93 protein-coding genes, 1 tRNA gene and 2 pseudogenes (2 of these 96 only partly in view) are annotated in these 115,343 nt (G+C 73.2%); 50 read left to right on the forward strand and 46 right to left on the reverse strand.

Annotated features, from left to right (window positions below):
• The 4 genes in view from pqqE to IG74_RS0101030 are tightly spaced (at most 53 nt apart) and all read left to right on the forward strand, a layout consistent with a single transcriptional unit that may run on beyond the window.
• Positions 1-295: the end of a pyrroloquinoline quinone biosynthesis protein PqqE gene (gene pqqE, locus IG74_RS0101015; RefSeq protein WP_037824156.1), read on the forward strand. Its footprint begins 833 nt before the window's first position; 295 of the gene's 1,128 nt are visible here — the last part of the coding sequence; its start codon lies beyond the left edge, outside the window; its stop codon occupies positions 293-295.
• Entirely contained in the window at positions 292-1,500 is a 1,209-nt protein-coding gene (locus IG74_RS0101020; RefSeq protein ID WP_030667907.1) for a glycoside hydrolase family 88/105 protein, read from the forward strand. Before pqqE ends, IG74_RS0101020 begins: the two co-directional genes overlap by 4 nt.
• A gap of 7 nt (positions 1,501-1,507) precedes the next feature.
• Positions 1,508-2,293, forward strand: a complete 786-nt coding sequence (locus IG74_RS0101025; protein ID WP_030667910.1) for a hypothetical protein — start codon at positions 1,508-1,510, stop codon at positions 2,291-2,293.
• Between the two features lie 53 nt (positions 2,294-2,346).
• Positions 2,347-3,447, forward strand: a complete 1,101-nt coding sequence (locus tag IG74_RS0101030; RefSeq protein WP_030667912.1) for a PQQ-dependent sugar dehydrogenase — start codon at positions 2,347-2,349, stop codon at positions 3,445-3,447.
• A gap of 16 nt (positions 3,448-3,463) precedes the next feature.
• On the opposite strand, the gene IG74_RS0101035 is transcribed toward IG74_RS0101030, so the two are convergent.
• Together IG74_RS0101035 and IG74_RS0101040 are read right to left on the reverse strand one after the other, a co-directional pair.
• Entirely contained in the window at positions 3,464-5,287 is a 1,824-nt protein-coding gene (locus IG74_RS0101035; protein WP_030667915.1) for an AMP-dependent synthetase/ligase, read from the reverse strand.
• 204 nt (positions 5,288-5,491) lie between these two features.
• A complete protein-coding gene (locus IG74_RS0101040) occupies positions 5,492-6,997 on the reverse strand; it encodes an MFS transporter (protein ID WP_051854419.1) in 1,506 nt (501 codons plus the stop codon).
• Between the two features lie 129 nt (positions 6,998-7,126).
• Between IG74_RS0101040 and IG74_RS0101045 the strand changes: the two genes are divergently transcribed.
• Positions 7,127-8,104: an Lrp/AsnC family transcriptional regulator gene (locus IG74_RS0101045; protein ID WP_030667921.1), complete on the forward strand. Its 978-nt coding sequence runs from the start codon at positions 7,127-7,129 to the stop codon at positions 8,102-8,104.
• 24 nt (positions 8,105-8,128) lie between these two features.
• Here IG74_RS0101045 and IG74_RS0101050 read toward each other — a convergent pair whose 3' ends face one another.
• Positions 8,129-9,007 carry a LysR substrate-binding domain-containing protein gene (locus tag IG74_RS0101050; protein WP_030667923.1) on the reverse strand — a complete coding sequence of 293 codons (879 nt, stop codon included), beginning with the start codon at positions 9,005-9,007 and terminating at the stop codon, positions 8,129-8,131.
• Between the two features lie 149 nt (positions 9,008-9,156).
• Between IG74_RS0101050 and IG74_RS0101055 the strand changes: the two genes are divergently transcribed.
• A complete protein-coding gene (locus IG74_RS0101055; protein WP_078868484.1) occupies positions 9,157-10,248 on the forward strand; it encodes a bile acid:sodium symporter family protein in 1,092 nt (363 codons plus the stop codon).
• On the opposite strand, the gene IG74_RS0101060 is transcribed toward IG74_RS0101055, so the two are convergent.
• The 3 genes from IG74_RS0101060 to IG74_RS0101070 all read right to left on the reverse strand — a co-directional run bounded on the left by IG74_RS0101060 (position 10,184) and on the right by IG74_RS0101070 (position 14,599).
• Positions 10,184-11,488: a hypothetical protein gene (locus IG74_RS0101060; RefSeq protein WP_420709845.1), complete on the reverse strand. Its 1,305-nt coding sequence runs from the start codon at positions 11,486-11,488 to the stop codon at positions 10,184-10,186. The genes IG74_RS0101055 and IG74_RS0101060 overlap by 65 nt on opposite strands.
• A 10-nt stretch (positions 11,489-11,498) precedes the next feature.
• Positions 11,499-13,466 carry a sialidase family protein gene (locus IG74_RS0101065; RefSeq protein ID WP_078868485.1) on the reverse strand — a complete coding sequence of 656 codons (1,968 nt, stop codon included), beginning with the start codon at positions 13,464-13,466 and terminating at the stop codon, positions 11,499-11,501.
• 209 nt (positions 13,467-13,675) lie between these two features.
• The gene (locus IG74_RS0101070) at positions 13,676-14,599 is read right to left on the reverse strand and encodes a quinone oxidoreductase family protein (RefSeq protein WP_030667938.1); all 924 of its coding nucleotides are present in this window, start codon (positions 14,597-14,599) and stop codon (positions 13,676-13,678) included.
• 90 nt (positions 14,600-14,689) lie between these two features.
• On the opposite strand from IG74_RS0101070, the gene IG74_RS0101075 reads away from it, so the two are divergent.
• Positions 14,690-15,142 (forward strand): MarR family winged helix-turn-helix transcriptional regulator, encoded by a 453-nt coding sequence (locus IG74_RS0101075; protein WP_030667941.1) that lies wholly within the window; start codon positions 14,690-14,692, stop codon positions 15,140-15,142.
• A 136-nt stretch (positions 15,143-15,278) separates the two neighbouring features.
• Here IG74_RS0101075 and fdhD read toward each other — a convergent pair whose 3' ends face one another.
• The gene (gene fdhD, locus IG74_RS0101080; protein WP_030667943.1) at positions 15,279-16,130 is read right to left on the reverse strand and encodes a formate dehydrogenase accessory sulfurtransferase FdhD; all 852 of its coding nucleotides are present in this window, start codon (positions 16,128-16,130) and stop codon (positions 15,279-15,281) included.
• Positions 16,131-16,135: 5 nt separating this feature from the next.
• Positions 16,136-16,514 (reverse strand): annotated as a pseudogene (locus tag IG74_RS53095) (Fe-S-binding domain-containing protein); the annotation flags it as partial.
• Between the two features lie 230 nt (positions 16,515-16,744).
• On the opposite strand from IG74_RS53095, the gene IG74_RS0101090 reads away from it, so the two are divergent.
• From IG74_RS0101090 to IG74_RS0101185, 21 genes and pseudogenes are all read left to right on the forward strand, one after another.
• Positions 16,745-18,082, forward strand: a complete 1,338-nt coding sequence (locus IG74_RS0101090) for an OFA family MFS transporter (protein WP_030667948.1) — start codon at positions 16,745-16,747, stop codon at positions 18,080-18,082.
• Between the two features lie 49 nt (positions 18,083-18,131).
• Positions 18,132-18,224 (forward strand): MFS transporter small subunit, encoded by a 93-nt coding sequence (locus tag IG74_RS54590; protein WP_420709847.1) that lies wholly within the window; start codon positions 18,132-18,134, stop codon positions 18,222-18,224.
• A 123-nt stretch (positions 18,225-18,347) separates the two neighbouring features.
• On the forward strand, positions 18,348-19,295 hold the full coding sequence (locus IG74_RS0101100; protein ID WP_030667950.1) for a beta-ketoacyl-ACP synthase III: 948 nt from the start codon (positions 18,348-18,350) through the stop codon (positions 19,293-19,295).
• Positions 19,296-19,403: 108 nt separating this feature from the next.
• Positions 19,404-20,081: a GntR family transcriptional regulator gene (locus tag IG74_RS0101105; RefSeq protein WP_030667953.1), complete on the forward strand. Its 678-nt coding sequence runs from the start codon at positions 19,404-19,406 to the stop codon at positions 20,079-20,081.
• A 286-nt stretch (positions 20,082-20,367) separates the two neighbouring features.
• Positions 20,368-21,549, forward strand: coding sequence for an ROK family transcriptional regulator (locus IG74_RS0101110; RefSeq protein ID WP_030667956.1), 1,182 nt, complete (start codon positions 20,368-20,370; stop codon positions 21,547-21,549).
• A gap of 115 nt (positions 21,550-21,664) precedes the next feature.
• The gene (locus IG74_RS0101115) at positions 21,665-23,233 is read left to right on the forward strand and encodes a sugar ABC transporter ATP-binding protein (protein WP_030667958.1); all 1,569 of its coding nucleotides are present in this window, start codon (positions 21,665-21,667) and stop codon (positions 23,231-23,233) included.
• Positions 23,230-24,249, forward strand: coding sequence for an ABC transporter permease (locus tag IG74_RS0101120; RefSeq protein WP_030667962.1), 1,020 nt, complete (start codon positions 23,230-23,232; stop codon positions 24,247-24,249). Before IG74_RS0101115 ends, IG74_RS0101120 begins: the two co-directional genes overlap by 4 nt.
• 24 nt (positions 24,250-24,273) lie before the next feature.
• Positions 24,274-25,317 carry a substrate-binding domain-containing protein gene (locus IG74_RS0101125; protein ID WP_030667965.1) on the forward strand — a complete coding sequence of 348 codons (1,044 nt, stop codon included), beginning with the start codon at positions 24,274-24,276 and terminating at the stop codon, positions 25,315-25,317.
• A gap of 48 nt (positions 25,318-25,365) precedes the next feature.
• The gene (locus IG74_RS0101130; protein WP_030667967.1) at positions 25,366-26,712 is read left to right on the forward strand and encodes a Gfo/Idh/MocA family protein; all 1,347 of its coding nucleotides are present in this window, start codon (positions 25,366-25,368) and stop codon (positions 26,710-26,712) included.
• Between the two features lie 54 nt (positions 26,713-26,766).
• The gene (locus tag IG74_RS0101135; RefSeq protein ID WP_030667969.1) at positions 26,767-27,765 is read left to right on the forward strand and encodes a sugar phosphate isomerase/epimerase family protein; all 999 of its coding nucleotides are present in this window, start codon (positions 26,767-26,769) and stop codon (positions 27,763-27,765) included.
• A 320-nt stretch (positions 27,766-28,085) separates the two neighbouring features.
• Positions 28,086-30,533 carry a PQQ-dependent sugar dehydrogenase gene (locus tag IG74_RS0101140; RefSeq protein WP_030667970.1) on the forward strand — a complete coding sequence of 816 codons (2,448 nt, stop codon included), beginning with the start codon at positions 28,086-28,088 and terminating at the stop codon, positions 30,531-30,533.
• A 15-nt stretch (positions 30,534-30,548) separates the two neighbouring features.
• Entirely contained in the window at positions 30,549-31,988 is a 1,440-nt protein-coding gene (locus tag IG74_RS0101145) for a ThuA domain-containing protein (protein WP_051854421.1), read from the forward strand.
• Positions 31,989-32,128: 140 nt separating this feature from the next.
• A complete protein-coding gene (locus IG74_RS0101150; RefSeq protein WP_030667976.1) occupies positions 32,129-33,304 on the forward strand; it encodes an inositol-3-phosphate synthase in 1,176 nt (391 codons plus the stop codon).
• A pseudogene (locus tag IG74_RS54595) lies at positions 33,297-33,776 on the forward strand (UbiA family prenyltransferase); the annotation flags it as partial. The gene IG74_RS0101150 and the pseudogene IG74_RS54595, both read left to right, overlap by 8 nt.
• A gap of 539 nt (positions 33,777-34,315) precedes the next feature.
• Complete coding sequence (locus tag IG74_RS54600) at positions 34,316-34,816, forward strand: hypothetical protein (RefSeq protein ID WP_051854423.1); 501 nt, start codon at positions 34,316-34,318, stop codon at positions 34,814-34,816.
• A complete protein-coding gene (locus IG74_RS0101160; protein WP_234334170.1) occupies positions 34,813-35,877 on the forward strand; it encodes a sugar phosphate isomerase/epimerase family protein in 1,065 nt (354 codons plus the stop codon). The genes IG74_RS54600 and IG74_RS0101160 overlap by 4 nt, the downstream gene beginning before the upstream one ends.
• Positions 35,874-36,755 carry an EboA domain-containing protein gene (locus tag IG74_RS48885; RefSeq protein ID WP_030667985.1) on the forward strand — a complete coding sequence of 294 codons (882 nt, stop codon included), beginning with the start codon at positions 35,874-35,876 and terminating at the stop codon, positions 36,753-36,755. Before IG74_RS0101160 ends, IG74_RS48885 begins: the two co-directional genes overlap by 4 nt.
• Positions 36,755-37,603, forward strand: coding sequence for a TatD family hydrolase (locus tag IG74_RS0101170; protein WP_030667987.1), 849 nt, complete (start codon positions 36,755-36,757; stop codon positions 37,601-37,603). Before IG74_RS48885 ends, IG74_RS0101170 begins: the two co-directional genes overlap by 1 nt.
• Before the next feature lie 3 nt (positions 37,604-37,606).
• Entirely contained in the window at positions 37,607-38,812 is a 1,206-nt protein-coding gene (gene eboE / locus IG74_RS0101175) for a metabolite traffic protein EboE (RefSeq protein ID WP_030667989.1), read from the forward strand.
• Positions 38,809-40,209, forward strand: coding sequence for a nucleotide pyrophosphatase/phosphodiesterase family protein (locus IG74_RS0101180; protein WP_030667991.1), 1,401 nt, complete (start codon positions 38,809-38,811; stop codon positions 40,207-40,209). Before eboE ends, IG74_RS0101180 begins: the two co-directional genes overlap by 4 nt.
• A gap of 213 nt (positions 40,210-40,422) precedes the next feature.
• Positions 40,423-41,529: a sugar phosphate isomerase/epimerase family protein gene (locus IG74_RS0101185; RefSeq protein ID WP_030667993.1), complete on the forward strand. Its 1,107-nt coding sequence runs from the start codon at positions 40,423-40,425 to the stop codon at positions 41,527-41,529.
• A 93-nt stretch (positions 41,530-41,622) separates the two neighbouring features.
• On the opposite strand, the gene IG74_RS0101190 is transcribed toward IG74_RS0101185, so the two are convergent.
• The 5 genes from IG74_RS0101190 to IG74_RS0101210 all read right to left on the reverse strand — a co-directional run bounded on the left by IG74_RS0101190 (position 41,623) and on the right by IG74_RS0101210 (position 49,813).
• Positions 41,623-43,170 (reverse strand): OFA family MFS transporter, encoded by a 1,548-nt coding sequence (locus IG74_RS0101190; RefSeq protein ID WP_234334171.1) that lies wholly within the window; start codon positions 43,168-43,170, stop codon positions 41,623-41,625.
• A 1-nt stretch (position 43,171) separates the two neighbouring features.
• The gene (locus IG74_RS0101195) at positions 43,172-44,560 is read right to left on the reverse strand and encodes an OFA family MFS transporter (RefSeq protein ID WP_030667996.1); all 1,389 of its coding nucleotides are present in this window, start codon (positions 44,558-44,560) and stop codon (positions 43,172-43,174) included.
• A 120-nt stretch (positions 44,561-44,680) separates the two neighbouring features.
• Positions 44,681-46,828: an acetate--CoA ligase family protein gene (locus tag IG74_RS0101200; RefSeq protein WP_030667999.1), complete on the reverse strand. Its 2,148-nt coding sequence runs from the start codon at positions 46,826-46,828 to the stop codon at positions 44,681-44,683.
• On the reverse strand, positions 46,829-48,097 hold the full coding sequence (frc, locus tag IG74_RS0101205; RefSeq protein WP_051854424.1) for a formyl-CoA transferase: 1,269 nt from the start codon (positions 48,095-48,097) through the stop codon (positions 46,829-46,831).
• A gap of 12 nt (positions 48,098-48,109) precedes the next feature.
• Complete coding sequence (locus IG74_RS0101210) at positions 48,110-49,813, reverse strand: thiamine pyrophosphate-binding protein (RefSeq protein WP_030668005.1); 1,704 nt, start codon at positions 49,811-49,813, stop codon at positions 48,110-48,112.
• 167 nt (positions 49,814-49,980) lie between these two features.
• Here IG74_RS0101210 and sucC point away from each other — a divergent pair, with 167 nt between their 5' ends.
• Together sucC and sucD are read left to right on the forward strand one after the other, a co-directional pair.
• Positions 49,981-51,120: an ADP-forming succinate--CoA ligase subunit beta gene (gene sucC / locus IG74_RS0101215; protein ID WP_030668008.1), complete on the forward strand. Its 1,140-nt coding sequence runs from the start codon at positions 49,981-49,983 to the stop codon at positions 51,118-51,120.
• Between the two features lie 10 nt (positions 51,121-51,130).
• Entirely contained in the window at positions 51,131-52,072 is a 942-nt protein-coding gene (gene sucD, locus IG74_RS0101220) for a succinate--CoA ligase subunit alpha (RefSeq protein ID WP_078868487.1), read from the forward strand.
• A gap of 197 nt (positions 52,073-52,269) precedes the next feature.
• Here sucD and IG74_RS0101225 read toward each other — a convergent pair whose 3' ends face one another.
• Entirely contained in the window at positions 52,270-53,577 is a 1,308-nt protein-coding gene (locus tag IG74_RS0101225) for a DUF2254 family protein (RefSeq protein WP_030668013.1), read from the reverse strand.
• A 176-nt stretch (positions 53,578-53,753) separates the two neighbouring features.
• Here IG74_RS0101225 and IG74_RS0101230 point away from each other — a divergent pair.
• Positions 53,754-53,841 (forward strand) — tRNA-Leu (locus IG74_RS0101230).
• A 507-nt stretch (positions 53,842-54,348) separates the two neighbouring features.
• Here the strand turns inward: IG74_RS0101230 and IG74_RS0101235 are convergent.
• From IG74_RS0101235 to IG74_RS0101250, 3 genes are all read right to left on the reverse strand, one after another.
• Positions 54,349-54,906: a class I SAM-dependent methyltransferase gene (locus IG74_RS0101235; protein WP_234334172.1), complete on the reverse strand. Its 558-nt coding sequence runs from the start codon at positions 54,904-54,906 to the stop codon at positions 54,349-54,351.
• 154 nt (positions 54,907-55,060) lie between these two features.
• Positions 55,061-55,300 carry a hypothetical protein gene (locus IG74_RS0101240; protein WP_030668021.1) on the reverse strand — a complete coding sequence of 80 codons (240 nt, stop codon included), beginning with the start codon at positions 55,298-55,300 and terminating at the stop codon, positions 55,061-55,063.
• A 231-nt stretch (positions 55,301-55,531) separates the two neighbouring features.
• Positions 55,532-55,738 carry a hypothetical protein gene (locus IG74_RS0101250; RefSeq protein WP_030668023.1) on the reverse strand — a complete coding sequence of 69 codons (207 nt, stop codon included), beginning with the start codon at positions 55,736-55,738 and terminating at the stop codon, positions 55,532-55,534.
• Positions 55,739-55,851: 113 nt separating this feature from the next.
• On the opposite strand from IG74_RS0101250, the gene IG74_RS0101255 reads away from it, so the two are divergent.
• Positions 55,852-56,607 carry an XRE family transcriptional regulator gene (locus tag IG74_RS0101255; protein ID WP_199818756.1) on the forward strand — a complete coding sequence of 252 codons (756 nt, stop codon included), beginning with the start codon at positions 55,852-55,854 and terminating at the stop codon, positions 56,605-56,607.
• A 192-nt stretch (positions 56,608-56,799) separates the two neighbouring features.
• Here IG74_RS0101255 and IG74_RS0101260 read toward each other — a convergent pair whose 3' ends face one another.
• Positions 56,800-58,434, reverse strand: a complete 1,635-nt coding sequence (locus IG74_RS0101260) for a glycoside hydrolase family 3 protein (RefSeq protein ID WP_030668027.1) — start codon at positions 58,432-58,434, stop codon at positions 56,800-56,802.
• 549 nt (positions 58,435-58,983) lie between these two features.
• Here IG74_RS0101260 and IG74_RS0101265 point away from each other — a divergent pair.
• Together IG74_RS0101265 and IG74_RS0101270 are read left to right on the forward strand one after the other, a co-directional pair.
• Positions 58,984-60,006 carry a zinc-dependent alcohol dehydrogenase gene (locus IG74_RS0101265; protein ID WP_030668029.1) on the forward strand — a complete coding sequence of 341 codons (1,023 nt, stop codon included), beginning with the start codon at positions 58,984-58,986 and terminating at the stop codon, positions 60,004-60,006.
• Positions 60,007-60,019: 13 nt separating this feature from the next.
• Positions 60,020-60,991 carry a Gfo/Idh/MocA family protein gene (locus tag IG74_RS0101270; protein ID WP_030668031.1) on the forward strand — a complete coding sequence of 324 codons (972 nt, stop codon included), beginning with the start codon at positions 60,020-60,022 and terminating at the stop codon, positions 60,989-60,991.
• Between the two features lie 66 nt (positions 60,992-61,057).
• Here the strand turns inward: IG74_RS0101270 and IG74_RS0101275 are convergent, their stop codons facing one another.
• The 8 genes from IG74_RS0101275 to IG74_RS0101310 form a co-directional block, all read right to left on the reverse strand.
• Positions 61,058-61,915 (reverse strand): phytanoyl-CoA dioxygenase family protein, encoded by an 858-nt coding sequence (locus IG74_RS0101275; protein WP_030668033.1) that lies wholly within the window; start codon positions 61,913-61,915, stop codon positions 61,058-61,060.
• A gap of 177 nt (positions 61,916-62,092) precedes the next feature.
• Positions 62,093-63,241, reverse strand: a complete 1,149-nt coding sequence (locus IG74_RS0101280; protein WP_030668035.1) for a hypothetical protein — start codon at positions 63,239-63,241, stop codon at positions 62,093-62,095.
• Positions 63,242-63,251: 10 nt separating this feature from the next.
• Positions 63,252-64,466, reverse strand: coding sequence for a hypothetical protein (locus IG74_RS0101285; RefSeq protein WP_030668037.1), 1,215 nt, complete (start codon positions 64,464-64,466; stop codon positions 63,252-63,254).
• The gene (locus tag IG74_RS0101290) at positions 64,463-66,562 is read right to left on the reverse strand and encodes a DegT/DnrJ/EryC1/StrS family aminotransferase (protein WP_037824174.1); all 2,100 of its coding nucleotides are present in this window, start codon (positions 66,560-66,562) and stop codon (positions 64,463-64,465) included. Before IG74_RS0101290 ends, IG74_RS0101285 begins: the two co-directional genes overlap by 4 nt.
• Before the next feature lie 174 nt (positions 66,563-66,736).
• The gene (locus tag IG74_RS0101295) at positions 66,737-67,942 is read right to left on the reverse strand and encodes a radical SAM protein (RefSeq protein WP_234334173.1); all 1,206 of its coding nucleotides are present in this window, start codon (positions 67,940-67,942) and stop codon (positions 66,737-66,739) included.
• A 241-nt stretch (positions 67,943-68,183) separates the two neighbouring features.
• Positions 68,184-69,785, reverse strand: coding sequence for an ABC transporter substrate-binding protein (locus tag IG74_RS0101300; RefSeq protein ID WP_030668046.1), 1,602 nt, complete (start codon positions 69,783-69,785; stop codon positions 68,184-68,186).
• A 6-nt stretch (positions 69,786-69,791) separates the two neighbouring features.
• The gene (locus IG74_RS0101305; RefSeq protein WP_030668048.1) at positions 69,792-71,948 is read right to left on the reverse strand and encodes a hypothetical protein; all 2,157 of its coding nucleotides are present in this window, start codon (positions 71,946-71,948) and stop codon (positions 69,792-69,794) included.
• A 242-nt stretch (positions 71,949-72,190) separates the two neighbouring features.
• Positions 72,191-75,427: an NACHT domain-containing protein gene (locus IG74_RS0101310; protein ID WP_030668051.1), complete on the reverse strand. Its 3,237-nt coding sequence runs from the start codon at positions 75,425-75,427 to the stop codon at positions 72,191-72,193.
• Positions 75,428-75,540: 113 nt separating this feature from the next.
• Here IG74_RS0101310 and IG74_RS0101315 point away from each other — a divergent pair, with 113 nt between their 5' ends.
• Positions 75,541-76,410 (forward strand): metallophosphoesterase family protein, encoded by an 870-nt coding sequence (locus IG74_RS0101315; RefSeq protein WP_030668054.1) that lies wholly within the window; start codon positions 75,541-75,543, stop codon positions 76,408-76,410.
• A 22-nt stretch (positions 76,411-76,432) separates the two neighbouring features.
• On the opposite strand, the gene IG74_RS0101320 is transcribed toward IG74_RS0101315, so the two are convergent.
• Entirely contained in the window at positions 76,433-77,059 is a 627-nt protein-coding gene (locus IG74_RS0101320) for a response regulator transcription factor (protein ID WP_051854425.1), read from the reverse strand.
• Positions 77,060-77,287: 228 nt separating this feature from the next.
• Here IG74_RS0101320 and IG74_RS0101325 point away from each other — a divergent pair, with 228 nt between their 5' ends.
• Positions 77,288-78,046 (forward strand): SDR family NAD(P)-dependent oxidoreductase, encoded by a 759-nt coding sequence (locus IG74_RS0101325; RefSeq protein ID WP_030668060.1) that lies wholly within the window; start codon positions 77,288-77,290, stop codon positions 78,044-78,046.
• Positions 78,047-78,156: 110 nt separating this feature from the next.
• Complete coding sequence (locus tag IG74_RS0101330) at positions 78,157-79,800, forward strand: cytochrome b (protein WP_030668063.1); 1,644 nt, start codon at positions 78,157-78,159, stop codon at positions 79,798-79,800.
• 13 nt (positions 79,801-79,813) lie between these two features.
• Here the strand turns inward: IG74_RS0101330 and IG74_RS0101335 are convergent, their stop codons facing one another.
• Positions 79,814-82,048 (reverse strand): terpene synthase family protein, encoded by a 2,235-nt coding sequence (locus IG74_RS0101335; RefSeq protein ID WP_030668066.1) that lies wholly within the window; start codon positions 82,046-82,048, stop codon positions 79,814-79,816.
• 177 nt (positions 82,049-82,225) lie between these two features.
• Between IG74_RS0101335 and IG74_RS0101340 the strand changes: the two genes are divergently transcribed.
• Both IG74_RS0101340 and IG74_RS0101345 read left to right on the forward strand, forming a co-directional pair.
• Positions 82,226-82,723, forward strand: coding sequence for a thioesterase family protein (locus IG74_RS0101340; protein WP_030668071.1), 498 nt, complete (start codon positions 82,226-82,228; stop codon positions 82,721-82,723).
• A 66-nt stretch (positions 82,724-82,789) separates the two neighbouring features.
• Positions 82,790-84,130 carry a 6-phospho-beta-glucosidase gene (locus tag IG74_RS0101345; RefSeq protein WP_030668074.1) on the forward strand — a complete coding sequence of 447 codons (1,341 nt, stop codon included), beginning with the start codon at positions 82,790-82,792 and terminating at the stop codon, positions 84,128-84,130.
• Here the strand turns inward: IG74_RS0101345 and IG74_RS0101350 are convergent, their stop codons facing one another.
• From IG74_RS0101350 to IG74_RS0101360, 3 genes are read right to left on the reverse strand one after another with little or no spacing between them, the layout of a single operon-like run.
• Entirely contained in the window at positions 84,131-84,646 is a 516-nt protein-coding gene (locus IG74_RS0101350) for an FBP domain-containing protein (protein ID WP_030668077.1), read from the reverse strand.
• Positions 84,647-84,659: 13 nt separating this feature from the next.
• The gene (locus tag IG74_RS0101355) at positions 84,660-85,445 is read right to left on the reverse strand and encodes a GNAT family N-acetyltransferase (RefSeq protein WP_051854426.1); all 786 of its coding nucleotides are present in this window, start codon (positions 85,443-85,445) and stop codon (positions 84,660-84,662) included.
• Positions 85,442-86,362 carry an NADP-dependent oxidoreductase gene (locus IG74_RS0101360; RefSeq protein ID WP_030668084.1) on the reverse strand — a complete coding sequence of 307 codons (921 nt, stop codon included), beginning with the start codon at positions 86,360-86,362 and terminating at the stop codon, positions 85,442-85,444. Before IG74_RS0101360 ends, IG74_RS0101355 begins: the two co-directional genes overlap by 4 nt.
• Before the next feature lie 310 nt (positions 86,363-86,672).
• Between IG74_RS0101360 and IG74_RS0101365 the strand changes: the two genes are divergently transcribed.
• From IG74_RS0101365 to IG74_RS0101375, 3 genes are read left to right on the forward strand one after another with little or no spacing between them, the layout of a single operon-like run.
• The gene (locus IG74_RS0101365) at positions 86,673-88,730 is read left to right on the forward strand and encodes a phosphocholine-specific phospholipase C (protein ID WP_030668087.1); all 2,058 of its coding nucleotides are present in this window, start codon (positions 86,673-86,675) and stop codon (positions 88,728-88,730) included.
• 55 nt (positions 88,731-88,785) lie between these two features.
• Positions 88,786-91,365, forward strand: a complete 2,580-nt coding sequence (gene valS, locus IG74_RS0101370) for a valine--tRNA ligase (protein WP_030668090.1) — start codon at positions 88,786-88,788, stop codon at positions 91,363-91,365.
• A 51-nt stretch (positions 91,366-91,416) separates the two neighbouring features.
• Positions 91,417-92,313 carry a phospholipid scramblase-related protein gene (locus IG74_RS0101375; protein ID WP_030668093.1) on the forward strand — a complete coding sequence of 299 codons (897 nt, stop codon included), beginning with the start codon at positions 91,417-91,419 and terminating at the stop codon, positions 92,311-92,313.
• Positions 92,314-92,404: 91 nt separating this feature from the next.
• Here the strand turns inward: IG74_RS0101375 and IG74_RS0101380 are convergent, their stop codons facing one another.
• Complete coding sequence (locus tag IG74_RS0101380; RefSeq protein WP_078868490.1) at positions 92,405-93,325, reverse strand: DMT family transporter; 921 nt, start codon at positions 93,323-93,325, stop codon at positions 92,405-92,407.
• The gene (locus IG74_RS0101385) at positions 93,322-94,212 is read right to left on the reverse strand and encodes a phosphatase PAP2 family protein (protein WP_078868491.1); all 891 of its coding nucleotides are present in this window, start codon (positions 94,210-94,212) and stop codon (positions 93,322-93,324) included. The genes IG74_RS0101380 and IG74_RS0101385 overlap by 4 nt, the downstream gene beginning before the upstream one ends.
• Positions 94,213-94,371: 159 nt before the next feature.
• Between IG74_RS0101385 and IG74_RS0101390 the strand changes: the two genes are divergently transcribed.
• A complete protein-coding gene (locus IG74_RS0101390) occupies positions 94,372-95,058 on the forward strand; it encodes a TetR/AcrR family transcriptional regulator (RefSeq protein ID WP_078868492.1) in 687 nt (228 codons plus the stop codon).
• Positions 95,059-95,185: 127 nt separating this feature from the next.
• Here IG74_RS0101390 and IG74_RS0101395 read toward each other — a convergent pair whose 3' ends face one another.
• The 4 genes from IG74_RS0101395 to IG74_RS0101410 all read right to left on the reverse strand — a co-directional run bounded on the left by IG74_RS0101395 (position 95,186) and on the right by IG74_RS0101410 (position 100,258).
• A complete protein-coding gene (locus tag IG74_RS0101395; protein WP_030668106.1) occupies positions 95,186-96,232 on the reverse strand; it encodes a DUF2510 domain-containing protein in 1,047 nt (348 codons plus the stop codon).
• A 212-nt stretch (positions 96,233-96,444) separates the two neighbouring features.
• Entirely contained in the window at positions 96,445-97,629 is a 1,185-nt protein-coding gene (locus tag IG74_RS0101400; RefSeq protein WP_030668109.1) for an anhydro-N-acetylmuramic acid kinase, read from the reverse strand.
• Positions 97,630-98,003: 374 nt separating this feature from the next.
• A complete protein-coding gene (locus tag IG74_RS0101405) occupies positions 98,004-99,017 on the reverse strand; it encodes an acyl-CoA dehydrogenase family protein (protein ID WP_030668113.1) in 1,014 nt (337 codons plus the stop codon).
• Positions 99,017-100,258, reverse strand: coding sequence for an acyl-CoA dehydrogenase family protein (locus IG74_RS0101410; RefSeq protein ID WP_030668116.1), 1,242 nt, complete (start codon positions 100,256-100,258; stop codon positions 99,017-99,019). The genes IG74_RS0101405 and IG74_RS0101410 overlap by 1 nt, the downstream gene beginning before the upstream one ends.
• Positions 100,259-100,373: 115 nt before the next feature.
• Here IG74_RS0101410 and IG74_RS0101415 point away from each other — a divergent pair, with 115 nt between their 5' ends.
• From IG74_RS0101415 to IG74_RS0101430, 4 genes are all read left to right on the forward strand, one after another.
• On the forward strand, positions 100,374-101,156 hold the full coding sequence (locus IG74_RS0101415) for an SDR family oxidoreductase (RefSeq protein ID WP_030668119.1): 783 nt from the start codon (positions 100,374-100,376) through the stop codon (positions 101,154-101,156).
• Positions 101,157-101,171: 15 nt separating this feature from the next.
• Positions 101,172-101,831: a TetR/AcrR family transcriptional regulator gene (locus IG74_RS0101420; RefSeq protein WP_078868493.1), complete on the forward strand. Its 660-nt coding sequence runs from the start codon at positions 101,172-101,174 to the stop codon at positions 101,829-101,831.
• Positions 101,832-101,876: 45 nt separating this feature from the next.
• Entirely contained in the window at positions 101,877-103,034 is a 1,158-nt protein-coding gene (locus IG74_RS0101425; protein ID WP_030668125.1) for an acetyl-CoA C-acetyltransferase, read from the forward strand.
• Between the two features lie 192 nt (positions 103,035-103,226).
• Positions 103,227-105,872 carry an ATP-binding protein gene (locus IG74_RS0101430; RefSeq protein ID WP_030668128.1) on the forward strand — a complete coding sequence of 882 codons (2,646 nt, stop codon included), beginning with the start codon at positions 103,227-103,229 and terminating at the stop codon, positions 105,870-105,872.
• A gap of 89 nt (positions 105,873-105,961) precedes the next feature.
• Here IG74_RS0101430 and IG74_RS0101435 read toward each other — a convergent pair whose 3' ends face one another.
• From IG74_RS0101435 to IG74_RS0101450, 4 genes are read right to left on the reverse strand one after another with little or no spacing between them, the layout of a single operon-like run.
• Positions 105,962-107,008 (reverse strand): NAD(P)H-dependent flavin oxidoreductase, encoded by a 1,047-nt coding sequence (locus tag IG74_RS0101435; RefSeq protein WP_030668131.1) that lies wholly within the window; start codon positions 107,006-107,008, stop codon positions 105,962-105,964.
• Between the two features lie 14 nt (positions 107,009-107,022).
• Positions 107,023-107,790 (reverse strand): CoA-transferase subunit beta, encoded by a 768-nt coding sequence (locus tag IG74_RS0101440; RefSeq protein ID WP_030668134.1) that lies wholly within the window; start codon positions 107,788-107,790, stop codon positions 107,023-107,025.
• On the reverse strand, positions 107,787-108,719 hold the full coding sequence (locus IG74_RS0101445; protein ID WP_037824178.1) for a CoA transferase subunit A: 933 nt from the start codon (positions 108,717-108,719) through the stop codon (positions 107,787-107,789). The genes IG74_RS0101440 and IG74_RS0101445 overlap by 4 nt, the downstream gene beginning before the upstream one ends.
• On the reverse strand, positions 108,716-109,501 hold the full coding sequence (locus IG74_RS0101450; RefSeq protein WP_030668140.1) for an enoyl-CoA hydratase family protein: 786 nt from the start codon (positions 109,499-109,501) through the stop codon (positions 108,716-108,718). Before IG74_RS0101450 ends, IG74_RS0101445 begins: the two co-directional genes overlap by 4 nt.
• Before the next feature lie 71 nt (positions 109,502-109,572).
• Between IG74_RS0101450 and IG74_RS0101455 the strand changes: the two genes are divergently transcribed.
• Both IG74_RS0101455 and IG74_RS0101460 read left to right on the forward strand, forming a co-directional pair.
• Positions 109,573-110,337, forward strand: a complete 765-nt coding sequence (locus IG74_RS0101455; protein WP_030668143.1) for an SDR family oxidoreductase — start codon at positions 109,573-109,575, stop codon at positions 110,335-110,337.
• 69 nt (positions 110,338-110,406) lie between these two features.
• Positions 110,407-111,333 (forward strand): SDR family oxidoreductase, encoded by a 927-nt coding sequence (locus IG74_RS0101460; protein ID WP_030668146.1) that lies wholly within the window; start codon positions 110,407-110,409, stop codon positions 111,331-111,333.
• 47 nt (positions 111,334-111,380) lie between these two features.
• Here the strand turns inward: IG74_RS0101460 and pcaG are convergent, their stop codons facing one another.
• From pcaG to IG74_RS0101480, 4 genes are read right to left on the reverse strand one after another with little or no spacing between them, the layout of a single operon-like run.
• The gene (gene pcaG / locus IG74_RS0101465; protein WP_030668149.1) at positions 111,381-111,947 is read right to left on the reverse strand and encodes a protocatechuate 3,4-dioxygenase subunit alpha; all 567 of its coding nucleotides are present in this window, start codon (positions 111,945-111,947) and stop codon (positions 111,381-111,383) included.
• The gene (pcaH, locus tag IG74_RS0101470; protein ID WP_037824180.1) at positions 111,944-112,720 is read right to left on the reverse strand and encodes a protocatechuate 3,4-dioxygenase subunit beta; all 777 of its coding nucleotides are present in this window, start codon (positions 112,718-112,720) and stop codon (positions 111,944-111,946) included. Before pcaH ends, pcaG begins: the two co-directional genes overlap by 4 nt.
• Positions 112,721-112,760: 40 nt before the next feature.
• Positions 112,761-113,399, reverse strand: coding sequence for a 3-oxoacid CoA-transferase subunit B (locus tag IG74_RS0101475; protein WP_030668156.1), 639 nt, complete (start codon positions 113,397-113,399; stop codon positions 112,761-112,763).
• Positions 113,399-114,154 (reverse strand): CoA transferase subunit A, encoded by a 756-nt coding sequence (locus IG74_RS0101480; RefSeq protein WP_030668160.1) that lies wholly within the window; start codon positions 114,152-114,154, stop codon positions 113,399-113,401. Before IG74_RS0101480 ends, IG74_RS0101475 begins: the two co-directional genes overlap by 1 nt.
• A gap of 161 nt (positions 114,155-114,315) precedes the next feature.
• Here IG74_RS0101480 and IG74_RS0101485 point away from each other — a divergent pair, with 161 nt between their 5' ends.
• Entirely contained in the window at positions 114,316-114,771 is a 456-nt protein-coding gene (locus tag IG74_RS0101485; protein ID WP_030668163.1) for a MarR family winged helix-turn-helix transcriptional regulator, read from the forward strand.
• Between the two features lie 12 nt (positions 114,772-114,783).
• On the opposite strand, the gene IG74_RS0101490 is transcribed toward IG74_RS0101485, so the two are convergent.
• Positions 114,784-115,343: the 3' portion of a DUF3048 domain-containing protein gene (locus IG74_RS0101490; RefSeq protein ID WP_078868494.1), read on the reverse strand. Its footprint extends 406 nt past the window's final position; only the last 560 of its 966 coding nucleotides appear in the window; the start codon falls outside the window, past its right edge; the stop codon is at positions 114,784-114,786.

Consider the following 115,343-nt stretch of genomic DNA (forward strand, 5'->3'; position numbering starts at 1 on the left):
GGCCGCCCCCAGCGTGCGGGACCGGCCGCTCGACTGGATCTGGCGGCACTCGCCCGCCTTCACGCGCTACCGGGGCGAGGCCTGGATGCCCGAGCCCTGCCGCTCCTGCGAGCTGCGGACGGTCGACTTCGGCGGCTGCCGCTGCCAGGCGTACGCCCTCACGGGCGACGCCGCCCGCACGGACCCCGCCTGCGGGCGCTCGCCCGACCACGGGATCGTGCGGGCCCTCGTCGACGCCGCGCGGGAGCCCGCGCGGGCCGCGGGCGGCTACGCCTACCGCGAAGGAGGATCATGAAGCGTTCCGGCATGTCCGTGGCGGCGTGCGCCCTAGCCCTCGCGGGACTCGTGGGACTCACAGGACTCGCGGGGACCGCCCCCGCGGCCCCGGCCGCGGCCCCGTCCGCGAGCCCCGCGGCCGCCGCGGCGCGGGCGGGCGCCGAGGACTGGTCCGTCGCCCTGGTCGAGTCCACCATGGCCCGCCACACGCCCGCGTCCATCGGCGGCTGGTCGTACCCCGTCGGGCTCTACCTCTACGGCCAGTACCGCACGTACCTGCGCACCGGCGACGAGCGGTATCTGACGTACCTCAAGGAGTACGTCGACCGGTTCGTCGACGAGGACGGGAACACCGCGCAGAAGTACAACAGCCTCGACAGCATGCAGGCGGGGCGGCTCCTGGTGGTCCTGCACCACGAGACGGGCGAGGACCGCTACCGGATCGCCGCGCGGAAGATCCGCGACCGCCTGAAGTCCTATCCGCGCACGTCCGACGGCGGCTTCTGGCACGCCGACACCGCGAGCCGCGCGCACCAGCTCTGGTCGGACGGCGTCTACATGGTGAACCCGTTCCTCGTCGAGTACGGCGAGGAGTTCGGCGACGAGGCGTACACCGACCGCGAGGCCGTCGCGCAGCTCACCACCTACGCCCGCCACCTCCAGGCGGACAACGGCCTGTTCCAGCACGCCTTCGACGCGTCGCGCACCGCCGCCTGGGCCGACAAGGAGACCGGCCGCGCCCCCGAGCAGTGGTGCCGGGCCATCGGCTGGTACGCGATGGCCGCCGTCGACGTCCTCGACGCCACCCCGAAGGGCGGGCCGGGCCGCGAGGAGCTCATCGCCACCGTGCGCAAGCTCGCGGCGGGCATCGCCCGCACCCAGGACCCGGCCACAGGACGCTGGTTCCAGGTCGCCGACAAGGGCGGCCGGGAGGGGAACTGGACCGAGACGTCCTGCTCCAGCATGTTCACCTACGCCCTCTCGCGCGCCGCCGAGAAGGGCTACGTCTCCGCGTCGTACCGCGAGGTCGCCCGGCGCGGCCACCGGGGTGTCCTGGAGCGGATCTCGCGCGGCCCCGACGGCCTGACCGACCTGACCGGCATCTCCGTCGGCACGAACGTCGGCGACTACGCCTTCTACGTCGCCCGGCCCCGGCAGACCAACGACTTCCACGGGCTCGGCGCCTTCCTGCTCATGCACGAACAGCTGCGGAAACAGAGGTGAGCCGGGCATGACCCCGTCGCGAAGGGCCGTACTGGGAGCGGCACTCGGCGCCGGAGTGCCGACCGCGGCGGCCACCGGGCGGCCGCCCGGCGCGCCCGTCGCCGGGTGGCAGCCGCGCTGGTCGCCGTCCGCCCGTGAGGTGGGCACCCGCGCCTTCGAGACCCTGGAGGACGACCGCGCGCACTCGCACCCGGCGGGCGGGCCGCACATCACCGCCGAGGGCGACGCCTTCCGCTTCAGCATCCACACCGTGGACCGGGACACCAGCGCCGACCGGCAGCGTCAGGAGGTCACCGGCTGCCGTACCGGCGACACGTATCTGACCTGGCGGAAGGGCCAGACCTGGCGGGTCACCTACCGCATGTTCCTGCCGGGTTCGCTCAGGGCGACGACGACGTTCACGCACATCATGCAGATGAAGCAGCCCGGCACGGGCAGCGCTCCGATCGTCGTGCAGTCACTGCGCCGCTCCGGCGGCAGGCAGACGATCGAGCTGAAGCTCTTCGAGCAGGACGTCGTGGTCGGCCGCACCGATCTGGAGCCGCTGCACGACCGGTGGACCGACGTCGACTTCCGGATCACGATCGGCGACGGCGCGGCGGGCTCCGTGCGCTGGATCCTCAAGAGCGGCGGCAAGACGGTCGTCGACGCGGCGGAGTCCGGCGTGGACACCTTCCTCGCCGACCGGGTGCGGCCCAAGTGGGGCATCTACCGCTCCCTCGGCGACACCTCCGGCTCGATCCGGGACACCTACATGCTCCTGACCGACCTGCGCGCCTACCAGCGCGTCTGAGCCGGCACCGCGCTCGCGCCGGCACGTCCCACTCCCCCTCACAGGAGGCACCCATGCACGGCAACAGCAGGTCGACCGCCAAGAGGGTGGCCCTCGCCGCCGGCGCCGTCCTCACCGCGGGACTCGTGACCCACGTGCCCCCGGCGGCGGCCGCGCCGCCCGCCCCGGCCGGTGAGCCCACCGCCATCAAGACCATCTCGAACGGCTGGACCATACCGTGGGGCACCTCCTGGCTGCCCGACGGCACGTCCGCGCTCATCACCGAGCGGGACGACTTCCGCGTCTGGTCGGTGTCGGCCGACGGCTCCGCGAAGAAGCAGGTCGGCACGGTGCCCGAGGCGCAGACCACCGGCGGCGAGGGCGGCCTCATGGGCGCCGCCGTCGACCCGCAGTGGGCGTCCAACCACTACGTCTACGTCATGCACACCGCGGCCGAGGGCAACCGCATCGCCCGCATGACCTACGACGGCTCCTCGCTCAGCGGCTACAAGGTCCTGGTCAAGGGCATCAAGAAGGCCAAGTACCACAACGGCGGCCGCCTCGCCTTCGGCCCCGACGGCCTGCTGTACGCCACCACCGGCGACGCGCAGGACCGCAACCTCGCCCAGGACAAGAACTCCCTCAACGGCAAGATCCTGCGCCTGACCCGGGACGGCGAGCCCGCCCCCGGCAACCCCTTCGGCACGCTCGTCTACAGCCTGGGCCACCGCAATCCGCAGGGCCTCGCCTTCGACCCGCAGGGCCGCCTGTGGGAGGCCGAGCTGGGCGACGCCACCAGGGACGAGCTCAACCTCATCAAGCCGGGCAAGAACTACGGCTGGCCCGCCTGCGAGGGCAACTGCAACGTGGCCGGGATGACCAACCCCAAGAAGACCTGGGGCGTCGCCGAGGCCTCGCCGAGCGGCATCGCCGTCGTCGACGGGGCGGTCTACATGGCGGCCCTCAAGGGCGAGCGCCTGTGGCGCGTCCCCATCAACGCCGACAGCGAGAACGTCGGCTCCGCCAAGGCGTTCTACGTCGGCCAGTACGGCCGCCTGCGCTCGGTGACCGCCGTGCCCGGCGCGCGGGCGCTGTGGCTGTCCACGACCAACGCCGACGGCAACGGCGGCCGTCCCGACGGCTCCGACAAGATCTTCCGCGTCTCGATCGGCTAGCGCGCGGCCCCCGGCCTCAGGGGTAGAGGGCCCCGACCTCGTCCGCGTACGCCTCCTCGATGGCCTTGCGCTTGAGCTTGAGCGAGGGCGTGAGCAGGCCGTGCTCCTCGGTGAACTGGTGCGCCAGGATCCGGAACGTACGGATCGACTCGGCCTGCGAGACCAGGGTGTTGGCGGCGACCACCGCGCGCCGCACCTCGGTCTCCAGGTCGGGGTCGCGCACCAGGTCGGCGGGGGAGAGCGGCGGCTTGTCGCGCATGGCGAGCCAGTGGTCGACGGCCTCCGCGTCCAGGGTGACGAGCGCCGCGACGTACGGGCGGTCGTTGCCGACGACGATGCACTGCGCGACCAGCGGATGGTCGCGCACCCGCTCCTCCAGCTGGGCGGGGGACACGCTCTTGCCGCCGGAGGTCACCAGGATCTCCTTCTTGCGGCCGGTGATCGTGAGGTAGCCGTCCTCGTCGAGGGCGCCCAGGTCGCCGGTCGCGAGCCAGCCGTCGTGCAGGGCCGCGTCGGTGGCCTTCGGGTCGTTGAGGTAGCCCTGGAAGACGTGCGGGCCGCGCAGCCACACCTCGCCGTCGTCCGCGATGTGCACGGTCGTGCCGGGCACGGCCTGGCCGACCGTGCCGTAGCGGGTGCGCTCGGGCGGGTTGGCGGTCGCGGCGGCCGAGGACTCGGTGAGGCCGTAGCCCTCGAAGACGGTGACGCCCGCGCCCGCGAAGAAGAGGCCGAGGCGCCGGTCCATGCCCGAGCCGCCGGACATCGCGTGCCGCACCCGGCCGCCCATCGCCTCGCGGACCTTGGCGTACACCAGCTTGTCGAAGAGCTGGTGCTGCATCCGCAGGGCCGTCGAAGGGCCGGGCCCGGTGCCGAAGGACTTGGCCTCAAGGGCGTCGGCGTACTTCACCGCGACCTCCACGGCCTTGTCGAACGGGCCCGCCCTGCCCTCCCGTTCGGCCTTGCGCCGGGCCGCGTTGAAGACCTTCTCGAAGATGTACGGCACGGCGAGGAAGAAGGTGGGCCGGAACGCGGCCAGGTCCGGGAGCAGCTCTGCCGCGCTCAGGCTCGGCTGGTGCCCGAGCTTGACCCGGCCGCGCACCGCCGCCACCTGCACCATGCGGCCGAAGACGTGCGCGAGCGGCAGGAAGAGCAGCGTCGACGGCTCGTCGCCGCGCTTGGCGTGGAACACCGGCTCCCAGCGCCGGATGACCGTGTCCACCTCGAACATGAAGTTCGCGTGGGTGAGGACACAGCCCTTGGGGCGGCCCGTGGTGCCGGAGGTGTAGATCACGGTGGCGACGGAGTCGGGCGTGACCGCGCGCCGGTGGCGGTGCACCACCTCGTCGTCCAGGTCGCGGCCCGCGTCGCCGAGCTCGCGCACCGCGTCCTCGTCGAGCTGCCACAGACAGCGGAGGAGCGGAAGCCGGTCCACGACCGAGCCGATGGTCATCGCGTGGTCCTCGTGCTCGACCATGGCCGCCGTGACCCCCGCGTCGTGCAGCATCCAGAAGACCTGCTCGGCCGACGACGTCGGGTAGACGGGGACGACCTGCGCGCCGACGGTCCACAGGGCGAAGTCGAACAGCGTCCACTCGTAGCGGGTGCGGCACATGATGGCGACCCGGTCGCCGAAGCGCACGCCCCGGGCGAGCAGGCCCTTGGCGAGCGCGAGGACCTCGTCGCGGAACTCCGCCGACGTCACGTCCCGCCAGCGGCCGTCGGCGCCCTTGCGGCCGAGCACGACGCGGACCGGATCCTCCAGGGCATGGTCGAAGACGGCGTCGGCAAGGCCGCCCACCCTCGGAGCCGACGCCAGGGGAGGGTTCGTGAACTCGCGCAATGGTGCTCCTTGTGGCGCTCCGCACAGAGCCGGTGACGGTACCCCACCCCGGACCCTTCCGGGAGGGGGGTGGGGAACGCGCCAATTGGCACGATCGTCACAGGTCAGCTGGTGAAATGCGGCCACAAGGGGAAGGGCCGGACAGTTTCCTGACGGATGAGTAAGTTTCGGTGGCGTAATCTCCACCGAATCTGTACGCGGAAGTTACCCCTGGAGCTGCTTCTCGGGCGCGCCCTCGATCGTCCGTTCGGGCCCCGCGGGCCCCTGACCTGCGTCGGGCGCCCGCTTGGTCCGGACCATCACGAGGACGGCGACGCCCGCCACGAGGCCGATGACGCCCGCCGTGAGCGAGGCGCCGTTGAGCCCGGACGCGAACGCCGCGCGCACGCTGTGCTCGGAGAACGCGCCCCGCACGGCCGCCGCCCCGCCGCCCGCCACGGTGTGCGCCGCGTCGTGGCCGAGCGTGTCCTGCATCCGGGAGGTCAGGACCGTGCCGAAGACGGCGACGCCGAGGGCGTAGCCGAGCTGCCGGAAGGTGTTCACCGCGCCGCCCGCCATGCCCGCGTCGCGCGGCGGCACCGCGGCGAGCGCGGCGCCCGCGAGCCCCGGCGCGACCAGACCGGTGCCGACGCCCGCGAGGACCAGGCCCGGCACGAGCGCGCCCCAGGACGAGCCCGCGTCGAGCACCGCCATGGCGAGCCCGCCCGCGCCGATCAGCAGCAGGCCGACGCCGATGACGTACCGGCCGGGCACCCCGTGCAGGAGCCGGCCGCCGACCGCCGCCACCACGAACGACGTGGCCGAGAGCGGCACCAGGACCAGACTGCCGCGCACCGGGCTCATGCCGAGCACCGTCTGGAGCCAGATCGAGAAGTACGGGATCACGCCGAACGCGGCCGCGTTGTAGCCGATCGCGCCGATCAGGACCCCCGTGAACGCGGGCTTGCGCAGCAGCCGCAGATCGAGCAGCGGATGCGTCGCGCGGCGCTCCACCGCCACGAAGGCGAGCAACGCGAGCGCCGCCACCGCGAGCGTCACACCGGTGCGCGCCGAGGTCCAGCCGACCGTCGACGCCCGCACCACGCCGAACGTGAGCGCGCCCGCGAACAGCACGAACGTCGCCGTGCCCGCCCAGTCCACGCGCCGCTCCGCGCGCCCGCGCGACGGCGGCACCGCGCGCAGCGTGAGCCAGACCGCGGCCACGCTCACCGGCAGATTGACGAAGAAGATCCAGCGCCAGCCGGGGCCCTCGGTGAGCAGCCCGCCGGCGATCGGCCCGAGCGCGGCGGCGGCACCGCTGACCGCGCCCCACACCCCGAGCGCCACCGAGCGCTCCTTGCCCTGGTAGGCGGCGCCGAGCAGCGGCAGGGTCGTGGCGAACATCGCGGCGGCCCCGAGCCCCTGCACGGCGCGCGCCGCCACGAGCAGCTCCGCGTCCGCCGCGAGGCCGCAGCCGAGCGAGGCGAGTGCGAAGACGACGGTGCCCGCTACCTGGACGCGCCGGTGGCCGATGACGTCGGCGGCGGCGCCCACGCCGAGCAGCAGCGCGGCGAGCGCGAGCGCGTAGCCGTCGATGACCCACTGCAGATCGCTGAGCGAGGCGTCGAGCGCCGCTGCCATGTCCGGCAGGGCCACGACCACGATCGTCACGTCGAGCAGCAGCATGAAAGTGCCCAGGCACACCGCTGTCAGCGGCCCCCATGAGCGCATGGTGTCTCTCCCGTTTCCTGGTTCCGTGGGCCACCGGGCGGTGGCTCCGGTGTCGTACGATCCGTGGCAGCCGGACGAACATGACGGCCAATGGCCACATCGCGGCCTGATCCGACACCCCAAGGGCACATGACGATGGAATCCTCCACGCTCGACGCATTGGACCGGCAACTGCTCCAGGCCCTGGAGACCGACGGGCGCGCCCCGTTCAGCAAGATCGCGGCGGTGCTCGGCGTCTCGGACCAGACGATCGCGCGCCGCTTCCGCAAGCTCACCGCCGAGGCCGGGCTCCGGGTCGTGGCGCTGCGCAACGCCGAGCGGCTCGGCCAGGACCACTGGATGCTCCGGCTTCGCTGCGCGCCGGACGGCGCGCAGACCATCGCGCACGCGCTCGCCCGCCGCCCCGACACGTTCTGGGTGGGCCTGGCCTCCGGCGGCACGGAGGTCCTCTGCATGACCAAGCCCCGCACCCCGGGCGACCACTACCTGCTGCTCGGCAAGCTGCCGCGCACTCCGCACATCGTGGAGATCCGCGCCCACCAGCTCCTGCACACTTTCTTCGGTGGGCCCCGCGGCTGGCTCGGCAAGCTCGCCCCGCTGAGCGACGAGCAGCTCGCGGCGCTGACCCCGGCGCTGCCCGCCCCGGCCGCGGGCCCGGTGCGGATCACCCCGGAGGACGAGCCGCTGGTCGCCGCGCTCGAAGCGGACGGCCGGGCCACCCACCCCGAACTCCAGCGCGCCACCGGCCTCTCCGAGTCCTCCGTGAAGCGCCGCCTGAGCGCGCTGCTCGCCTCCCGCGCGGTCTTCATCGACATCGAGTACGACGCCGAGCCGCTCGGCTACCGCTCGGGCGCGACCTTGTGGATCACCGCGGCGCCCGCCGTCCTTCACTCCGTCGGCGAGGCCCTCGCCGGGCACGACGAGATCGCCTACGTCGCCGCGACGGCGGGCCCCTCGAACCTCGTCGCGACGGTCGTGGCCACGGACACGGCCGGTCTCTACGCGTACGTGAGCGGCAAGCTCGGGCGGCTCGAAGGCGTACAGCACGTCGAGACGGCGCCGTTCCTGCGCCGCGTCAAGCAACTCACCTACCAGCCCACGCGCTAGGGGCGCGCCCTACGGGCCCCGGCCTCAGGTGCGGCCGCGCTGCAAGCGGTCGCCGCCCGCCAGGATCGCCGCCGCGAGCGCGTCCGCCGCGGCGTCGGCGCCGGGCGCCGCCGGGCGCCGCTCGCCGTGCCGCAGGACGAAGTCCACCGCGCCGAGCTCCGGCAGGCCGAACCGGTCGGAGACCCGGACCAGGCCCGGCGGGATCAGACCGCGGGAGTGCGCCATCACGCCGAGCCCGGCGCGCGCGGCGGCCACCAGGCCGTTCAGGCTGCCGCTGGTGCAGGCGATCCGCCAGGGGCGGCCGCTCCGCTCCAGGGCCCGCAGGGCGAGGGCGCGGGTGATGCCCGGCGGCGGGTACACGATGAGGGGCACCGGGCGTCCCGGGTCCAGGCGGAGGCGCGGCGCGCCGATCCACACCAGGCCGTCGTGCCAGACCAGTTCGCCGCGCGGGTCCTCGGGGCGGCGCTTGGCGAGGACGAGGTCGAGCTTGCCCGCGTCAAGGCGCTCGTGCAGCGTCCCCGACAGCTCGACCGTCAGCTCCAGGTCGACCTCCGGGTGGTCGCGCCGGAAGGACTCCAGGATGTCGGTGAGACGCGTCAGGACGAAGTCCTCCGACGCGCCGAAGCGCAGCCGTCCGCCCAGGCGGGCGCCGGTGAAGTGCGCCGCGGCCTGCTCGTGCACCTCCAGGATGCGGCGCGCGAAGCCGAGCATCGCCTCGCCGTCCTCGGTCAGCTCCACGCTGTGCGTGTCCCGGGCGAACAGCGCGCGCCCGGTCGCGTCCTCCAGGCGCCGCACGTGCTGGCTGACCGTCGACTGGCGCAGGCCGAGCCGGCGCGCGGCCTGCGTGAAGCTCAGCGTCTGGGCCACCGCGAGGAACGTGCGCAGCTGCGCGGGGTCGTACATCGCTCCAGGTTATCGCGGTACGTGATGACAGTCAGAGCGGTGTGCGGGATTCCCGATCGCCTCGAACAGGAGGAGCATGGAGAGGGCACGTACCGGGCCCGGCCCGTGGACGGGCCCGAAGAACCGAGACCCCGAGAGCGCGGAGCCCTGTGAAACGCCCGTCCTGGCCGTCGTGGATGCCGGTCGACCCCTTCATCACGGTGCTGCTCGGCACCGTCGGCCTCGCCGCGCTGCTGCCCGCCCGCGACACCGCGGCCGACGTTGCGTCCGGGGCCTCCACCACGGCCGTCGCGCTGCTGTTCTTCCTCTACGGCGCCCGCCTCTCCACCCGCGAGGCCCTCGACGGGCTGCGCCACTGGCGGCTGCACCTCACCGTGCTGCTCTGCACGTTCCTGGTGTTCCCGCTGCTCGGCCTCGCCGCCAAGGGGCTCGTGCCGCACGTCCTGACGCCCGCGCTGTACAGCGGCTTCCTGTTCCTGACCCTGGTGCCGTCGACGATCCAGTCGTCGATCGCCTTCACTTCGCTGGCGCGCGGCAACGTCCCGGCGGCGATCTGCGCGGGGACGTTCTCCTCGCTCGCCGGTGTGGTGCTCACCCCGCTGCTCGTGGCCTGGCTGCTCGCCGACACCGGCGGCGGCTTCTCCGCCGACGCGTTCCTGAGGATCGTGCTCCAGCTGCTCGTGCCCTTCCTCGCGGGGCAGTTGCTGCGGCGTTGCGGAGAATGGAGGAGCCGCGCGAAGCGCGTCAGGCAGGGTGGCGGCGGGCGACGGGAGGGCGGCTTCGTCACCCGGCACAAGAAGGTCCTGAGTCTCGTCGACCGGTGCTCGATCCTGCTCGTCGTCTACACCGCGTTCAGCCAGGGCATGGTGCGCGGCATCTGGAGCCAGGTCACCCCGGCCCGGCTCGCCGCGCTGCTCGGCGTGGAGGCGGTGCTGCTCGCGGCGATGCTCAGCCTGACCTGGTACGGCGCGAAGCGGCTCGGCTTCGGCCGCGCGGACCGGGTCGCGATCCAGTTCGCCGGGTCGAAGAAGTCCCTGGCGGCCGGACTGCCCATGGCGAGCGTCCTGTTCGGCCCGCAGGCCTCGCTCGCGGTGCTGCCCCTGATGCTCTTCCACCAGATGCAGCTGATGGTGTGCGCGGTCATCGCCAAGCGCCGCTCCCACGATCCGGAGGAGTTCACTGCGGCCGGGCGAGGCGCAGCGACACGAACCGCGGCCGGTACAGCTCCACGTTCCGGTTGACCCGCGCCTGCCCGCCCGCCGTGGCCGTGGCGTCGAGCGCGTTGACGTCGTAGCTCAGGACGAGCCGCCCGTCGCCGCTCAGCGCGGCGTGCGCCTGCGGGTTGTACGCGGCCGCGTCCCCGTTCGCCGCCCGGTCCCGCGGCAGCGGCGGCGCGAAGCCCTTGGCGGGGCCGTGCCAGGGCCCGGTGGGCGAACAGGCCCAGTAGGACGTGACGGTCGTCAGGCCCTGCGCGCCCGCGGCCATCGTGAACAGCACGTACGTACCGCCCTCGCGGACCACCGTGAACGCGCTGCCCACCCCCCGCTGGTCGCCGTCGCCGAGGATCCGGCGCGGCTTCGCGCGGCCGTCGGGCGCCCAGCGGCTGCCGTTCCAGTAGCGCCAGGCCGCGGGGTCGCCGAGGCCGCCGTGCGGGACGCGGGCGACGTAGGCGTGCGAGGAGGGGCGCGAGGCGGTCTGCGCGTCGTTGCCGCCGAAGACGTAGGTGTGGTCGCCGTCGTCGACCGTCGTGGTGCCGTACAGGACGCGCTCCTCGGGGTCGGCGACGCCGCGCTGGTCCTGGATCTGCGTGATGCCTTCGAGGGCGAGGTCCGGCAGGGTGAGCGTGGCGACCTCGGTGGCGGCGGGCACCCCGAAGATCCACGGCTTGGGGCCCGCGGCACGGGTCCACAGCAGGACGCGCACGACCTTTTCGTCGCCGCCCGGGGTGCGCGGCTCGACCTTCGCGGCGACCGGCCAGCGCCACTGCCCCGGCGCGGGGTCGGCGAACAGGGGCGTGGGCAGCGTCCGCTCGACCCCGCCCGAGCGGGACATCACCACGCCGGAGTTGCGCACCATCGGGGCGGTGCCGTCACGCCACTTGTGCGGCTGCCCCTGGAGGTTCGGCGGCTCGTGCACCCGGCCGAGGAAGGTGTCGGAGAACAGCCAGAGGACGCGCCCGTCGGGCAGCCGCACCGAGTGGGTGCCGTCGCCGCCGGACCAGTCGTCGTCGCGCGCGCCGTCGTCGCCGTACGCGGCGAACGCGTCGGTGGGCCGTGGCTCGGCGCGCCAGGAGCCGACCGTGCGCGCCGTGCACGCCGCACCGTCCTTCCGGTCGCTCTCGTCACCGGGCAGGACGGTGAGCAGCACGGCCACGCAGGCGAGCACGAGCAGCAGGGCCAGCCACAGTCCACGGGAACTGCGGCCGCCCTGCTGCCGGTCGGCGTCACTCTGGCCGGCGTACGGCCGTGTGGCTTGGGACACGCCCGGGACGCTAGTTCCTCGGGCGCACGCGGTCCATGGGGAGCCAGGCGACGGTGTCCGGTGTCACAGCAGAGCGCCCCGCCCGCCCCCGGTCGGCGTCGGCCACCGAGGCGAGCTCGTCGACCTCCGCGTCGGTCAGGGCGCGCTTGAAGACCCGTACCTCGTCGATGGCTCCGGCGAAGTGGGCCCTGCTGTCGACGCGTTGCCCGATGTGCACGCCGAACGGCGAGTTGCGGCTGACCGTGCCCGGCACGTCCGGCCTGGACAGCTCCATGTCGTCCACGAACAGCGTGAGCGTCCCGCCGCCGCGCCGCAGGACGGCGTGGTGCCACGCGCCGTCGTTGTACGCGCCCTGTGTGCTCAGGGAGGCCGAGCGGGGCGGCGTACCGCCGTCGCGGGTGGTGATCAGACCGGTGAGGCGGCCCGCCGCGGGTTCGCCGCGCAGCCACACCTGGGGCTGGTTCGTGCCGACGCCGCCCATCCACAGCAGCGGCTGCTCACCGCTGGTGGCGGCGTAGCGGAACCACAGGGAAAGGGTGAAGTCCCTTGATCCGAGCGGCAGTTGGGGGCGGTAGCGCAGGCGCACCGCGTCGTCGGTTCCGTCGAAGGCGAGGGCGTCGCCCGTGACGCCCTCGGTGCGGCGGGCGCCGCCGAGCACCGCGGCGCCCGTCGCACCGGGCGCCCAGTCGCTCGTGTGCGGGTCGGGGCCGCGCCGCGGCTGCAGCCAGTCCTCGGTGAAGCGCGCGAAGCGGATCTCGTCGCGGGCGTCGACCGGGCCCGCCTCGTACATCAGGCCCACGTGGTCGCCGTCGGCGTGCACCATGTCCGAGTAGCCGGACCAGTCGGTGGTCACGACGGTGCCGCGGTCGAAGCTGTCCCAGGTGCGGCCGCCGTCGTAGGAGGACCGGACGGTCATGGTGCGGCGCCGGTCGGGGTCGCCGGGGCAGGCGAGCAGGAGCCGCTTGCCGAGCCGCAGCGTCGAGCCCTGCACCTGGGGCGTGTACAGGTCGGGCTGGGGGCGGAAGGGCGCGATGAAGCTGTCGCCGCCGTCGCGGCTGACGGTGTGGGAGCGGTGTCCGAGGTCGGTGCCGTCCTGCTCGCGCCCGCTGACGTAGATGGAGCCGTCGTGGCGCTCGGTGACGGTCATCTCCGACGGCTTCTGCCGGAACGTGCCGTCGGCGGCGTCGACGTCGTACGAGTCGGTGGCGCCGATCCGCCAGTTGTCGCCCCCGTCGTCGCTGACGATGAGCGCGGCGTGGTTGGCGGTGACCCGGCTGCCGTTCCAGGTCTCGGCGTTCACGGCGAAGACGAGGCGGCCCTTGTGGCGGCCGCGGCTCAGCTGCAGGCCGTGCACGGGTCCGGTCGCGTACCAGGAGTTCCAGTGCGCGGGCAGGATCTCCTTGCTCAGGTCCCGCGGCTTCGACCAGGTCACGCCGTCGTCGTCGCTGTACTGGAGGTGCGGGGTGCGGTCGCACGGCACGTCGCAGTTCTTGCCGTCCGTGCGTCCCGTGTTGTAGGTCTCCGCGAGCACGATGCGGCCCGTGTCCCGGTCCACGATCGGCGTCGGGTTGCCGTGGGTGTCCCCGCCGCCCTCGTTGATGACCTGCATCGGCCCCCAGGTGCGGCCGCCGTCGTAGGACCGCTTGAGGACGAGGTCGATGTCGCCCGCGTCGCTGCAGTCGTGGACGCGCCCCTCGGCGAAGGCGAGCAGGGTCCCCTTCGTCGTCTTCACGACGGCCGGTATACGGAAGCAGGTGTACCCGGGATCCTGGGAAGCCTTGAAGAGGATCTGCTGCTCGAAGGACGGCGGCGCCTGGTCCCCGGCCGCGGCCTGGCCGGTCAGGGCCGACGGCAGGGCGAGCGCGGTGAGGGTGGCCGTGGTCAGCGCGGCGACGGTGCGCCGGGGCGTGCGGAGGCGGGCGGAGGCAGCGTGGTCGAGCCGGGGCGGTCCGGGGCGTGCGCGGTGTCTCAGCGGCATTCGGCTGGCCCTTCGTAGTGACCATATCGACCGGACATATGGACATCCCATGTCCAAGGTGCGGGGCGCCGACGCTACTTGGGCCGCAGGGAGCGCACAAGAACCGTGCGTGTAGCTGAAGCCATCCGGGCGAGCGGGTCCGGAATCAACCCTCCTAACGGGTGAGAATGAGCGTCGGGGAAGGTCTGCGCGCCCCCCGGGGGCCGTCGCTACGGGACGAGGACGACCTTGCCGAGGTTGCCGCGGGACTCGATGGCCTCGTGCGCCTTCGCCGCCTCCTCCAGGGGGAACGCGGCGTGCACGGCGGGCCGCAGCGCGCCCGCCGCGAAGAGCCGCCACAGCTCCCGGCGCCACGCCTCGTAGGTGTCCGGGCGGCCCCGGGCGATGAGCGCCATCTGAAATCCCGTCACGGACTTGGCGCCGACCAGCAGGTCGTACGCCCGCACGGTGCCGCCGCCCGAGCTGTACGCGACGAGGCGGCCGAAGGGGGCGAGCGCGGCCAGGGCCGGGGCGAGCAGCTCGCCGCCCACCGCGTCCAGGCAGTAGTCGACGGGCTCGCCCCAGCTCTCCTCGGCGTACGTGACCACGTCGGTGGCGCCGAGGGAGCGCACGAAGCCGGCCTTGGCGGGGTCCGACACGGCGCCCACGACGCGCCCGGCGCCCCGGTGCGCGGCCAGTTGCACCGCCAGATGGCCCACGCCGCCGGCCGCCCCGGTGATCAGCGCGGCCTCGCCGGGCGCGGGCCGCGCCGCGTCGAGCGCGCCGCAGGCGACCAGGCCGCTGCGGACCAGGGCCACCGCGTCGGTCGCGCTCGCGCCGTCCGGCACGGGGGAGGCCATGGCGGTGCGCAGCAGGGCGTAGTCGGCGTAGCCGTGTCCGAAGACCAGGCCGGTGACGCGGTCGCCGGGCGCGAAGCCGGTGACGCCCGGGCCGAGCCCGGCCACCTCGCCCGCGATCTCGCCGCCGAGCGGTATCGGCTCGGGGGACTCGCGCACCTTGCGCACGACGGGCAGCGTCACGCCCACCGCCGCGACGCGCACGAGCAGCTCGCCGGGTCCCGGCACGGGCACGGGGGCCTCTTCGAGCCGCAGGACCTCCGGGCCGCCGCTGTGGTCGTACCGAACGCGACGCATGTGTGCCTCCTCAAAGCAGAACCATTGGTAATCCCAACGATAACCGTCACTTCATGGGGAAGTCCAACGGTTCTTCGGTACGCTCCTCCCATGCGCGAGACCCCGCCCGCCCCGTCCACCATCCGCACCCTGCCCAGCTGGCTGCTCGGCCGCGCCGCCGCCCGCGGCCGCGCCCTGGTCGCCGGCGCCCTCGCGGCCGAGGGCCTGCGGATGTGGCACCACGTGGTCCTGTCCGCCGTCGCCGACCTCGGCCCCGTCGCCCAGGCGGAGCTCGGCCGCAGCGTGTCGCTCGACCCCAAGGACATGGTCGGCGTCCTCAACGACCTCCAGGACGCGGGCCTGGTCGACCGCACGCCCGACCCCAAGGACCGCCGCAAGAACGCGGTGACGATCACGGCGGAGGGCCGCCGCAAGGTGGAGCGCTGCGCCCACGTCGCGCGGCAGGCCAACGCCGACCTCCTGAGCTCGCTGTCGCAGGAGGAGCGGGATCGTTTCATGGAGATGCTGACGCGGGTGGCGGCAGTGGACGCACCGGACGCGTGACGCCGAGCCGCGCAACGGGTGCACCGGCGCGTGAGGGCGAGCACGAACCGGCAGGTATCAAGCCTGTCCGGCGTTTGAGGACGAGCGCGCAGCGCGATGACCCCAGCCGCAAGCGGGGCGCAGCCCGGGGCCCCGCCTAGCCCTGGTCGGCCATGGCCTGCAAGGCCACCCGGTGCTCGCCCGCGTACACGTTCATGGAGGCGCCCCGCAGGAAGCCCACCAGCGTGAGCCCCGCCTCGGCCGCCAGGTCGACGGCCAGGGACGACGGCGCCGAGACGGCCGCGAGCACCGGGATGCCCGCCATCACGGCCTTCTGGGCCAGCTCGAACGAGGCCCGCCCCGACACGAGCAGGACCGTGCGGGCCAGCGGCAGGCGCCCGCTCTGCAGGGCCCGGCCCACCAGCTTGTCGACGGCGTTGTGCCGCCCCACGTCCTCGCGTACGTCGAGCAGCTCGCCGTCCTCGGAGAACAGCGCGGCCGCGTGCAGGCCCCCGGTCCGGTCGAAGACGCGCTGGGCCGCGCGCAGCCGGTCGGGCAGGCCCGCGAGCAGCTCGGGGGTCAGGCGCAGGGGTTCGGGGCCGTCCTCGATCGGCCAGCGGGCCGTCGTGCGGACCGCGTCCAGGCTCGCCTTGCCGCACAGGCCGCACGACGAGGTCGTGTACACGTTGCGTTCGAGGGTGATGTCGGGGACGACGACGCCGGGCGCGGTCGACACGTCCACCACGTTGTACGTGTTCGAGCCGTCCTGGGTGGCGCCCGCGCAGTACACGATGTTCCGCAGCTCGTCCGCCGCGCCGAGGACGCCCTCGCTGACGAGGAAGCCCGCGGCGAGCGCGAAGTCGTCGCCCGGCGTGCGCATCGTGATCGCGAGCGGCCTGCCGTTGAGGCGGATCTCCATCGGCTCCTCGGCGACGAGCGTGTCGGGCCGCTCGCTGACCGCGCCGTCGCGGATGCGGAGGACGCGACGGCGCTCCGTGGCTCGTCCCATGTCGATCAGTCCCGGTTCTGTACGTGCTGGTAGCCGAAGCGGCCCTTGCCGCAGAGGTCGCCGTGGGTCACCGGCCTTTCGTGCGGCGAGGTGACCTTCACGATCCCATTGTCCTGCACGTGCAGGGAGAGGCCGCAGCCGCCTCCGCGGTACGCGCACACCGTCGTCGTCCCGGTCTGCGCCGACTCGTCCCCCTGCTCGCCGCAGGCGTCCACGCACTTGTCGTACTCCCGCACGTACAGGTCGTTGTCGACGCGCGGCCGCTCGTCCGGGCGGGCGGCCGCGCGGGCCGAAGCGGTCCGGCCGAGCCCCGTACCGCTTGATCCACACATCGACTTGGAGAGTGGTCGACAAGTCGACTGAGGAGGCGAGGAGTTCGAGGATCGCTCCGGCGCCCAGGACTGCGACTCTCACGACGGGACGCTCCGTTCGGCCGAGGTTCCGACGAGCCTTGCGTAGCCCCGGGGGCCGGACGGCCGCGCGACGGGGAATGGAATACTGTCTACAGTATGGGAGTTGGGCCGACAAGAGGCCGCGCACCACATCGCATACCGTCGACGAATCCCCGTCCGACCCCTTCCCAACGGACCGCCGGATTCCTACCGTTCGGGATCATGAGGCCCCCCGTCGCACCCCCCGGCTGGAGCCGCTGGCTCGTGCCGCCCGCCGCCCTGTCGGTGCACCTCTCCATCGGCCAGGCCTACGCCTGGAGCGTCTTCAAACCGCCCCTGGAGTCCGCGCTCGACCTCAGCGGCACCCAGAGTGCGCTGCCGTTCCAGCTCGGCATCGTCATGCTGGGCCTGTCCGCCGCCTTCGGCGGCACGTTCGTGGAGCGCAACGGCCCCCGCTGGGCGATGTCCGTCGCGCTCGTCTGCTTCTCCTCCGGCTTCCTGCTCGCCGCGCTCGGCGCCGCGACCCGGCAGTACTGGCTCGTCGTCCTCGGCTACGGCTTCGTCGGCGGCATCGGGCTCGGCATTGGCTACATCTCGCCGGTGTCCACGCTGATCAAGTGGTTCCCCGACCGGCCCGGCATGGCCACCGGCATCGCGATCATGGGCTTCGGCGGCGGCGCGCTCATCGCCTCACCGTGGTCGGCGCGGATGCTGGAGTCGTTCGGCACGGACTCCTCCGGCATCGCGCTCGCCTTCCTGGTGCACGGTCTGACGTACGCGGTCTTCATGGCGCTCGGGGTGCTCCTGGTGCGGGTTCCCGGGCCGGACGGCGCCCGCGGCCAAGGGGCGGCGGGGGCGCCGGCCGGGCCCCAGGTCTCGGCCCGCCAGGCCGTGCGCACCCCGCAGTTCTGGTGCCTGTGGGTCGTTCTGTGCATGAACGTGACCGCGGGGATCGGCATCCTGGAGAAGGCCGCCCCGATGATCACGGACTTCTTCGCGGACTCCTCGACACCGGTCTCCGCGTCGGCGGCCGCCGGGTTCGTCGCCCTGCTCTCGGCCGCGAACATGGCGGGCCGCATCGGCTGGTCGTCCGCGTCCGACCTGCTCGGACGGAAGAACGTGTACCGCGTCTACCTGGGCGCGGGCGCGCTGATGTACCTGCTCATCGCCCGCTTCGGCGACGACTCCAAGCCCCTGTTCATCGTCTGCGCGCTGGTCATCCTCTCCTTCTACGGCGGCGGCTTCGCCACCGTCCCCGCGTACCTGAAGGACCTCTTCGGGACCTACCAGGTGGGCGCCATCCACGGCCGCCTGCTGACCGCCTGGTCGCTCGCCGGGGTCCTCGGCCCGCTGATCGTGAACTGGGTGGCCGACCGGCAGGAGGAGGCGGGCAAGGAGGGCGCCGCCCTGTACGGCACCTCCTTCTCGATCATGATCGGCCTGCTGGTCGTCGGGTTCGTCGCCAACGAGCTGGTCCGTCCCGTCCACCCCCGCCACCACCTCGCCGCACCGAAGGAGACCGCCGCCGATGACGACGCCGCCGAGCCCGCCGCCCGCTGACCCGGGCACGCCCGCGCCGCGGCAGGACCGCCCGCCGCGCCGCCGCGCGCTGATCCTGGGATCCTGGCTGTGGGTGACCGTGCCCCTGGCATACGGCCTCTACGAACTCGTACACAAGGCCAAACAGCTCTTCACCGGGTGACGCGATGATGAGAAGCATCCAAACGAGCGCTCCCAATCCTGTCGCATTACGTCACCTGCTACCCGTGAGTCGCTCAGCAGACTGGACGGTCCCGCACTTCCGGCACCACGAGGGGACCCGCCCATGCCCGGCTCACGCATCGCCGCCGTCGGCCACTACCAGCCCGCCAGGCTGCTGACCAACGACGACCTGGCGGGCATGGTGGACACCAGCGACGAGTGGATCCGCTCCCGGGTCGGCATCCGCACGCGGCACATCGCGGGGCCCGAGGAGCCCGTCGACGAGCTCGCCGCGCACGCCGCCGCCAAGGCCCTCGCGGCGGCGGGCCGGGCGCCCGAGTCCGTGGACCTGGTCGTCGTAGCCACCTCCACGGCGATCGACCGCTCGCCGAACATGGCCGCCCGCGTCGCCGCCCGGCTCGGCCTGCGCTCGCCCGCAGCCCTGGACGTCAACGTGGTCTGCGCGGGCTTCACGCACGCGCTCGCCACCGCCGACCACGCCGTGCGGGCCGGGGCCGCGAGCCGCGCCCTGGTCATCGGCGCCGACAAGATGTCCGACATCACGGACTGGACGGACCGCACCACCTGCGTCCTGGTCGGCGACGGCGCGGGCGCCGCCGTCGTCGAGGCCTGCGGGCCCGACGACGAGCCCGGCATCAGCCCCGTGCTGTGGGGGTCGGTGCCGGAGATGGGGCACGCGGTGCGGATCGAGGGCCAGCCCGCGCGGTTCGCCCAGGAGGGGCAGAGCGTGTACCGCTGGGCGACGACGCAGCTGCCGCCGCTGGCCCGCGCGACCTGCGAGCGGGCCGGGCTCGTGCCCGCCGACCTGGCCGCGGTCGTCCTGCACCAGGCCAACCTGCGCATCGTCGAACCGCTCGCCGAGCGCATCGGCGCGGTGAACGCGGTGGTCGCCCGCGACGTGGTCGACTCCGGCAACACCTCGGCCGCGTCCGTGCCGCTCGCCCTCTCCAAGCTGGTGGAGCGCGGCGAGATCGTCACCGGCGACCCGGTGCTGCTCTTCGGCTTCGGCGGGAACCTGTCGTACGCGGGACAGGTCGTGCGCTGCCCGTGACGGGCTCAACTCCCTCTGGTACTGGTCACCGTGCTCGGTAAACTGTAGACAAAAGCCAATGCGCCCCAGGCGTGTCGTGGCCTTCGTGTGATCCAGGAGGGGGACCGGATGTTGTCCGCAGGACTGCCGCAGGGGACGGTGCCCAAGCTGGAACGGCCCGGCCCGCTGCGCGAGCGCGTCTACGAGGCGCTGCTCGAACTGATCACCACCCGTGCCCTCCGGCCCGGCCAGCACCTCGTCGAGAGCGAGCTGGCCGGGCACCTCGGCGTGTCCCGGCAGCCCGTGCGCGAGGCCCTGCAGCGCCTCAACACCGAGGGCTGGGTGGACCTCAGGCCCGCCCAGGGCGCGTTCGTGCACGAGCCGACGGAGGAGGAGGCGGACCAACTGCTCACGGTCCGCACCCTCCTGGAGGCGGAGGCCGCACGCCTCGCCGCGGCGAACGCGGGCTCCGCGGGCATCGAGGCCCTCGAAGAGCTGTGCGCCCGCGGCGAGTCGGCCGTCGCCGCCGGGGACGTGGACCTCGTCGTCGCCACGAACGCGGCGTTCCACGCCAAGGTCATGGACCTCGCGGGCAATGTGGTCCTCGCCGAACTGGCGGGCCGGGTCGACCGGCGGGTGCGCTGGTACTACACGCCGGTGGCGCGCCAGCGGGGCGTCCAGTCCTGGGTCGAGCACCGCGACCTGATCGCGGCGATCGCGGCCCGCGACGAGGCCCGCGCCACGGCCGTGATGCGGGCCCACACGGAACACACCCGCCGCACGTACCACGACCGGGCCCCTGCCTGAGGCTTCCCCCACCCACTCGCCCTTCATCGCGCTGACGCGCTCGTCCGAGCGGGGGTACGGGGGCGGCAGCCCCCGGATCGGGAAGGGGTGCCCGCGCGCGGAGCGCGCTGATGGACGCGGTGGGGCGCCCCGCGAGGGCCTCGGCTTTGTCCTGCCGCAGGAGAAAGTGGAGGGCAATTCGCGCGCAAGTTCTTCCCACTCCCGGCAGCCGCTGCTACGTTCCCCTCGAAAGCCCAACACGTAAGAGGGACAAGGCCGATGAGGCGGGGAGGGGCGCGTGAGACGCATGACGGCTCGACCCGCCAACGCGCACCAGGCGCGACTGCTGCGCCTGTTGCGTGACGGCGGCCCCAACTCCCGCGCCCAACTGGGCGATCAGGTCGACCTCTCCCGGTCCAAGCTGGCCGTGGAGGTGGACCGCCTCCTGGAGACCGGACTCGTGGTGGCCGACGGCCTCGCCGCCTCCCGCGGCGGCCGCCGCTCCCACAACATCCGCCTCGCCCCGAACCTCCGCTTCCTCGGCGTGGACATCGGCGCCACCTCGGTCGACGTCGCCGTCACCAACGCCGAGCTGGAGGTCCTCGGGCACATCAACCAGCCCATGGACGTCCGCGAGGGCCCGGTCGCGGTCTTCGAGCAGGTCCTCGCCATGGCCGCGAAGCTGCGCGCCTCGGGCCTCGCGGAGGGCTTCGACGGGGCGGGCATCGGCGTGCCGGGGCCCGTCCGCTTCCCCGAGGGCGTGCCCGTGGCCCCGCCGATCATGCCCGGCTGGGACGGCTTCCCCGTGCGGGAGGCGCTCAGCCAGGAGCTCGGCTGCCCGGTCATGGTCGACAACGACGTGAACCTGATGGCGATGGGGGAGCAGCACGCGGGCGTGGCCCGCTCCGTGGCCGACTTCCTCTGCGTCAAGATCGGCACCGGCATCGGCTGCGGCATCGTCGTCGGCGGCGAGGTCTACCGGGGCACGACCGGCAGCGCGGGCGACATCGGCCACATCCAGGTGGAGCCCGAGGGGCGCCCCTGCGCCTGCGGCAACAAGGGTTGCCTGGAGGCCCACTTCAGCGGCGCCGCGCTCGCCCGCGACGCCCAGGAGGCCGCCCACCAGGGCCGTTCGCCCGAGCTCGGCGCCCGTCTGGAGGCGGCCGGCGCGCTCACGGCCGCCGACGTGGCCGCGGCCGCCGCCGCGGGCGACCCCACCGCGCTCGACCTGATCCGCGCCGGCGGCAACCGCACCGGCCAGGTCATCGCGGGTCTCGTCAGCTTCTTCAACCCGGGTCTCGTGGTGATCGGCGGCGGCGTCACGGGCCTCGGCCACACCCTGCTCGCCGCGATCCGCACCCAGGTCTACCGCCAGTCGCTGCCCCTGGCGACCGGCAACCTCCCCATCGTCCTCGGCGAACTCGGCCCCACCGCGGGAGTCACCGGCGGCGCCCGGCTCATCAGCGACCATCTGTTCTCACCGGCCTGACCCGCCCGCGGACCCGCCCGTCGGCCCGTCCGCGCGCCCGTCACCCCGGCACACCCAGCACAGCGCGCACCCTGCTCTGCCCTGAGACCGGCCACACCCGTACGAGGGAACCGTCATGGCACCAGAACCACCGCTGCTCCGCATGTCCGGCATCACCAAGTCGTTCCCCGGCGTCCGCGCGCTCGACGGCGTCGACCTGCACGTCCAGGCCGGTGAAGTGCACTGCCTGCTCGGCCAGAACGGCGCGGGCAAGTCCACCCTCATCAAGGTCCTCGCGGGCGCCCACCAACCCGACGGCGGCACCATCGCCTGGCGCGGCGACACGGTCGCGCCACGCTCGCCGATCGCCGCCATGCGCCTCGGCATCGCCACCATCTACCAGGAACTCGACCTGGTCGAGCACCTGTCCGTGGCCGAGAACGTCTTCCTCGGACACGAGCCGACGGCGGCCGGTTTCGTCGTCCGCAGAGGCACGGCCCGGGCCGCGACCGCCGCGCTGCTCAAGCGACTCGGGCACGCCGAGATCAGCCCCGCGCGGCTCGTGGGGGAACTGTCCGCCGCCCAGCAGCAGATCGTGTCGATGGCCCGCGCGCTCTCCCACGACGTACGCCTCATCGTCATGGACGAGCCGTCCGCCGCGCTCGACCCGGACGAGGTCGACAACCTCTTCCGCATCGTCGGCGACCTCACGGCCGACGGCGTCGCGGTCGTGTACATCTCGCACCGGCTCGAAGAGATCCGCCGCATCGGCGACCGCGTCACCGTCCTGAAGGACGGCCGGGCCGTCGCCGTCGGGCTGCCCGCGAAGCAGACGCCGACACGCGAGATCATCGCGCTGATGACGGGCCGCACCGTCGAGTACGTCTTCCCGCCGCGGCCCGAGAGCACGCGCACGCCGCCGCCCGAACCCCTGCTCACCGTCCACGGCCTGGCCAGGGACGGTGAGTTCGCGCCCCTCGACCTCACGCTGCGCCCGGGGGAGATCGTCGGGCTCGCCGGACTCGTCGGCTCCGGGCGGTCCGAGATCCTGGAGACCATCTACGGCGCGCGCAAGCCGACCGCGGGCCACGTTCGCGTGCACGGCAAGGCCCTGCGCCCCGGCAGCGTCCGCGCGGCCGTGCGCGCCGGACTCGGCCTCGCCCCCGAGGAGCGCAAGGCGCAGGCCCTGCTGATGCTGGAGTCCGTCACGCGCAACGTGTCCGTGTCGTCCATGTCCCGCTTCTCGCACGGCGGCTGGCTGGACCGGGGCAAGGAGCGGGAGGCCGCACGCGCCGCCACCCGGGAGCTGTCGCTCAGGCCCGACAACCCCGCGGTGCCCGTGCGCACCCTGTCCGGCGGCAACCAGCAGAAGGCCGTCCTCGCGCGGTGGCTGCTGCGCGGCTGCCGCGTCCTGCTCCTCGACGAACCGACGCGCGGCGTCGACGTCGGCGCCCGCGCCGAGCTGTACGCCGTGGTGCGGCGGCTCGCCGACGAGGGCCTCGCCGTGCTGCTCGTCTCCAGCGAGGTGCCCGAGGTCCTCGGCCTCGCCGACCGCGTCCTGGTGCTCCGCGAGGGCCGGGTGGTGCACACGGCGCCCGCCGGCGAGCTCGACGAGCACCGCGTGCTCGACCTCGTGCTGGCGTCCGGCACCGCGGCGGGCGCACCGCAAGACACCGTCACCACGGAAGGGAGCCCGGCGTCATGACGCAGCCCGCAACGCCCGCCCGGCCCGTCACCGAGAAGAGCCCCCCGGCCGACGGCGCGCGCGGCCCCGTGCGGGCCCTCGTCGCCCACGCCGACCTGCGGACCCTGTCGCTGCTCGGCGTCCTCGGCGCCCTGATCGTGGTCGGCGGCGTCACCCAGCCCGACGCGTTCCTCGACACCGACAACGTCCAGCTGATCCTCACCCAGGCGTCCGTCATCGGCGTCGTCACCGTCGGCATGACCTTCGTCATCATCTCCGGCGGCATCGACCTGTCCGTCGGCGCGATCGTCGCGCTCGCCTCGGTGTGGGCGACGACCGTCGCCACCCAGGAGTACGGCTTCGCGGGGATCCTCTTCACGGCCGTCGTCGTCGGCCTCGGCTGCGGGCTCGTCAACGGGCTGCTCATCGCGTACGGCGGCATGGTGCCGTTCATCGCCACGCTCGCCATGCTGGCCTCCGGGCGCGGCCTCGCCCTGGAGATCACCGACGGCAAGACCCAGATGGTCACCGTGGACGGCGTGCTCAAGCTGGGCGAGCGCGACGCGTACGTGCTCGGCGTCCCGCCGCTGGTGATGGTCTTCGCGGCGGTGACCGCCGTCGGCTGGCTGCTGCTCAACCGCACCACGTTCGGGCGCCGCTCGGTCGCTGTGGGCGGCAACGCGGAGGCCGCGCGCCTGGCCGGGATCGACGTACGGCGGCAGCGGCTCTACCTCTACCTCCTCTCGGGCCTGTGCTGCGGCATCGCGGCCTTCCTCCTGATCGTCCTGGCGGGCTCGGGCCAGAACACCAACGGCAACCTGTACGAACTCGACGCCATCGCCGCCGTGATCATCGGCGGCACCCTGCTCAGCGGCGGCCGCGGCACCATCACCGGCTCCGTGCTCGGCGTCCTGATCTTCACCACGATCACCAACATCTTCGCGCTCAACAACCTGGAGACCGCCGTCCAGCAGATCGCCAAGGGGGCGATCATCGTCGCCGCCGTCCTGGTGCAGCGCCGTACGGCCACCACCTGACCACCATCCGAAGGGGTCACCGCCATGCCACACAGCACGAGCCGCAGAGGGCTGCTCTTCGGGGCGGCCGCCGTGTCCGCGGGGGCCGTCCTGACGGGCTGCACCAGCAACGAGTCCAAGGACGACGACTCGGCTTCGGAGAACAACCAGGCCGTCGCCGACAGCAAGCCCGGCAAGGAGGTCACCATCGGCTTCGCCGGGCCGCAGGCCGACCACGGCTGGCTGAACGCCATCAACGACAACGCCAAGGAGCGGGCGGAGAAGTACAAGGACGTCACCCTGGAGGCCACCGAGGGCTCCAACGACACCGCGGCGCAGATCGGGCAGGTCGAGACCCTCATCAACAAGAAGGTCGACGTCCTCGTCATCCTGCCCGCCGACGGCAAGGCCCTCACCCAGGTCGGCCTGAAGGCCATGAAGGCCGGGATCCCCGTCGTCAACCTCGACCGGATCTTCGCCTCCGCGCAGGCCTACCGCTGCTGGATCGGCGGCGACAACTACGGCATGGGCCTCAACGCCGGGCACTACATCGGCGAGAAGCTCAAGGGCAAGAAGGGCGCCCGCGTCGTGGAGCTCGCCGGGCTCGACAACCTGGAGCTGACCAAGCAGCGCACCAAGGGCTTCGACGACGCCCTGAAGAACTACCCCAACATCGAGAAGGTCGCCCGGCAGGCCGCCGAGTTCACCGTCGAGTCGGGCCAGGCGAAGATGGCACAGCTGCTCCAGGCGCAGAAGAACATCGACGCCCTGTGGAACCACGACGACGACCAGGGGGTCGGCGCCCTGCGCGCCATCAAGCAGGCCGGGCGCGACGACTTCCTGATGGTCGGCGGCGCGGGCGCGCTCTCCGCGTTCCAGGAGATCAAGCAGGACCGGGGCGTGCTGAAGGCCACCGTCCTGTATCCGCCGACGATGGCGGCGTCCGCGATCGACCTCGCCCGGGCGCTCGGCCAGGGCAAGGGCGTCGGCGGCATGGCCGAGTACGAGATCCCGGCCTCCATCACGCTCTACTCGGCCGTCGTCGACAAGGACAACGTCGACCAGTACATGTCCACCGGCTTCAAGTGAGGTGCCCGCTGACCCGCGAAGCAGGCGTCGACCAGGAGGAGTTACCGCATGAGTGAGACGGAGCACGAGGCCGCTTCCGGGGCCGGGTCCGGGTCCGCGGCGGGGCCGGCCGCCGGGCGGCGCCGCATCGGCGTCGGCATGGTCGGCTACGCCTTCATGGGCGCCGCCCACTCCCAGGGCTGGCGGACCGTGGGGCGCGTCTTCGACCTGCCGGTCGAGGCCCGGCTCGCGGCGGTCTGCGGCCGCGACGGCACGGCCGTGCGCGCCGCCGCCGACCGGCTCGGCTGGGCGGCCGCCGAGACCGACTGGCGGGCCCTCATCGCCCGGGACGACGTCGACCTCGTCGACGTCTGCACCCCCGGCGACAGCCATGCGGAGATCGCCGTCGCCGCCCTGGAGGCGGGCAAGCACGTGCTGTGCGAGAAGCCGCTCGCCAACACCGTGGAGGAGGCGGAGGCCATGGTCGCCGCCGCCGAGCGGGCCCGCGCCCGCGGCCAGGTGGCGATGGTCGGCTTCAACTACCGCCGCGTGCCCGCGCTCGCGCTCGCCCGTGAGATGGTCGCCGCGGGTCGCCTCGGGGCGCTGCGCCACGTCCGCCTCACCTACCTCCAGGACTGGCTGGTCGACCCCGGCTTCCCGCTGACGTGGCGGCTGCGCAAGGACCGGGCGGGCTCGGGGGCCCTCGGCGACCTCGGCGCGCACATCGTGGACCTCGCGCAGTACCTGACGGGCGAGGCCGTCGCGGGCGTGTCGGCCCTGACGGAGACGTTCGTACGGGAACGGCCGCTCGTCGCGGACGTCGCGGGCGCCGCGGACGCGTCCGGCGGTCTCACGGCGAAGAGCGGCGCGGTGACGGGCGGCGCGGTGACGGGCGGTGCGGGGTCGGGTGGTGCGGCTACGGGTGGTGGGGCGGCGGGCGGTGCGGCGACGGGTCAGGTCACGGTCGACGACGCCGCCGTCTTCACGGCCTGCTTCCCCTCCGGGGCCCTCGCCACCTTCGAGGCCACGCGGTTCGCCGCGGGCCGCAAGAACGCGCTGCGCCTCGAACTCAACGGCTCCGACGGCTCGTTGGCCTTCGATCTGGAGCGCCTGAACGAGCTCTCCTTCCACGACCACACCGAGCCCGCCGCGTCGGCCGGGTTCCGCCGCATCCTCGTCACCGAGTCCGCCCACCCCTATCTGGCGGCCTGGTGGCCGCCGGGCCACGGCCTCGGCTACGAGCACACCTTCGTGCACCAGGCCCGCGACCTGCTGCACGCCATCGCCACCGGCACCGCGCCCGAGCCGTCCTTCGCCGACGGGCTCGCCGTGCAGCGGGTGCTCGCCGCGGTGGAGGAGAGCGCGCAGAAGAACTCCGTGTACACGCCGGTGGCGACCTCGCCGGCAGCGGCCTGAGGCCGGTGACGGCCCACGACGCCCGGCGTCCGGCATCCGAGGAAAGGACCGTTCATGCCCCGCTCGTTCACCCTCTTCACCGGCCAGTGGGCGGATCTGCCCCTCGAGGAGGTCTGCTCGCTGGCCCGCGACTTCGGCTACGACGGCCTCGAACTCGCCTGCTGGGGCGACCACTTCGAGGTCGACAAGGCCCTCGCGGACCCCTCGTACGCGGACGGCCGCCGCGCGCTGCTCGACAAGTACGGCCTGAAGTGCTGGGCCGTCTCCAACCACCTGGTCGGGCAGGCGGTGTGCGACGCCATCATCGACGAGCGCCATCAGGCGATCCTGCCCGCCCGCATCTGGGGTGACGGCGAGGCGGAGGGCGTACGGCGGCGCGCCGCAGACGAGATGGCCGACACGGCGCGCGCGGCCGCGGCCTTCGGCGTGGACACGGTGGTGGGCTTCACCGGCTCCGCGATCTGGCACCTGGTGGCGATGTTCCCGCCCGCGCCCGAGTCGATGATCGAGCGCGGCTACGAGGACTTCGCGGAGCGCTGGAACCCGATCCTGGACGTGTTCGACGCGGAGGGCGTCCGCTTCGCCCACGAGGTGCACCCGAGCGAGATCGCGTACGACTACTGGACCACGCAGAAGGCCCTGGCCGCCGTCGGCCACCGCGCCGCCTTCGGCCTCAACTTCGACCCGTCGCACTTCGTGTGGCAGGACCTCGACCCGGTGTCGTTCCTCTGGGACTTCCGGGACCGCGTCTACCACGTCGACTGCAAGGAGGCCCGCCGCCGCCTCGACGGCCGCAACGGCCGCCTGGGCTCCCACCTGCCGTGGGGCGACCCGCGCCGCGGCTGGGACTTCGTCTCGGCGGGCCACGGGGACGTCCCCTGGGAGGACGTCTTCCGCATGCTGCGCGCCATCTCCTACGAGGGTCCCGTCTCGGTCGAGTGGGAGGACGCGGGCATGGACCGCCTCCAGGGCGCCCCCGAGGCCCTGCGCCACCTCAAGTCGTACGACTACGAGCCCCCGACAGCCTCCTTCGACGCGGCCTTCGCGAAGTAGCCCTTCGTCTGCGGCCCGCACAGGCGGCAGATTCAGCCCGTCCGGCGTTTGAGGACGAGGCGCGGAGCGCCGATAAAACGGGGGTCCAAGGGGGCGGAGCCCCCTTGTTCGGGAAGGGGCGGGCCTGGGGCGCACCCGCGAGGGCCCCACTTTGTCCCGCCCAAGGAAGAAGCCCAACACACCCCCCGCACAAGGGCTATCCGCCACGGACAAACGCGGCTACCGTCGCTGAGGTGTACAGGACATAACCCCCGGGGTGACGGCGCACCCCGGGCGCCAGGCAGCAGCCAGCCCCACACGGCCCCCGACCGGAGGACCCCGTGCACAGACCGCGCCCCACCACCCGCAAGGCCCTCGCCCTGCTCACCGGCACCCTCCTCACCGCCGCAACCCTCACCGTCGCCGCCCCCCACAGCACGGCCAAGACGCCGTCGCAACCGCGCGCGGAGGACTTCCAGCAGGTCACCCTCGCCAAGGGCGAGCCGGAGATGGGCGAGCCCATGACCCTCGCCGTGCTCCCCGACCGCTCGGTCCTGCACACGTCCCGCGACGGCACGGTGCGCCTGACGGACGCCAAGGGGGAGACGAAGGTCGCCGGCAGGATCCCGGTGTACTCGCACGACGAGGAAGGCCTGCAAGGCGTCGGCATCGACCCGAACTTCCGCAAGAACAGGGCGGTCTACCTCTACTACGCCCCGCCCCTGAACACCCCCGCGGGCGACGCGCCCAACGACGGCACCGCGGCGGACTTCAAGAAGTTCGACGGCGTGAACCGCCTGTCCCGCTTCGTGCTCAAGGCCGACGGCACCCTGGACGCGGCCAGTGAGAAGAAGGTCATCGACGTCCCCGCGAGCCGCGGCATCTGCTGCCACGTCGGCGGCGACATCGACTTCGACAAGCAGGGCAACCTCTACCTGTCAACGGGCGACGACTCCAACCCCTTCGCCTCCGACGGCTACACCCCCATCGACGAGCGCGCGGGACGCAACCCCGCGTACGACGCCCAGCGCACCGCCGCCAACACCAACGACCTGCGCGGCAAGATCCTCCGCATCAAGGTCAGGAGCGACGGCACGTACGCCGTGCCCCGCGGCAACCTCTTCGCCCCGGGCACCAAGAAGACCCGCCCCGAGATCTACGCGATGGGCTTCCGCAACCCCTTCCGGATGAGCGTCGACAAGCCCACCGGCATCGTGTACCTCGGCGACTACGGCCCGGACGCGGGCAAGGCCGACCCGAAGCGCGGCCCCGCGGGACAGGTCGAGTTCACCCGCGTCACCAAGCCCGGCAACTACGGCTGGCCGTACTGCACCGGCAAGAACGACGCCTACGTCGACTACGACTTCGCCACCGGCGCCTCCGGCGCGGCCTTCGACTGCGCCGCGCCGACGAACACCTCGCCGCGCAACACGGGCCTGACCAAGCTGCCGCCCGCGCAGCCCGCGTGGATCCCGTACGACGGCGGCTCGGTCCCGGAGTTCGGCACCGGCTCGGAGTCCCCGATGGGCGGCCCGGTCTACCGCTACGACGCGAACCTCGCGTCACCGGTGAAGTTCCCGCAGGCCTACGACGGGAACTACTTCGCGGGTGAGTTCGGGCGGCGCTGGATCAAGCGCATCGACCAGGGCGCGGACGGCGCCGTGAAGTCCATCAACGCCTTCCCCTGGAAGGGCACCCAGGTGATGGACATGGAGTTCGGCCCGGACGGGGCGCTGTACGTCCTCGACTACGGCACCGGCTACTTCAACGGCGACCACAACTCCGCCCTGTACCGCATCGAGAACGCCACCGGCGGCCACTCGCCCGTCGTCGAGGCCTCGGCCACGGTGACCAGCGGCCAGGCCCCGCTGAAGACCCAGTTCACGGCGAAGGCCACGGACGCCGACGGCGACGCGCTCACCTACGCCTGGGACTTCGGCGACGGCGGCACGTCCACCGAGCAGAACCCCTCGCACACGTACGACAAGAACGGCGTCTACACCGCGACCGTCACCGCCAAGGACCCCTCCGGCCGCACCGGCACCGCGAGCGCGCACGTCACCGTCGGCAACACCGCGCCCACCGTGAAGCTGGAACTGCCCGGTGACGGCCAGCTGTTCACCTTCGGCGACAAGGTGCCCTTCAAGGTGACCGTGACCGATCCCGAAGACGGCACCATCGACTGCGCCAAGGTCAAGGTCACGCACATCCTCGGCCACGACAGCCACGGCCACCCGGTCACCTCCGCCAGCGGCTGCGAAGGCACCCTCCAGACGTCCGCGGACAGCGAGCACGACCCGAACGCGAACATCTTCGGCGTCTTCGACGCCGAGTACACCGACAAGGGCGCGGGCGGCCAGCCCCCGCTGACCACCCACGACCAGAACGTCACCCAGACCCGGCACCGCCAGGCCGAGCACTACGGCGACTCCAAAGGCGTGAGCGTCATCAGCCACACCCCGGCCCACGGCGGCAAGACGGTCGGTGACATCCACGACGGCGACTGGGTGTCCTTCAAGCCGTACCAGCTGGGGAACGCCACGAAGCTCACGGCGCGCGTCGCCTCCGCGGGCTCCGGCGGCACCCTGGAGATCCGCGCGGGCGCGGCCGACGGCACCCTGCTCGGCGGCGCCAAGGTCGACCCGACCGGGTCGTGGGAGACGTACACCGACGTCAGCACGGCCATCGCGGGCGCGCCCGCGGGCACGACCACGCTCTACCTGGTCTTCAAGGGCACCGGCACGGGCGCCCTGTACGACGTCGACGACTTCACCTTCACCACGAGCTGAGAGGGAGGCACCGCGATGCGCGCACGCGCGCGGCTCGTCGTCGCCACGGCGGCCGCCACCCTGCTGATCGGATGCGTCTCGGAACCGGCGCGGTCCCGGCCCGACCCCGGCCCCGACGCCAACGGGCGCAAGGACGGCGAACGCGTCCTGGTCTTCTCCAAGACCGCCGGTTTCCGCCACGACTCGATTCCGGACGGCGTCGCCGCCGTCCGGGACCTGGGCGCCGCCCACGGCTTCACCGTCGACGCCACGGAGGACGCCCGCGCCTTCACCCCCAAGAACCTGGCCCGCTACGACGCCGTCGTCTGGCTCTCCACCACCGGCGACGTCCTCAACTCCGCCCAGCAGACCGCCTTCGAACGCTACGTCCGCGCGGGCGGCGGCTACGTCGGCGTCCACGCGGCCGCCGACACCGAGTACGACTGGCCCTTCTACGGCGGCCTCGTGGGCGCCCACTTCCAGTCGCACCCGGCGATCCAGCCCGCGAAGGTCGAGGTCGAGGACCATGCCCACCCGGCGACGGCCCACCTCGGCGCCGGCTGGGACCGCACCGACGAGTGGTACAACTACCGCTCCAACCCGCGCCAGCGCGCCCGGGTCCTCGCCTCCCTCGACGAGTCGTCGTACAGCGGCGGCACGATGGGCGGAGACCATCCCATCGCCTGGTGCCAGAGCTCCGTCGACGGCGGCGCCGGGCGCTCCTTCTACACCGGCGGCGGGCACACCAAACAGTCGTACGCCGACCCCGCCTTCCGCACCCACCTGCTCGGCGGCATCCAGTACGCCACGGGCGCCGCACAGGCCGACTGCCGCCCCGAGCAGGGCTACACGCCCCTGTTCGACGGCACCGCCGCCTCCCTCACCCGGTGGAAACAGGCCGGACCCGGCTCCTTCGCCCTGAAGGACGACGGCACCCTCACCTCCGTCGGCGGCATGGGCATGCTCTGGTACGCCGACCGCTCCTTCGGCTCCTACTCCCTCAAGCTCGACTGGAAGATGACCGGGACCGACAAGGACGACAACTCCGGTGTCTTCGTGGGCTTCCCTCCCTCCGACGACCCCTGGTCGGCCGTCAACAACGGCTACGAGATCCAGATCGACGCCACCGACGTGCCGGAGAAGACCACCGGCTCGGTGTACGGCTTCAAGTCCGCCGACCTGGCCGCCCGCGACCGCGCCCTGAACCCTCCAGGCCGGTGGAACACCTACGAACTCCGCGTCGAGGGCGAACGCCTGCGGATCTGGCTCAACGGCGTCCAGATCAACGACTACACCAACACCGACCCCGCACGCAGCCTGCGCGACGGCCACATCGGCGTCCAGAACCACGGCGTCGACGACCAGGTCGCCTTCCGCGACATCCGCGTGAAGGACCTGGCCGACGGCCGCTCCGGCCCCGCGCCCGGTGCCGTTCCCGGCGCCGCCCTCGGTGCCGGGGGAGCGGGCGCCCGATAGACGGCGGTGGGCGGAGGACGCCGGACCTCCGCCCACCGTCCCATCGTCTTGACGTCTTGTCGCCGTCTTGCCTCTCCGTGAGGCACGTGTGATGACTGAGCAGATGCGCACCGATCGCGTGCCAAGACAGGGAGGCAGCCGTGTCCAGTAGCGCTACCGAGGACCCCACGGGGGTGTGGCTGATCGGCGCCCGGGGGTCCGTCGCCACGACGGCCGTCGCGGGCTGCGCGGCGATGACGGCCGGCCTGCACCCGCCGACCGGCATGGTCACGGAGACCCCGGCCTTCGCCGGTGCCGGGCTGCCCGCCCTCACCTCCCTGGTCTTCGGCGGCCACGACACCGTCGAGTGCCCCCTGCCCAAACGCGCCGAACAGCTGGCCGCCCAGGGAGTGCTGCCGCACGGCCTGCCCGCGGCCGTCCACGCCGAACTCGTGGCCGCCGACGCCGAGATCCGCACCGGTGGCCCCCTGCCCGGCGACGCCCGCACCGACGAGGAACTCATCTCCGCCTTCACCTCCGAGATCTCCGACTTCGTCCGCCGCCGCGGCCTCGCCCGCGCCGTCGTCGTGAACGTGGCCTCCACGGAACCGGCCCCGCCCGCCGCGCCGCCCGAACCCTCCGCCCCACCGCCCTCCTCGGCACCGCCCTGGGCCCGCCGCCTACCGGCCAGCTCCCTCTACGCCACGGCGGCCCTGCGCGCGGGCTGCCCCTATGTGAACTTCACCCCCTCCACCGGCCTGCACCACCCCGCCCCCGCCGCCCTCGCCGCGACCAGCGGCCTCCCTTACGCGGGCCGCGACGGCAAGACGGGCCAGACCCTGCTGCGCTCCGTGCTCGGCCCGATGTTCGCCCAGCGCGCCCTGGACGTCCGCGCCTGGTCCGGCACGAACCTCCTCGGCGGCGGCGACGGCGCCGCCCTCGCCGACCCCGCCGCGGCCGCCGCCAAGAACGCGGGCAAGGAGCGCGTCCTCGCCGACACCCTCGGCGCCGTCCCGCAGGGCGAGGTCCACATCGACGACGTCCCCGCCCTCGGCGACTGGAAGACCGCCTGGGACCACATCGCCTTCGACGGCTTCCTCGGCACCCGCATGGTCCTCCAGACCACCTGGCAGGGCTGCGACTCCGCCCTCGCCGCCCCCTTGGTCCTCGACCTGGCCCGCCTCCTCTCCCGCGCCCACGCCCGGGGCCTGACCGGCCCCTTGCCCGAACTCGCCTTCTACTTCAAGGACCCCGACCCGGGCGCGTCCGCCGCCCTCGCCGACCAGTACGCCGCGCTCACCGCCTTCGCGGCCCGGTTGCAGGGACGGGGTGAGTAGCGCATGCGCCCCCTCCGCGCCCGCGCCCGCGCCTGGGCCGAACTCCTGCGGCTCCCAGCCCTGTTCACCGTCCCCGGCGACGCCCTCGCCGGAGCCGCCGCCACCGGTCTGCGCCCGGGCCGTGGCACTGCCCTCGCTCTCACCTCCTCCCTCTGCCTCTACGAGGCGGGCATGGCCCTCAACGACTGGGCCGATCGCGCCGAGGACGCCGTGGACCGCCCGCACCGCCCCATCCCGTCCGGCCGCGTCCACCCCGCCGCCGCCCTCACCGCCGCCACCGCCCTCACCGCCGCGGGCCTGGCCCTGGCCGCCCGAGCGGGCCGTCCGGCCCTCACCGTGGCCACCGCCCTGGCCGGCACCGTCTGGGCCTACGACCTGACCCTCAAACACACCAAGGCAGGCCCCGCCACCATGGCCACGGCCCGAGCCCTCGACCTCCTCCTCGGCGCGACGGCGACAGCCACGAACGCCTCGGCAGCCGGGGCGCGGCGGGGCGGCGGCCCTGACTCTGACCCTGGCCCTGGTGACGCGGCTGGCCACCCCGTGCGGGGGCGGGGCTCCGGCGGGGCGGGCAGCGGATTTTTGCGGCGAGCCGAACTCGACGGGGCGAGTCGCGGTGCCTCTGGGCCGGGCGGCCTCGGCGGGTCGGCCAGTGGAGCGGCTCGGCCGGGAGGCCGCGCTGGCCGGGCGGTCAACGGCGCGGCTCGGACCGGCAGCCCTGGGCGGGCGACCAGGGGAGCCGCCCAGGCCGGTGGCTTCGGCCGGGTGGCCGACGGAGCTGCCCGAGCGGGGGGCTTCGGCCAGGCAGCCGACGGAGCTGCCTGGGCGGGTGGCCCCGGTCCGGCGGCCAATCCGGGCGCTCGGGCGGGTGGCTTTGGCCGAGGTCCCAGCAGTGCTGGATCCACCGGCGGCTTCGCTCGGGCTGCCGACGGCGCCCTCCGAGGGGGTGGTCTCGGTCGGCCTCCTGGAGGGGCCCGCGCGGGGCGGGCCGTCCGGGAAGGGGCGCGCCGGGTGAGCTCCGCCGTGCCCGCCGCCCTGGCGCTCGGCGCGCACACCCTCGCTGTCACCTCCGTCTCTCGCCACGAAACCCAGGGCGGCTCCTCCACCGCCCCGTTGGGCGCCCTCGCCACGACCCTCGCCCTGGCCCACGCGGTGGCCCGGCCCCGGAGGACGGCATCCGGGCCACCTTCGCTCCCGCCGGGCCGACGGCCAGCAGTCAGGCTCGGTCTGCCGGGCACCACCCGCACACCCTGGTCGGCCGAGGGCACCGGCGCCCTCGCCCGGGCTGCCCTCGCCCTGGCCTACATCACCACGGCCGGCCGACCCTTCCTCCACGCGGCCCTGAACCCCTCACCTCCCTTGACCCAGCGCGCCGTCGGCGGCGGCATCCGTGCCCTGATCCCGCTCCAGGCCGCGCTCGCCGCGAGGTCAGGGTCCCTCGGCAGCGCCCTGGTCGCGGCGAGCCTGGCCCCGGCGGCCCGCCGCTTCGCCCGCCGGGTGAGCGTCACATGACCGCCGCCGAACGGCCTCTCGCCCAGGGCGCCACTCTCCCCGGCGGCGCCTCCGCCGCAGGCCCGGCTGCCCGGGTGGCCCCGGCCGCGGGCCTCCCCGCTCAAGGCGGCCCCGCCCGCCTCCGCTTCGGCTATGGCACCAACGGCCTCACCGACCTCCGTCTCGACGACGCCCTCGGCCTCCTCGCCGACCTCGGCTACTCCGGCGTCGGCCTCACTCTCGACCACATGCACCTCGACCCCCTCGCCCCTGACCTGGCCGCCCGCACCCGCAGGGTGGCCCGGCGACTCGACCGGCTGGGCCTCACGGTCACGGTGGAGACCGGCGCCCGCTATGTGCTCGACCCGCGCCGCAAGCACGGGCCCTCCCTGCTCGACCCCGACCCGCAGCGCCGTGCCGAACGGGTCCGCCTCCTCATCCGCGCCGTGCAGGTCGCCACGGACCTCGGCGCCCACGCCGTCCACTGCTTCAGCGGCACCACACCGGACGGCACCTCCGTGGAGACCGCCTGGTCGCGCCTCGCCGATGCGTTCGTGCCCGTCCTCGACGCCGCGTCCGGGGCCCGCCTGCCGCTGGCCGTCGAGCCCGAACCCGGCCATCTCCTCGCCACACTCGCCGACTTCCACCACCTCCGTCATCTCCTCGGCGACCCCGAACTCCTGGGCCTGACCCTCGACATCGGCCACTGCCAGTGCCTCGAACCGCAGTCACCCGCCGACTGCGTCCGCGCCGCCGCCCCTTGGCTGCGGCACGTCCAGATCGAGGACATGCGCCGGGGCGTCCACGAACACCTCCCGTTCGGCGACGGCGAGATCGACTTCCCGCCCGTGCTGCGCGCCCTGGCTGAGACCGGCTACCAGGGCCTGACCGTCGTCGAGTTGCCCCGCCACTCCCACGCGGGCCCTCAACTCGCCACCCAGTCACTGGATTTCCTCCACCGGGCCGCCGCCCTCGCGCTGCCCGGCACCTCCGGCGCTCTCACCTCCCCTCGTGCTCCCTCCGGTCCCGCCACCGCCCCGCCGCTGCTCCGCGAGGCCTCACCCCGAGGAGGAACCCCATGACCGAACCGCCCGCCGTCGCCGACCTCCGCTCCCGCCTCGACACCGCCCTCGGCGGCGCCGCCCGTGCCTGGCTCGACCAGGCCGTCGCCGAAGCCGTCGCCGCGGCCGGGAGCGAAGCCGTCGCCGCGGCCACCAGCGAAGGTGCCGCCGCAGCTACCAGCGAAGGTGCCGCTGAAGCTGCGGGCGAGGCCGTCGCCGAAGCTGTGGCTGACGGCGTCGCGAACCCCACCGCCGACGCTCGGGCTGCCGCACCACCCTCTTGGGAGCTGCGGTTCGCCGAGGCCGGGCGCCGCTGCGGGCCCGAGCACGCCGACGCCGCCCGCCTGCTGCTGCTCCACGCCGCCCGCGCCGACACCGCGACGCTCACCCGGCTCTACGACCAGGGCACTGCCGCCGAACGCCGCGCCGTCCTGCGCTGTCTGCCTCTCCTGGTGCCAGGCCCCGAGGCACTGCCGCTGGTCGACGACGCGCTGCGCACCAACGACACCCGCCTCCTGGCCGCCGCCCTCGGCCCCTACGCCGCCGCCCACCTCCCCGCGCACGCGTGGCGGCACGCCGTCCTCAAGTGCCTGTTCACCGAGGTGCCCGTGGACGCTGTCGCCGACCTGGAGCGCCGCGCCCACGCCGACGACGAACTGGCCCGGATGCTCGCCGACTACGCGGACGAGCGCGCCGCCGCCGGCCGGCCCGTCCCCGGCGATCTGCACCGCGTCCTGGCCCTGGCCGCCCCACCGGACCTCCCGGCGCCCCGCCTCCCGGAACGGTCGGACCTCTCGGTGCCGCCGGACCGCCAGGAACGGCCGGACCGCCCGGATCCGGCGGCCGCCGTGGCCGTCACGGCCCCTTCGACCCCCATCGGTGAGGAGCAGGAGTCCTGATGCGCATCTTCGACCCCCACATCCACATGACCTCCCGCACCACCGACGACTATCAGGCCATGCACGCCGCGGGGGTGCGCGCCGTCGTCGAACCCGCCTTCTGGCTGGGCCAGCCCCGCACCTCTCCCGCCTCCTTCGTCGACTACTTCGACTCCCTCCTCGGCTGGGAGCCCTTCCGCGCCGCCCAGTACGGCATAGCCCACCACTGCACGATCGCCCTCAACCCCAAGGAAGCGAACGACGCGCGCTGCACTCCCGTCCTCGACCTGCTGCCCCGGTACCTCGTGAAGGACAACGTCGTCGCCGTCGGCGAGATCGGCTACGACTCCATGACACCCGCCGAGGACACCGCGCTCGCGGCCCAGCTGCAGCTCGCCGCCGACCACGAGCTGCCCGCGCTCGTGCACACTCCGCACCGCGACAAGCTGGCCGGACTGCGCCGCACCCTGGACGTGGTCGCCGAATCCGCGCTGCCCATGGACCGGGTCCTGATCGATCACCTCAACGAGACCACTGTCAAGGAAGCCAAGGACGCGGGCTGCTGGCTCGGCTTCTCCATCTACCCCGACACCAAGATGGACGAGGAGCGGATGGTCGCGATCCTGCGCCAGTACGGCCCGGAGCACGTCCTCGTCAACTCGGCCGCCGACTGGGGCAAGAGCGACCCCCTCAAGACCCGCAAGGTCGGTGACGCGCTGCTCGACGCCGGGTTCACCGAGGACGAGGTCGACCGCGTGCTGTGGCGCAACCCCGTCGCCTTCTACGGGCTCAGCGGCCGCCTCGCCCTGGACGTCGTGGACACCGACGCCACCCACGAAGGCAACTCCATCCTCCGCGGCGGGGCGTGAGCCATGCGCTTCCGCCACCCCGACGGCTCCACCGTCCATCTCGCCTACTGCACGAACGTCCACCCCGCGGAGACCCTCGACGGCGTCCTCGCCCAGCTCCGCGACCACTGCGAACCCGTCCGCAAGCGGCTCGGCCGGGACCGCATCGGCATCGGCCTGTGGCTCGCCAAGGACGCCGCCCACGCCCTCGTCACGGACCCGGCCGCACTGCGCGGGCTGCGCACCGAACTCGACCGGCGCGGCCTCGAAGTCGTCACCCTCAACGGCTTCCCCTATGAAGGCTTCGGCTCCGACGAGGTCAAGTACCGCGTCTACAAACCGGACTGGGCCGACCCCGAACGCCTGGAGCACACCACCGCCCTGGCCCGCGTCCTCGCCCAGCTGCTGCCCGACGATGTCACCGAGGGCACCATCTCCACCCTGCCACTGGCCTGGCGCACCGCATTCGGCCCGGCCCGCGCCCAGGCCGCCCGCACCGCCCTCGGCACACTTGCCCAGCGCCTCGACGCCCTCGCCGAACTCACCGGCCGGTCCGTCCGCATCGGCCTCGAACCCGAGCCCGGCTGCATCGTGGAGACCACCTGCGACGCCATCGAACCCCTCACCGCGGTCGGCCACGATCGCATCGGCGTCTGCGTCGACACCTGTCACCTCGCCACCTCCTTCGAAGACCCGCACACCGCCTTCGACAACCTCGCCGCCGCGGGCATCCCCGTCGTCAAGTCCCAGCTCTCCGCCGCCCTGCACGCCGAACACCCCCACCTCCCCGAAGTACGCGCGGCCCTCGCCGCCTTCGACGAACCCCGCTTCCTGCACCAGACCCGCACCGTGCCGCGCGACCCCGCCCGCACGGCGACGACGGGAGCCCCGGGCACCGTCCTGCGCGGCACCGACGACCTCGGCGAGGCCCTCACGCCTGACGCCCTGCCCGACACGGCGCCCTGGCGCTCCCACTTCCACGTTCCCCTGCACGCGGCTCCCGCGCCGCCGCTCACCTCCACGCTGTCCGTCCTCAAGGACACGCTCGCCCTGCTCGTCGGCGGACCGCACCCGCGCACCCGCCACCTCGAGGTCGAGACCTACACCTGGCAGGCCCTGCCGCCCGAGCTGCGCCCACGCGCCCGCCCTCAGCTCGTCGACGGCATCGCCGCCGAACTCACCCTCGCCCGCGACCTCCTGACGGATCTCGGCCTGAAGGAACTGCCATGACACCTCCCGTTCCAGGACGGCCGACCCCACTCCTCGTCCTCGACGTCGTCGGCCTCACTCCCCATCTGCTCGCCCATATGCCGCGCCTCACGGCCCTCGGCGAGTCCGGCTCCCAGGCGCCCCTCGGCACCGTCCTGCCCGCGGTCACCTGCGCCGCCCAGTCGACCTTCCTCACCGGCACCACGCCCGCCGAGCACGGCATCGTTGGCAACGGCTGGTACTTCCGCGAACTCGGCGACGTTCTGCTGTGGCGCCAGCACAACGGCCTCGTCGCGGGCGACAAGCTCTGGGACGCCGCCCGCCGCGCCCACCCCGGCTACACCGTCGCCAACATCTGCTGGTGGTACGCCATGGGCGCTGACACCGACATCACCGTCACCCCCCGCCCCGTGTACTACGCCGACGGCCGCAAGGAACCCGACTGCTACACCCGGCCCCCGGCCCTGCACGACGAACTCACCGAGAAGTTCGGCACGTTCCCCCTCTTCCACTTCTGGGGTCCCGGCGCGGACATCGTGTCCAGCCGGTGGATCGTGGACGCCACCCGCCACATCATCGACACCCGTCGGCCCGACCTCGCCCTGTGCTACCTCCCCCATCTCGACTACGACCTGCAGCGGTTCGGCCCCGACGACCCGCGCTCCCACCGGGCCGCCGCCGACCTGGACGCGGTGATCGCCCCGCTCCTCGCCGACGCGAAGGCCGAGGGCCGCACCGTCGTCGCCCTGTCCGAGTACGGCATCACGCGAGTGAGCCGCCCCGTCGACATCAACCGCGCGCTGCGCCGCGCCGGACTCCTGGAAGTGCACACCCAGGACGGCATGGAGTACCTCGACCCGATGACCTCCCGCGCCTTCGCCGTCGCGGACCACCAGATCGCCCACGTCTATGTGCGGCGCCCGGAGGACCTGGAGGCCACCCGCGCGGCACTCGACGGCCTGCCCGGCATCGACCAACTCCTCGACGACGAGGGCAAGAAGGCCCACCACCTGGACCACCCCCGCTCGGGGGAGCTGGTGGCTGTCGCCGAACCCGACGCCTGGTTCACGTACTACTACTGGCTCGACGACGCCCGCGCGCCCGACTTCGCGCAGCTCGTCGAGATCCACCGGAAACCCGGCTACGACCCGGTCGAACTGTTCATGGACCCCGAAGACCCCTATGTCCGGCTGAAGGCCGCGGGTGCGCTCGCACGCAAGAAGCTCGGCATGCGCTACCGCATGGCGGTGGTGCCCCTCGACCCCTCACCTATTCGCGGCAGCCATGGCCGCCTCCCGACGAGCGAGGACCCCGATTCCGGACCGCTCATTCTGTGCTCCACCCCCCGCGCTGTCACCGGCCGCGTCGCGGCCACCCATGTGAAGTCTCTGCTGCTCCGGCTCGCCGGTCTGCCTTGAGTCCCGCGAGCTTGAGTCCCGCGGGCGTTCACGTGGACGTGGCGCCGTCCGCGCCCCGCTCGGCGGTGGCGTCGTCCACGCCGCCCCGTCCGCGTGGTTTCCACTGAACCAGAGAGCGCGGGCGCTGCCATCAGGGTTCGCCCCTGACCTCACCCCGAGGCGTTCTTCGAACCCATCCCTGACAACACCCTGACCTCGCCCTGGGAGGCCCGCATGAGCCGCAAGCCCGCGCCCGTCGATCCCGAACTCACCCACCGACTGAGCAGGCGAGGCATGCTCGGCGTCGCCGCGGGCGCCACCGCGGCCGCGCTCGCCGGCACCGCTGCCGCCGCGGGACCGGCCTCGGCCACCACCGCCTCGAAGACGGCCTCGGCCTCCGCTGCGGCTTCCGCCGAGGCGGCCGACAAGGTGTCCGGCAAAGGGCGCGGCCGCCCCGTCCTGCCGCCCGGCCGCCTCGGCGTCCAGCTCTACAGCCTCCGCGACAAGGTCGCGTCCCTCGGCTTCGCCGCTGTCTTCGCCGAGCTGGCGCGGTACGGATACGACGAGATCGAGTTCGCCGGATACGCCCAGGGCTCCGCGGGCGCCATCACCCTGGCCCAGCTGAAGAGACTGGTCCGTGACCACGGGCTCACCGCCATCGGCAGCCACGTCGGCTACTCCTACGACAGCGACCCGAACGCGTACACGTTCGCGCAGAACCTCACCAAGGTCCTCGACGACGCCGAGGCCCTCGGACTGAAGCACATCGGCACCGCGTCGGGCCCCTTCCGCCACGGCACGACCGTCGACGCCCTGAAGCGCGCCGCCGAGGACTTCAACACGTACGGCGAAGCCGCCCGTGCGCGGGGCATGAAGTTCTACCAGCACAACCACGCCGAGGAGTTCTCCTTCGCCACCGACAAGCCGAGCGTGCGCCTCTACGACGTGCTGCTGGCCGAGACCGACCCCGACCTGGTGTTCTTGGAGATGGACATCTACTGGGCGTACAGCGCGCAGTTCCGCTTCGGCAAGCAGGTGGACGGCACCCCGAGGCCCTTCGATCCGCTCGACTACGTCCTGCGGCGGCCGCACCGCTACCCGCTGTTCCACGTCAAGGACGGCATCCGCGACGACTCCACCCGCGACGGGTACCGCATGGTGGACGTCGGCGACGGCGACATCGACTACAAGAGGTTCCTGTCCAAGGTGACCTCCCGCACCCATTCGGGGCGCCGCTACCACCACTGGCAGGTGGAGCACGACACCCCGGCCGACTCCTTCGCCTTCGCCCGCAAGTCCAGCGCCCATCTGCACTCGCTGCGAGAGCGCTGCGGGGACTGACCGGGCCGCAAGCCGATCGATGCCGGGTGCCCCGGCCGCCGCGGGGGCGGCCGGGGCACCTCGCCCTGGCCGGACTCTCCCTGGCCGGAAGGATCAGCCCGCAGGCGCCAGTTCGCCACGCGCGCGTGGGACGCCCGGCTGACGCAGCAGCAAGGAGAGGCCCGCCGCGAGCAGCGACACCGCTCCTGCCGTCGTATAGGCGCCGACATAGCCCCAGGAGTGCACGACCGTCGCGCCGATGCCCCCGCCGAACAGGCCGCTGACCAGCTTCGCGCTGTAGACCATGCCGTAGTTGGAGGCGTTGTTGTTCTCCCCGAAGTAGTCCGGGACCAGCGCGGCGAACAACGGGTAGAAGGCGCCGCCCGCGAAGCCCGACAAGAAGGCGAAGACGAGGAAGAGCGGCTCGTTGTGGATCTCACCCGCCCACAGGACGCCGAACTGTGCCACCGAGAGGGCCACACACACGTACGTCAGCGTGGGACGCCGTCCCAGCCGGTCCGAGAGCCAGCCGACGACACCGCGCCCCGTACCGTTGATCACCGACATGACGCCCATGGAGGACGCGGCGATCATCGGTCCGAACCCCATCTCCTTGGCGAACGGCACCTGGAACGAGATCCCGAAGATGGACACCCCCGCGCAGCAGAGCATGCACACCCACATCAGCGGTACGACGCCGGTGCGCCACGCCTCTCCCGGAGTGAACTGCGCGACGGCCGGAGGGTTCTTGGCGAGCGCGACGGCCGTGCGCGTGCCCGTCGCCTGCCGCAGCGGATCGACGCTCTCGGGCCACCAGTTCTTCGGCGGGTCCTTGAAGAACAGGCCTGCCACCAGAGTCACGGCGAGCACATAGAAGCCGACGAGATCGAGCACGGTGCGGTAGTTGGAGGTGTCGAAGCCGTAGGAGAACAGGAAGATGAAGGGCACTGCCCCATAGGCGAACCCTCCGTTGACGAAGCCCGTCTTGCCGCCGCGTCGCTCCGGATACCACTTGCCGACCATGTTGACGCACGTCGAGTAGATGAGTCCGGAGCCGACGCCGCCGAGCAGTCCGAAACCGACCATCGCCGCCGCGACATTGGGTGCGTGGCTGAGGCTCACGAAGCCGAGCAGCGACAGGACGGAGCCCGTGAGCATCGCGGCCCTGCTGGTCAGGATGCCCTTCTCGCGCAGTTTCCCGGCCGGGAAGGAGACACCCGCCTGGAAGAAGATCCACACGCTCAGGACCCAGAAGGTGTTGGACGACGTCCAGTGGTGCGCGTCCGAGAGGGTGTCCTCGGCCGCACCGTAGGCGTACTCGAAGACGCTGATGGCGATCATGGCGACCCAGGGGAGGACGACCATCGTCCAGCGAGGGCGCCCCAGGATCTGCCGGTCGCTCTCGCCGACCCGGTAGACGCGTCCACGTGCGTCCGTGAGCTCTCGGTACGGCCGTTCCGGGGCGTCCCGCCCGCGCGCGTCGGGAACGTGGCCCTGCGGCCCGTGTGGGCCGCGTCCGTGGACGTCGGGCCCGTGCGAGTCGGGTCCGTGGGCGCCGGACTCGTGCGGGGCGGGTTCCGGGGTGTCCGGTCCCTGGGTGTCCGGTCCGTGCGGGGTCGCACGGCCGGACGCGGGGTGTTCGGCGAAGGGCTCCGCCGTCATATCAAGCCATCTCCTCACCTAAGGGGTGCGGGTTGGGTACGACGCGCCGGGCGGAGGGCCTGCCCGGTGACTTCAGGAACAGTGCGAGCACGGCCGAGCAGATGCCGATGCAGCCGGCGATGACGAACGCGCCCTTGTAGTCCCACGCGTCCACGACAACGACCCCCATGCCGGAGCCGACGAGTCCGGAGATCAGCTTCGAGCTGTAGACCATGCCGTAGTTGGTGGCGTTGTTGTTCTCGCCGAAGTAGTCGGCCGTCATCGCGGCGAACAGCGGGAAGATCGCACCGCCGCCGAACCCGGAGACCATGGAGCAGAACAGGAAGAAGGGCATGCTGCCCATGGACCCCGACACCAGGACACCGAACTGCGCGGTGCCGAGGACGAGACAGACGACGATGAGGGTGTTGCGCCGCCCGTAGCGGTCCGAGATCCAGCCGATCACGCCCCGGCCCGTGCCGTTGACGATCGCCTTCAGGGACATCGCGGTGGCCACGACACCGCCCGTGAAGCCCATGTCCTTGCCGAACGGCACCTGGAAGGCGATCCCGAAGATGTTGATCCCCGCCGTGCACAGCAGACAGAACCACATCATCCACAGCACCGGCGTGCGCGCGGCCTCCCTGGGTGCGTACTGCTTCACGGCGGGCGGGTTCTTCTCCAGGGCCCGCCGGACGCGCGGGTCGGCGGACACCTTCAAGGGGTCGACGTGGGGCGGCCACCAGCCCTTGGGCGGGTCCTTGAAGAACCATCCGGCGAACGCCACGACCGATGCGCAGACGACGCCCACAAAGATCAGGACGCCGCGGTAGTTACTCAGGTCCATGTACGACGTGAAGAGGAAGACAAACGGCACGGAGCCGTAGGCGAAGCCGCCGTTCACCAGGCCGGTCTTGCCTCCTTTGCGTTCCGGATACCACTTGCCGACCATGTTCACGCAGGTCGCGTAGACCAGGCCGGCGCCGATGCCGCTGAACATGCCGAAGCCGACGTACGCGACCGTCACGTGCGGCGCGAACGCGAGCGAGAGATAGCCGCAGACCGTGCCGAAGGCGCCGAGGAGCATCGCGTACCGGGCGGGGAGGCGGCCGCTCTCGCGCAGCTGACCGGCCGGGAAGGCGACGGCCGCCTGGAAGAACACCCAGACGCCCATCAGCCAGAAGATGTGCCCGCTGCTCCACAGGTGCGCGTCGTGCAGCGTGTCCTCGGCGGAGGTGAACGCGTACTCCGAAGAGCTGATGCCCAGCATGCCCATCCAGGGGAAGAGCACCATGGTCCAGCGTGGCCGCCCCATGATGTCGAGGTCGGTCTCACCGATGCGGTACAGGCGGCCGTTGCGGTCCGTCACCTCGCTGAAGGGGACGGATGTCGAAAGGTCGGTGGTAGTCATGGTCGAGTCGCACCCCTTGCGTCGAAAGAGCTGGCCAGCGCCCCCTGTCCGGTCCTTCGCGCGCGTACGGGTCCTGGGGCGGCCGACGCGCGCCGCCGTCCGCCCCGAGCGCCGGTCACCTCATCGCCCGCCCCCCAACAGCCCCGCGGCGCGCGCCCACCGGTACTTCGCCCCGAGGACCTCGACGGGCCTCTCCGTGGTGTACGGGTAGGCCACGACGCCGCGTTCGTAGAGGTACTGGCAGGCCTCCTCCACCTCGACATCGCCCGCGAGGGAGGCGACGACGGGCTTGTCGATGCCGCGCGCGTGGAACTCGGCGATGACGCGGGCCGTCAGTTCGGCGAAGACCATGGGAGGGGTGACGATGGTGTGCCAGTAGCCGAGGACGAGCGCGTGGACGCGCGGATCCTCCATGCCGAGCCGGATCGTCGCCTCGTACGTCGACGGGGGCTCGCCGCCGGTGATGTCCACCGGATTGCCCGCGGCGCCGAACGGCGGGATGAAGGCGCGGAACGCCGCGTCCAGATCGGGCGGGATCTCCATGAGCCGCAGGCCGTTGTCGGTCACGGCGTCGGAGAGCAGCACTCCGGAGCCGCCCGCGCCGGTAATGATGACGACGTTGTCACCCCGGGGCGTGGGGAGGACGGGCAGCGCCCGTGCGTACTCCAGCATCTCGTTGAGGCCCGGGGCGCGGATCACCCCCGCCTGCCTGAGGACGTCGTCGTAGACGGCGTCGTCGCCCGCCAGCGCGCCCGTGTGGGACCCGGCGGCCCGTGCGCCGGCCGCGGTGCGGCCCGCCTTGAGGACGACGACGGGCTTCTTCGGCACGGTGGCGCGCGCGGCCTCCACGAACGCCCTGCCGTCCTTGAGGTCCTCCAGGTGCATGGCGATGCACTGGGTGTGGGGATCCTCGCCGAACCACGTGAGCAGATCGTCCTCGTCGAGGTCCGACTTGTTGCCGAGCCCCACGATCGCCGAGACGCCGGTCTTCGTGGTGCGCGCGAAGCCGAGGATGGCCATCCCGATGCCACCCGACTGCGAGGTGAGTGCCACCCCGCCCTTCACGTCGTACGGTGTGCAGAACGTCGCGCACAGGTCCTGCCACGTCGAGTAGTAGCCGTAGATGTTCGGCCCGAGCAGTCGCACTCCGTGCCGCCGCCCGATGGCCACGATCTCGTCCTGGAGGGCCTGCTCCCCGGTCTCGGCGAACCCGGAGGGGATGAGGACCGCGTTCGGGATCCCCTTGCGGCCGACGTCCTCCAGGGCCTTCGCGACGAACGCGGCGGGGATCGCGAAGACCGCCACATCCACCTCACCAGGGACGTCCGTGACGCTCTTGTACGCCTTGCGGCCCAGGATGTCATCGGCCTTGGGGTTCACGGGGTGGATCTCGCCCGGGAAGCCACCGTCGATGAGGTTGCGCATCACCGAATTGCCGATCTTCCCCGGCTCGTTGGAGGCGCCGATGACGGCGACGGAGCGGGGCTGCATCAGCCGCCGCATCGAGGCGAGCATCTCCGCGCGCGTGTAGGTGGGCCGTTCCTCGGGGGCACGGTCTCCGAGGATGACGCGGACGTCCGCGGCGAGCGCACCCCGGGGAGTCGCGATCACAGGGTTGAGGTCGACCTCGGCGATCTCCGGGAAGTCCGTGACCAGTCGGGAGACGCGGCGGATCTGCTCCGCCAGCGCCCCGCGGTCCACGGGTTGCGCGCCGCGCAGGACCTCGGCCGCGCCGATCGAGTCGAGCATCGAGGCAGCCTCGTCGGCGTCGACGGGCGCGAGGCGGAACGTGACGTCCTTGAGGACCTCCACGAGCACACCACCGAGCCCGAAGGCGACGACCTTGCCGAACGTCGAGTCGGTGACCGCCCCGACGATCACCTCCCGCGCATCCGGGCCCGACGGCAGCAACTCCTGTATCTGTACGCCGTCGACCCGCGCGGTCGGCGCGTACGCGCGCGCGTTGTCGATGATCCGGTGGAACGCCGCGCGGACGTCGTCGGCGCCCTCCACGCCCACGACCACACCGCCCGCGTCGGTCTTGTGGAGGATGTCCGGTGACACGATCTTCATGACGACGGGTCCGTCGAAGCGTGCCGCGTGCGCCACGGCCTCGTCGACGTCCCGGGCGAGCTCCTCACCGGGGACGGCGATGCCGTAGGCGTCGGCGAGGACCTTGCCCTCCGGCGCTGTCAGCGAGGTGCGCCCCTCGGCGCGGACGGAGTCCAGCAGCGCGCGCACCCGCTCCAGGCGGTCTTCGGCCGGCAATCAGATCACTCCGTTCGACTTGAGCAGGCGCAGTTCCTCGTTCCCCAGGCCGAGTTCGCCGACGAACACCTCTTCGTTGTGCTCGCCCAGCAGTGGCGAGGTGACGACGTCCACGGGGGAGTCGGAGAGCTTCAGCGGGGAGCCGACGGTGGTGAACGTGCCGCGCTCGGGGTGGGCGACCTCGACGACCATCTCGTTGGCGACGAGCGAGGAGTCCTCGATGATCTCCTTGGTCGACAGGATCGGGCCGCACGGAATGTTGTGGGCGTTCAGGCGCTCCAGGACCTCCCACTTGGGGAGCGCGGAGGACCACTCCTCGATCAGCTGGAACATCTTGGTCAGCTGCGGGAGGCGGGCTTCCGGCGTGGCCCACTCGGGGGCGTCCGCGAGTTCGGGGCGGCCGATCAGCTCGGTGATGGGTTTCCAGCCGACGGGCTGCACGATGACGTACACGTAGTCGTTGGGGCCGCCCGGCGCGCACTTGACCGCCCAGCCGGGCTGGCCGCCGCCGGAGGCGTTGCCGGACCGGGGAACTTCGTCGCCGAAGTCCTCGTTGGGATATTCAGTGAGCGGGCCATGGGCCAGGCGCTGCTGATCGCGCAGCTTCACCCGGCAGAGGTTGAGCACGGCATGCTGCATGGCCACATTGACCCGCTGACCGCGACCCGTGCTCTCGCGCTGGAACAGCGCCGCGAGGATCCCCGCCACGACGTGGATGCCCGTGCCCGAGTCCCCGATCTGGGCCCCCGTCGCCAGCGGCGGCCCGTCCTCGAAGCCGGTGGTCGCCATCGACCCGCCCATGGCCTGCGCGACGACCTCGTACGCCTTGAAGTCGGTGTACGGGCCGTCCCCGAACCCCTTGATGGAGGCATAGACGATCCGTGGATTGATCTCCTGGATGCGCTCCCAGGTGAAGCCCATGCGGTCGACCGCGCCCGGGCCGAAGTTCTCGACCATGACGTCGGAGCGCCGGATCAGTTCGGTGAGGAGCTCCTTGCCGCGCTCGGTCTTGGTGTTGAGGGTGATGCTGCGCTTGTTGCAGTTGAGCATCGTGAAGTACAGCGAGTCCACGTCCGGGAGGTCGCGCAGCTGCTTGCGCGTGATGTCACCGGTCGGCGCCTCCAGCTTGACCACGTCCGCGCCGAGCCAGGCGAGGAGCTGGGTGGCGGAGGGGCCGGACTGGACGTGCGTCATGTCCAGGACGCGGATTCCGTCGAGGGCCTTGGCCGCCGCCCGGGCCGGACGAGCGGTGTGAGTCGTGTGAGCCATGGCAGGGGCACCTCACTTGTACATGGTCTGGTTCATGGTTCCGGGGGCGTAGGCGTCCGGGTCGACCCACACGTTGATCAGTGAGGGCTTGCCGGACTCCCGTGCGCGGCGCAGCGCGGGGCCGATGTCGGCGGGGTCGCGGACCTCTTCGCCGTAGCCGCCGAGCATCCGCGCGAACTGGTCGTAGGGGACGTCTCCGAGGGTGTTGCCGACCCGTTCGCGCTCGGCGCCGTACTTGGCCCGCTGGCCGTAACGGATCTGGTTCATGGAGGAGTTGTTGCCGACGATGCCGACGAAGGGGAGGTGGTAGCGCACCAGCGTCTCGAAGTCCCAGCCGGTGAGGCTGAAGGCGCCGTCACCGAAGAGGGCCACGACCTCCTTGTCGGGCCGGGCCTGCTTGGCGGCGAGCACGAAGGGTATGCCGACGCCGAGCGTGCCGAGTGGTCCCGGGTCCATCCAGTGCCCGGGGGCCTTGGGCTGGACCACCTGGCCGGAGAAGGTGACGATGTCGCCGCCGTCGCCGATGTACAGCGAGTCCTCGGTGAGGAAGTCGTTGATCTCGCTGACCAGCCGGTAGGGGTGGATGGGCGAGGCGTCGGAGCGCAGCTGCGGCAGCCGCTTCTCGATGGCCGTCTGCTCGGCCGCCCGCAGCTCGTCCAGCCACTCCTTGCGCCGCGACGCCCCGCCGTTGAGGCGCCCGGAGGCCGCTTCGGTGACGGACTTCAGGACGAGTCCCGCGTCGCCCACGATGCCCAGGTCGACGTCGCGGTTCTTGCCGACGATGCGGTAGTCGAGGTCGATCTGGACGACCGTCGCGTCGGGGGAGAGGCGTTTGCCGTAGCCCATGCGGAAGTCGAAGGGGGTGCCGACGATCACGATGAGGTCGGCGTTGGCGAAGGCGTACCGCCGCGAGAGCTGGAAGTGGTGCGGGTCGCCCGGCGGCAGTGTGCCGCGGCCCGCGCCGTTCATGTAGGCGGGCACGTTGAGGGCCCGGACGAGTTCGACGGCCGCCTCGGTGCCGCGGGTGGTCCACACCTGGCTGCCCAGGAGGATCGCGGGCTTCTCGGCGTGCACCAGGAGGTCGGCGAGCTTCTCGACCGCCTCGGGGTCCCCTGCCGACCGGGTGGAGGCGCGGTAGTGCCCCGCGCGCGGGATGCGTGCCTTCTCGACAGGCACCTTGGCGTCGAGCACATCGCGAGGTATCTCCAGGAAGGACGGGCCGGGGGCGCCGTGGAAGCACTCGCGGAAGGCCATGGACACCATGTCGGCCGTGCGTGCCGTGTCCGGCACGGTCGCGGCAAACTTGGTGATGGGCGTCATCATGTCGACGTGTGGAAGGTCCTGGAGTGAGCCCATCTTGTGCTGGGTGTGGGCTCCTTGGCCGCCGATCAGCAGCATCGGTGACTCGGCGCGGAAGGCGTTCGCGACGCCGGTGACGGCGTCGGTCGTGCCGGGCCCGGCGGTCACCACGGCGCAGCCCGGTTTGCCGGTCACGCGCGCGTAGCCGTCGGCGGCGTGGGCGGCGACCTGTTCGTGGCGTACGTCGACGACGTCGATGCCTTCGTCGACGCACCCGTCGTAGATGTCGATGATGTGGCCGCCGCACAGGGTGTAGATGACTTCGACACCCTCCGCCTTGAGTGCTTTGGCGACCAGATGCCCACCGGAGATGAGGGCGGGGTTGTTGTCGCTCGTGTCGCTGCTGTCGTCGGGCATGACGAAGTCCTGTCCCTTCGTAGGGGAGTTGGAGCGCGCTCGCACGGGACGCGGGCCGCCCTCGCGGTACATTGCATACAGTCGACGAATACTGTATGAACCTGGTTATCCCGCATCCGACGCAGGGTGTCCAGGGGGCATGCGGCACTTTCAGACAGGAGCCGGACATGGACCTGTACGAGCACCAGGCAAGGGAACTCTTCGAAGAGCACGGCATCTTGGTGCCGCGCGCCGAGGTCGCCACATCGGCCAAGGAAGCCCGCGCGTGCGCCGCGCGCCTCGGCGGCCGCGTCATCGTGAAAGCGCAGGTGAAGACGGGCGGCCGAGGCAAGGCGGGCGGCGTGAAGCGGGCCGCGGACCCGCCTGCCGCCGAGCTGACGGCACGCCAGGTCCTCGGCATGGACATCAAGGGCCACACCGTGCGCGCGGTAATGGTGGCCCAACCCGTCGAGGTGGAGCGCGAGTTCTACGTCTCGTACGTGCTGGACCGGGCCACGGGCCGGTTCCTCGCGATCGCCTCCGCCAAGGGCGGCGTGGACATCGAGGACGTCGCCGTGACCTGCCCCGAAGCGGTGGCGCGGGTACCCGTCGACCCCACGGAGGGCGTGACTCGGCGCAAGGCCGCTGAGATCGCCGCCGCGGCCGTCCTCCCCGCAGCAGCAGCCGACGTCCTGACCGCCCTGTGGAACGTCATGACCTGCGAGGACGCGCTGCTCGTCGAGGCCAATCCGCTCGTCCGCACACCCCAGGGGCAGCTGATCGCACTTGACGCGAAAGTGACCCTTGATGACAACGCACGCTTCCGCCAGGCCCGCTGGGGTGCTCAGGACGCGACGTACGACGACGAACGCGAGGCGGCAGCTGCGGCCAAGGGGCTCACCTATGTGAAGCTCGACGGCGAGGTCGGCGTCATCGGCAACGGCGCGGGCCTCGTCATGGCGACGCTCGACGCCGTCGCCGGGCGCGGCGCCCGGCCCGCCAACTTCCTCGACATCGGCGGCGGGGCCTCCGCGCAGGTCATGGCCGACGGCCTGGGCGTCGTCCTCGGCGATCCGTCCGTCATCTGCGTCCTGGTGAACGTCTTCGGCGGCATCACCGCGTGTGACGCCGTGGCCGACGGCATCGTGCGGGCGCTGGAGAGCGTCCGCCTGACCAAACCGCTCGTCGTCCGGCTCGACGGCAACAACGCCGCGCGTGGGCGAGCCGTCCTCGACGCGTGCGCCCATCCGCTCGTCGAACAGGCCACGACCATGGACGGCGCCGCGCGCCGCGCCGCCGAACTCACCCGCACAGCACCCGCCGTCTGAGGAGCCGGACATGGCGATCTACCTGACCAAGGAGAGCAAGGTCCTCGTCCAGGGCATGACCGGCGCCGAGGGCATGAGGCACACCCGCCGCATGCTCGCCGCCGGTACGGACGTCGTCGGCGGCGTCACCCCGCGCAAGGGAGGCCGCACCGTCGACTTCGACGACCGCTCCGTACCCGTCTTCGGCTCGGTGCGCGACGCGCGCGAGGCGACCGGCGCGGACGTCAGCGTCCTCTTCGTCCCACCCGCCTTCAGCAAGGCCGCCGTCATCGAGGCGGCCGACGCGGGCATCCCGCTCGCCGTCGTCATCACCGAAGGCATCCCCGTGCACGACGCCGTCGCCTTCCACGCGCACGCGCGGCGACGCGGCACCCGGGTCATCGGACCCAACTGCCCCGGCCTGATCACACCCGGGCAGTCCAACGCGGGCATCATCCCCGCCGACATCACCAAGCCCGGACGCGTCGGCCTGGTCTCCAAGTCCGGCACCCTCACCTACCAACTCATGTACGAGCTGCGCGACGTCGGCTTCTCCACCTGCGTCGGCATCGGCGGCGACCCCGTCGTCGGCACCACCCACATCGACTGCCTGGCCGCCTTCGAAGCCGACCCGGAGACCGAACTCATCGTCCTCATCGGCGAGATCGGCGGTGACGCGGAGGAGCGCGCCGCGACCTACATCGCCGAGCACGTGAGCAACCCCGTCGTCGCCTACGTCGCCGGGTTCACCGCGCCCGAAGGCAGGACCATGGGCCACGCCGGAGCCATCGTCTCCGGCTCGTCCGGAACGGCGCGGGCCAAGAAGGAGGCCCTGGAGGCGGCCGGCGTTCCGGTGGGCGAGACGCCGAGCGCGGCCGCGCACCTCGTGCTCGACCGCCTCGCCTCGCAAGCCGCCCGCCCGGCAGCGGGCTTCGGGCGCGGCGCACCAGGCGCGGGGGAGGTGGCCCCATGACCTACATCCCGGCCACCCCCGCGCTCAAGACCGGGCACGGCGCACCCCGCTCGCGCGGGGACCGCGAGGAGCCCGCCTCTACGCCGCCTCGGCCCGGGGGCGCCCCCGGCCTGGCGTGCCTCGATCCCAGGCGCCCACGGCCGTGGAAGCCCTCCAGCAGCCCGGGGCGCCCCCGGCCAGGCGCGCCTCCACCCCGCTCAGCCGATGCCCTGGCGGTCCGGCAGCAGGGCGAACTCGCGGTCCGCGGTCTCCGGCACCACCCGTTCCACGGCCTGCTCGAGGAGGGCCCGGTGCCGCAGGAGCGGCGTGCGGCGCTCCTCGGGGACGAGGAGCAGCAGATCGTCGATGCCGGCCAGCATGCGCCGGGTGACCTGCGGGTTGCCGGGAGCGCAGCCGCGGATCTCGGTCAGGCCGAGGTCCACCAGGTCCGTCCAGTCGGGCACGGGCTGGATGAGCCGCACCTCGCCGCGCCGGTCGCGGTGGCGCAGCGCGCCCAGCAGATAGGGGGCGAGCACCGCGAGGAACTGCACGATGCGGTCCAGGGCCTGCACGGCGGTCGTCGGGTCGTTCACGGCCGGGGACAGGGCGCGCAGCGCGATGTCGGACAGCTGCCGCAGGCCGAAGCCCAGATCCTGGTGGAAGGTGCGCTCCACCCCCACGTACACGGTGTACCGCAGGGCACGGCGACCCGGCGGCGGCCCGCCGTGCACCGTGAACACGGGCGTGCCCGGCACCACGAAGTCCCCGGTGCGCGGCAGCAGCCGCAGGACGACGCCCTGACGGCGCGCGGCCCGCACCGCGCGCGCGATGTGCACGTCCCGCAGCACCCCGGCGGGGCCCTCGTGGGTGATCCGCGCCGTCTCCGGGCCGAGCCGCTCGTCGTCGACCTGCCCCTCCGCCGGATGTTTCGCGGCCACCCGGAACGCCTCCCGGGCGATCCGGTCGATCACGAAGCCGATCCGCATCATACGCAGGGTGCCGTTCACGTAGGCCACGAAGAGCAGGAGGCTCACCAGCACCATGAGGAGGGCGAGCAGTCCCTCGACGAGCGGCACGTTCGTCACGAGCCGCGGGTCCCGTTCGCTGTCGAACGACGTCAGCGTCATCAGGGAGAACAGGAACGTCGCGAGGAAGACCGTGAGCGTGGCCTTGGTGATCCGGGAGCGGACGTAGAGCCGCACGACCCGCGGGCTGAACTGGCCGCTCGCCATCTGCACGGCGACCAGCGAGATGCTGAAGACCACACCGATGAAGGTCATCATCGCCGAGCCGATGGTGCTGATCACCACCTTCGTGTCCTCGGCGAGCTGGTTCATGTCCTTGATCGCGTCGTACTCCTCGTGGTCCTGGAGGATCCGCACCCACTCCGCGTCCACCTCGGCGGCGATCCACCACAGCACCAGGGAGCCCACGAGGCCCGCCGTCGGCGCGAACCACATCGTGTCCCGCAGATGCTCCCGCAACGGAGACAGCAACCGCGGCCGCCGGACCCGTACGTCACCCAGCGCACCTGTAAGCAAACCATCACTCATGGTGAAACTCTAGGCGCGGCGGCGCGCCCCGGGGTGTGGCGCGCGGCGGCGCGGCGTACCCGGCGGATACGCAGGTGAAAGGCACTCCGAAACCTTGGTATTGTTGTCCTCGTCGCCGCGGGAAACACCGCAAAGGCGGCAGACACCTAGTCCGGGTGGCGGAATGGCAGACGCGCTAGCTTGAGGTGCTAGTGCCCTTTATCGGGCGTGGGGGTTCAAGTCCCCCCTCGGACACCAGCTGGGACCCCACTTCACGTGGGGTCTTCTGCTTTTCTGGGCAGTGGCGTGACCAACCACGTGACCATTGGCGGAGACCTCCACCGGGTTCTCGTGATGGTCGAGGCCGTTTGTGATCTTCGACGCCCGCCAGTCGTGCAGCTGGAGGCCGTCCGGCAGCTTCATCCGCGCACGGGCCCTCCTGCGCCAGTGGGCCGAGACCTTCAACGGATCCTGCGCCCCTTCCGGACCTTGAAGCCGTCACGGGCGAACACCAGGCCGTGATCCCCCCCACGGAGGCCCCAGCCGCTCCTTCTCCGCTTGCTGGCGCTCCCACGCAGCCTCGCGGAGAAGGTACGCGCCCGACTGGAACTGTTCGGCGGCTCCGCCCGCTCTTCCCGCGTCCTGCCCCAGCACGGCTCCTCAAGCCGCAGCCGGTGAAGACGCCGGAACCACTCAGCACCGCCAACCCGTTCCTGGCACTGCTCCAACCAGTCAACGAAACGCCCCGACCCGTATGGGTCGGGGCTAGTCCTGTCTCTCCTGCGCCACCGCTCGAACCAGCATCGTCCCTACCTTCCGCCCTGCCGGGGGTTCGATCACATCCGTCTGAACGTCCTTGAAACCGTGGTGGCGCAGCAAGTCGGCCCATTCCTTAGGGGAATGATCGTGTCGCATCGCGACCGTGCCCGATGCGAGCTGCTGAGCCCCGGGCGGTAGTTGGGAGAAAGCCAGGAGGCCGCCCGCATTGAGGCGTGCCCGGATCAGGGGTAGTAGTACGGCTGGGGTCACGAACCACACGGCACCAAAGATCGAATACACGACGTCGTAGCGGTCACTGGAATGGGTCAGGTAGTCGGCCGCCTCCGCTGTCCGGAACTCAAGGCCGGGAAGGTGTCCCCATCGCTCCCGCGCCGTGTGCTCACGGCTCGGAGCCACGTCTACGCCGACGCAGTGAGCCCCAAGCGTGGCCAGGTGAGCGAGATTGCCACCGGCGCCGGACCCGAGTTCCAGAACCCTTAGACCTGCCACATCGCCCAGGACGGATTCGTTCGGCCCGTGGTCCGGGTACTGCGTCCAGTTCAACCACGACGTCGCTCCCCGGGCGTTCACGGTCCTACGGGGGACTCTGCCGTCAGCGAACCGGTCCCATAGGTCGGCAAGCGTCATTCCGTGATCCTTCCAAGCCGGAAGGGCCCACCCTCAGCGTCCGAGGGTGGGCCCGATTCCCGTGCTGGCTCTACGTGAACTGGTGGAACGGAATCGTGTCGAGCATGAACGAGTGGACGCCCTTGTCGACTTTCTTGGACGGACCCGGAAGGGTGTCAGGGTTCTCTCCAGTCGTCACGAAGTACGCGATCGTCTGGCCGAAGAGCCTCTCCGCCTCGTCCCGGCTGGTCTCCGGGTCTCGCATGATCAGTTTCACTTCCCGCTCCCAGACATCCGCTGATACGAACGTCTTCGGGTCGCGCAGCTTCACGGCCGCTCATCGTGCCTCTCCTTCTGTCGTTGGAGTGGTGCACTGAACTTGCTGACTCGCTCACCGCTGGAGGAGCCCTGCCCAGCGGGCTGTACTTGGCGGTGCGCCCGCCGGGGCCTCGGCCGTGCTCTGCCTAGCGGCGACCGCCGCCCTTTCTGCTCTGGTCGTTGGCCTTCTTGACCTTCTCTGACAGGTCGCGTGGGTCGCCCTTCGGCTTCTTGCTGTCGTCGCTCATGCGGGAACCCTCCGGCTTTCGAGTGCCTTGGCGAGTCGCTCGGCGGTGGCGATGTTGACCATGCCGAGATCGATCAGCGGAACCACTCCGGCCGTGTCGACCCGCAGTGAGCGGAGCTCGATTCCTTCCGCCTCCAGAGCGGCGGACAGTCTGATCTGCACGCGCGATGCCAGCTCGTACGTCGCGTCTTCTCTGCTGTTCATGGGGCGATGTTGAGTGCCACGGACGGACGTATCTCCCCCTGGGTCAGAGACAGTTGAGACGTCCGGCGCTACGGTGCGAGAAGGCCCAAACGTCCACACCGAGGGGGTTGACAGTGAATGTCGCGCTTCGATCGGCTCTGGACGACGCGGGCATGTCCCCACGCAAACTCGCGTATCGGGTCGGGGTATCGATCAAGCAAGTGGAACGATGGCTCGCAGACGCAGAACTGACCCCGCACGCACGCAACCGTGAGGACGCCGCACAGGCGCTTGGAGTGGACGAAGAGATGCTGTGGCCGCAAGTGGTGAAGGACCGGATCAAGACCGGCAACGATCGAGAGATCATCAACAGCTACCCGTATCGGTCTGCGTGCCCGTCGACCGTCTGGACTGAGCTGATCGACTCAGCGGAGACGGACATCTTCCTCGCGGGCTACACGAACTACTTCTTCTTCACGCAGGTCCCCGCCTTCGCTGACACCCTGCGCCGAAAGGTGGACAGTGGCTGCCGGGTGCGCTTCCTGCTCGGTGATCCCGAAGGAGAGGTGACGCGTCAGCGTGAGGTCATCGAGGACGTGACGCTGAGCGTGTCGACACGCATCAAGATCACCCTTGGGGAGCTGGAGAAGCTGGGGCCGCTGGACGGACTGGAGACGCGGTTCAGTGCTGCCGAGGACGCTGTGAATCACGTGTCGCTGTCCGTGTTCCGCTTCGATCGCGAGGCGCTTGTGACCCCTCATCTCGCTCGTCTCGTAGGCCACGACTCGCCCTTGTTGCATCTCCGTCGCCAGGGCGATGGAGGGATGTTCGACCGGTTCGCCGAGCATGCCGAGGAACTGTGGTCGCGGGCCGTACCCGTGGCGCAGTAAGTGCTGCTTGGGGCGCACAGCGATGGCCGTGGTCACGTGACCAACGCCTGATCAACAGCGGTAGAGAACGGGCAGAAACAGCAGGTGAGGGTGATCGATCCCCACGCCTTCCAAAGGGCCTCAACGCATGTGTTCTTGCTGGTCAGCACAGTAATGAGCCGGTGCCCGAGAGGAGAGGCCGCGTGACCTCGATCAGCCGGTGGGCAGTTTTTCGGGGGTCTCTGTGGGGCTTTCGGGGGAGTGGGCGCGGCCTGTGAGGAGTTCTGCGACCGCGATGCCCGAGACTCGGGTGGCGCCGTGGGTGATCATGTGGACGGCGCCCAGGGGGACGCCCGTCGGTACGCCCATCTCGATCACCAGGGCGTCGGGGCGGGTGCGCAGCAGGCGGGCCAGGGCCTCGGTCATCCAGCGGTGACGGGCCGCGTCGCGGACCACGACCACGAGGGCGCGGCCGTGCGCCGGGGTGAGCGCCGCCCGGTCCAGGACCTCGTCGAAGCCGTCGAGCTCGGGTTCCGTCAGGCGCACGGACGTCGTGTCCGGCCGCAGGGCGCGCAGCGGATCGGCCACGCCCCAGGGCGTGCCGCCGTCGACCGCCGGGTTCATGACGGGGGACAGCTCCACGACGTGCGGAGCGATGGTGAGGGGGAGGTCGGCCTCCGCTGTGCCTGCTGTCTCCGCCGTACCCGGCGAGCGCGTCCCCGGCAAGCGCGTACCGGGTGTCGTCCCCTCAGGGCTGCGCGGTCGTACCCGTACCGCCCGTCGTGCCGCGATCAGGCCGATGTCGGAGGGGAGGCCGGTGCCCGTTGCGGCGCGGGCGCGGGACCCTGACCAGGTCGCGAAGTCCCGTACGCGGGTGCTGGCTTCGGTGAGGCGGTCCTCGGGCAGGGTGCCGTCGAGCACGGCCCGTACGAGGGCGTCCGTGAGCAGCTCCACCGTGGACTCCTCGGCGCGCTCGCCGCCGACGCACACCGCGTCGACGCCGCCGGCGACGGCCCGGACGGTGGCGCCCTCGATGCCGTAGCGGTCGGTGACCGCGCCCATCTCGATGCCGTCGGTGACCACCATGCCGTCGAAGCCGAGCTCGCCGCGGAGCAGGTCGTTCAGGATGCGCGGGCTCAGCGTGGCGGGCAGCGCGGGATCGTACGCGGGCACGAGCAGGTGTGCCGTCATGACGGCCCGTACGCCCGACTCCATCGCGGCGATGAACGGCGGCAGCGCGGTGCGCGCGATCTCCTCGGCGCCGCCGGTGACGCGGGGCAGGCCGAAGTGCGGGTCCACGGAGGTGTCGCCGTGGCCCGGGAAGTGCTTGGCGCAGGCGGCGACCCCGGCGGACTGGAGCCCCCGGATCCAGGCGGCGGTGTGCCGGGAAACGATGTCAGTGCGGGCGCCGAAGGAGCGGACGCCGATGACGGGGTTCAGGGGGTTGGAGTTCACGTCGGCGCTCGGCGCGTAGTTCAGGGAGACACCCGCCGCGTGCAGTTCGCGCCCGATGTCGTGGGCGACGCGCTCGGTGAGGTCGATGTCGTCGACGGCGCCGAGCGCGAGGTTGCCGGGCCGCGATGCGCCCGTCCAGGCCTCCAGGCGCGTCACGTCGCCCGCTTCCTCGTCGATGGCGACGATCAGGTCGGGGTTCTCGGCGCGCAGGGCGGCGGTGAGCGCCGCGACCTGCTCCGGGCCGACGATGTTCCGGCCGAAGAGGACCACGCCCCCGAGCCCGGCGGCGATCCGGCGGCGCAGCCAGTCGGGGACCTCGGTGGTGCCGACGAAGCCCGGCTGCAGCACGGAGTTGGCGAGCTGCTCCAGCCTCGGGGGACTGCTCGAAACCATGCCGGGACCTCCGATGGGACAGGGGAGCGGGGGGTGGGAGAGCGGGCCGACACCGTGCTGGGCGACTTGGTACAGGCCAATCGGATGTTGGCTCAGCCCATTTGGCACTGTCAAGGCGTACGAACCAGCAGGAAACGGAAGGTGAAGCAGCACATGGGGTGACGGTCTGACCACGGTCGATCGGCGGCCCGGTCCCCGGCGGCCCGGTCCCCGGCGGCCCGGTCCCCGGCGGCCCGGTCCCCGGCGGCCCGGTCCCCGGCGGTCCGGCCTCGATCCACCGCTACCGGTCGCAACCGATCGGCCCTCCCCCGCCCATGGCCCCCGTCCATGGCCCCCGCCCACGGGCCCCCGGCCGCGACCGCGCGGCACCCCGACCCGTACGCCCCAATCCACCCCAGCGCGCCCCGCCCGCTCCTCGCGCCCCAGAGGCCACCTTGTAGGACGCGCGTTCGCGCGGTGGAATTCGTGTACGGGTCAGGGGCCGATCTCTCGCCGTGCCGCGGTGGGGGCTGCCCCGGGCGCCCACGCGGCCGAGTTGAGGAGGAACCCTTGCGGCGGTACGAACTTGTCGGACGGCGTGACATCAGGCTGGTCACCGACGCGCCGGTGCCGGAGCCAGGCCCCGGCCAGGTGCTCGTCCGCGTCCGCGCGTGCAGCGTCTGCAACCGCAGCGACCTCGCGTACTACCACTACTACGGCCTCAGGGACCACTGCGCGACGGGCTGCTACGGCCACGAGATCGCCGGAGTCGTCGAGGCCGTCGGGCCCGGCGTCTCGCGGGTCGCGCCGGGGCGGCGGGTCTTCGTGCGGACCCCGCTGACGTCGGGCTACGCCGAGTTCGCGCTGGCGCGTGAGATAGCCGTCGGCGTACTGCCCGACTCCGTGCCCTTCGAGCAGGGCTCGATGCTCCAGCTCCTGCCGCTCGCCGTGCACGCCACGCGCGGGGTGCGGCTGGGGGACCGGGTCGTCATCATCGGTCAGGGCCCGGTCGGCCAGATGGCGCTGCGCATGGCGGCGCGGCGCGGCGCGGCGCACGTCACCGCCGTCGACCTCGACGAGTGGCGCCTGGAGCGCTCCACCCGGGCGGGCGCCGACGAAGTACGCCATGTCGACGGCAGCGCGCGGCAACTGGCGGCCCTCAAGGAGGAGTTCGCCGCGCAGGGCGAGGAGTACGACGTCGCGATCGACGCCGTCGGCACCCCCACCACCCTCAACGCCTGCGTGGGTCTGGTCCGGCAGAACGGCCTCGTCGTGATGCTCGGCACCCACCACGTGGACACCCACGTCACCGTCGACCTCGTGACGTGGGAGCGCAAGGGCCTGCGCGTGCACAGCTCCGCCGAGCCCGTGGACACCGCGCGCGCCGAGGCGCTCGCCGTCGCCGAGCGCCTCGTGCGCCGCGACGCGGAGCGGCTGCGCCTGCCCGACCTGCACACCCACACGTACGCCCTCGAAGAACTCCCCAAGGCCATGGAGCAGTTGTCCGCCAGCAGGTCGCTGCACCCCGACGCCGAGCGCGCCCCGTACGACGGGCCGCCGCCCGAGACCCTGAAGGTCGTCATCGTCCCGTGACGGAGGCCGGGCGGTGAGGTGGGCGGTCGCCGGATACGGCGACGTCGTGGAGCGCCGGGTCCTGCCCGCCCTGCGGGCGCTCGGCGAGGAGCCCGTGTACCTGTGGGGGCGCGACCCGGACCGGGCGGCGCGCGTCGCCGCCCGGCACGGCGTACGGGACTGCGGCAGTGACGAGCGCGCGCTGCTCGGCGACGAGGTCGACGCGGTGTACGTGGCCACGCCCGTGGTGCTCCATGTTCCGCTGGCGCGCGCGGCGTTGGCGGCCGGGCGCCCGGTGCTCGTGGAGAAGCCGCTGGCCGGAGGGCTCGGGTCCGCCGACGGCCTGGACCTGGACCCGGACAAGCGCTCGGGCCTCGGTGGCGGGCCGCCCGTCGCCGTCGCGTACTACCGCAGGCTCGCCCCGGCCGTCCGGCGTCTGCGCGAGGAGTTGGACGGTTGGACGCCCGCGCGCGTGGACGTGCGGTTCCGCTGTGCCTTCGCTCCGGGCCCCGGGCATCCGATGTACTGGCGCACCGACCCGGCCGTGGCGGGCGGCGGGGTGCTCGCGGACGCGGGCAGTCACCGGCTCGACCTGCTGGTCATGCTGTTCGGCCGCCCGGACGAGGTGCGCGGTCGGCTCACGGACCGCTTCCCGCGGGGCGCGGAGCGGCGGGCCGAGGTGGAGCTCGCCTGGGCGTCCGGCGTACGGGCGCGCGTGGTCGCGGAGTGGGGCGACGCGCCGCCGGTGGACCGGATCGAGGTCGTGGGCGGGGGCCGGGCCCTGACGCTCGATCCGCTCGACTCGGGGCGCCTGCGCGTGCGCACCGCGCGGGGGTCGAGCGAGGTGGCGCTGCCGCCCGCGCCCAACCCCCATCAGCCGCTGATCGCCGACTTCGTGGCCGCGGTCGCGACCGGGCGGCCGCCGGTGTGCCCGGTGTCGGACGCCCGGATCGTGGACGAGATCATCGCCGCGGCGGGACGCCCGCACCCCGGCGGGTCCCGCTGAGCGGCTGAACGTTCCTGCGGACGCGGACGCGGACGCGGACGCGGGCCCGGCCCCGGGCCGGAGGCCTCAGGCCCCGTCGTCCGCCGACCACGGCCGCAGCCAGCGCGGGTCCGGTGTGTCGCCCGCCCGGATGAAGCGCGTGTCGATGGAGAGCCGCATCGCGTCCGTCGTGGTGTCCAGGGACGCGTGGATGACGCTCGGCACGTGCACCATCAGGTCCCCGGCGGCGAAGTCCGCGTGCAGCCAGCGGCGGTCCAGGGCGCGCGCGGTGAACTCCAGGTCGTGGGAGATCTGCCGCCGGTCGTCCGGCCGGTCCGTTGTGTCGCGCAGCGGCTCGTACTCCTCGGGGGACAGCCTGTGCGAGCCCTCCAGGTACACCAGGGCGCCCGACCGCGGCGGGCAGTCGCCGACCGGGATCCACAGGGTGACGACCCGGGGCGAGCCCTCGTCCATGTAGTCGAAGTCGACGTGGGCGCGTGAGGCGCGGCGCGAGCCCCGGTGGAAGTGGCGCAGGATGCGGCGCGGCAGCATCCGGGCGTCCCCGTCCAGGAGGTCGGCGGCCAGCTTGGCGAGCCGCGGGTCGTCGAGGAAGCGGTCAAAGGTCTTGGACCGTACGAAGGCGTGCGCCGGATGCCCGGCCACGCCGTGCTCGGGCAGCTCCTCGGGCACCCGGCCGGAGAACACGCCCTGGCGGGGGGTGGTGCCCGGCGCGAGGTAGCCGCGCGGAAGCAGTGAGAAGTACGCGGAGCGCAGCCGGAGCACCTCCTCCGGGTCGAGGAACCCCGGCAGGTACAGATAGCCGTCCGCGCGCAGCCGCTCCCGCAGGGCGGCGGGGTCGGGCAGCGGCGCCGTGCCGGTGGCGCGCAGCGGGCCGAAGAGCTCGGGCGAAAAGGGTATGGGTACGCCGTTCGACGAGAGGTTCACGAGGGAGTCCTTACGTCAGGGTCGACAGAGTGAGTCCTTGCGGAAGTCCTTACGACAGAGGTCGGTGGGGGGGGAGGGGGCGGCAGCGGTCGGCGCCGGGCCCTGGTCCTCAAAGGGGTGTCGGCCAGCGGTAGGTGACGGGTCGTCACTGCCGGGCGGGCGAGGGGCGGGAGCGCGTCAGTAGACGCCCTCGACCGCCTCCTCGGTGCCCGCGAGGCCGTCGCGGAAGGGCCGGACCGCGGCCACGCCGTCCCAGGGGAACCACGGATGCGGCCCGGTCCTGATCGCGCTGTCCCGTTCGAGGAGGTTGGGCAGGAAGAGGTCTTCGAGGAGGGTGGTGACGCGCACCCGGCCGCGCTCGCCCTCGGCCACCTCGCGCCACGGATCCTGCGGGTCCACGACCTGGAGCACCGCGAACGGCGGTGGCAGGTGGTACGAGTGGCCGGTGCCCTCGGGCAGCCTGGGCGCGCCCGGCACCGCGTCGGCCTGGAGCGCGTGGCCCGCCAGCGTGTTGCCGTACGTGTCGATCCACTGCACGCCGTCGAGGTGCTCCTGGCGCAGGAACGCGGCCTCGGCGGCGCTGCACGTGGTGCCGCCGGTGCACACCGCGCGGATGCCGTACGTGTGCAGGGGGCGCGGCAGCCGCATGGCGAGTTCGAGGAGCAGCCGCGAGGTGGTGAAGAGCAGCGCGGGCCGCTCGGCGGTCAGCAGCGTCAGGGTCTGCTCCACCAGGTGGGAGGTGTAGGCGTCGGCCTCGCCGCCCGCGCGCAGCGACGCCTTCACCCAGCGCGGGTCGAAGTCGATGGCGAACACGGCGCCGCGCCAGCTGTCCGCGAGCCCCTCCACGAAGTGCCCGTACGCGTGCGGGCCGCTGGGCGTCATCGCGAGCACGTCACCGCCCGCGACGCCGCGCGCCTCCAGGACGGTGCGGTAGACCTCGACGTCGTACGCGAGGCGCGTGACGTTCACGATCCGGCAGGGCGCACCGGTGGTGCCGCCTGTCTCGAACACCCGGAACGGGCGGTCGTGGTAGCCGCGCGGGCGCAGGTCGAGGGCGCTCGCGGCGCGCAGCTCGCCCTTGTCGAACAGGCCGAACAGTTCGAGCGCGGCGAAGCAGTCGACGTCCTTGAGCGGGTCGAAGCCGAGCCGGGGCAGCCGGGCCACCCAGAACGGCGAGCCCGTCGCGGGCGAGAAGTGCCAGCGCATCATGCGCCGCGTCCAGGTGTCGAGATCCACGGCGAGCTCGGGCAGACGCCCACGCAGCGTGTCGTACAGGGTGGCGAAGGTGACCTGCGGGGTCTGCCCGTCGCGGGCCGTGGTCGTCATGGGCCTCCTCCTAGGAGTGCGGGGCCGGTGCCCGGTGGACGAAGAGGGAGTCGCCGGCGATCGCGCGGGCGGCGTCGGCGGTGGCGCCGAGCACGGCGGCGAACGGGAAGGGCACCTCGTGCCCGACGAGCGGATGCGCGACGTCGGACGCGGTGAAGCGCCCGTCGAGCAGGGCGAGATGGGGGCGTACGAAGACGTCGCCGCCCGCGCCCTCGACGACCGCGGGCTCGCGGGTGAGCAGCCGGTCCCCGGCGCGCAGGAGGGTGCGGAGGTGGGCGGTGGCGCGCTCGGCCTCGCCGGGGTCGCGGAAGGCGGTGAGCGGCCAGTCGGGGGCGGCGGGGTCGGGGGCGGGCCCCGGGTGCAGTGCGTCGAGCGCGGTGGCCAGGGCCTTCGCCACCGGCTCGGGGTCGGCGTCCAGGCACACCACCGTGCGCACGTTGCGGCAGAACCGGCCCGAGTCGGCGGCGACGAGCGGCAGCAGCCAGGCCACCGCGTCCTCGACCGGCAGGCCCGGCGGCACCAGGGCGCAGCCGCGCCCCGGCCCGTGCAGGGTGAGGGTCGGCGCGTCCCGCATCGAGGCGGCGAGCCCGGCGCCGCCGTACACGACGTGCCGGTCGGTGAGCTTCACCAGGCCGTGCAGGTCGCGCTGTCCGGTCGGGTACAGGCCGATCCGCTCCGCGGGCCAGTCCGCCGCGAGCAGCGCCGCGACCAGGCGGGCCGCCGACAGCGGCTCGCGGCGGCTCGGCCGCACCCACACCGCCGCCGAGCGCTCGGCCTGGTCGAGCACGGAGTCCAGGCAGGTGAAGGTGTTGCCGGGCAGGGCCACCAGAGCGAGCGCGTCGTCGTGGTCCTGGACCTCCCGGTGGGCGACGCCTTCGGACAGCATCGCGCACCAGCGCTCGACCAGCGGGCCCGGAAGCCCCGCGCTCTGCCACAGCGCCGTGCGGAACGCCGCCGCGCTCTGCGGGCCGAGGCCGCCCACGGTCACCGTGCCGTGCGCGAACAGCTCCAGGGCGGCGCGGACCCGCGCCCGGCGGTCGGTCAGCGGCACGAGGGCCGTCCGGGCGGTGCGCCACCAGCGGCGGTCGGCGTGCGCCACGATCTCCGGTACGAGCGCGAGACGGCGGGCGGGCGTCCCCGGCAGGGCCGCCGTGTCCAGGGACTCCTGCCACGCGCCCCGGCGGAAGGCGGAGACGACGGCCGGGCGGTCCGGCGCGGCGGTCACGACAGCTCCTCCCGCAGGGCGGCGACCACCCGCGTCTGCTCGGCCCGGGTGAGCGTCGGGTACAGCGGCAGGGCGATGTGGTGGCGCGCGAACCAACGCGCCTGCTCGTAGGGGCCCTCCGCGTCCGCGGGCCGGGCCGTGTCCGCGAAGTACGGCTGGTCGCACAGCAGGTGGTCGTACACCTCGCCCGCGAGGGCCACGCCGTGCCGCTCCCGAAGCCGCTTCTTCAGCAGCGCCCGGTCGACGGGCGCCTCCGGGTAGGCGAGGTACTTGTAGTAGTTGCTGCGGCTTTCGGACGGCACCGCGTGCGCGCGCAGGCCCGGCACGTCGGCGAGCAGCTCGTCGTACCCGAGGGCGAGGTCGCGCCGTGCCGCCAGGGTCCTGCCGAAGCGCTCCAGGTCGACCGAGCCGACGGCGGCGTGCAGTTCGCTCATGCGCCAGTTGCCGCCGGGCCGGTCGTGCAGCGTGGAGCCCTGGGCGCTCTTGCCGTGGTCGCGCCAGCGCCGCACCTGCTCGGCGTCGGGGGCCGCGCAGGTGACCAGGCCGCCCTCGCCGCTGACCGCGACCTTCGTGGGAAAGAAGGAGAACGCCCCGAACCGGCCGAAGGAGCCCGCGAACCCGCCGTTCAGGGTGGCGCCGAGCGCGTGCGCGGCGTCCTCCACGACCGGTACGCCGCGCTCCGCGCACAGCGCGAGCACCTCCGTGAGGGACGGCGGGACGATGCCGCCGATGTGCACGGGAAGGACCGCCGCCGTGTCCGGGTGGCGGTCGAGCGCGGCCCGCAGCGCGTCCGGGGCCAGGCCGAGCCCGTCCAGCTCGATGTCCACGAACCGCACGGCCGCGCCCGCTCGCACCGCGGCCGCCGCCGTCGCGAAGAACGTGTTCACCGGCACGAGCACGGTGCGGTCCGCCACGCCGATGACCCGCAGGGCGATCTCCAGGGCCGCGGCGCCGGACGCCACGGCCACGCCCTCGACGCCCGTCCAGCTCCGCGAGAGCTCCTCGAAGCGGGTCAGTTCGGGGCCCTGCGTGAGGTGGCCGGAGGCGAGTGCCGCGTCCACGCGGTCGAGGACCGCCCGCCGGTCGGCGACGTCGAAGTGGATGCGCTGCGCGGGGACGTCGGCGGGCGCGGCGGCGGGCCCCGACAGGGTCCGGGTGAAGAAGGCGGTGGCGTGGCCCACGTGCGTGCCGTGGCCCATCGCCAGCTCGTGGACCTCCAGATCGCCACCGGCCGACGCGTAGGCGCGCCGGACGGCGTCGGCCGCGGCGCGCGCGTCGGCCGGTTCCAGGAAGGAGTCGGCGGTGCCGTACTGGAGCTGGAGCGGGGCGGGGGCGAGCGCGCCGTACAGGTCGGGCAGGTCGGCGTACTCCAGGACGCCCGGCAGGACGGCGCCCTCGTAGCCGGTGAGCAGCCGGGCGAACAGGGCCGGGTAGCTGCCCAGGTGGCTGGCCGCGCAGACCGGCAGCGGCCGGGGCGCGAGCAGCGCGGAGTGCAGGGCGACCGCCGCGCCCAGGCTGTGCCCGAACACCCCGACGCGGCCGGGGTCGGCCCACGGATGCCCGGTCAGGACGTCCAGGGCGCCGAGCGCGTCGCCGACGAGCGCGCCGAGCAGCGAGCGGCCCGTCAGCGCGAACGCGTGGGCGAGCAGGGCCCCCTCGTCCCGCCCCGCGCGGCGCTCCTCGTCGAGGCCGCCGCCGATGCCGTGCTCGAAGGACAGCGTGACGAACCCGGCGCGGGCGAGGTGCTCGGCGACGTTCCGGTCGGGAAAGTCCGGAGGCGTCTCGCCGGTGAGCTGTTCCATCCGAGCGTTCTTGCCGCCGAGGACGAGCACCGCGGGGAGGGGCGGTGCGACGTCCGCGGGGGCGGTGACGGTGCCGTGGAAGGTGCCGCGCAGGGGGGAGGCGAAGGCCAGCCGCTCGCGGCGCAGGCCGTCCGCGGTGGTCGTGGCGGTGGTGGTCGTGGTCAGGGGGGTCCGCTCGACGCGGGCGAGGCGCTGCACGACGGCGCGGAGTTCGCGGGACCAGGGGGTGTGGGGCGGGGCGAAGCGCAGGGCGGGCCCCGCCGTGAGCAGGTGGTGCAGGTGAGTGGACTGCATGCGGGTCTCGTTCGCTCCTGTGGGTGCGGGTGGTCGGCCTTCGCGGGGCGCCCCGGGCCCGCCCCTTCTCCGGAACGACGCCGGGACCGACCCGCCCCGGACGACGGGGCGGGCGGGTACCTGGAGGTCCTGACGTCCGGGCGTCCTGACGTCCCGTCCGGGCGTCCTGACGTCCTAGACGAAGTCGGCGTGCAAGGTCTCGGGGACCTCGACCGCGTAGGCGTCAAGGGCCTCGTCCAGCTTGATCTGGCCGCGCTTGAGCAGTTCGAGCAGCTCGTTCTGCGGCCGGTAGAAGCAGGACTTGCAGAGGTCGGTGCGGCGGGGGTTGGAGGCCTCCCACTCGGCGCGCGGACCGCCCTCCAGGACCTGGGGGTACCCGAGGTCGACGACGTCGCCGATGCGGTAGCGGCTGTTGAGGTGCACCTGCGGGCAGGGGTACAGATGGCCGTCCGCCCCGACGGCGGTCACGAAGCGGCTGTAGTGGCAGCGCTCGAAGTCGCCCTCGACCTCCTCGACCTGGTCCATCGGGCCCCGGTCGAGCTTCGGCACCGACACCTCGAAGGCGTCCGTGGACAGCGCGGAGGCCGCGACGAGGGAGTCGGAGATCTCCTCCATGACGGTCTCGATGGTCTCGTGCCCCATCGCGCTGTAGAACTCGGGCTCGAAGCGGACGTAGTGCGCCCCGGACTCGTGGGCGATGCGGGCCGCCGACACGATCTCGCGGTAGTTCTGCATCGTGATCACGTAGTTGAACCCGATGCGGAAGTCCGGTGCGACCGCGTTCGCGCGCAGCCGGCCGATGTTCTCTATGAACTTCGAGAACGTCTGCTCGCGGTCGCGCGTGATGTCGTTGAACGTGGCCTCCGTGCCCGCGTTCATGCCGACCCGCACCCAGGTGTGGGTGTTGATGACGGTGTCGGCGACCTTGGGGCGGCCGAGCCGGGAGCCGTTGGTGATGAGGCCGATGTGCAGGCCCACCTCGTGCCCGGCGTTGCAGATGTCCGCGTAGCCCGGGTGGATGGTGCACTCGCCGCTGCCGCAGAAGGTCACGGCGCGGCCGTCGTTCTCGGCGAACTCCTTGAGCAGGTTGATCGCCTTGTCGGTGGTGATGGAGTCCTTGAACGAGAACAGGTCGTAGAACTGCTCCTCGTTCGGCGAATGGAAGTTGCAGAAATTGCAACGCATATTGCAGGCGCCCATGATGCCGATCCGCATGTGGACCGGTTTGATCTCCTCGTCCGCCACGAATCGACGGAGCAGATCGCGGTGGGCCAGGACCTTTTGGGGGGAGTGTGCTTGATCGAGGCTGACGTCGGGGAGGCCCTCGCCGTTGCGGGGCGCGGCCATTCCGATATCGCGGACACCTTCAGTGCTGTTCACGAACCCCTCCACGCGCTTTTGGCGGTGTTTAGCGTTGTCCGAGCGACCTTTGTGACGGTAGGAGAGCGCTTCCAGAAGTGTCAATGGGTCTAGACAACCAGGAAGTTGAGTAAACATCTACCGCGCCATCGATTCAGGCCAAATGTGCCAAGCACTTGTTCGTGTCATGTGCCAATGACGGAAGCGCTGGTGGGGCTATGTCACTTAGGCGGGCCTAAGCGCGTTGGATGAGCGGTGAACTTCAGGGGCAGGGGTACGTGAACGTGTCCTCGAAGGTCCGGTACGTCTTCCCCGCGCCGCCGCGCCCTTGTGCCGGGTACTCGATCACCGGTACGGGCTTGCAGATCGGCCACTGGTGGGTCTCGGGCGACTGCTCGAAGGCGTACGTGCCCGCGGCGCCCTGCAGGCAGTTGGTGCACAGCAGGCGCCCGTCCCGCTCGACGATGCCCGCGTTGATCAGGGTGTTGTAGACATCGTCCTTCGTCGGCGTGCTCGCGGGAGCGGGCGTCCCCCCGCCGCTCCCGGCCTTGTCGTTTGCTTCGGAGTACGACCTGTCGTACGCGTTGGAAAGCAGCGTGAACGCGTCGTGGTACATGATCGCGTAGCCGTCGTCGAGGGGCTTCTCGCCGATGCCGTACCGCTCGTCGAGGTCGTTGAAGACCCGCAGGAAGCCGCCGAGGCCCGCCGGGGCGCCCTTGGCGGGCAGCCCGCGCGGCGTCCACCAGGCGGGCGTGACCGAGGACGCCGCCACGATCCGCGTCTTCGTCTCCCGCAGCATCCCGGTGAGTTCGTCCGTGGTCAGCGTCGGCTCCAGGCCGATGCCCACTTTCAGGATGCGCACGGGGCGGCTGCGGTCGCAAGAGGGCTCCTGCGACAGGCGTTTCACCAGAGCGGGCAGGTCCTGGTCGCGGCCCGCGAAGAACACCGTGTCGGATTCGGTGAGGCAGATCTTCTGCGCGGCGGACTGGAATCGCTGCGGGATACCGGCGGCGGGCCCGGTCGAGCCGAGGTAGGAGGCCGAGCGCTGACGCAGTCCGTACGCCGCGCCGAATTTCTTCTGCAGCAGCCGGTGCAGATTGCGCGAGTACACGTCGTCGGGACGGCTGTCGTATACAAGGAACCCATTCTTGTCACCCCGGTTCCGCTTCAGATAGTGATCGAGCGCGTCCACGAACATGCTGTTGTTCGGTGAGGTCTTGAAGAAGTACGCGGCGTTCATGTCGGCGGAGGTGATGACCGGGCCCACCGTCGCGATGCGCCGCGCGCTCAGCGCCTTCATCGCGTCCCGGGTCTCGGGCGTGCTGCTCGGCAGGCCCATCACGCCGACGAGGGGCGAGCGCCGGTCGTCCACGAGCTGCGCCAGGTCGTCGACGACCGGCTCCCACTGGTCCAGGTCCTTGCCGTCGGGCGCCATCAGGAGCTGGTAGTGCGGCCCGCTGCCGCTGTTGGCCCGCAGCTGGGCGGCGTGCGCCCCCGCCAGGGCCCGGCGGATCATCGCCGCCGTCATGGCGCTCGCGTCGTCCGACGTGAAGGGCATCATCAGCGCGATCCGGCCGTACGGCATGGGGGCCTGCCCCTGCTCGGGGTCCTCCCAGGCGCGCTCGACGCGGGCGTTCTCGTCGGCGACGGCACGGATCAGCCCGTCGAGTTCCTCGTCCCCGTCGAAGGCGCTCTCCGTGACGCCCACGCACTCCCCGCCGTGCTTCTCCAGGCCGCCCGGGCAGTCTTCTGGGCGCAGCACCAGGTAGACGATCACGCCGACGGCGATCAGGACCAGCGGCACCACGATCGCGACGATCTTGTCGAGGGGGCCGAACCCGTTGCGGCGGCGGCTCAGACGCATGCTTCCTCACAGTTCCGGCAGCGGCAGGGGACGCTTGTCGCGGGCGGCGGCCGGCCAGGTGCGGGCGGCCTGGCTGAGCACGGCCCGCCACGTCTGGTGGCGAAGGGAGAGGAACCCGAGCTCGGCCCCGATGTCGTCGCACAGGTCGGCTTCCGGCTCCGCCGTCGCGTCGGACAGGTACCACAGGCCGTGCAGCAGCCTGTTGATGCAGCGGTCGATCTCGTCTATGTCGCGGTAGCGGTCGTCGTGCGCGCCCGCGGCCATCGCGGCCCGGTCGTCGTCCCAGTCGGCCGCGGGCGGCGCCGGTGCCGTCGCCGCGTACCGCAGACAGGCCAGCCAGCGCAGCGCGCTGAGCCGGTCCTGTTCTGCCTGGAACTCCTCGGAAAGGGCGGCCACCACCGTCTTCGCGTCCCCGGCGGCGAGCGTGTGCCGCAGCGCGTCGGCCTCGCTGTCCTCGCCGCGCGTGGTGTGGTGGCGGCGCAGGAAGCCGTGCATCTCCTGCCAGCCGCGGCGCGACTCGGTGCCCCGCGAGGTGCGCCGGGCCTCGTGCACGAGCAGCGTGTGCAGCAGCGGATCGGCGGCGAGCGGCCGGTCCTGCGGGGTGTCCCGCTGCCAGTGCTCGGCCTCCAGGTAGTCGGCGGCGGCGTTCGCGGGCAGCTGCTCGGGGCCCTCCAGGCGCAGATGCGCGGCGAGGGCCTGCGCGGCCGTGCTGTCGCGGGCGAGCGACAGCGGCACGAGCCGGGCGCGCTGGTGCGGCGACGGCAGGAGGCGCTCCAGGATCGCCTCGCTGACCGGGCGGCCGTCCCGGGTGGTCAGGTCGAGCAGCTCGCGCGGGGCGAGCGGAGCCGTGGCGGGCGCGGCCCGGGACGCGTGCTCCAGGACGGCGTCGCACAGCACCCGGCTGGCCAGCGGGTGCCCGCCGGTCAGGGTGTGCAGGGCGGACGCCAGATACGGGTGCAGCGGGGCGGACGCGGCGTCCAGCATCAGCAGCACGTCGTCGCGGCTGAGCGGGGTGAGCTCCACCACGACCAGGCCCGCGGACGGCGCGTGCCCCGTGCGCCGCCAGCCCGTGGTCGTGACCAGGTCGGGCAGTTCCCGGTGGAGCGCGTCGGTGGCGTCCGGGGGCGCATCGCCGAGGCGGGTCGCGACGACGACGAGCGGGTCGTGGCGGGCGGCGCCGGGCCGCGCCCGGTACTCCAGGACGAGCTCGACCAGGCGGGCCCCGGCGGGGGAGTGCGTGTTGTCGAGCAGGGCGAGCGGGCGCGGGTCGCGGTTCAGGCGCTGCCACCGGGTGCGGGAGGCGGCGACGTCCTCCAGGAAGGCGTGCACGAGGGTCTGCTCGGCGGCGAGCCGGTAGTCGCCGCCCCGGTGGAACCAGTCGGCGAGGCGGGCCAGGCCCTCAAGGCCGCCGTGGCCGCCCTGGCCGCCCTGGCCCTCGTGTCCTTCGGGGGCCGCGCCGCGGCTCTCGGGCGTCTCGGCGTACCGGTCCTGGTACCACTGGCGCAGCGGGGCGGCGCCGCGGGCGCGGGTGTACCGCTCGAAGTACTCGGCGAGCACGGCGCGCACGACGGCGTGGGCGTCGGCCCCCGCCGCCGCGGCTCCGGATCCCGAACCTCCGGATCCCGAACCTCCGGACGCAGCAGCTCTGGACCCCGCGGCTCCGGATCCCGCGTCTCCGGATCCTGCGAGCCGTGCCCGCACCCGCGTGTCCCACTTCTGCGCGACCGCGGGCTCGGGCCCCGACTCCAGCTGACAGGCCAGCAGGAGCCGGGCGATCCGCGCGATGGCGCGGGCCCGCTCCGCACGGCCTCCGGTGTATCCGCCGTAGACGGCGACGAGCCCCGGCAGGAGCAGCGGGAAGCGTCGGCTCACGTCGGGGGCGAGGGAGCACACCAGCTCCTCCAGGAGCTCGACGACGAGGTCCTGTGCCGCGGTGTCGACGCGGGCGAGCGGAAGGCGCCCCGCGTAGTGCCGTTCGAGCGCGGCCAGGACGGCGGTGCGCCCCGTGCCGTGCCGCCCGGTGAGGAGCACCAGCGGCAGGTCCTTGTCGTACTCCCAGGGCACGCGGGCGCGTTCGCCGTAGGCGAGGCCGGTGAGTCGTGGGACGAGGTGGTGCAGAAGCGGGTCGCGTGCGTACAGCCGAGGTGTTTCGGATGTGTGCATCTCGCCGGAAACCGCTCCTGTCCGTCGCTGTCCGTCGCTGCCTTCCACTGCCGTCCGCCGCCGGGGTGAACGGTGCCCTCCTTGCCGGTGTCAACCACCCCGTGTCAACCACCCCGTGTCAACTGCCGCGTGTCAACTGCCGCGAAGGCCAAAGAAGTTACACCCCCCATACTTCCCTGGCCAGGGCTTTCGGGGCAGGGGATCGGGCATGTGCGGATCGGCTCCCGTCCCCACGCGTCCCCTCAGGACCGCGGCCTGAGCGTGAGTTCCACGCCCGCGGGCAGTTCCCCCGTCACCTCGCCCGGATAGTCGAGCCGCACCCGGCGCAGCGCGCGAAGCCCCGCGAGGTGCACCAGGTCCACGGTGTCGAAGAGCGTCAGATGCAGCTCCTCAAGGCCGGGCAGGCGGCGGGCGATCCGCCGCAGCGACACCGAAGCGCCGGGGCGCGCCCGCACTTCGAGGCGCGTCAGCTGCGGAATGCGCGCGCCGGGCGGGAACAGCATGATGCTCAGCTGCTCGTGCGACAGGCGCAGCGAGCGCAGGGCGGGAAGCCGGGCGAGCAGGGCGTCCCAGTCGTCGGGCCGCAGCCGGTCGCTCGCGTTGTGCAGGCGCAGCTCGCGCAGCTCGGTCAGGTCCGTGACGGCGGCCAGCTCCACGGCGTCCGGGGGCAGCGCGAGCAGCCGCAGCGCGCCGGGCCGCGGCAGGTCGCGCAGGCCCCGCCACGGCACGGCGGCCCCGAGCAGCAGCTCCTCCAGGCACGGGCAGGCCGAGAGCCGGGCGAGCGGCTCCAGCTGGGGCAGGTCGGCGAGGGTAAGCCGGCGAAGGCGCGGAAGGCGGGTGAGCGGCGCGGTGTCGCTGACGGCGCGGCAGCCGTGCAGCGCGAGCGTCTCCAGGGCCGGGAACGCGGCGAGGAAGTCGAGCCCGCTGAGCCGTAGATTGCCGCGCAGCCGCAGCTCGCGCAGGGTGCCGGGGGCGAGGGCGCCCAGGATGTCCTGCTCGCTGAAGTCGCCCTGCAAGGCCACGCGTTCGTATCCGGCGAGGGCGCTCAGTGCCTTCAGCTCGGCGGGCGAGCGCACCGTGACGGCCTCGCCCGCCCCGGCGGCGAGCAGCGGCCGCACGATCTCGTCGGCGTAGGCGTCGGTGTCGAAGCGGTCCCAGTGGGCGAGCAGTTGGGCGCGCACCGCGGACTGGGGCGTGGCCAGGAACTCGCGCAGGCGGGCGAGCGCCGCGTCGCCGCCGATGCGGCAGATGGCATGCACGGTCGTCACCTCGGCGTCGCCGGTCAGCGTGCCGGCGGCGGGCAGCAGGCCGAGCAGCAGCGTGCCGGTCTCGGCGAGGGCCCGCGCCTCGCGCATGCTGCGCGGCGGAAGGAGCTGCGCGGCCCGCTCCTCGACGGCGGCGCGGACGCCGGGGTCGAGCCGGGTGGCCTGGTCGAGCGAGGCGAGCGCGAGCAGGCGGAGCCGGGTGCGCACCCCGTCGTCCTCCTCGCGGTCGGCCCGGCCGGTCAGGCGCGTCAGGAGTTCGGCGCGCTCGTCGGGCCTGGCCTGGGCGACGGCCATCTGCAGGACGTCCTCCCAGGGGTCCAGGTGCGCGTGCGCGACGAGCGCCCCGATGTCGTGCTCCTCCAGGGCGGCCTTCGCGCCGAGGAAGTCCTGGAAGGTGCGGTGGATGAAGTCCACGGCGTCCGCGGCCGGTTCGCGAAGAAGGCCCGAGCGGTCCAGGAGCAGCCGCAGCACGTCCTCCGCGCTTCCGGCCCGGGCCAGCTGCGGCACCGAGGGGCGCAGCCTGTCCACCAGGTCGACGGCCGTCTGCCGCTCAAGCCAGGTCCGCTCGTTGCGGATCAGCCAGTACGCGAACCGCTTCAGCGGCTCCGTCGCGGACTTCTCGTCCAGCTTCGGGGGGAGCCTGCCGTACAGGTCGCGCTCGCGGTCGCGGCGCTCCAGGAGCATCGAGAGCGCCGCCTCGTACAGCGCGACCCGCCCTTGCGGCAGGAAGCCCCTGCGCTCGCGGTGCAGCGCGCAGATCAGCGCGCACAGCAGCGGGTTGGTGGCGAGGTGGCTCAGCTCCGGGCTGGCGCGCACCGACCGCAGCAGGGTCGCGGCCAGCTCCTCGTCCGCGCCCGCCGCCTCGTGCCAGCGCCGCACGAACCGCCGTACGTCACCGGGCCGCATCGGCGTGAGCGTGAACTCGCGGAACCCCTCGCGGCCCAGCCAGTCCCGGGGCAGCGCCGACGGCCGGGTGGTGACGAGCCACAGGTTGCCGGGGAAGGCCGCGTGCAGCCTGGCGAGCCAGGCCCGCGCGCGGGGGCGCTCCGCCTCCGGGATCTCGTCCACCCCGTCGATCAGGAGCACGCCGCGCCCGGCCTGGAGGACCCGCACCGCCCAGCCGGCGGGCTCGGTGCCCGTCAGGGGGCAGCCGATCCAGCGCAGGAAGCCGTCCGGCAGGGGCAGTTCGGCGTCCTCGCGGGCGAGCGTGCGCAGCGGGAGCACGAACGGCACCCGGCCGAGGAGCTGCGGCAGGTGCCCCGGCACCGCGTCCTGCTGGGCGGTGGTGAGGGCCAGCCACTGCACCAGGGTCGTCTTGCCGGTGCCCGCGACGCCGCGCAGCAGGACCCGGTCGTGCCCGGCGAGCGCCGCCTCGACCGGGCCCGTGGTGCGCTCGGAGTCGGGGTCGGGGTCGACGCCGCCCCCGTCCCCTTCCCCGTCGGAGTAGCCGTTGCCGGAGCCGGGCACCGGCTCGGCCGGGTCGCGCGCGGGCACCGCCTCCAGGCTCAGATAGGCGGTCTCCAGGGGCCAGGCCTGGCTCTGCGCGTCGTGCAGGTCCACGCCGTGGATGGTCAGGGTGGAGTGCTGGCCGATCACGTAGTGCGCGTAGCGCCGCTCGAAGTCGGTGTCCTCGGCGGTGGTGGCGGGCAGCCGCTCCAGGAGCAGGCGCAGCTGCTCCTTCTGCTCGCTCAGGGCGCGGCGCAGCTCGACCTGGGTGCGGGCCTCGAAGCCGGGGCGCTTGCTGAACTGGTGGACCAGGTGCAGACAGGCGGTGACGAGCAGCCGGTCGTGCAGCCGCGCGGCGTCGGCGCTGAGCAGGGCCCGGGTCTCCGGGGCGCTGGCCCGCACCAGGGCGTCGGCGAGCTTCTGCGGGCCGAGGTCGAAGGCCTGGACGTCGTCCATGTCGAGGTCGCCGAGCGCGCGCAGGGTGTGGCCGAGGGCGTAGCCCACGGCGTTCTGCTCGTCGGGGGCGATCGGCGGGTCGTGCGGTCCCGCCGCGCGGACCGCGCGGCGCACCAGCTCCCGCGCCAGCTGGTAGAGGTCGGCCTCGCTGAGGGTGCGGCGGTCGCCGGTGAAGGAGAGCAGCCGGCCGAGCCGTACCGGCCGCTCGCCGAACTCCGCGCCGGGGCCGCCCTTGGGCAGCAGGAGGCGCTTCACCAACGGCACGATGACCGATGCCGCGATCCGTAAGCCTGCTGTCGTGCCCGCGTCCAAGCCGGCCCCCTCTGCGGTCGCGCTTCTGGGTCCCGGCCCACTGTCCCGGCCGGGCCAGCCCACTATCCCGGCCGGGCTAGGGGAGATCCAGCCCCTTCGGATAGCCTCACTTGGTGACGACATCTGCATCACCGCGGAGGGCACCGAGGCTGTTCGCCATCAGTGACCTGCACGTGGCGTATCCCGAGAACAGGAAGTTCGTCGACGAGCTCTGGCCGGAACACGAGGGCGACTGGCTGATAGTCGCCGGTGACGTCGCGGAGATGGCGGCCGACATCGAGTGGTCCCTGCGCACCCTCGCCGAGCGCTTCGACACCGTGATCTGGTCGCCGGGCAACCACGAGCTGTGGACGCCCCGGGACGACCCCAACCAGCTGCGCGGCGAGCCCCGCTACCGCCACCTGGTCGAGCTCTGCCGCCAGTTGGGCGTGCTCACGCCGGAGGACCCCTTCCCGGTGTGGCGCGGCGAGGGCGGCCCGGTGACCCTCGCACCGCTCTTCCTCCTCTACGACTACACGTTCCGGCCCGAGGGCACGTACGCGAAGAGCGACGCGCTGGAGTACGCGTACGAGACCGGGGTCGTCTGCACGGACGAGGTGCTGCTGCACCCGGACCCGTACCCGAGCCGCGAGGACTGGTGCCGGGCCCGGGTCGCGGTCAGCAAGGAGCGGCTCGACGCGATCGACCCCTCCCTGCCGACGGTCCTGATCAACCACTGGCCGGTCGTGCGCGAGCCCACCCGGATCCTGCGCTACCCCGAGTTCGCCCTGTGGTGCGGCACGGAGGCCACCGCCGACTGGCCGGTGCGCTACCGCGCCGCGGCCGTGGTCTACGGCCATCTGCACGTGCCCCGCACCACCTGGCACGACGGGATCCGGCACGAGGAGGTGTCGGTGGGCTATCCGCGCGAGTGGAAGCGCGACTGGCACCCGTCGCCGCGGCTGCGGCAGATCCTGCCCGCGCCCGCCCGGTCCGCGCGGTGACGGCCGGCTCCGGCCGCGCCGCTCAGGAGCCGACGCGGATCAGCTCCTTCTCGTAGGCGAAGATCACCGCGTGCACGCGGTTGCGCAGGCCCAGCTTCTCCATGATCCGCTGGATGTGGAACTTCACCGTGCTCTCGCTGAGCGTCAGTTCCCGGGAGATCTCCGCGTTGCTGAAGCCGCGCGCGACCAGCTTGAAGACCTCGGTCTCCCGGTCGGTGAGGCGGCGCAGCGGCGCGGCCCCCGCGCCCGGTGCCCGCGCGGGCACGCCCGCGGGGCGGCCCGCCGCCGTGGCGCGCACGGCGGCGGCCAGCTCGCCCGAGCCGCTCGCGCTGGACAGCAGGCCGCGCACGCCGACCCGCAGCACCTGCCCGGCCGCGGCGTCCACGTTGTCGAGCAGCACCAGGACGTTCGCGGGCCGCGGCGGGGCGGGCCGGGACAGGGCGCACACGCAGGCGAGCGCCTCCGCCGCGCCGGTGTGCGAGTTGACCACCACGACGTCCGGCCGCAGCTCGCGGAAGCGGGCCGCGGCGCCCGTGCCGTCCTCGGCGACGGCGACGACCCGGAGGTCGGGACAGCCGTCGAGGATGGTGCGGAGTCCGGTCAGTGAGATGGGATGCGAATCGACCAGGAGGATCCTGGTACACGCCAAGCCTGACATCAATTCCCCCGGTTGCTTGGAGCGTTCGGCTCGTTCCGCGTCCGGGAGCTGTTCCCCGACGGCGCGGAACAGTTCTCCAGAATAGAGCGGGCCGCGCCGGTCGTTCCGCGCCCGCTGTCACACCTTCGCCACACACCCGTACGCGTCCCCGCACACCCGTCCGGGGTACCGTGCGGGCGAACGACGCGGCCCGCTGCCACCGGAGGGGACGACCTCGCCATGCACGCAAGCGCTCGCTTCACCGACCGGGTGGCCGTCGTCACCGGGGCCGCCTCCGGCATCGGGGCCGCCACCGCCGCGCGCCTGGCGGGCGAGGGCGCGGCCGTGGTCGTCGCCGACGTCGCCGCCGAGCGCGGCGCGGCCGTCGCCGAGGGCATCAGGGCCGCGGGCGGACGGGCCGAGTCCGTCCGCGCGGACGTGGCCGACGCCGCGGACTGGGAGCGCGTCCTCGCCGCCGCCCACCGCTTCGGCCCGGTCGGCGTCCTCGTCAGCAACGCCTACGCCTCCGAGGTCGCCCCCGTCCACGAGATGACCCGGGCGTCCTTCGAGCACCAGCTCGCCGTGAACGTCACCGGCGCCTTCCTGGGCGTCAAGGCGGCCCTGCCCGATCTGCGCGCGCACCGCGGCGCGGTCGTCGTCACCTCGTCCGTGCACGCCACGCACGGCATCCCCGGCCACCCCGGATACGCGGCGAGCAAGGGCGCCCTGGTGTCCCTGTGCGGCCAGCTCGCCGTCGAGTACGGGCCCGAGGTGCGGGTCAACGCCGTGCTTCCGGGGCCGATCCTGACCCCCGCCTGGGGCCGGATGGACGCGGCGGACCGGGAGCGGAGCGTCGTGGGCACCGCCGCCCGCCGGTTCGGCACCCCCGACGAGGTGGCGGCGGCCATCGCGTTCCTCGCCGCGGACGAGGCCTCCTACGTCACCGGGACGAGCCTGGTGGTGGACGGCGGCTGGAGCGTGGTGAAGGACTCGGCCTAGCCCGTTCGCGGAGCGGCGACCGGGGAGTGCGCCAACTCCCGTGTCGGTACGCACTGTTGGCCCCGCACGGGCCCGCGCCTACCCTGGGAGGCGCCCGAGGGGGGAGCCGCATGAGCGAACGCACCCAGGACCACGGTCAGGACGGACGCCCCACCCCGCCCGCCAAGGGCGAGCGCATCGCCGACTGGGCCGACGGCCGCCTCGGCGTCCACACCCTCGGCAAGTCGCAGCTGCGCAAGGTCTTCCCGGACCACTGGTCCTTCATGTTCGGCGAGATCTGCCTCTACAGCTTTCTGATCCTGATCCTCACCGGCATCTGGCTGACCCTGTTCTTCGAGCCGAGCGGCATGGAGGTCGAGTACAACGGCACGTACGAACCGCTGAAGGGCGTCCTGGTCACGCGCGCCTACGAGTCGACCGTCGACATCAGCATGGAGGTGCGCGGCGGCCTGCTCATCCGGCAGATCCACCACTGGGCGGCGCTCGTGTTCGTCGCGGGCATGCTGGTGCACATGATGCGGGTGTTCTTCACCGGCGCCTTCCGCAAGCCGCGCGAGCTCAACTGGCTGTTCGGCTGGACCCTGCTGATGCTCGGCCTGATCACCGGCCTGACCGGCTACTCGCTCCCCGACGACCTGCTGTCCGGCACCGGCGTGCGGTTCGCGCAGGGCGCCATCCTGTCGATCCCCGTCGTGGGGACCTACCTCTCCTTCTTCCTGTTCGGCGGGGAGTTCCCGGGCCACGACATCATTCCGCGCCTGTTCGCGGTGCACGTGCTGCTGCTGCCGGGAATCATGCTGGGCCTGATCGTGGCCCATCTGATCCTGGTCTTCTACCACAAGCACACCCAGTTCGCGGGCCCCGGCCGCAGCGAGCGGAACGTCATCGGGGCGCCCTTCTTCCCCGTCTACGTCGCCAAGGCGGGCGGCTTCTTCTTCCTCGTCTTCGGCGTCCTCGCGATCATGGGTGCGGTCGCCACCATCAACCCCGTGTGGGCGCTCGGCCCCTACCGGCCCGACCTGGTCGGCACCGGCGCCCAGCCCGACTGGTACCTCGGCTTCTCCGAGGGCCTGATCCGGGTGATGCCCAGCTGGGAGATCAACGCCTGGGGCCACACCCTCGAACTGGGCGTCTTCATCCCGTTCGCGCTGTTCCCACTGATCATGACGGTGATCGCGGCGTACCCGTTCGTGGAGGCCTGGGTCACCAAGGACCGCCGCGAGCACCACATCGCCGACCGGCCGCGCAACGCCCCCGCGCGCACCTCGTTCGGCGTGGCCTGGCTCTCCCTGTACGGCGTGCTCATGGTCGGCGGCGGCAACGACATCTGGGCGACGCACTTCCACCTGTCCATCAACGCCATCACGTGGTTCGTGCGGATCGCGTTCTTCGCGGTGCCGCCGCTCGCCTACGTCGTCACGTACCGGATCTGTCTGGGACTCCAGCGGCGCGACCGCGCCAAGGTCCTGCACGGCCGGGAGAGCGGCATCATCAAGCGCCTCCCGCACGGCGAGTACGTGGAGGTCCATCAGCCGCTCAGCCAGGCCGAGCGGTACACGCTCACCGCGCACGAGCAGCCCGTACCGTACGAGGTCGAGCCGCTCGTCGACGCGAACGGCGTGGTCCGCAAGGTCCCCCGCGCCGAGCGCCTGCGGGCCCGGCTCTCGCGCGCCATGTACGGCCCCGGCGCCCAGGTGCCGAAGCCGACGGCGGAGGAGTACCGGCAGGTCCACAGCGGGGACGGGCACCACTGAGGGCGGCGCCCGGTCAGGCCGGGAGCGCCCGGGGCGTGGCGGCGAGCTCCCGCAGCCAGGCGGGGCGCACGACCTCCATGCCGAGCCCCGTCGGCACCGGCACGGGCCCGCGGGAGAGGTACTCCTCCCGGTAGCGGCGGCAGTCGCGGTGCCAGACGTAGATGCCCGCCAGCCAGTTCCGCAGCTCCTGCACGTAGTCGTCGAGGGCCCCGCGCGCCGCCGCGGCCAGGCCGAGCTCCGCGCACAGGACCGGCAGCTCGTGCGCCACCACGTGCTGGAACTGGCTCAGGCGCGACCGCATCAGGTCGTCGACGATGCGCAGCGCGGTGGGGTGGTCGCAGTCGAAGAAGCTCTGCACGACGAGCACCGCGTTGTGCAGCTCGCCCTCGTACTCGATCTCCTTCTGGTACGAGAAGACGTCGTTCATCAGGGCCGCGTAGTCGGCGGCGGCGTGCTCCAGGGTGCGCAGCGGGCCGCTGTCGAGGACCTCCCGCGGGATCCGCCGGCCGTGCGCGAGCCGGCTGAGGCTCATCGTGAAGTCGGCGCCGAAGGTGTGGCGGCGCATCTCGATGTAGTCGACCGGCTCCGGGACGCGGTGCTGCGCCTGGTTGGCGAGCTCCCACAGCCAGCTGTCCGTCATCTCCACCAGGGACCGGCGCAGCGTGGCACGGCCCTCCGCGTCCATGGGGCGGGTCGTGCGCGCCCACAGGTCGGCGAGGCCCCGCTCCAGGGCGTTGGCCGGGGGCGGCGGCGGGGAGCCGTCGAGCGGCATGAACAGCGTCAGGCGGTCCGTGCACACCTTGGCGCCCAGCAGATCGCGGGACCTGCCGAACACCACCGGGTAGTAGTCGTCCCCGTACGTGCCCCACGTCAGCCAGCACGCGTCCAGGTCCAGCTGCTCGGCCGTGGCGTCCGGGTGCATGCCCGCCGCGCACAGCGCGAAGTCGAACCGGGCCAGCTTGTGCGCGTCCCAGATGTGCGAGGCCGGCACGCCCGGCTGCGGCTGGAGCAGGCCCGTCCGCAGCGACCAGTCGACGACCTCGCGCCGGGCGCGGTCCAGGTGCGGGGAGAGCGTCGTCGTGAACGGCAGGTCGAACTCCGGAAGCCGCGAAGGGCCCACGCGCTGGAACGGCACGTGCGTGAAGCGCCGGGGCCGCTGCGTGCCGGTCGCGGCGAGCAGCGCCTTGAAGCCCGTCGTGGAGGTGCCGATGCCCGAGGGGCTCACCAGCGGCGACGGCGTGGCGGTGGCGCCCTCGTTCATGTAGCGGCTGGAGCGCAGATGCCACTCGTGACCGCCCGACTGCCAGTCCTGGAGGCCCTTGGCGTACGCGAGGACGTCCGCGCACCGGCCGGGCGGCAGCGCCTTCTCGGCGAACAGCGGCGCCAGCTCCGTGAACAGGGTGTCCTCGAACTGCTGCATGCGCGACGTGAGCAGCTCGTTCACCGAGTCCGCCGCCTCCTGCGTCGTACAGCCGAGGAAGGTCTCCAGGACCAGGACGCCGTTGCTGAGCTCGCCCTCGTCCTCGACCTCGCGCTGGTACGAGAACAGGTCGTTGCGCAGGTGCACCGCGTCGGAGAACGTGTCCTTGAGGACGCGCAGCGGGCGCGCGTCCGCGACGGCGGCCGGCACCTCGGCGCCCGTCGCGTACTCGACGAGGCCTGCCGACCAGGGCGCGCCGCCCACCTTGCGGCGCATCTCGATGTACTCGACGGGGTTCGCGACCCGCTGGGCGTTGATGTTGGACAGCTCCCACAGCGACTCGTACAGGAGGTTGCGGGTGCTCTGCGCGAAGCGGGCGCGCCAGTCCAGGGACATGGCGGGCACCGTGCGCCGCCACAGGTCCGCGAGGCCCGCCTCCACCGGGTTCTCCGGCCCGGGCACCGGCGTCGCCAGGTCCATCGGCATGAAGGCGGGCAGCCGGTCGAGATAGGCCTTGCCGCCCGCGCGGTCCTGGGTGCGCTTGAACAGCTCCAGGAAGTGGTCGTCGAAGAAGAAGACCCACACGTACCACTCCGTGACCAGCGAGAGCGCGGGCCCGTCGCAGTCCGGGTGGGTGTACGCGCACAGCAGCGGGTAGTCGTGCGCGTCCAGGTCCGCCTGCTCCCAGACGCCCGAGCCCTCCAGCATGCCCATCCCGCGCGCCCACCGCAGGGAGTGCGAACGCGCCTCGTCCACATGGGGATTGAGGCGTGCCGGATGCACCATGTAGAAGTCCGGCAGTTCGAAGGGGCGTGTCGGCCGTGGCATGCGGAGGTCTCCTCAGACAGGGGGCGTACGGCAGCCAGGCACTACCCCCGGTGCGCCGCGCGAAGCGGCGCGGGGCCCGCGGTCACACCATCGCGTGATACGCCGATGCGAAAGTGTGGTGCGCGCCAAACGCCCGTGCGAGCCGCCGTGCGCCGGAGCGAACCGTGAGGAGACCGCATGACCAGGGAAGTCCGCCACCCCCTGCCGCTGTACCGGCAGGTCGTGCCGCCCGAGTGGATCGACTACAACGGGCACCTGAGCGAGGGCTACTACTCCGTCGCGTTCGGCTTCGCCACCGACGGCTTGATGGAGGCGACGGGGCTGCACGCCGACTACCGCGCCGCCACGGGCGGCACCCTCTACACCGTCGAGGCCCACGTGCGGTTCCTGCGCGAGGTCGCCGAGGGCGCCCACCTGGCGATCCGCAGCCGCGTCCTCGGCTCCTTCGCGCGCAGGCTGCACTTCGCCCACGAGATGTACGTCGTCGAGGGGCCGGGCGCCGAACCCGCGCCGGACGCCGAGCCCGTCGCGACCACCGAACTGCTCGCGCTGCACGTGGACCGGAAGCAGGGCCGCTCGGTGCCGTTCCCCGAGCCCGTGCGGGAGCGGCACGCGGGCCTCGTCGAGGCGGCGCCGCCCTGGGCGGGCAGGGCGGTCGGCGCGCCGCCCCGCTGAAGTGGTAGGAGTTCAGGGGAACGTCCCCGGTGGGGCAGGGCGAGCAGAGGGCAAGGTGGCGCAGACGTGAGGCTGACGATTCTCGGTGGCGGCGGGTTCCGCGTACCGCTCGTGTACCGGGCGCTGCTGGACGACCACGAGGAGGGCCGCGTCACCGACGTCGTCCTGCACGACGTGGACGCGGGGCGGCTCGACGCGATCGCGCGGGTGCTCGCCGAGCAGGCCGCGGGCGTGCCGGACGCCCCGGAGGTGCGGGTCACCACCGACCTCGACGAGGCGCTGCGCGGCGCCGACTTCGTGTTCTCCGCGATCCGCGTGGGCGGTCTGGAGGGCCGCGCCGCGGACGAGCGGGTCGCCCTCGCCGAAGGCGTGCTCGGGCAGGAGACCGTGGGCGCGGGCGGCATCGCGTACGGCCTGCGGACCGTGCCGGTCGCCCTCGACATCGCCCGGCGCGTGGCGCGGCTCGCGCCCGAGGCGTGGGTCATCAACTTCACCAACCCCGCCGGGCTCGTCACCGAGGCGATGTCCCGGCACCTCGGCGACCGCGTCATCGGCATCTGCGACTCGCCGGTGGGCCTGGCCCGCCGCGTCGCGCGCCTCCTCGGGATCGCGCCGGACCGCGCCTGGGCCGACTACGCGGGCCTCAACCACCTGGGCTGGCTGCGCGGCCTGTGGGTCGACGGCCGCGACGAGCTGCCGCGCCTGCTCGCCGACCGGGACCTCCTGGAGTCCTTCGAGGAGGGCAAGCTCTTCGGCGCCGACTGGCTCCAGGCCCTGGGCGCGATCCCCAACGAGTACCTGCACTACTACTACTTCAACCGCGAGGCCGTCGCCGCCTACCAGCGGGTCGAGCGGACCCGCGGGGCCTTCCTGCACGAGCAGCAGGCGCGGTTCTACGACGCCCTGGGCGAGCCCGGGGCGCCCGCCTTCAAGACCTGGGACGCCACCCGCGCCGAACGCGAGGCGACGTACATGGCGGCGAGCCGGGAGGCGGCGGGGGCCGGGGAGCGGGCCGAGGAGGACCTGGAGTCCGGCGGCTACGAGCACGTCGCCCTGGCCCTGATGCGGGCCGTCGCGCGCGACGAGCGGACGACGCTGATCCTCAACGTCCGCAACCGCACGACGCTTCCGGTGCTCGACGCGGACGCCGTGGTGGAGGCACCCTGCCTCGTCGACGCGAGCGGGGCGCACCCCGTGGCCGTGGACCCGCTGCCGGGGCACGCGGTGGGGCTCGTCTGCGCGGTGAAGGCCGTGGAGCGCGAGGTGCTCACCGCCGTGGAGGACCGCTCCCGCGCGGCGGCGGTCAAGGCCTTCGCCCTGCACCCGCTGGTCGACTCGGTCAGCGTGGCGCGCCGCCTGACCGCCGCCTACCAGCAGGCCCACCCCGCCCTGGCCTACCTGAAGTAGCTAGGCGGTCTCGCCGACCTGGTCGAGGAAGCCGTGGAGGTTGCGGAGCGTCCGCTCGTTCTGCTCCTCCTGGCTCAGGCTCTCCTCGAACCGGCGGGCGAGCGCCGACGTCTTCTTCCCCCGTACGTACAGCGAGCACGCCAGGTCGGCGCAGATGTAGAGCCCCACCGAGTTCCCCTGGCGCCCCGCCTCGCCCGCGCGGGGCGCGACGAACAGCGTGATCCCCGACCCGGCCTGCGGGGTCACGCACACCGAGCAGATGCTGGACTTGAGCAGGCTGCGGCGCGCCCCGGTGGACGCCCGCAGCGCCACTCCGATGAGGCCGTCGCGGTCGCCGCCGTCCCGCCGCGCCACCACGTAGCCGCGGTCCGGCGCCTTGGGGTCGCGCCAGCCGAGGAAGTCCAGGTCGTCCCAGGGGGTCTCGGCGAACCCCGGGGGCAGCGTCAGGCGCCGCGCCTCGCCCTTGGAGCAGTTCACGAAGGACGCGCGGATGTCTTTCTCGCCGAGTGGTTCCATGATCCGGAAGTTATCAACCGGAACGGACGGCCGTCCTCCCATTTTCCGCCGCCTCGTCCGCCGCCGTCCCCGCCCCGGCGTCCGGCGCCCGGCCCGCCGCCACCGCCACCAGCGGCGGCCGCGCCGCCCGGAACGGGATGGAGCGGCGGAGGCCGAAGCCGAGGGCCTCGTACAGGCGGATCGCCCCGGTGTTCCGCGCCGAGGTGTGCAGGAAGGGGGTGTCGCCGCGCTCCCGGATCCCGTACGCGACGGCGCGCACGAGCCGCGCCGCGAGCCCGCGCCCCCGGTGCGCCGGGTCGGTGCAGACCGCGCTGATCTCCGTGAACCCCGGCGGCCGCAGCCGCTCCCCGGCCATCGCGACCAGTGCGCCCCGGTGCCGCAGGCCCAGATACGTGCCGAGTTCGACGGTGCGCGGCAGGAAGGGGCCCGGCCGGGTGCGCGCGACGAGGTCGAGCATCTCGGGCACGTCGCCGGGCCCGAGCCGCACCGCCTCGGCGTCGGGCGCGGCCGCCGTGCCCTCGTCCACGAGTTGCACGCCCGCCACGTCGAACGTCAGCTCCCAGCCGGTCGGCACGGCCGCGCCCACGCCGGGCAGCGGCACCGACCCGTCGGCCCCGGCGAAGGCCACCAGGTCCGTCCAGTCCGCCGCGTCCGGTTCGGCGGGCAGGCCGAGCCACGGCGAGACGTCCACGGGGTAGCGCACCACCCGCCCGCGCCGCTCGGCGAACCGGGCGTGCGGGCCGGTCAGCGAGGCGAGCCCGGGATTGTCCAGCGGGTGCGCGGCCGCGCCGCCGGTCACCGCCCGACCTCGATCACGACCTTGCCGCGCGCGTGCCCCGACTCGACGGCCCGCAGGGCCTCGCCCGCCCGCTCCAGCGGATACGTGGCCGTGAGGTGCGGGCGCAGCACGTCCGCCGCGGCCAGCGCCGCCACCGCGTCCAGGACCTCGGCGGTGCGGGCCCGGGCGACGGCGGAGCCGCCGAGCTCGCCGACGAGCTGCTTGCCGCCCGCGGTGATCAGCTTCGTGCGGTCCGCCACCAGCTCGGCTACGGTCCGCAGGTGCTCGCCGCCGACCAGGTCGAAGACGCCGTCGACGCCGTCCGGCGCGAGCGCCCTGATCCGCTCCACCAGGTCGGGTCCCGGCGCCACGTGCGTGACGCCGAGCGACTCGACGTACTCCTTCTTGCCCTCGCTCGCCGTGCCGATGACGCGCAGACCCTCGTGGCGCGCGAGCCGCGCCGCGTAGCCGCCGACGCCGCCGCCGACGCCCGTGACCAGGAGCGTCGCCCCGGCGGGCAGGTCGAGCTGGCGCACCCCGTCGTACGCGGTCGCGGCGGCGACGGGCAGGGCCGCCGCCTCCGCGAACGACAGGCCGTCCGGCTTGTGCGCGGCGACCGCCACCGGAAGCAGCGTGTACTCGGCGTACCCGCCCGTCAGCGTGGACCCGAACACCGCGTCGCCCACGGCGAAGCCGGTGACGTCCGGGCCGACCTCCGCCACGACGCCCGCCGCCTCGCTGCCCAGGACCTCCGGCAGCCGCGCGGGCGCCTGGCCCGGCCTGCGGTAGCCGCCGCGCAGCTTGTGGTCGACGGGGTTGACGCCCGCGGCCCGTACGGCGACGAGGAGCTGGCCGGGGCCCGGCCGCGGCGGCTCCCGGTCGATGAGGGCCTCCACCTCGGGCCCGCCGTGCCGGGTGTACACATACGCCTTGGCCATGCGCTCCTCGCTCTCCTCCGCGATCGGTCCGCGCGGCACCGGAGCACCGCACCAATTGATCACAAGGCCGCCCGCCGTGCGGGCATTCCCCGGCGGCGGAGTGTTCACGGGGCCGCAACGTGTTCACAGGGGCGCAACGTGTTCGCGGGGCCGCAACGCGTTCATGGGGACACAACGTGTTCACGGGGCGGCAACGTTGGCCTTCCCGTCACGCGGCGGTCACCGCACCGCCCGCCTCTTCCGTCAGCCTTGCTCCGCTTGACACACTGCACCCACCCACGCCCCCCACTTCACGTGAGGTCGCTTTCCCATGCCCGAACTCAACCGGCGCCGCTTCCTGCAACTCGCCGGCGGCACCGCCGCGTTCTCCGCGCTCTCCGAGAGCATCGGCCGCGCCGCCTCCCTGCCCGCGCGCCGCCGCTCCGGCTCCATCGAGGACGTGGAGCACATCGTCGTCCTGATGCAGGAGAACCGTTCCTTCGACCACTACTTCGGCACCCTCAAGGGCGTGCGCGGATTCGGCGACCCCCGCCCGGTGACGCTGCCCGGCGGCAAGCCGGTGTGGCACCAGAAGGGCGGCGGCAAGGAGGTCCTGCCGTTCCACCCGGACGCGGACGACCTGGGCATGCAGTTCATCGCCGGGCTCGACCACGACTGGGCGGGCGGCCACCGGGCGTTCAACAACGGCGCGTACGACCAGTGGATCCCCGCCAAGTCCGAGCGGACCATGGCCTACCTCACGCGCGGGGACATCCCCTTCCACTACGCGCTCGCCGACGCCTTCACCATCTGCGACGCCTACCACTGCTCGTTCATGGGGGCCACCGACCCCAACCGCTACTACATGCTCACCGGGCACGTCGGCAACGACGGCACCGGCGGCGGCCCCGTCCTCGGCAACCAGGAGGCGGGCTACGGCTGGACCACGTACGCCGAGCGCCTGGAGAAGGCCGGGATCTCCTGGAAGGTGTACCAGGACATCGGCGACGGCCTGGACGCGGCGGGCAAATGGGGCTGGATCGCGGACGCCTACCGCGGCAACTACGGCGACAACTCCCTCCTCTACTTCAACACCTTCCGTGGTGCCAAGCCCGGCGACCCCCTCTACGACAAGGCCCGCACCGGGACGAACGTCAAGGCGGGCGACGGCTACTTCGACCTCCTGAAGGCCGACGTCAAGGCGGACCGGCTGCCGCAGATCTCCTGGATCGCCGCCCCCGAGGCGTTCAGTGAGCACCCCAACTGGCCGGTGAACTACGGCGCCTGGTACATCGCGCAGATCCTGGACGCCCTCACCGCCAACCCCGAGGTGTGGGCCAAGACCGCCCTGTTCATCACCTACGACGAGAACGACGGGTACTTCGACCACGTCGTGCCGCCCTACGTCCCCTCGTCGGCGGACCAGGGCCTGTCCACCGTCGCGACCGCGCTCGACCACTTCCCGGGCAACGCCCAGTACGCCGCCGGGCACTACGGCCTCGGCCAGCGCGTGCCGATGGTCGTCGTCTCGCCGTGGAGCACCGGCGGGTTCGTCTGCTCCCAGGTGCTCGACCACACCTCGATCATCCGCTTCATGGAGCGCAGGTTCGGCGTGCGCGAGCCGAACATCTCGCCGTGGCGCCGGGCCGTCTGCGGCGACCTGACCGCCGCGTTCGACTTCGCGGGCAAGGACACCGCCCCGGCCGCGCTGCCCGACACCTCCGGCTACGAGCCGCCGGACCGCGCGCGCCACCCCGACTACTTCCCGAAGCCGCCCGCGAGCCCGGCCCTGCCGAAGCAGGAGGCCGGCTCCCGGCGCACCCGCCCGCTGCCGTACGCGCCGCTGGTCGACGGCCTGGCGACACCGGCCGACGGCAAGTTCCGGCTCACCTTCGGCGGCGGGGACGCGGCGGGCGTCTGCTTCCACGTGCGCTCGGGCAACCGCGGCGACGGCCCCTGGACGTACACCGCCGAGGCCGGGAAGACGATCTCCGACGCCTGGAACTCGGCGTACTCCGGCGGCAGTCACGACCTGTCGGTGTTCGGCCCCAACGGCTTCCTGCGCACCTTCAGGGGCCCCGGCAAGAAGGCGGGGCCCGAGGTCACCGCCCGCCACGACCGCACCACCGGCAACATCAAGCTGACCTTCACCAACGCGGGGTCCGCCGCCTGCGCCCTCACGGTGACGAACGCCTACGGCGGCCGCAAGGAGACCTTCCAGGTCAAGCCGGGCGCCACCGTCCAGCACACGGTGGACCTGCGGGCCAGCAAGCGCTGGTACGACCTGACGGTGCTCGCCGACACGGACGCGGGGTTCCTGCGGCGCCTGGCAGGACACGTGGAGACCGGTACCGCCGGAGTGAGCGACCCGGGCCTCGCCACGGCCTGACCCCCGGGAAAACGGGCGTGCCCCGGCGCGGTGGGCGCGGTTAGCATGCGGGAGCATGACCCGCACCCACCGCCCGAGCGGCGCCCCGGACAAGCCCGTCCTCGACGGTCTTGAGCAGTACTGGTCCCGGCGGTGGGAAGAGGACGGCGTATACGCCTTCGACGCGGACGCCGCCCGCACCGGGCCGCGCGACGCCGTCTTCTCCATCGACACCCCACCGCCCACGGTGAGCGGCTCGCTGCACGTCGGCCACGTCTTCTCGTACACGCACACCGACACCGTCGCCCGCTACCGGCGCATGCGCGGCAAGAACGTCTTCTACCCCATGGGCTGGGACGACAACGGCCTGCCCACGGAGCGCCGGGTGCAGAACCACTACGGCGTCCGCTGCGACCCCGCCCTGCCCCACGACCCGGACTTCACCCCGCCCGAGCGGCCCGGCAAGCGGCAGGTCCCCGTCTCCCGGCGCACCTTCATCGAGCTGTGCGAGCGCCTCACCGCCGAGGACGAGCGGGCCTTCGAGGACCTGTGGCGCACGCTCGGCCTGTCCGTCGACTGGTCGCGGACGTACCGGACGATCGGCGCCCCGGCCCGCGCCGCGTCGCAGGCCGCCTTCCTCGACGACCTGGCGCGCGGCGACGCCTACCTCGCCGAGGCGCCCACGCTGTGGGACGTCACCTTCCGCACGGCCGTCGCGCAGGCCGAGCTGGAGGACAGGGAGCGGCCGGGCGCGTACCACCGGATCGGCTTCCACGCCCCCGACGGCCGCACCGTCCTCGTCGACACCACCCGGCCCGAACTGCTGCCCGCCTGCGTCGCCCTGGTCGCGCACCCGGACGACGAGCGGTACCGCGACCTGGTCGGCGGTCGCGTCCGCACGCCCCTGTTCGGCGTCGAGGTCCCCGTCGTCGCGCACCACCTGGCCGCGCCCGACAAGGGCACGGGCCTCGCGATGGTGTGCACGTTCGGCGACACCACGGACGTCACGTGGTGGCGCGAACTGCGGCTCGCCACCCGGCCGGTCATCGGCTGGGACGGCCGCTTCCTCCCGACCGCGCCGAGCGGGCTCACCTCGCCCGCCGCCCGCGCCGCGTACGCGGAACTGGCGGGTGCCACCGCGCACACCGCGCGGGAGCGCGTCGTCGCGCTGCTGCGCGCCGCCGGAGATCTGCACGGCGAGCCGCGCCCCGTCACGCACGCGGTGAAGTTCTTCGAGAAGGGCGACAAGCCCCTGGAGATCGTCACCACCCGCCAGTGGTACCTGCGCAACGGCGGCCGCGACGAGCGGCTGCGGACCGAGCTCCTCGCGCGCGGCGCGGAGCTCCAGTGGCACCCGCCGCACATGAAGGTCCGCTACGACAACTGGGTCGGCGGCCTCAACGGCGACTGGCTGATCAGCCGCCAGCGCTTCTTCGGCGTCCCGATCCCGCTGTGGTACCCGCTCGACGGCGACGGACGGCCCGACCACGGCCGCCCGATCGTCCCGGACCCGGCGGCGCTGCCCGTCGACCCCAGCGCGCAGACCCCGCCCGGCTACGACGAGCATCAGCGCGGCAAGCCGCACGGCTTCACCGGCGATCCGGACGTCATGGACACCTGGGCCACCTCGTCGCTCACCCCGCAGATCGCCGGAGGGCGCCGCACGGACCCGGAGCTCTTCGCCCGCGTCTTCCCGATGGACCTGCGGCCGCAGGCCCACGAGATCATCCGCACCTGGCTGTTCGCCACGGTCGTGCGCGCCCACACCGGGCACGGCAGCCTGCCGTGGCGGCACGCCGCGATCTCCGGCTGGATCCTCGACCCCGACCGCAAGAAGATGTCGAAGTCCAAGGGCAACGCCGTCACGCCCGCCGACCTGCTCGACCGGCACGGCTCGGACGCGGTCCGCTACTGGGCCGCGAGCGCCCGCCCCGGCACGGACACCGCCTTCGACACCGGCCAGATGAAGATCGGGCGGCGGCTCGCGACCAAGCTCCTCAACGTCGGCAAGTTCGTGCTCGGCATCGGCGCCGACCCCGGCGCGCGGGCCGCGGCCGAGCCGCTCGACCGCGCCCTGCTCGCCGCGCTCGCCACGGCCGTCGACGAGGTGACGGCCGCGTTCGAGGCCTTCGACCACGCGCGCGCCCTGGAGCGCGCCGAACAGTTCTTCTGGCACTTCTGCGACGACTACGTGGAGCTGGTCAAGGCCCGCGCGTACGGCGACCACGGCGACGCGGCGGCACGCGACTCGGCGCGGGCGGCGCTGCACACGGCCCTGGACACGGTGGTGCGGCTGTTCGCGCCCGTCCTGCCCTTCGTCACCGAGGAGGTCAGGTCCTGGTACGCGGACGGCAGCGTCCACCGCGCCGCGTGGCCGTCGGCCGCGGCGCTGCGGGCGCTCGCGGGGGACGCGGACCCGGCGGTCCTCACGACGGCCGGTGAGGTCATCGCGCACGTCCGCAAGGCCAAGTCCCTCGCCCGCCTCTCCCTGCGGGCCGAGGTCGGGGCCGTCGAGCTGTGGGCCCCGCGCGGGACGCTCGACCGCTTCGCGCTCGCCGAGCGGGACGTCCGGGCCGCGGGACGGGTGGGGACGGTGTCGGCCCGTGAGGCCGACGGTGAGCTGCGCGTGGAGGTGCTGCTCACACCGTTCCACTGAGTGGAACGCGGGGCTGGCGGAGCCCACCCGGGGGCACGGTAGTGTGCCCGGGTGACAACGCAATCGAACACTCCTGCAGGCTGGTACCCCGATCCCCAGGGTGCCGCCCAGCTGCTCCGCTGGTGGGACGGCGCGCAGTGGACCGACCACACCACGGCGGACCAGCAGGGCACGCCGGGCCAGCAGGTCCCGCCCCAGGCGGGCCCGGCCGCCGCCGCTCCCGCGCAGGCCGTCGCCGAGCAGGCGCCGTTCGCCGCGCCGCAGCAGGCACCCGCGCCGGCCGATCCGGCGAAGGTCCAGCGCCAGGTCCAGCAGCAGGCGGGCATCACGCCGAGCGCGCAGGGCGGCGGCACCCTGTTCACCGAGCCGGTCCTGGTGGTGAACCAGAAGGCCAAGCTCATCGAGCTGACCAACGAGTACAAGGTCATGGACCAGGCGGGCAACCAGCTCGGCTCGGTCACCCAGGTCGACCAGAGCGCGCTCAAGAAGGTCGCCCGCTTCGTCTCCAGCCTCGATCAGTTCATGACGCACACGCTGGAGATCCGCGACGTCCACGGCCAGCCGCAGCTGCGCCTGACCCGCCCGCGCAAGTTCATGAAGTCGCGGGTCATCGTGGCGCGCCCCGACGGCCAGCAGGTCGGCGAGATCGTCCAGCAGAACGTCTTCGGGAAGATCAACTTCGCGATGATGGCCAACGGCCAGCAGGTCGGCGCCATCAAGGCGGAGAACTGGCGCGCCTGGAACTTCTCGATCGTCGACCACACCGACACCGAGGTGGCCCGGATCACGAAGACCTGGGAAGGCCTCGCCAAGACGATGTTCACGACGGCGGACAACTACGTCCTCCAGATCCACTTCCAGCTCCCGGAGCCGCTCCTGAGCCTGGTCGTGGCGACGGCCCTGACGGTCGACACGGCCCTCAAGCAGGACTCGCGCGGCCTCGGCTGACGCACGCCCGTACCGAAGGAAGCGGCCGCACGCCCCTGGGGGAGTGCGGCCGCTTCCGTACGTGCCGGTTGCGCCGGTTGTACCGGTGACGCTAGCCGCGCCGCGCGGACAGGGCTTCCGGGGACAGCGCGTCCGCGGGCTCCGGCTGGCCGGGGATCGACGGCAGCGAGCCGGGGGCGGGCGCGGGGGCCCGGGGCGACCGGGTCAGGAGCACCACCCCGTACGCGGCGAGCGCCGCGCCCGCCGCCGCGAGGAACACCCCGCCCACGCCGCCGCGCAGCCGTTCGCCGAGCAGGGCGACGCCGATCGCGGACGCGGCCACCGGATTGGCGAGCGTGACCACGGCGAGCGGCGCGCCCAGGCCGCCGCGGTACGCCGTCTGCGACAGGAAGAGACCGCCCACGGCGAACGCCGCGACGAGCAGCGCCACGACCACGACCCGCGCGCTGAGCAGCGGCCCGGAGGCGTCGGTCGCCGCGACCGTCACGGTCTGCGTGAGCGCGGAGGCGACGCCCGACGCGAAGCCGGACGCGGTCGCGTGCCGCAGCCCCGGACGGGCGCCGCGCCGCGAGAGCGTCCCGATGACGACGGCCGTCACCGCGGCGACCGTCAGGGCCTCCGGCAGGGACAGCGTGTCGTCGGGCGCGGGCCCCGACGCGGTGAGCAGCAGCGTGCCCAGACCGATCAGGGTGAGGCCCGTGCCCCGCCACTCGAGGCGGGTCACGCGCCGCCCGGCCAGGCGCGCGCCCAGCGGCACGGCGGCGACCAGGGTGAGCGCGCCGAGCGGCTGCACCAGCGTGAGCGGCCCGTACTTCAGGGCCGCGACGTGCAGCAGCGCGGCGGAGGCGTTGAGTCCGACGGACGCCCACCAGGCTCCGCTGCCGAGCAGCCCCAGCAGCCGGGGACCGCTGTCCGTGAGGCGCGCGGCCAGGCGCTCCTGGGCGACGGCCGCGGCGGCGTACGCCACGGCCGACACCAGGGAGAGCGCGACGGCGAGCAGGGTGGCGCTCACCGCCCGGCTCCGGAGCTGACCAGTTCGGCGGCAGTAGCGGCGGCGGGGGCTTCCGCGGGCACGGAGCGGCGTACCACCCGCGAACGCGCGGGGCGCGCCGGGCGCGGCGGCCGGAGGACGGCGAGCGCGATGCCGAGCAGCGCGGCGGCCGCGAGCGCGTCGAGCCAGTAGTGGTTGGCGGTCCCGACGATCACCAGGAGCGTGACCAGCGGATGCAGCAGCCACAGCCAGCGCCACCGGGAGCGGGTCGCCACGATCAGACCGATCGCCAGCATCAGCGCCCAGCCGAAGTGCAGCGACGGCATCGCCGCGAACTGGTTGGCCATCGTGTCGGCCGCGGGCTTCGCCGCGTACACCGACGGCCCGTACACCTGCGCGGTGTCCACCAGGTGCGCCGCGGGCAGCAGCCGGGGCGGCGCGAGCGGGAAGCCGAGGTGCAGCGCGAGCGCGGCGGCGGTGAGCACGGCGAGGACGCGCCGCGCCCACACGTAGTGCCGGGGCCGGCGCAGATACAGCCACACCAGGAAGAGCAGCGTCGCCGGGAAGTGCACGGTCGCGTAGTAGGTGTTCGCCACGTGCACGACGCCGTCGCCGTGCAGCAGCGCGTCCTGTACGAGGCCTTCGCCCGGCAGCCGCAGGGCGCGCTCGGCGTCCCAGACGCGGTGCGCGTTGCGCAGCGCCTCGCCGGTGTGCCCGTTCGCGAGCTGCCTGCCGAACTTGTAGACGAGGAAGAGCCCCACGACCAGGAGGAGCTCGCGGACGAGGGGCGGCCGGGCGGCGGCGCGCCCGGCCGCCTCGGCCGGTGGTGCGGCGGCTGGCCTCGGTGGTCCCGGGGGTATCCCGGGCTCCCCTTCGGCAGCCTCGGTGCGGGATTCGCGGGCTTCCATGCCCCGGCCCCTTTACGTGACGACTGGGTGGTGCGGTGATGTGGGCACCCCTGAACGCCGCACATCGATACGCCAGTGTACCGATACGGAGGCGTACCGGTACACTGGCGTATCGATAACGTGGGCAGGGCGAGTCGCCCTACCGAGGAGTGAAGAGCCATGACGTCGCGGGAACCGGTACGTGAGCACGGGTGCGGCAAGCCGTCCGCCTCGCGCCGCTCCAAGCTGACGCCCGAGCGTGAGCAGGAGTTCTACGACGCGGTCCTCGACCAGCTCCGGGAGTGCGGCTACGAGGCCGTGACCATGGAGGGCGTCGCCGCCGCCACCCGGTGCAGCAAGTCCACGCTCTACCGCCAGTGGAAGACGAAGCCCCAGTTCGTGGCCGCCGCGCTGCGGGCCAACCGCTGTGTGCGGTTCGCGGGCATCGACACCGGCTCGGTGGCTGGTGACCTGCGCGAGGCGGCGCGCTCGGCCGCCGCGTGGAGCGAGCGCGACACGATGCTGGTGCAGGCGCTCAGCCACGCCGTCCAGCAGGACGAGGACCTCCAGCGGGCGCTGCGCGAGGCGCTGGTGGAGCCGGAGGTGCAGGCGATCGACGTCATCGTCCGGCGGGGCGTGGCCCGCGGCGAGCTGCCCGCGGACCATCCGGCGGCGGAGTTCGTGGCCGCGCAGCTCTTCGGCGTGCTGCGGGTGCGGCCGATGCTGGAGGGTAAGAACGCGGACGCGGAGTATCTGACGCGGTTCGTGGACGCAGTGCTGCTGCCCGGGCTCGGCCTCGTGGGCGACGGCTCGGGACCGGCGGGCGCGGCGGTGTCCGCGGCCGCGGCGGGCGGCGCCGCCGACTGAGAGCGTGGGCCCGGGGCCGGGGGATGACCGGACCGGGGCCCGCCGCGCCGCACCGTGGGGACGGGGGCGGCGCGTCACCACCGCCGGGGCGGGCCGGGCGTGCTCGGCCCGCCCCGGCGGTGGTTTCCTACCGTTCCCGGGCGCCCGTGGGCGCGTGGACCTGCTGTCCGTCGCCGCCCCCGCCCCCGCCGCGGGCCTTCTTGATGCCCTTGGTGATCTCGTCCATGGACGACAGGGGCGGGGCGTCGTCGTGGACGTCGATGCCGAAGCGGACGAGGACCATCGTCATCTCGTCGGCGGGGGACTTGAACGCGAGCGACTGGACGTAGCCGTCAGGGCCCTTGCGCGCGTCGACCTTCCAGCGGACCAGATAGCCCTTCTGCCCGGCGACCGTGACCGCCTTCGACGCGAGCTGGTCGTGCGACTTCGGGGCGCCGCCGTAGATCGTGCCGCCGTACGCCTCCGCCGCGTTCTTCTTGATGTCGGCCTTGGCCGCCGCCTCCGGGGTCGACGCGGTGACCTTCAGACGGACCGCGGGCGCGGAGAAGGCGCCGCCGCGCACGCACTGCTTGGCGGAGTCGCCGGGGCAGGGGTACTTGCCGGTCGTCACGCCCGCGCCCGCCACGTTCGACTGGCCGTCCCAGCCGTCGGGGACGGGCAGGCTGATGCCGCTCGCGGTGTCGGTGGCGTAGCCCTCCTCGGTCTGCGGACCGCCGGACGGGCCGGACGGGCCGGGCGAGGGCGAGCCGTCGGGCTCCTCGCTGCCGTCGTCCTGCGGGCCCGGCTTCGAAGGCGCCGACGGGGCCGGGGGCTTGGCGCTGTCCTTGTCGTCATCGTCGTCGGCGGTCAGCGCGTAGACCCCGCCGCCGATGCCCGCGAGCACCGCGAGGGCTATGACCACGCCGATCGCCGTGCGTATGCGGCGCCGCGGCGGGCCGGGCGGCTGCTGGGGGTAGGCCGCGGCCGGGTAGCCCGGGGCGGCGGGGTAGCCCGAAGCGGGGTAGCCGGCCGCGGGGTGGCCGGGAGTGGGGTGGCCGGGAGCGGGGAGGTCGCTGCCGCCCGGCGCACGGACGTGATCCGTCCACGTGTTCCCGTCCCACCACCGCTCGGACGGCGGGGCGCCAGGGGTCTGCCCGGGGTCCGGATACCAGCCGGGTGGAGTCGCGTGCGTCATGGGCGTCAGGGTATGGGCACCGCCTGAAAGCCCGATGAGAGGGGTCCGCCGGATCCGGCCAACTCCTGCCGGGTGGCGGGGATTCGCCCCGGTCGCACGGATATGCCCGGAGGGGGTGGGGTGCGTCGGGCCGTGCGCGGGCCGCGCTCACCGGGAGGGCCCTTGCCCAGGAGGCCCTCGCTCCGCCTCAGTGCCGGTGCCGGTCGCTCGCCTCAGCGCGCGTGTCCGTTGACCACGAGCCGGGTCGGCGCCTCCGCCTCGGTGACGCCCGGCAGCCGGAACCCCGTGCGGCCAGGGGTGATCGAGCCGAGCACGCTCGGGTGCCGGGCGCCGGTGCTCGTCGGTACGGTGCCGGGCAGGCCGTGGGCCGTCAGGAAGCCCAGGACGGCGAAGGCATACGCCTCCTTGGCCGCCGACGGAAGGCCCAGCTCGTCGGAGCCGCGGACCGGCACGGCCGTGCCGAGGTCGGACCGCAGCATCGCCATGAGCGTGGGATTGCGGACCCCGCCGCCGGAGGCGATCACCTCGGTGGCGCCCGTCGCGCGCACCGCGTCGGCGACCGTCACCGCCGTGAGCCGGGTGAGCGTCGCCACCACGTCCGCGGCGCCCAGCGGTCCGAAGCCCGCCAACGCCTCGCGCAGATACGCCGGATGGAACAGCTCCTTGCCCGTCGTCTTCGGCGCGGGCAGCGCGTAGTACGGCTCCGCGAGCAGCCGGGCGAGCAGCTCCTCGTGCACGGTGCCGCGCGCGGCCAGCTCCCCGTCCCTGTCGAACGGCAGATGGGACGCGCGGCCCTCCGGCGTCAGCTCCCGCACCGCCGCGTCGATCAGCGCGTTGGCCGGGCCGGTGTCGAAGGCGGTGCCGTCCGGGGCGGTGATGTTGGCGATGCCGCCCAGGTTCAGCGCCACGGGCGTGCCCGGCCTGCCGCGCAGCCACATCTGGTCGACCAGGCTCACCAGGGGGGCGCCCTGGCCGCCCGCGGCCACGTCGCGCGGGCGGAAGTCCGCGACCACCGGCAGGCCCGTGGCCTCCGCGATCCACGCGGGCTGCCCGATCTGCAGGGTGCCGCGCACCCGGCCGTCCGCCACCCAGTGGTAGACGGTCTGGCCGTGCGACGCCACCAACTCGGCGCGGCCGTCGCACAGTTCCCGGTCCGCCTCCACGGCCGCCGCGGCGAAGGCCTGACCGATGAGCGTGTCGAGGCGGCAGACGTCGGCGAGGCTGGTGGCCGCCGGGGGCAGGGCGGTGGACAGGGCCGAGCGGAGCGCGTCGTCGTAGCCGCGGCTGATGAGGCCCAGGGGGGTCATGACGAGGCGGTCGCCGTCGAGGGCGAGGTCGACGGCCCCGGCGTCGATGGCGTCGTAGGAGGTGCCGGACATCAGGCCGATCACACGCACGAAGTCTCCTCTTTCCGGTTCGGCCAGCCCGCGCGCCCGGGCCCGGTCCCTCCCACTATGCCTTCACCTCGCCGGACCCCACCGGACCGCCCTGGCCCGCCAGGCTCAATTCCCCCCACTCTCCCGCCCTTTCCGCGCGCATCCGTGCCCGCGCTCAACCTCGGGGCAGCCCTGCCGTCGCTGACCGCCCGCCCGGTGCGCGGCGCCCCCGCGTCCGCCGCGCCGACGCTCCGAGGTGCCCGGCGGCAGCCGTCGGACCGGCTTGATTTCTCCCGCGCGTCCGCTCGTGCCCCGCGCCGCCGCGTGCCCCCTTTCGCCGCGTCGGCGCGCCGGTCAGTGGCCTCGGGCCGCCGGTCAGCGGTCCGGGCCGCTGGTCAGCGACCCCGGGGCCCGGCAGGCGGCGGTACCGCCCGGGCGCGCCACTGGCTCGTGCCGCCCCAAGCGCCGCGCAGGGCCCTGGCCTTGAGGAGCCAGAGGGATATGTCGTACTCGGCGGTGTACCCGATGGCGCCGTGCAGCTGGAGCGCGGCCCGCGCCGAGCGGTACGCGGACTCGGCCGCGCAGACCTTGGCGGCGGCCACGTCCCCCCAGGCTTCCTCCTCGGTGAGGGACACCGCCGCCCCGAACACCAGCGGCCGCGCGAACTCGAGCCCCACGAGGACCTCCGCGAGGCGGTGCTTGACCGCCTGGAAGGACCCGATCGGCACCCCGAACTGCGTCCGCTGCTTCACATACGCCACCGTGCGGTCGAGCAGCGCGCACCCCACGCCGAGGCACTGCGCGGCGGTGGTGAGCGCCGCCCAGCGCAGGGCGCACCGTGCCGCCTCCGGCACCGCGGGGCCGGACGCGAGCACCTCCCCGCCGGGCAGCGGCCGCGCGAGCCGCCGCGCCGGATCGAGGGAGGCCCGCACGCGCGCGTGCCCGGGGGCGAGCCGCAACTGCCCGCCGTCGACGGCGAGGACCAGGGAGGCGGCGTCCGCGTCCAGGACGTACGGCCCGGTGTCGGGGAGGGCGAGGGTCGCCCGCGCCGCACCCGTCACCAAGGACGGCAGCAGCCGCTTCGCGGGCCCCGGCACTCCGAGCTCGGCCAGCCGCGACAGCAGCGCCGCCGCGGCCACGGTCTCGACCAGCGGCCCGGGAACGGCGTGCCGACCCAGCTCCACGAAGGCGACGGCGGTGTCGACGGGCAGCTGCCCCACGCCCTCGTACTCCTCGGGGGCCGCGAGGGTGAACACTCCGGCGTCCGCGAGCCGTCGCCACACCGCGGCCCCGGGCGCGTGGTCCCCCGCGGCCCACGCCCGCGCCACCGCGGGCGTGTCCGCCGCCTTGAGCACGCCGTCGAGGGCCCGGGCGAACGCCCGCTGCTCGTCGTCCAGAAGGAACCTCATCAGCGCCGTCCCTTGGGCAGGCCGAGCAGGCGCTCGGCGATGATGTCGCGCTGGATCTCGTTCGTCCCCGCGTAGATGGGGCCGGCGAGGGAGAAGACGTACCCCTCCGTCCAGGGCGCGGGGTCGGTCGACGCGGGGTCGGTCGATGCAGGGGCAGGGGGCGCCGGGCGGGGGGACGCGGGGTCGGTCGACGCAAGGTGAGGGCGCTCTCCGGTGTCCGTCAGCTCCCCGTCCGCCCCCAGGAGGTCCAGCGCCGCCTCGTGCACCGCGATGTCGTAATCCGACCAGAACACCTTGTTCAGGCTGGACTCCGCGCCGAGCGTTTCGCCCGCTCTCGACCGCGAGGCGTTGGCCCAGGTGAAGAGCTGGTACGCGCGGGCGCCGATCACCGCGTCCGCGACCCGGTCGCGCAGCGCCGTGTCGGAGGGGTCGCCGTGCGCGTGCCAGAGCCGGACCAGGCGGTCGGCGGTGGCGAGGAAGCGGCCGGGGGAGCGCAGGGCCAGACCGCGCTCGTCGCCGGTGGTCGACATGGCGATGCGCCAGCCGTCGCCGGGGGCGCCGATCACGTCCTCGTCGGGGACGAAAACGTCGTCCAGGAAGACCTCGGCGAACGCGGGCTTGCCGTCGAGGCGGCCGATGGGGCGGATCGTGACGCCGGGCGCGTCGAGCGGGAACATCACGTACGTGAGGCCCCGGTGCGGCCGATCCGCGCGCGGGTCGCTGCGGAAGAGGCCGAAGGCGCGGTCGGCGAACGCGGCCCGCGACGACCACGTCTTCTGCCCGCTCAGCCGCCAGCCGCCGGGTGCGCGCCGGGCCGTGGAGCGCAGCGACGCGAGGTCGGAACCGGCCTCCGGCTCCGACCAGGCCTGGGCCCAGACGACCTCGCCGCGCGCCATCGGCGGCAGCACCCGGGCGCGCTGCTCAGGCGTGCCGTGGTCGAAGAGGGTGGGGGCGAGGAGGCTGATCCCGTTCTGCGAGACGCGGCCCGGGGCGCCCGCCGCGTAGTACTCCTCCTCGAAGAGGAGCCATTTGACGAGGTCGGCCCCCTGGCCGCCGAACTCCTCCGGCCAGGACACCACCGACCACCGGTCCGCCGCCAGGGTGCCCTCCCAGGCGCGGTGGGCGGCGAAGCCCTCCTCGGTCTCGAGTGAGGGCAGCGGAGCGCGCGGAACGTGCGCGGCGAGCCAGGCGCGCGCCCGCAGCCTGAACTCCTCTTCCTCCGGGGTGAAGTCGAGGTCCATCCCCCTGCTCCCGTCTCTCGCCCGCCCTGCCGTCCGTCCACTCTTCCCTAACAAGTGTTTGGTAGATTATCGTGAGGACGGTCAGCCGTCGAGCACACGATCGGGGGATTCGTCCATGGCAGCGCCGCCGTACGTGCCGGGGCACGGTCTGCTCGCGGGCCGCGCCGCCGTCGTCACCGCCGCGGCCGGCGCGGGCATCGGCGCGGCCACGGCCCGCCGCTTCCTGGAGGAGGGGGCCCGCGTCGTCATCGGCGACGCCCACGCCCGCCGCACCGAGGAGGCGGTGACCGCGCTCGCGGACGAGTTCGGCCCCGACCGCGTCGACGGCGTCCGCTGCGACGTGACCGCCGAGTCCGACGTGACCGCGCTGTTCGACCTGGCGGAGCGGCGCCACGGCGCTGTGGACATCGTCGTGAACAACGCGGGCCTGGGCGGCACCGCCGCCCTCACGGACATGACCGACGAGATGTGGCACAAGGTCGTCGACACCACCCTGACCGGCACCTTCCGCTGCACCAGAGCCGCCCTGCGCCGCCTGCGCGCCACCGGCACGGGCGGCGTCCTGGTGAACAACGCCTCGGTGCTCGGCTGGCGCGCCCAGGAAGGCCAGGCGCACTACGCGGCGGCCAAGGCGGGCGTCATGGCCCTCACCCGCTGCGCCGCCCTGGAAGCCGCCCCGCACGGCATCCGGGTCAACGCGGTCGCGCCGAGCCTCGCCCTGCACCCCCACCTCGCCAAGGTCACCACCGCCGAGCTGCTCGACGAGCTCACCGCCCGCGAGGCCTTCGGCCGGCCCGCCGAGCCCTGGGAGATAGCCAACGTCATCGTCTTCCTCGTCAGCGGCTACTCCTCGTACATGACGGGCGAGACGGTCTCGGTCAGCAGCCAGCACCCCTAGGCGGAGAATGAGCCCGTGCCGACCCAGAAACAGCCGACCCAGAGCCCAGCCACGTCCCCGGTGGCCCGCAAGCAGAAGAAGCCCCCGGTGCCGCCCTCGCCCGAGCGCCGCGCCGAACTGCTCGGCATCGCCGCGGAGGTCTTCGCCGAGCAGGGGTACAACGCCACCACCGTCCGGAAGATCGCGGACGCCGCGGGCATGCTCGCGGGCAGCCTCTACTACCACTTCGACTCCAAGGAGTCGATGCTCGAAGAGATCCTGCGGACGTTCCTGACCGAGCTGTGGGACGGGTACGACGCGGTCCTGGCCGCTCCGCTCGGCCCGCGCGAGACGCTGGAGGCCCTCGTCACCGAGTCCTTCCGGGAGATCGACCGGCACCGCGCGGCCGTCGCGATCTACCAGAAGGAGTCCCGGAACCTGGTCACCCAGACCCGCTTCGAGTACCTCCTGGAGTCCCAGCAGCGCTTCGAGAAGACCTGGCTCACCACGCTCGAACGGGGCGTCGCCGACGGCGTCTTCCGCGCCGACCTGGACGTCCGCCTCACCTACCGGTTCGTGCGGGACACCGTCTGGGTCGCCGCGTCCTGGTACCGGCCGGGCGGCGGCCACAGCCCCGAGGAGATCGCCCGGCAGTACCTGTCGATGGTCCTGGACGGCATCGCCGTCCGCGCCTAGCCCCGCGCCGCCGCGCGGCGCCCGTCACGCGAGGAGTACGCAGCCATGGCCGAGGCCTTCATCGTCGAGGCGGTCCGCACGCCCGTCGGCAAGCGCGGCGGCGGCCTCGCCGCCGCGCACCCCGCCGACCTCGGCGCCCATGTGCTCACCGCCCTCATGGAGCGCAGCGGCGTCGACCCCGCCGCCGTCGACGACGTGGTCTTCGGCTGCCTCGACGCGGTCGGGCCGCAGGCCGGGGACGTCGCCCGCACCAGCTGGCTCGCGGCCGGACTCCCCGAAGAGGTGCCCGGCGTGACCGTCGACCGGCAGTGCGGATCCTCCCAGCAGGCCCTGCACTTCGCCGCGCAGGCCGTCCTCTCCGGCACCCAGGACCTCGTCGTCGCGGGCGGCACGCAGAACATGTCGATGATCCCCATCGCCTTCGCCTCCCGGCAGGCGGCCGAGCCCCTCGGCCTCACCGAAGGCCCCTTCGCGGGCAGCGAGGGCTGGCGCGCCCGGTACGGGAACCGGCCCGTCAACCAGTTCCACGGCGCCCAGCTGATCGCCGACAAGTGGGGCATATCCCGCCAGGACATGGAGGAGTTCGCGCTCCGCTCCCACCGGCGCGCCCTCCGCGCCGCCGACGAAGGCCGCTTCGACCGCGAGACCGTGGCCTATGGGGACGTCGTCACCGACGAAGGCCCGCGCCGCGACACGACCTTGGAGAAGATGGCGGCCCTCACGCCCGTCATGGACGGCGGCAGCATCACCGCCGCCTGCTCCTCCCAGGTCTCCGACGGCGCCGCCGCCCTGCTCCTCGCCGGTGAACGGGCGGTGCGGGACCACGGGTTGACGCCCCGCGCCCGCGTCCACCACCTCTCCGTGCGCGGCGAGGATCCGATCCGCATGCTCTCCGCACCCATTCCGGCCACCGCGCACGCCCTGAAGAAGACCGGCATGACGCTCGACGCCATCGACCTCGTCGAGATCAACGAGGCGTTCGCGCCCGTCGTCCTCGCCTGGCTGCGGGAGACCGGCGCCGACCCGGAGAAGGTCAACGTCAACGGAGGCGCCATCGCCCTGGGTCACCCGCTCGGTGCCACCGGCGCCCGCCTGATGACGACCCTCCTGCACGAACTGGAGCGCACCGGCGGCCGGTTCGGCCTCCAGACGATGTGCGAAGGAGGTGGCCAGGCCAACGTCACCGTCATCGAACGGCTGTGACCGCCAGGGCCGCCGCGGCACGCCGTCCCGCGTGCCGCGCGGACGCGCCGCACCCGTACTCCCCAGGTGGCCTGGCATATGACCGTCTGTCACCCGTGCGGGAGCAGGTGGGCGGACCTCGCTCCGCGACGGCCCCGGCCCGGCTAGTCTCAAGTTCTGTACGTCGATTGAGCGACCCCGGGAGGTAGCGCGATGACGCAGGGACGGCCCGGAGGTGGCGCCTGGGCCCCGCTGTGGGAGCGCGACGAGGAAATCGGCGCGGCCGAGCGGGCCGTGTCCGGTCTGTGCTCGGACATGACGACCGAGGGCGGCCTGCTCGTCTTCAGCGGTGACGCCGGCATCGGCAAGACCGCGCTCATGGCCGAAGTCCGCCGCCTCGCCCACGGCCGGGCCACCGTGTGGGCCGCGCGCGGCGGCGAGACCCTCAAAACCGTCCCCTTCAACGTCGTACGACAGCTCCTCCAGCCCGCCCTCGTGGCCCTCACCCCCGACGAGGTCCGCGAGTACCTCGGCGACTGGTACGAGATCGCGGGCCCCGCCCTCGGCATAGCCGAGCCCGGCAGCGGCAGGCCCGAGCCGCAGGCCGTGTGCGACGGCTTGATCGCGGTGGTCTCCCGCCTCTCCCGCGTCTACTGGCCCCTGGTGCTGCTCGTCGACGACGCGCACTGGGCGGACCAGGAGACGCTGCACTGGCTCGCCGCGTTCGCCGAACGCCTCGACGACCTGCCGGTGCTCGTCGTGGTCGCCCACCGCCCCGGCGAGGCCACCGGCGACAGCGCCCGCCACCTCGCGCGCATCGGCGCCGCCGCACGCCCGGCGACCCAGCTGCGCAACCTCACCCCGGAGGCCACGGCCGGGCTCACCCGGGCCACGCTCGGCGAGCACGCGGACGCCCCGTTCTGCCGCGAGGTGTGGGCCGTCACCAACGGCAACCCGTACGAATCCGTGGAGCTCCTCGCCAAGGTGCAGGACAGCGAGCTCGAACCGGTGGAGGGCTCCGCCGCCGAACTGCGCGTCCTCAACCGCTCCGCCCGCGGCCGCGGCCTCGTCGCCCGCCTCGAAGAGCTCGGCACCGACGTCACCCGCTTCGCCTGGGCCGCCGCGATCCTCGGCTCCGCGATCTCCGTCGACCTCGCCGCGTCCCTCGCGGGACTGCCCCGCGACGGGGCCGAGCAGTGCGCCGAGCGGCTGCGCACCGCCCGCATCGTGACCGGCGGCGAAGAGGGCCTGGAGTTCGTGCACCCGCTGATCGCCTCCGCCGTGTACCAATCCATCCCGCCCGCCACCCGCACCGCGATGCACGGCCAGGCGGCCTGGGCCGTCACCCGCTCCGGGCGCGGCGCCGCCGCGGCCTCCCGGCACCTGCTCGAAGTCATCCCGGACGACGACCCCGAGCTCGTCGAGCAGCTGCGCGAGGCCGCCACCGAGCACCTCGCCGTCGGCGCGCCCGACGCCGCCCGGCGCTGTCTGGAGCGGGCCCTGCGCGAGCCGCCCCGGCCCGACGTGCACGCCCGCGTGCTCTACGAACTCGGCTGCGCCACCCTGCTCACCTCGCCCGTCACCACCGTCGGGCATCTGCGCGAGGCCCTTTCGATGCGGGGCCTGAGCCAGGAGCTGCGCGTCGACGCCGTGTGCCGCCTGTCGCAGGCCCTCGTGCACAACGACCAGCTCGGCGAGGGCCTGCGCGCCATCACCGAGGAGGCGGCCCGCCTTCCCGTCGGCACCGACCGGCTCCGCCTGCAGGCCGTGCACTTCATGTGGGAGGGCATCCACGCGGGCGAGGAGGACTCGCCGGGCCGCTCCCGCAGGCTCGCCGCGCTCGCCGGGTCGCTTTCCGGGCGTGACAACGCCGAGCGCGCCCTGCTCATCCTGCGCGCCTTCGACGCGATGACGCGCGGCGAGAACGCCGAAGAGGTCGTCGAGCTGTGCGACCGCGCCCTCGTCAACGGCCGCCTGGCGCCCGGACTCGGCTGGACCGACGCCGAGTGGAGCTTCGAACTGCGCCTGATGCTCGGCGGTTCGTACGCCTTCGCCGACCGGCTCGACCGCGCCGAGAGCCTGTTCACCGAGGCCGTGAAGGCGTACGAGACGGCGGGCTGGAGCGGCGGCCACCTCGCGCTCGCGCACGCCTTCCTCGGCTACGTCTACCGCAGGCGCGGGCGGCTCAGGGACGCCGAGAAGTCGCTGCGCGAGAGCCTGCGGCTCGCCGACCGCGTGGGCCAGGGCGGGCTCCCGATGCACTGGGAGGCGGCCAGCATGCTCATCGACACGCTGCTCGCCCGCGGCCACGCCGAGCAGGCGAGCGCCGTCGCCGACCGCTACGGCTTCGCGCCGCCCAACGCCTCCACGATCTACGTCCCCGACGCGATGTCCGTCCGCGGCAGGCTCCTCCTGGCCCTCGGCCGCCGCGAGGAAGGGCTCAACGAACTGGAGGCCACCGCCAAGGCGTTGACGGCGCGCGGCCAGTACAACACGGTGCTCGCGCCGTGGGCGTACGACCTCGCGCGGGCCCTCGCCGACGAGGACCCGCGGCGCGCCGCCGACGTGGTCACCGACGCGCGCGTGCAGGCCGAGCGGTTCGGCACGGACACGGCGATCGGCGAGGCCCTGCGGTGCGAGGCCGCGCTCGCCTCCGGCCCCCGCTCCGTCGCGCTGTACGCGAAGGCCGTGGCCTATCTGGAGGCCTCGCCCTGCGCGTACGAACACGCCGTCGCGCGCGTCGAGTACGGGGTGGTCTCGGGCAGCGTGGAGGAGCTTCAGCGCGGGCTCGCGCTGGCGCGCAGCTGCGGGGCCGACGAGCTGGCCGCCCGGGCCGAGCGGTTCCTCGCCGGGGTCTAGGCGCTCGCGGAGGGGCCGGGCCTGGGTCGATCGGCCTGTGGCCTCGTCGCCGAACGCCGGACGGGCTTGATCCGGCCGTGGCGCGTCCGTCAGGGCTCGCGCAGGCGCTTCAGGGTGTCTTCGGCCTCCTTCATGAGTCTGGTGACCAGTTCCTCGCAGGTCGGGACGTCGGCCAGGACGCCTGCCACCTGGCCCGCGGCCATGACGCCGCGGTCCGGGTCGCCGTCCACCATGGCCGACTTGAGGAGCATCGGGGTGTTCGCGGCGAGCAGGGCCTGGGCCCAGGTGAGGTGCTTGGCGCGCTTCAGGGCACGGCCGTCGCGGGCCAGGGCGGGCCAGCTCTGGCCCGACAGCCGGCGGAACGCCGCCGCGTGGCGCAGCGCGCGCAGCAGGTTCGCGGCGCGGCCGGAGCGCTCCAGGGCCGCCACCAGGTCCGTGCGGAGCATCCGGTGGGGGAGGCCGTCCACGCGCGAGGTCAGCGTGACGTCCTTGACCGTGGCCGCAAGATAGCGGGCCTTCACCGCGTCCGGGACCGGGGACTCCGCCGTGAGCAGGAAGCGGGTGCCCATGGCCACGCCCGCCGCGCCGTACGCGAGGGCGGCGACCAGGCCGCGGCCGTCGTGGAAGCCGCCCGCCGCGACCACGGGGATGTCCACGGCGTCCACGACCTGCGGCAGGAGCACGCTCGTGGCCACGTCACCGGTGTGGCCGCCGCCCTCGCCGCCCTGGACGACGACCGCGTCCGCGCCCCACGCCGCCACCTTCTCGGCGTGTCTGCGGGCACCCACGGACGGCATCACGACGACCCCGGCCGCCTTCAGCTCCCCGATGAGGGCCTCGGACGGGGCGAGCGCGAAGGAGGCGACCCGGACGCCCTCGGCGACGACGATCCGCACGCGGTCGCGCGCGTCACCCGCGTCCGCGCGGAGGTTCACGCCGAACGGGGCGGACGTGCGGGACCTCACCTCCCGGATCGCGGAGCGCAGTTGGCCGAGGGTCATCGTGGCGGAGGCCAGGATGCCAAGGGCGCCCGCGTTCGCCGCCGCCGACACCAGGCTGGGGCCCGCGACCCAGCCCATGCCGGTCTGCACGATCGGGTACCGCACACCGACGAGCCGGGTCAGCGGCGTCTCCAGGAGCGGCGCCGCCGTCACGGTCGGACCTCGCGGTCGCGCAGCCCCGCGGGGTCCAGGACCTCGCGGATCAGGTGCAGTTCGGCGGCCGTCGGCTCGCGGGTGGGAGCCGGGTCGTCCGGGACGGGCAGGGCGAAGGACGTCGCCCCGCGGATCTCCGCCGCGGTCACGCCCGGGTGCGCGGACACCACGCGCATCGAGCGGTCGGGAGTGGCGAAGTCGAACACGCCCAGGTCCGACACGACGCGGCGCAGGTCGTGGTAGCGGGTCGCGGCGGGGCCCGCCGCGGCGGCGCGGTCGTGCCCGACGCCGCAGACCATGTCGACCCGCTCGACGAACACGCGCTTCGCATGCCTCGGGATCCAGTAACTCACCGGGTTGTTCAGGGTGTTCACCGGGGCGCCGCGCACGCCCAGGAGCTGTCGGGCGGGGTGGTGCCAGTCGCCGACACACGAGATGTTCTGGTTGCCGAAGCGGTCGAGCTGGCTCGCGCCCATCATCACGTGCCGCCGCCCGCCCATCACCATCGTCAGGTGGCGGCGGTAGGGCAGCCAGCCCTCCGTCACCGACGAGCGCTCCCCGAGGGCGGGCACGTCGCCCATGAGGAGCGCCTCGCCGTCCGTGAGCAGCAGCTCCGGCGCGAACGTCAGCTTCGCGAGGCGGGCCGCGAGCGTGGGGACCGTGCCCATCGGGGACGCCAGGACCTCGCCGTCGCCGCGCCACGCCTCGGCGCAGGCGATCACGCAGTACTCGGCACGGGTGACGGCGGTCGTGGTGCGCGTCATCGCTGCTCCTTGTGCCAGGTCCGGACGGCTTGGTGGTAGTCCTCCTCGCCGCCCGAAAGGAAGCGGTCGCGGAACGCCGTCCAGCTGTCGGGGGCGGCCGCCGCGGTGGCGTACGCCTTCTGGAAGGCCTCGTCGCGGCCGTAGTCCGGGACGCACGACGTGAAGTGCGCGCCCCCGGGGGTCTCGGTCACGCCCGTCACGCTGTGGCGTGAGACGAGCAGCGTCTGGGGCGCCACGTGCGGGGCCGGTGCGGCGGACGGGGCGGAGACGGCGTCGTCGGGGGCGCCGAAGTCGACCAGGCGCTCGCACGACACGTACGCCGTGTCGGCCGCCTCGCAGAACAAGTCGTCGAAGTACGGGTCGGGGCCCAGATACCGGCCGTTGCCCAGGCGGTCCGCGCGGTTCAGGTGCACCAGGGCCGCGTCCAGGCGCAGGGCGGGGACCGCGACCAGCTCCTCCCCGTCCTCGTACGGCGAAGTGACCGTGCGCAGGTGGGGATTGACCCGCAGCACGTCCGAGCCGAGGCCCGCGCGCACGGGCAGGAAGGGCAGGCGCTGGGCGGCGGCGGTGAGCCCCTGGAGGAACATCGCCTCGTCCAGCTCGACCAGGTCGAGGCCGCCCCGCTCGCGGGCCGCCCGGAAGTGCGGCTCCAGGGGGATCGAGTCGAGCGTCACGAAGGCCGTGACCAGCTTGCGGACCTTCCCCGCGGCCAGGAGCAGGCCGACGTCCGGGCCGCCGTACGCCACGACGGTCAGGTCGGTGACGTCCGAGCGCAGCAGGGCGCGGACCAGCGCCATCGGCTTGCGGCGCGAGCCCCAGCCGCCGATGCCGAGCGTCATCCCGCTCTCCAGGCGCCGCACGACGTCCTCGGGCGTCATGGTCTTGTCCCGGCCGCCCCGCGGCGGAGGGATTTCTGCCGGATCGCTCATGCCGTGCCCTCCCCGGCCGGTACGGAGCTGTCGGACGGCGCGGCGGGCGCGCCGAAGCCGTCGCGGACGCGGGCCGCCACGCCGCTCAGGTTCGCCTCGAAGGTGAAGCCCTGCTCGAAGCGGTAGCTGCGGCGCACGTCCACCGGGTCGATGCCGTTGATCGCGGCCTTGGCCAGGCGGAGCAGCGTGCCGTCCTTGCGGGCGATCTCGCGCGCGAGGGCGAGGGCCGCCGCGTGCAGCTCGGCGCGCGGCACCACCCGCCACACCGAGCCGTGCGCGTGCAGCTCGGCCGCGGTGGCCGTGCGCGCCGTGTAGTACAGCGCGCGCATCAGGTGCTGGGGGACCAGGCGGGCCAGGTGCGTGGCGGCGCCGAGCGCGCCGCGGTCCAGCTCGGGGAGGCCGAACGTGGCGTCGTCGCTCGCCACGATCGCGTCCGCGTTGCCGACGAGGCCGATGCCGCCGCCCAGGCAGAAGCCCTGGACGGCGGCGACGACCGGCACCGCGCAGTCGTACACCGCGGCGAAGGCCTCCGCGCAGCCGCTGTTGACGCCGAGCAGCGCGCCGTGTCCGGGGTCGCGGCGCAGCTCCTTGATGTCCACGCCCGCGTTGAACCCGCGGCCCTCGGCGGCGAGCAGCACGCAGCGCACCCCGGGGTCGCGGCCCGCGGCGCGCACCGCGTCCGCCAGGGCGAACCAGCCGTGCGCGGGAAGGGCGTTGACCGGTGCGTAGTCGACGGTGACGACGGCCACGCCGTCCTCTGGGGGTGAGGTGGAGACAGGCATCAGAGGATCCGCTACCTTTCGTCCAGCGCCTTCAACCAAACATTTGTTAGTTGCTCAGGAAGGTAGCAGCGATGACTGACAATCGACAGGTGGTCGTGGTCACCGGCGGCACCCGCGGCGTCGGGGCCGGGATTGCCCGCGGCTTCCTGGCCGCCGGCGCGCACGTCGTCATCTGCGCCCGCAAGCCGCCCGAGCGGCCGGTCGAAGTGCCGGGCGCCACCGCGGAGTTCCGCCCGGCCGACCTGCGGGACCCCGAGGCGGCGCACGCCCTGGTCACCGGCGTCGCCGCGGACCGCGGGCGGCTCGACGTGCTGGTGAACAACGCGGGCGGCACGCCGTTCGGCCTGCTCGCCGAGGCCACCGCCGCCCGGCAGACGAAGATCGTCCAACTGAACCTGCTCGCCCCGCTGTACACCTCCCTCGCCGCCCACGAGGTGATGAGCCGTCAGGAGACCGGCGGCGCCATCATCATGATCGGCAGCGTCAGCGGCACCCGCCCCTCGCCCGGCTCGGGGGCCTACGGCGCCGCCAAGGCGGGGCTCGCGAACCTCGCGCGCACCATGGCGGTCGAATGGGCCCCGCACGTGCGCGTGAACACTGTGGTGCTCGGCTTGGTGCGCACCGAGAGCACCCATCTGCACTACGGCGACGAGGAGGGGGTCGCCGCGGTGGCCCGCACGATTCCGCTCGGCCGCCTCGCGGAGCCCGCGGACGCCGCCGACGCCTGCGTGTTCCTCGCCTCCGCCGCCGCGCGGTACATCAGCGGCGCGGCCCTCCAGGTGGACGGCGGCGGCGAGCGGCCCGCGTTCCTGGACGCCGCGACCGTGAACCACTGACCCGGGCCGCGCGCGGCCCGGTCATCCGCCGGGCGCGCGGGCCGTCCACCCCGTACGAAGGAGTTCCGTATGACCGCAGCCGTCGAATCCGGGATCTGCGCGGGCCGTGTCGTGATCGTCACGGGTGCGGGCCGGGGCCTCGGCCGGGCGCACGCGCGCGCGTACGCGGCCGAGGGCGCGCGGGTCGTCGTCAACGACCTGGGGGCGGCCCTCGACGGTTCCGGCGCCTCCGGAGGCCCCGCGCAGGACGTCGTCGACGAGATCCGGGCGGCGGGCGGCGAAGCCGTCGCGCACTGTGGCGACGTCGCGACGACCGCGGGCGCCGCGTCCCTCGTGCGGACCGCCCTGGAGACCTACGGCGGGCTGGACACCCTCGTGAACAACGCGGGCTTCCTGCGCGACCGCATGCTGGTCAACCTCGACGAGGACGACTGGGACGCCGTCCTGCGCGTGCACCTGAAGGGTCACTTCCTGCCCCTGAAGCACGCGGCCGCGCACTGGCGGGCCGCCGCCAAGGCCGGACGCGCCCCGCACGCGTGCGTGGTCAACACCAGCTCGGGAGCGGGCCTGTCGGGCAGCGTCGGACAGGGCAACTACAGCGCGGCCAAGGCGGGCATCCTCGGCCTCACGATGGTCGCGGCCGCCGAACTGGCCCCCTACGGAGTGCGCGTGAACGCCATCGCGCCCGCAGCCCGCACCCGCATGACCGAGCGGACCTTCGCCGACACCATGGCCGCCCCCCAGGAGGGCGCCTTCGACGCGATGGCTCCGGAGAACGTGTCGCCGCTGGTCGTCTGGCTCGGCTCCACCGCCTCGTCCGGGGTCACGGGCCGCGTCTTCGAGGCCGAGGGCGGCCGCATCACGGTCATGGAGGGCTGGCGCCCCGGACCCAGCGCCGACAAGGCCGCCCGCTGGAGCCCGGCCGAGGCGGGCGGGGCGGCCCTGGAGCTGCTCGCCCGCGCCGAGCCGCCGCAGCCCGTGTACGGGGCGCGCTGACCGCCCCCTCCCGCTCCGACCGCACCCCTCCCGCACGGCTGCCGGGGTCACGTGAACGCCAGGAACACCGTCTCGTCGTCCCCTTGGAGACGGATGTCGAACCGGTACGTGCCGTGCGGCCCCGGGCGCGCGAGCAGCGTCGCGCGCCGGTCGGGGGTCAGTGAGCGGAGCAGGGCGTCGTCCGGGTCGTCCGTCAGGTACGCGCGCGTGTACAGGTGGTCGAGCAGTCCGCGCGCGAACACCGCGACGCAGACGTACGGGACGCCGCCGGGCCTGAGGGTGCGGACCGCCCAGTGCCCGTCCGGGTCCGTCGGCACCCGGCCGAAGCCCGTGAACGTGACCCCGTCGCGCCCCCGCGGCGTGCCGCTGACCGCGTCCTGGCGCAGCGACCCGGGCGCACCCGCGCGCGAGCCGTCCGGCGCGGGCTGCCACGTCTCCACGAGGCCGTCGTCCACGGGGACGCCCTTGCCGTCGTACACGTACCCGTGGAGGGTGACGGCGTCCGGGTGGCCCGCGGGCGCGATCTCGCCGCCGCGCGGGAACGGCAGCGCGTAGCCGTGGTACGGGCCGACGGTCTGCGAGGGCGTGGGCGCGTGCGGCGGCACGGGGCTCATGCGGCACCGTCCTCGAAGCAGGTGGCGGACGGGCCGTCCAGGACGATGTCCCAGCGGTAGCCGAGCGCCCACTCCGGCACCGTCAGACCGTGGTCGTAGGCGGCCACGAGGCGGGCCCGCGCCGCCTCGTCGGGGATCGAGAGGAAGACCGGGTCGTACGCGAGCAGCGGGTCGGCCGGGAAGTACATCTGCGTCACCAGGCGCTGCGCGAACGCCGTGCCGAACAGCGAGAAGTGCAGATGGGCGGGGCGCCAGGCGTTGTCGTGGTTGCGCCACGGGTAGGCGCCGGGCCGGATCGTGGTGAAGGAGTACGTGCCGTCGTCGCCCGTCAGACAGCGGCCGAAGCCGGTGAAGTTCGGGTCGAGCGGCGCCGCGTGCCGGTCCCGCCGGTGGACGTACCTGCCGGACGCGTTGGCCTGCCACACCTCGATCAACTGGCCTCGTACGGGCCGCCCGTGACGGTCCGTCACACGGCCGGACACGGTGATGCGCTCGCCCAGCGGCTCGCCCGAGTGCTGGCGGGTCAGATCCCGCTCGAAGTCGGTGACGTCCGCGACGCCGAAGACCGGCCCGCTCAGCTCCACGGCCTCCGGGTCGGGAACGGGCACGGCGGAGTGGCGGGGATGGCGCAGCAGGGCCCCGCGGTAGGGCGGGACGCCGTGGGGCGTGCCGGGCGGCCGGGGCGCGGCCGCGCCGGGGGCGGACCGTTCGGCGCCCGGCGCGGTGACCGTCCGGCGCGCGGTCGGGTCGTCGTAGGGGGGATGAGGGGTCATTGCGGCTGCCGCTCCCTTCCGGACCGGGCAGCGCCGGTCCTCACGCGTCCGGGACGCGCACCTTCGCCGCCGTCCGCGCGACGATCTCGGTGACGCCGACTCCCGGTGCGCACTCGGTCAACTGAAGTCCGTCCCCGGTGACGTCGAAGACACCGAGGTCCGTGATGACGCGGTGCACGCACCGGCTGCCGGTGAGCGGCAGGTCGCACTCCTCCACGAGCTTGGGCGAGCCGTCCTTCGCGGTGTGCGTCATCGTCACGATCACCCTGCGGGCGCCGTGCACCAGGTCCATCGCCCCGCCGATCCCGGTGACGAGCCTGCCGGGGACCGCCCAGTTGGCGAGGTCCCCGCGCGCGGAGACCTGCATCGCGCCCAGGACGGCCACGTCGAGATGGCCGCCGCGGATCATCCCGAACGACAGCGCCGAGTCGAAGTACGCCGCCCCGGGAAGGGCCGTGACCGTCTCCTTGCCCGCGTTGATCAGGTCCGGGTCGACCGCGTCCGCCGTGGGGTAGGGGCCGACGCCGAGGACGCCGTTCTCCGACTGGACGACCACCTGCACGTCCGGCGGCAGGAAGCCCGGGATCAGCGTCGGCAGGCCGATGCCCAGGTTGACGTACTGGCCGTCCCCGAGCTCGGCCGCGGCCCGGGCCGCCACCTGTTCGCGGGTCCACGCCATCAGTCGCTCACCGTCCGCTTCTCGACGCGCTTGGCGGCGGCCTCGCGCGGGCCGAGGGCGACGACGCGGTGCACGAAGACGCCCGGCAGGTGCACCGCGTCCGGGTCGATGGCGCCGGGCTCCACCAGCTCCTCCACCTCCGCGACGGTCACCCGTCCCGCCATCGCGGCCAGCGGGTTGAAGTTGCGGCTCGCCTTGGCGAACACCAGATTGCCGTGCCGGTCGCCGCGGGCCGCCCGCACCAGGGCGAAGTCGGTGCGCAGGCCGTGCTCCAGGACGTGGGGCACGCCGTCGAACTCCCGCGTCTCCTTGGGCGGCGAGGCCACCGCGACGCCGCCCGCGCCGTCGTACCGCCACGGAATCCCGCCGTCGGCGACCTGCGTGCCCACCCCGGCCGGGGTGTAGAAGGCGGGGATGCCGCAGCCCCCGGCGCGCAGGCGCTCCGCGAGGGTGCCCTGCGGGATCAGCTCCACCTCGAGATCGCCCGCCAGGTACCGGCGCGCGAACTCCTCGTTGCCACCGATGTACGAGGCCGTCACGCGGGCGATCCGGCCCGCCGCGAGCAGCACGGCCAGGCCGGTGCCGAGCGCGCCGCAGTTGTTCGACACCACGTGCAGATCCGTGGTGCCGCGCCGGTGCAGCGCCTCGATCAGCACGGTCGGCACACCGCTGAGGCCGAAGCCGCCGACCGCGAGGGACGCGCCGTCCGCCACGTCGGCCACCGCCGCCGCGGCCGTGGCGACCACCTTGTCCATCCGGCAGCCTCACCTCCGCACGATCGTCAGCACACTGACTTTTGTCATCTGTCGTCCCGCGAACTCCAGTTCACGCTCCCACTGCCAGATGAGGCCGTCAAGGCTGCCTCAGGTCAGCTATCGTTCAGTGCACGAACTGTCGTGTCAGGGGAGGACCAGCCATGGCCGCGGTGGATCTGACCAGCCATCCGGGGCACCTCGCCCGCCGCCTCCAGCAGGCCCACCACCTCCTGTGGAACACGATGGTCTCGGAGGAGACCACGTCGCCCCAGTTCGCCGTCCTCAACACGCTGGTCGCCGAGCCCGGCCTCGACCAGCGCGGCGTCGGCGAGCGCGTGGGCCTCGACCGGTCCACCGTCGCCGAGGTCATCAGCAGGCTCAGCCGCCGCGGCCTCGTCGACAAGGTCCGCGACCCGCAGGACGGCCGCCGCGCCCTGCTGCGCCTCACCGCCGACGGCAGGCGCGTCCACCGCAAGCTGACGGTGCGCACGGCCCGGATGAACCAGATCTTCCTCGCCCCGCTGGACGCCGAGGAGCGCCGGCAGTTCCTCGACCTGGCCCAGCGGGTCGCGGACGCCGCCGAGCACCTGCGGTCCGCGCCCCTGACGCCCTCGTGAGCACCGCCCCGCTCACGCCTGGGTGAGCACCACCCACACCGGGCCCTCGGCGAACGCAAGCGGCTTGCCCTCGCGCGTCGTGAACGTGGTGCCGTCCCGCGCCGTGTCGCGCCGCCAGCGCGCCTCGTACGCACGGCCGTCCCGCAGCACCCGCGCGCTGCCCGAGCCCACCGTGCGACTGAAGGGCGACGCGCTGCCCGAGCGGTCGTGGAAGCGCGAGTCGCGGATGTCGACGCGCTGCTCGACCACGGTGGCGGCGCCGAGCGCGGCCCCGGACGCGGTACGGGCGGGCGTGCCGTCCATCGCGATGTGCCAGCGCCCCTCGTACTCGACCCAGGTGAAGGTGAAGCGCGCGGAGGGGAAGCGCAGCGTCTGCCGGGTCGTGGGCGTGCCGCCCGCCGGGCGCGGCCCGAACCGGAAGCCCGTGCTCTCCAGCCCTTCGGCCGCCACCCGCGCCCCCAGCGCCGCCGGGCGGACGTAGAGGTTGTGCGGCGCGGGCTTCGCGCCGCCCCGGTAGTACGCCCTGCCGGGGGCCCCGCCCGGGGGCAGGGCGCGCAGCGGGGCCGCGTCGA

The sequence above is a fragment of the Streptomyces sp. NRRL B-1347 genome (assembly GCF_000720325.1).
GTDB lineage: Bacteria > Actinomycetota > Actinomycetes > Streptomycetales > Streptomycetaceae > Streptomyces.

What these genes read in the sequence shown, in the direction of transcription:
- IG74_RS0101020 (WP_030667907.1), top strand. Translation starts at nt 292, where the DNA reads ATGAAGCGTTCCGGCATGTCCGTGGCGGCGTGCGCCCTAGCCCTCGCG.
- IG74_RS0101025 (WP_030667910.1), top strand. Translation starts at nt 1,508, where the DNA reads ATGACCCCGTCGCGAAGGGCCGTACTGGGAGCGGCACTCGGCGCCGGA.
- IG74_RS0101030 (WP_030667912.1), top strand. Translation starts at nt 2,347, where the DNA reads ATGCACGGCAACAGCAGGTCGACCGCCAAGAGGGTGGCCCTCGCCGCC.
- IG74_RS0101040 (WP_051854419.1), bottom strand. Translation starts at nt 6,997, where the DNA reads ATGCGCTCATGGGGGCCGCTGACAGCGGTGTGCCTGGGCACTTTCATG.
- IG74_RS0101045 (WP_030667921.1), top strand. Translation starts at nt 7,127, where the DNA reads ATGACGATGGAATCCTCCACGCTCGACGCATTGGACCGGCAACTGCTC.
- IG74_RS0101050 (WP_030667923.1), bottom strand. Translation starts at nt 9,007, where the DNA reads ATGTACGACCCCGCGCAGCTGCGCACGTTCCTCGCGGTGGCCCAGACG.
- IG74_RS0101065 (WP_078868485.1), bottom strand. Translation starts at nt 13,466, where the DNA reads ATGCCGCTGAGACACCGCGCACGCCCCGGACCGCCCCGGCTCGACCAC.
- IG74_RS0101070 (WP_030667938.1), bottom strand. Translation starts at nt 14,599, where the DNA reads ATGCGTCGCGTTCGGTACGACCACAGCGGCGGCCCGGAGGTCCTGCGG.
- IG74_RS0101075 (WP_030667941.1), top strand. Translation starts at nt 14,690, where the DNA reads ATGCGCGAGACCCCGCCCGCCCCGTCCACCATCCGCACCCTGCCCAGC.
- fdhD (WP_030667943.1), bottom strand. Translation starts at nt 16,130, where the DNA reads ATGGGACGAGCCACGGAGCGCCGTCGCGTCCTCCGCATCCGCGACGGC.
- IG74_RS0101090 (WP_030667948.1), top strand. Translation starts at nt 16,745, where the DNA reads ATGAGGCCCCCCGTCGCACCCCCCGGCTGGAGCCGCTGGCTCGTGCCG.
- IG74_RS0101100 (WP_030667950.1), top strand. Translation starts at nt 18,348, where the DNA reads ATGCCCGGCTCACGCATCGCCGCCGTCGGCCACTACCAGCCCGCCAGG.
- IG74_RS0101105 (WP_030667953.1), top strand. Translation starts at nt 19,404, where the DNA reads ATGTTGTCCGCAGGACTGCCGCAGGGGACGGTGCCCAAGCTGGAACGG.
- IG74_RS0101110 (WP_030667956.1), top strand. Translation starts at nt 20,368, where the DNA reads ATGACGGCTCGACCCGCCAACGCGCACCAGGCGCGACTGCTGCGCCTG.
- IG74_RS0101115 (WP_030667958.1), top strand. Translation starts at nt 21,665, where the DNA reads ATGGCACCAGAACCACCGCTGCTCCGCATGTCCGGCATCACCAAGTCG.
- IG74_RS0101120 (WP_030667962.1), top strand. Translation starts at nt 23,230, where the DNA reads ATGACGCAGCCCGCAACGCCCGCCCGGCCCGTCACCGAGAAGAGCCCC.
- IG74_RS0101125 (WP_030667965.1), top strand. Translation starts at nt 24,274, where the DNA reads ATGCCACACAGCACGAGCCGCAGAGGGCTGCTCTTCGGGGCGGCCGCC.
- IG74_RS0101130 (WP_030667967.1), top strand. Translation starts at nt 25,366, where the DNA reads ATGAGTGAGACGGAGCACGAGGCCGCTTCCGGGGCCGGGTCCGGGTCC.
- IG74_RS0101135 (WP_030667969.1), top strand. Translation starts at nt 26,767, where the DNA reads ATGCCCCGCTCGTTCACCCTCTTCACCGGCCAGTGGGCGGATCTGCCC.
- IG74_RS0101145 (WP_051854421.1), top strand. Translation starts at nt 30,549, where the DNA reads ATGCGCGCACGCGCGCGGCTCGTCGTCGCCACGGCGGCCGCCACCCTG.
- IG74_RS0101160 (WP_234334170.1), top strand. Translation starts at nt 34,813, where the DNA reads ATGACCGCCGCCGAACGGCCTCTCGCCCAGGGCGCCACTCTCCCCGGC.
- IG74_RS48885 (WP_030667985.1), top strand. Translation starts at nt 35,874, where the DNA reads ATGACCGAACCGCCCGCCGTCGCCGACCTCCGCTCCCGCCTCGACACC.
- IG74_RS0101170 (WP_030667987.1), top strand. Translation starts at nt 36,755, where the DNA reads ATGCGCATCTTCGACCCCCACATCCACATGACCTCCCGCACCACCGAC.
- eboE (WP_030667989.1), top strand. Translation starts at nt 37,607, where the DNA reads ATGCGCTTCCGCCACCCCGACGGCTCCACCGTCCATCTCGCCTACTGC.
- IG74_RS0101180 (WP_030667991.1), top strand. Translation starts at nt 38,809, where the DNA reads ATGACACCTCCCGTTCCAGGACGGCCGACCCCACTCCTCGTCCTCGAC.
- IG74_RS0101185 (WP_030667993.1), top strand. Translation starts at nt 40,423, where the DNA reads ATGAGCCGCAAGCCCGCGCCCGTCGATCCCGAACTCACCCACCGACTG.
- IG74_RS0101190 (WP_234334171.1), bottom strand. Translation starts at nt 43,170, where the DNA reads ATGACGGCGGAGCCCTTCGCCGAACACCCCGCGTCCGGCCGTGCGACC.
- IG74_RS0101195 (WP_030667996.1), bottom strand. Translation starts at nt 44,560, where the DNA reads ATGACTACCACCGACCTTTCGACATCCGTCCCCTTCAGCGAGGTGACG.
- frc (WP_051854424.1), bottom strand. Translation starts at nt 48,097, where the DNA reads ATGGCTCACACGACTCACACCGCTCGTCCGGCCCGGGCGGCGGCCAAG.
- IG74_RS0101210 (WP_030668005.1), bottom strand. Translation starts at nt 49,813, where the DNA reads ATGCCCGACGACAGCAGCGACACGAGCGACAACAACCCCGCCCTCATC.
- sucC (WP_030668008.1), top strand. Translation starts at nt 49,981, where the DNA reads ATGGACCTGTACGAGCACCAGGCAAGGGAACTCTTCGAAGAGCACGGC.
- sucD (WP_078868487.1), top strand. Translation starts at nt 51,131, where the DNA reads ATGGCGATCTACCTGACCAAGGAGAGCAAGGTCCTCGTCCAGGGCATG.
- IG74_RS0101250 (WP_030668023.1), bottom strand. Translation starts at nt 55,738, where the DNA reads ATGAACAGCAGAGAAGACGCGACGTACGAGCTGGCATCGCGCGTGCAG.
- IG74_RS0101260 (WP_030668027.1), bottom strand. Translation starts at nt 58,434, where the DNA reads ATGGTTTCGAGCAGTCCCCCGAGGCTGGAGCAGCTCGCCAACTCCGTG.
- IG74_RS0101280 (WP_030668035.1), bottom strand. Translation starts at nt 63,241, where the DNA reads ATGACGACCACGGCCCGCGACGGGCAGACCCCGCAGGTCACCTTCGCC.
- IG74_RS0101290 (WP_037824174.1), bottom strand. Translation starts at nt 66,562, where the DNA reads ATGCAGTCCACTCACCTGCACCACCTGCTCACGGCGGGGCCCGCCCTG.
- IG74_RS0101300 (WP_030668046.1), bottom strand. Translation starts at nt 69,785, where the DNA reads ATGCGTCTGAGCCGCCGCCGCAACGGGTTCGGCCCCCTCGACAAGATC.
- IG74_RS0101305 (WP_030668048.1), bottom strand. Translation starts at nt 71,948, where the DNA reads ATGCACACATCCGAAACACCTCGGCTGTACGCACGCGACCCGCTTCTG.
- IG74_RS0101325 (WP_030668060.1), top strand. Translation starts at nt 77,288, where the DNA reads ATGCACGCAAGCGCTCGCTTCACCGACCGGGTGGCCGTCGTCACCGGG.
- IG74_RS0101330 (WP_030668063.1), top strand. Translation starts at nt 78,157, where the DNA reads ATGAGCGAACGCACCCAGGACCACGGTCAGGACGGACGCCCCACCCCG.
- IG74_RS0101335 (WP_030668066.1), bottom strand. Translation starts at nt 82,048, where the DNA reads ATGCCACGGCCGACACGCCCCTTCGAACTGCCGGACTTCTACATGGTG.
- IG74_RS0101340 (WP_030668071.1), top strand. Translation starts at nt 82,226, where the DNA reads ATGACCAGGGAAGTCCGCCACCCCCTGCCGCTGTACCGGCAGGTCGTG.
- IG74_RS0101350 (WP_030668077.1), bottom strand. Translation starts at nt 84,646, where the DNA reads ATGGAACCACTCGGCGAGAAAGACATCCGCGCGTCCTTCGTGAACTGC.
- IG74_RS0101360 (WP_030668084.1), bottom strand. Translation starts at nt 86,362, where the DNA reads ATGGCCAAGGCGTATGTGTACACCCGGCACGGCGGGCCCGAGGTGGAG.
- IG74_RS0101365 (WP_030668087.1), top strand. Translation starts at nt 86,673, where the DNA reads ATGCCCGAACTCAACCGGCGCCGCTTCCTGCAACTCGCCGGCGGCACC.
- valS (WP_030668090.1), top strand. Translation starts at nt 88,786, where the DNA reads ATGACCCGCACCCACCGCCCGAGCGGCGCCCCGGACAAGCCCGTCCTC.
- IG74_RS0101385 (WP_078868491.1), bottom strand. Translation starts at nt 94,212, where the DNA reads ATGGAAGCCCGCGAATCCCGCACCGAGGCTGCCGAAGGGGAGCCCGGG.
- IG74_RS0101390 (WP_078868492.1), top strand. Translation starts at nt 94,372, where the DNA reads ATGACGTCGCGGGAACCGGTACGTGAGCACGGGTGCGGCAAGCCGTCC.
- IG74_RS0101395 (WP_030668106.1), bottom strand. Translation starts at nt 96,232, where the DNA reads ATGACGCACGCGACTCCACCCGGCTGGTATCCGGACCCCGGGCAGACC.
- IG74_RS0101405 (WP_030668113.1), bottom strand. Translation starts at nt 99,017, where the DNA reads ATGAGGTTCCTTCTGGACGACGAGCAGCGGGCGTTCGCCCGGGCCCTC.
- IG74_RS0101410 (WP_030668116.1), bottom strand. Translation starts at nt 100,258, where the DNA reads ATGGACCTCGACTTCACCCCGGAGGAAGAGGAGTTCAGGCTGCGGGCG.
- IG74_RS0101415 (WP_030668119.1), top strand. Translation starts at nt 100,374, where the DNA reads ATGGCAGCGCCGCCGTACGTGCCGGGGCACGGTCTGCTCGCGGGCCGC.
- IG74_RS0101425 (WP_030668125.1), top strand. Translation starts at nt 101,877, where the DNA reads ATGGCCGAGGCCTTCATCGTCGAGGCGGTCCGCACGCCCGTCGGCAAG.
- IG74_RS0101430 (WP_030668128.1), top strand. Translation starts at nt 103,227, where the DNA reads ATGACGCAGGGACGGCCCGGAGGTGGCGCCTGGGCCCCGCTGTGGGAG.
- IG74_RS0101440 (WP_030668134.1), bottom strand. Translation starts at nt 107,790, where the DNA reads ATGACGCGCACCACGACCGCCGTCACCCGTGCCGAGTACTGCGTGATC.
- IG74_RS0101445 (WP_037824178.1), bottom strand. Translation starts at nt 108,719, where the DNA reads ATGAGCGATCCGGCAGAAATCCCTCCGCCGCGGGGCGGCCGGGACAAG.
- IG74_RS0101450 (WP_030668140.1), bottom strand. Translation starts at nt 109,501, where the DNA reads ATGCCTGTCTCCACCTCACCCCCAGAGGACGGCGTGGCCGTCGTCACC.
- IG74_RS0101455 (WP_030668143.1), top strand. Translation starts at nt 109,573, where the DNA reads ATGACTGACAATCGACAGGTGGTCGTGGTCACCGGCGGCACCCGCGGC.
- IG74_RS0101460 (WP_030668146.1), top strand. Translation starts at nt 110,407, where the DNA reads ATGACCGCAGCCGTCGAATCCGGGATCTGCGCGGGCCGTGTCGTGATC.
- pcaG (WP_030668149.1), bottom strand. Translation starts at nt 111,947, where the DNA reads ATGAGCCCCGTGCCGCCGCACGCGCCCACGCCCTCGCAGACCGTCGGC.
- pcaH (WP_037824180.1), bottom strand. Translation starts at nt 112,720, where the DNA reads ATGACCCCTCATCCCCCCTACGACGACCCGACCGCGCGCCGGACGGTC.
- IG74_RS0101475 (WP_030668156.1), bottom strand. Translation starts at nt 113,399, where the DNA reads ATGGCGTGGACCCGCGAACAGGTGGCGGCCCGGGCCGCGGCCGAGCTC.
- IG74_RS0101480 (WP_030668160.1), bottom strand. Translation starts at nt 114,154, where the DNA reads ATGGACAAGGTGGTCGCCACGGCCGCGGCGGCGGTGGCCGACGTGGCG.
- IG74_RS0101485 (WP_030668163.1), top strand. Translation starts at nt 114,316, where the DNA reads ATGGCCGCGGTGGATCTGACCAGCCATCCGGGGCACCTCGCCCGCCGC.